104 protein-coding genes (1 of these 104 running past the window's edge) are annotated in these 114,599 nt (G+C 59.4%); 54 read left to right on the top strand and 50 right to left on the bottom strand.

Annotated features, from left to right (window positions below):
* From VE934_RS07455 to VE934_RS07445, 3 genes are all read left to right on the top strand, one after another.
* A protein-coding gene (locus tag VE934_RS07455) for a tripartite tricarboxylate transporter permease (protein ID WP_324885927.1) crosses the window boundary here: on the top strand, positions 1–53 show its 3' portion. Its footprint begins 1,468 nt before the window's first position; the window shows 53 of its 1,521 coding nt (coding positions 1,469–1,521); the start codon falls outside the window, past its left edge; it ends in the stop codon at positions 51–53.
* Between the two features lie 107 nt (positions 54–160).
* Positions 161–1,786, top strand: coding sequence for a gamma-glutamyltransferase family protein (locus VE934_RS07450; protein WP_324885925.1), 1,626 nt, complete (start codon positions 161–163; stop codon positions 1,784–1,786).
* A 60-nt stretch (positions 1,787–1,846) separates the two neighbouring features.
* Positions 1,847–2,734, top strand: a complete 888-nt coding sequence (locus VE934_RS07445) for a DMT family transporter (protein WP_324886216.1) — start codon at positions 1,847–1,849, stop codon at positions 2,732–2,734.
* 563 nt (positions 2,735–3,297) lie between these two features.
* Here the strand turns inward: VE934_RS07445 and VE934_RS07440 are convergent.
* Together VE934_RS07440 and VE934_RS07435 are read right to left on the bottom strand one after the other, a co-directional pair.
* Positions 3,298–4,347 (bottom strand): M48 family metalloprotease, encoded by a 1,050-nt coding sequence (locus VE934_RS07440; protein WP_324885923.1) that lies wholly within the window; start codon positions 4,345–4,347, stop codon positions 3,298–3,300.
* A 10-nt stretch (positions 4,348–4,357) separates the two neighbouring features.
* Positions 4,358–4,945: an SH3 domain-containing protein gene (locus VE934_RS07435; RefSeq protein WP_324885921.1), complete on the bottom strand. Its 588-nt coding sequence runs from the start codon at positions 4,943–4,945 to the stop codon at positions 4,358–4,360.
* A 33-nt stretch (positions 4,946–4,978) separates the two neighbouring features.
* Between VE934_RS07435 and VE934_RS07430 the strand changes: the two genes are divergently transcribed.
* Both VE934_RS07430 and VE934_RS07425 read left to right on the top strand, forming a co-directional pair.
* Positions 4,979–5,773: an SDR family oxidoreductase gene (locus tag VE934_RS07430; protein ID WP_324885919.1), complete on the top strand. Its 795-nt coding sequence runs from the start codon at positions 4,979–4,981 to the stop codon at positions 5,771–5,773.
* Between the two features lie 95 nt (positions 5,774–5,868).
* On the top strand, positions 5,869–6,711 hold the full coding sequence (locus VE934_RS07425; protein WP_324885917.1) for a PA4780 family RIO1-like protein kinase: 843 nt from the start codon (positions 5,869–5,871) through the stop codon (positions 6,709–6,711).
* A gap of 16 nt (positions 6,712–6,727) precedes the next feature.
* Here VE934_RS07425 and VE934_RS07420 read toward each other — a convergent pair whose 3' ends face one another.
* Positions 6,728–7,630, bottom strand: coding sequence for a DMT family transporter (locus VE934_RS07420; protein WP_324885915.1), 903 nt, complete (start codon positions 7,628–7,630; stop codon positions 6,728–6,730).
* A 153-nt stretch (positions 7,631–7,783) separates the two neighbouring features.
* Here VE934_RS07420 and VE934_RS07415 point away from each other — a divergent pair, with 153 nt between their 5' ends.
* The gene (locus VE934_RS07415; RefSeq protein ID WP_324885913.1) at positions 7,784–8,779 is read left to right on the top strand and encodes a quinone oxidoreductase; all 996 of its coding nucleotides are present in this window, start codon (positions 7,784–7,786) and stop codon (positions 8,777–8,779) included.
* Positions 8,776–9,624: an NUDIX hydrolase gene (locus VE934_RS07410; protein ID WP_324885912.1), complete on the top strand. Its 849-nt coding sequence runs from the start codon at positions 8,776–8,778 to the stop codon at positions 9,622–9,624. Before VE934_RS07415 ends, VE934_RS07410 begins: the two co-directional genes overlap by 4 nt.
* A 36-nt stretch (positions 9,625–9,660) precedes the next feature.
* Here VE934_RS07410 and VE934_RS07405 read toward each other — a convergent pair whose 3' ends face one another.
* The 6 genes from VE934_RS07405 to VE934_RS07380 all read right to left on the bottom strand — a co-directional run bounded on the left by VE934_RS07405 (position 9,661) and on the right by VE934_RS07380 (position 17,505).
* Positions 9,661–10,890: a multidrug effflux MFS transporter gene (locus VE934_RS07405; protein ID WP_324885909.1), complete on the bottom strand. Its 1,230-nt coding sequence runs from the start codon at positions 10,888–10,890 to the stop codon at positions 9,661–9,663.
* Positions 10,887–12,569, bottom strand: a complete 1,683-nt coding sequence (locus VE934_RS07400) for a Na/Pi cotransporter family protein (RefSeq protein ID WP_324885907.1) — start codon at positions 12,567–12,569, stop codon at positions 10,887–10,889. The genes VE934_RS07405 and VE934_RS07400 overlap by 4 nt, the downstream gene beginning before the upstream one ends.
* Positions 12,570–12,883: 314 nt before the next feature.
* Positions 12,884–13,381 (bottom strand): signal peptidase II, encoded by a 498-nt coding sequence (gene lspA, locus VE934_RS07395; protein ID WP_324885906.1) that lies wholly within the window; start codon positions 13,379–13,381, stop codon positions 12,884–12,886.
* 9 nt (positions 13,382–13,390) lie between these two features.
* Positions 13,391–16,210 carry an isoleucine--tRNA ligase gene (gene ileS / locus VE934_RS07390; RefSeq protein ID WP_324885903.1) on the bottom strand — a complete coding sequence of 940 codons (2,820 nt, stop codon included), beginning with the start codon at positions 16,208–16,210 and terminating at the stop codon, positions 13,391–13,393.
* 105 nt (positions 16,211–16,315) lie between these two features.
* Complete coding sequence (locus VE934_RS07385) at positions 16,316–17,341, bottom strand: bifunctional riboflavin kinase/FAD synthetase (RefSeq protein WP_324885901.1); 1,026 nt, start codon at positions 17,339–17,341, stop codon at positions 16,316–16,318.
* Complete coding sequence (locus tag VE934_RS07380) at positions 17,341–17,505, bottom strand: hypothetical protein (protein WP_324885900.1); 165 nt, start codon at positions 17,503–17,505, stop codon at positions 17,341–17,343. The genes VE934_RS07385 and VE934_RS07380 overlap by 1 nt, the downstream gene beginning before the upstream one ends.
* A gap of 230 nt (positions 17,506–17,735) precedes the next feature.
* Here VE934_RS07380 and VE934_RS07375 point away from each other — a divergent pair, with 230 nt between their 5' ends.
* A complete protein-coding gene (locus VE934_RS07375; RefSeq protein ID WP_324885897.1) occupies positions 17,736–18,293 on the top strand; it encodes an HNH endonuclease in 558 nt (185 codons plus the stop codon).
* A 391-nt stretch (positions 18,294–18,684) separates the two neighbouring features.
* Entirely contained in the window at positions 18,685–19,299 is a 615-nt protein-coding gene (locus tag VE934_RS07370; RefSeq protein ID WP_324885895.1) for a hypothetical protein, read from the top strand.
* Between the two features lie 70 nt (positions 19,300–19,369).
* Here VE934_RS07370 and VE934_RS07365 read toward each other — a convergent pair whose 3' ends face one another.
* From VE934_RS07365 to VE934_RS07355, 3 genes are all read right to left on the bottom strand, one after another.
* Positions 19,370–20,752, bottom strand: coding sequence for an alpha/beta fold hydrolase (locus tag VE934_RS07365; RefSeq protein WP_324885893.1), 1,383 nt, complete (start codon positions 20,750–20,752; stop codon positions 19,370–19,372).
* 61 nt (positions 20,753–20,813) lie between these two features.
* Positions 20,814–21,929, bottom strand: coding sequence for an acyl-CoA dehydrogenase family protein (locus VE934_RS07360; protein WP_324885891.1), 1,116 nt, complete (start codon positions 21,927–21,929; stop codon positions 20,814–20,816).
* 84 nt (positions 21,930–22,013) lie between these two features.
* On the bottom strand, positions 22,014–23,195 hold the full coding sequence (locus tag VE934_RS07355; RefSeq protein ID WP_324885889.1) for an acyl-CoA dehydrogenase family protein: 1,182 nt from the start codon (positions 23,193–23,195) through the stop codon (positions 22,014–22,016).
* Between the two features lie 127 nt (positions 23,196–23,322).
* Here VE934_RS07355 and VE934_RS07350 point away from each other — a divergent pair, with 127 nt between their 5' ends.
* The 3 genes from VE934_RS07350 to VE934_RS07340 all read left to right on the top strand — a co-directional run bounded on the left by VE934_RS07350 (position 23,323) and on the right by VE934_RS07340 (position 25,837).
* Positions 23,323–24,507, top strand: a complete 1,185-nt coding sequence (locus VE934_RS07350) for an MFS transporter (RefSeq protein ID WP_324885887.1) — start codon at positions 23,323–23,325, stop codon at positions 24,505–24,507.
* 9 nt (positions 24,508–24,516) lie between these two features.
* Positions 24,517–25,113 carry a phosphoribosylglycinamide formyltransferase gene (purN, locus tag VE934_RS07345; protein WP_324885885.1) on the top strand — a complete coding sequence of 199 codons (597 nt, stop codon included), beginning with the start codon at positions 24,517–24,519 and terminating at the stop codon, positions 25,111–25,113.
* Positions 25,114–25,282: 169 nt separating this feature from the next.
* On the top strand, positions 25,283–25,837 hold the full coding sequence (locus VE934_RS07340) for a fasciclin domain-containing protein (RefSeq protein WP_324885883.1): 555 nt from the start codon (positions 25,283–25,285) through the stop codon (positions 25,835–25,837).
* A gap of 76 nt (positions 25,838–25,913) precedes the next feature.
* Here the strand turns inward: VE934_RS07340 and VE934_RS07335 are convergent, their stop codons facing one another.
* The 3 genes from VE934_RS07335 to mdeB all read right to left on the bottom strand — a co-directional run bounded on the left by VE934_RS07335 (position 25,914) and on the right by mdeB (position 29,722).
* Entirely contained in the window at positions 25,914–26,333 is a 420-nt protein-coding gene (locus tag VE934_RS07335) for a PaaI family thioesterase (protein ID WP_324885881.1), read from the bottom strand.
* Positions 26,334–26,343: 10 nt separating this feature from the next.
* Positions 26,344–26,931, bottom strand: a complete 588-nt coding sequence (locus VE934_RS07330; RefSeq protein ID WP_324885879.1) for a TetR/AcrR family transcriptional regulator — start codon at positions 26,929–26,931, stop codon at positions 26,344–26,346.
* A gap of 106 nt (positions 26,932–27,037) precedes the next feature.
* The gene (mdeB, locus tag VE934_RS07325) at positions 27,038–29,722 is read right to left on the bottom strand and encodes an alpha-ketoglutarate dehydrogenase (RefSeq protein WP_324885877.1); all 2,685 of its coding nucleotides are present in this window, start codon (positions 29,720–29,722) and stop codon (positions 27,038–27,040) included.
* A gap of 102 nt (positions 29,723–29,824) precedes the next feature.
* Here mdeB and VE934_RS07320 point away from each other — a divergent pair, with 102 nt between their 5' ends.
* Positions 29,825–30,292 carry an Lrp/AsnC family transcriptional regulator gene (locus VE934_RS07320; RefSeq protein WP_324885875.1) on the top strand — a complete coding sequence of 156 codons (468 nt, stop codon included), beginning with the start codon at positions 29,825–29,827 and terminating at the stop codon, positions 30,290–30,292.
* A gap of 69 nt (positions 30,293–30,361) precedes the next feature.
* Positions 30,362–31,717, top strand: a complete 1,356-nt coding sequence (locus VE934_RS07315) for an esterase-like activity of phytase family protein (protein WP_324885873.1) — start codon at positions 30,362–30,364, stop codon at positions 31,715–31,717.
* A gap of 77 nt (positions 31,718–31,794) precedes the next feature.
* Here the strand turns inward: VE934_RS07315 and VE934_RS07310 are convergent, their stop codons facing one another.
* Complete coding sequence (locus tag VE934_RS07310) at positions 31,795–33,411, bottom strand: peptide chain release factor 3 (RefSeq protein WP_324885871.1); 1,617 nt, start codon at positions 33,409–33,411, stop codon at positions 31,795–31,797.
* Between the two features lie 204 nt (positions 33,412–33,615).
* A complete protein-coding gene (locus VE934_RS07305; protein WP_324885869.1) occupies positions 33,616–33,852 on the bottom strand; it encodes a DUF1653 domain-containing protein in 237 nt (78 codons plus the stop codon).
* A 37-nt stretch (positions 33,853–33,889) separates the two neighbouring features.
* On the opposite strand from VE934_RS07305, the gene VE934_RS07300 reads away from it, so the two are divergent.
* The 3 genes from VE934_RS07300 to VE934_RS07290 all read left to right on the top strand — a co-directional run bounded on the left by VE934_RS07300 (position 33,890) and on the right by VE934_RS07290 (position 38,438).
* The gene (locus VE934_RS07300) at positions 33,890–35,752 is read left to right on the top strand and encodes a M48 family metallopeptidase (RefSeq protein WP_324885867.1); all 1,863 of its coding nucleotides are present in this window, start codon (positions 33,890–33,892) and stop codon (positions 35,750–35,752) included.
* A gap of 32 nt (positions 35,753–35,784) precedes the next feature.
* Entirely contained in the window at positions 35,785–37,038 is a 1,254-nt protein-coding gene (locus VE934_RS07295) for an RsmB/NOP family class I SAM-dependent RNA methyltransferase (protein WP_324885865.1), read from the top strand.
* A 200-nt stretch (positions 37,039–37,238) separates the two neighbouring features.
* Positions 37,239–38,438, top strand: coding sequence for a DesA family fatty acid desaturase (locus tag VE934_RS07290; protein ID WP_324885863.1), 1,200 nt, complete (start codon positions 37,239–37,241; stop codon positions 38,436–38,438).
* Positions 38,439–38,804: 366 nt separating this feature from the next.
* Here the strand turns inward: VE934_RS07290 and rpmG are convergent, their stop codons facing one another.
* The 3 genes from rpmG to trxB form a co-directional block, all read right to left on the bottom strand.
* Positions 38,805–38,972: a 50S ribosomal protein L33 gene (gene rpmG / locus VE934_RS07285; RefSeq protein WP_007863188.1), complete on the bottom strand. Its 168-nt coding sequence runs from the start codon at positions 38,970–38,972 to the stop codon at positions 38,805–38,807.
* Between the two features lie 11 nt (positions 38,973–38,983).
* A complete protein-coding gene (rpmB, locus tag VE934_RS07280) occupies positions 38,984–39,217 on the bottom strand; it encodes a 50S ribosomal protein L28 (protein ID WP_077593832.1) in 234 nt (77 codons plus the stop codon).
* 260 nt (positions 39,218–39,477) lie between these two features.
* Positions 39,478–40,419, bottom strand: coding sequence for a thioredoxin-disulfide reductase (gene trxB / locus VE934_RS07275; RefSeq protein ID WP_414693822.1), 942 nt, complete (start codon positions 40,417–40,419; stop codon positions 39,478–39,480).
* Positions 40,420–40,574: 155 nt separating this feature from the next.
* On the opposite strand from trxB, the gene VE934_RS07270 reads away from it, so the two are divergent.
* From VE934_RS07270 to VE934_RS07235, 8 genes are all read left to right on the top strand, one after another.
* Positions 40,575–41,252, top strand: a complete 678-nt coding sequence (locus tag VE934_RS07270) for a Crp/Fnr family transcriptional regulator (RefSeq protein ID WP_324885853.1) — start codon at positions 40,575–40,577, stop codon at positions 41,250–41,252.
* A 76-nt stretch (positions 41,253–41,328) separates the two neighbouring features.
* Positions 41,329–43,674: a DNA translocase FtsK gene (locus VE934_RS07265; protein WP_324885851.1), complete on the top strand. Its 2,346-nt coding sequence runs from the start codon at positions 41,329–41,331 to the stop codon at positions 43,672–43,674.
* A gap of 182 nt (positions 43,675–43,856) precedes the next feature.
* Positions 43,857–44,501: an outer membrane lipoprotein chaperone LolA gene (lolA, locus tag VE934_RS07260; RefSeq protein WP_414693825.1), complete on the top strand. Its 645-nt coding sequence runs from the start codon at positions 43,857–43,859 to the stop codon at positions 44,499–44,501.
* Positions 44,501–45,832 carry a replication-associated recombination protein A gene (locus VE934_RS07255; RefSeq protein ID WP_324885847.1) on the top strand — a complete coding sequence of 444 codons (1,332 nt, stop codon included), beginning with the start codon at positions 44,501–44,503 and terminating at the stop codon, positions 45,830–45,832. Before lolA ends, VE934_RS07255 begins: the two co-directional genes overlap by 1 nt.
* 256 nt (positions 45,833–46,088) lie before the next feature.
* The gene (locus VE934_RS07250) at positions 46,089–47,018 is read left to right on the top strand and encodes a branched-chain amino acid ABC transporter permease (protein ID WP_324885845.1); all 930 of its coding nucleotides are present in this window, start codon (positions 46,089–46,091) and stop codon (positions 47,016–47,018) included.
* A gap of 23 nt (positions 47,019–47,041) precedes the next feature.
* Positions 47,042–48,151 carry a branched-chain amino acid ABC transporter permease gene (locus tag VE934_RS07245; RefSeq protein WP_324885843.1) on the top strand — a complete coding sequence of 370 codons (1,110 nt, stop codon included), beginning with the start codon at positions 47,042–47,044 and terminating at the stop codon, positions 48,149–48,151.
* Positions 48,152–48,160: 9 nt separating this feature from the next.
* On the top strand, positions 48,161–48,928 hold the full coding sequence (locus tag VE934_RS07240; RefSeq protein ID WP_324885841.1) for an ABC transporter ATP-binding protein: 768 nt from the start codon (positions 48,161–48,163) through the stop codon (positions 48,926–48,928).
* Between the two features lie 13 nt (positions 48,929–48,941).
* Positions 48,942–49,658, top strand: a complete 717-nt coding sequence (locus VE934_RS07235) for an ABC transporter ATP-binding protein (protein WP_324885839.1) — start codon at positions 48,942–48,944, stop codon at positions 49,656–49,658.
* A gap of 84 nt (positions 49,659–49,742) precedes the next feature.
* On the opposite strand, the gene hemL is transcribed toward VE934_RS07235, so the two are convergent.
* On the bottom strand, positions 49,743–51,059 hold the full coding sequence (gene hemL / locus VE934_RS07230) for a glutamate-1-semialdehyde 2,1-aminomutase (protein ID WP_324885837.1): 1,317 nt from the start codon (positions 51,057–51,059) through the stop codon (positions 49,743–49,745).
* A complete protein-coding gene (gene thiD, locus VE934_RS07225) occupies positions 51,043–52,005 on the bottom strand; it encodes a bifunctional hydroxymethylpyrimidine kinase/phosphomethylpyrimidine kinase (protein ID WP_349255957.1) in 963 nt (320 codons plus the stop codon). The genes hemL and thiD overlap by 17 nt, the downstream gene beginning before the upstream one ends.
* Positions 52,006–52,086: 81 nt before the next feature.
* On the opposite strand from thiD, the gene VE934_RS07220 reads away from it, so the two are divergent.
* The 6 genes from VE934_RS07220 to VE934_RS07195 all read left to right on the top strand — a co-directional run bounded on the left by VE934_RS07220 (position 52,087) and on the right by VE934_RS07195 (position 62,379).
* A complete protein-coding gene (locus VE934_RS07220; protein ID WP_324885833.1) occupies positions 52,087–52,260 on the top strand; it encodes a rubredoxin in 174 nt (57 codons plus the stop codon).
* Positions 52,261–52,335: 75 nt separating this feature from the next.
* Positions 52,336–52,722 carry a response regulator gene (locus VE934_RS07215; RefSeq protein ID WP_324885831.1) on the top strand — a complete coding sequence of 129 codons (387 nt, stop codon included), beginning with the start codon at positions 52,336–52,338 and terminating at the stop codon, positions 52,720–52,722.
* Positions 52,723–52,733: 11 nt separating this feature from the next.
* Positions 52,734–53,099 (top strand): response regulator transcription factor, encoded by a 366-nt coding sequence (locus tag VE934_RS07210; protein WP_324885829.1) that lies wholly within the window; start codon positions 52,734–52,736, stop codon positions 53,097–53,099.
* 22 nt (positions 53,100–53,121) lie between these two features.
* Entirely contained in the window at positions 53,122–53,652 is a 531-nt protein-coding gene (locus tag VE934_RS07205; RefSeq protein WP_324885827.1) for a chemotaxis protein CheW, read from the top strand.
* A 244-nt stretch (positions 53,653–53,896) separates the two neighbouring features.
* On the top strand, positions 53,897–55,996 hold the full coding sequence (locus VE934_RS07200) for a methyl-accepting chemotaxis protein (protein ID WP_414693824.1): 2,100 nt from the start codon (positions 53,897–53,899) through the stop codon (positions 55,994–55,996).
* A gap of 56 nt (positions 55,997–56,052) precedes the next feature.
* Positions 56,053–62,379: an Hpt domain-containing protein gene (locus VE934_RS07195; protein WP_324885823.1), complete on the top strand. Its 6,327-nt coding sequence runs from the start codon at positions 56,053–56,055 to the stop codon at positions 62,377–62,379.
* Between the two features lie 63 nt (positions 62,380–62,442).
* Here the strand turns inward: VE934_RS07195 and VE934_RS07190 are convergent, their stop codons facing one another.
* Entirely contained in the window at positions 62,443–63,921 is a 1,479-nt protein-coding gene (locus VE934_RS07190; RefSeq protein WP_324885821.1) for a deoxyribodipyrimidine photo-lyase, read from the bottom strand.
* 107 nt (positions 63,922–64,028) lie between these two features.
* Between VE934_RS07190 and VE934_RS07185 the strand changes: the two genes are divergently transcribed.
* From VE934_RS07185 to VE934_RS07160, 6 genes are all read left to right on the top strand, one after another.
* Positions 64,029–64,616 (top strand): YqgE/AlgH family protein, encoded by a 588-nt coding sequence (locus VE934_RS07185; RefSeq protein ID WP_324885819.1) that lies wholly within the window; start codon positions 64,029–64,031, stop codon positions 64,614–64,616.
* The gene (gene ruvX / locus VE934_RS07180) at positions 64,613–65,029 is read left to right on the top strand and encodes a Holliday junction resolvase RuvX (RefSeq protein WP_324885817.1); all 417 of its coding nucleotides are present in this window, start codon (positions 64,613–64,615) and stop codon (positions 65,027–65,029) included. Before VE934_RS07185 ends, ruvX begins: the two co-directional genes overlap by 4 nt.
* Positions 65,026–65,538 (top strand): bifunctional pyr operon transcriptional regulator/uracil phosphoribosyltransferase PyrR, encoded by a 513-nt coding sequence (gene pyrR, locus VE934_RS07175; RefSeq protein WP_324885815.1) that lies wholly within the window; start codon positions 65,026–65,028, stop codon positions 65,536–65,538. Before ruvX ends, pyrR begins: the two co-directional genes overlap by 4 nt.
* A 46-nt stretch (positions 65,539–65,584) precedes the next feature.
* Positions 65,585–66,547, top strand: a complete 963-nt coding sequence (locus VE934_RS07170; RefSeq protein ID WP_324885813.1) for an aspartate carbamoyltransferase catalytic subunit — start codon at positions 65,585–65,587, stop codon at positions 66,545–66,547.
* 148 nt (positions 66,548–66,695) lie between these two features.
* Positions 66,696–67,988: a dihydroorotase gene (locus VE934_RS07165; protein ID WP_324885811.1), complete on the top strand. Its 1,293-nt coding sequence runs from the start codon at positions 66,696–66,698 to the stop codon at positions 67,986–67,988.
* Between the two features lie 5 nt (positions 67,989–67,993).
* A complete protein-coding gene (locus VE934_RS07160) occupies positions 67,994–68,749 on the top strand; it encodes a lysophospholipid acyltransferase family protein (RefSeq protein ID WP_414693821.1) in 756 nt (251 codons plus the stop codon).
* Between the two features lie 20 nt (positions 68,750–68,769).
* Here VE934_RS07160 and VE934_RS07155 read toward each other — a convergent pair whose 3' ends face one another.
* Positions 68,770–69,846 carry an ABC transporter ATP-binding protein gene (locus VE934_RS07155; RefSeq protein ID WP_324885809.1) on the bottom strand — a complete coding sequence of 359 codons (1,077 nt, stop codon included), beginning with the start codon at positions 69,844–69,846 and terminating at the stop codon, positions 68,770–68,772.
* Between the two features lie 103 nt (positions 69,847–69,949).
* Here VE934_RS07155 and VE934_RS07150 point away from each other — a divergent pair, with 103 nt between their 5' ends.
* A complete protein-coding gene (locus VE934_RS07150) occupies positions 69,950–71,560 on the top strand; it encodes an iron ABC transporter permease (RefSeq protein WP_324885807.1) in 1,611 nt (536 codons plus the stop codon).
* A gap of 15 nt (positions 71,561–71,575) precedes the next feature.
* Here VE934_RS07150 and VE934_RS07145 read toward each other — a convergent pair whose 3' ends face one another.
* Positions 71,576–71,974 carry a 4-oxalocrotonate tautomerase family protein gene (locus tag VE934_RS07145; protein WP_324885805.1) on the bottom strand — a complete coding sequence of 133 codons (399 nt, stop codon included), beginning with the start codon at positions 71,972–71,974 and terminating at the stop codon, positions 71,576–71,578.
* 56 nt (positions 71,975–72,030) lie between these two features.
* Positions 72,031–72,447 (bottom strand): MarR family winged helix-turn-helix transcriptional regulator, encoded by a 417-nt coding sequence (locus tag VE934_RS07140; RefSeq protein ID WP_324885803.1) that lies wholly within the window; start codon positions 72,445–72,447, stop codon positions 72,031–72,033.
* Positions 72,448–72,667: 220 nt separating this feature from the next.
* Between VE934_RS07140 and VE934_RS07135 the strand changes: the two genes are divergently transcribed.
* The 3 genes from VE934_RS07135 (at position 72,668) to VE934_RS07125 (ending at position 73,884) form a co-directional block, all read left to right on the top strand.
* Positions 72,668–72,889, top strand: coding sequence for a CsbD family protein (locus VE934_RS07135; RefSeq protein WP_324885801.1), 222 nt, complete (start codon positions 72,668–72,670; stop codon positions 72,887–72,889).
* Positions 72,890–72,941: 52 nt separating this feature from the next.
* Entirely contained in the window at positions 72,942–73,514 is a 573-nt protein-coding gene (locus VE934_RS07130) for a hypothetical protein (protein WP_324885799.1), read from the top strand.
* Positions 73,515–73,656: 142 nt separating this feature from the next.
* On the top strand, positions 73,657–73,884 hold the full coding sequence (locus VE934_RS07125) for a sulfurtransferase TusA family protein (protein WP_324885797.1): 228 nt from the start codon (positions 73,657–73,659) through the stop codon (positions 73,882–73,884).
* A 53-nt stretch (positions 73,885–73,937) separates the two neighbouring features.
* On the opposite strand, the gene galU is transcribed toward VE934_RS07125, so the two are convergent.
* A complete protein-coding gene (gene galU, locus VE934_RS07120) occupies positions 73,938–74,867 on the bottom strand; it encodes a UTP--glucose-1-phosphate uridylyltransferase GalU (RefSeq protein ID WP_324885795.1) in 930 nt (309 codons plus the stop codon).
* A 105-nt stretch (positions 74,868–74,972) separates the two neighbouring features.
* Between galU and VE934_RS07115 the strand changes: the two genes are divergently transcribed.
* Positions 74,973–75,989, top strand: coding sequence for an NAD(P)-dependent oxidoreductase (locus VE934_RS07115; RefSeq protein WP_324885793.1), 1,017 nt, complete (start codon positions 74,973–74,975; stop codon positions 75,987–75,989).
* A gap of 189 nt (positions 75,990–76,178) precedes the next feature.
* Here the strand turns inward: VE934_RS07115 and VE934_RS07110 are convergent, their stop codons facing one another.
* From VE934_RS07110 to VE934_RS07095, 4 genes are all read right to left on the bottom strand, one after another.
* A complete protein-coding gene (locus VE934_RS07110; protein WP_324885791.1) occupies positions 76,179–79,112 on the bottom strand; it encodes a valine--tRNA ligase in 2,934 nt (977 codons plus the stop codon).
* Between the two features lie 81 nt (positions 79,113–79,193).
* Positions 79,194–79,385, bottom strand: coding sequence for a DUF2783 domain-containing protein (locus VE934_RS07105; RefSeq protein ID WP_324885789.1), 192 nt, complete (start codon positions 79,383–79,385; stop codon positions 79,194–79,196).
* Positions 79,382–81,127, bottom strand: coding sequence for an FAD-dependent monooxygenase (locus VE934_RS07100; RefSeq protein WP_324885787.1), 1,746 nt, complete (start codon positions 81,125–81,127; stop codon positions 79,382–79,384). The genes VE934_RS07105 and VE934_RS07100 overlap by 4 nt, the downstream gene beginning before the upstream one ends.
* Positions 81,128–81,192: 65 nt before the next feature.
* Complete coding sequence (locus VE934_RS07095; RefSeq protein ID WP_324885785.1) at positions 81,193–81,837, bottom strand: VOC family protein; 645 nt, start codon at positions 81,835–81,837, stop codon at positions 81,193–81,195.
* A 154-nt stretch (positions 81,838–81,991) separates the two neighbouring features.
* On the opposite strand from VE934_RS07095, the gene yaaA reads away from it, so the two are divergent.
* The 4 genes from yaaA to queF are packed head-to-tail and all read left to right on the top strand — an operon-like array spanning position 81,992 to position 85,399.
* Positions 81,992–82,768 (top strand): peroxide stress protein YaaA, encoded by a 777-nt coding sequence (gene yaaA / locus VE934_RS07090; protein WP_324885783.1) that lies wholly within the window; start codon positions 81,992–81,994, stop codon positions 82,766–82,768.
* A 28-nt stretch (positions 82,769–82,796) separates the two neighbouring features.
* Positions 82,797–83,633, top strand: a complete 837-nt coding sequence (locus tag VE934_RS07085) for a 2OG-Fe(II) oxygenase (protein ID WP_324885781.1) — start codon at positions 82,797–82,799, stop codon at positions 83,631–83,633.
* Positions 83,634–83,684: 51 nt separating this feature from the next.
* A complete protein-coding gene (locus VE934_RS07080) occupies positions 83,685–84,575 on the top strand; it encodes an alpha/beta hydrolase (RefSeq protein WP_324885779.1) in 891 nt (296 codons plus the stop codon).
* A complete protein-coding gene (gene queF, locus VE934_RS07075) occupies positions 84,572–85,399 on the top strand; it encodes an NADPH-dependent 7-cyano-7-deazaguanine reductase QueF (RefSeq protein ID WP_324885777.1) in 828 nt (275 codons plus the stop codon). The genes VE934_RS07080 and queF overlap by 4 nt, the downstream gene beginning before the upstream one ends.
* A 26-nt stretch (positions 85,400–85,425) precedes the next feature.
* On the opposite strand, the gene VE934_RS07070 is transcribed toward queF, so the two are convergent.
* From VE934_RS07070 to VE934_RS07015, 12 genes are all read right to left on the bottom strand, one after another.
* Positions 85,426–86,130 carry a hypothetical protein gene (locus tag VE934_RS07070; protein ID WP_324885775.1) on the bottom strand — a complete coding sequence of 235 codons (705 nt, stop codon included), beginning with the start codon at positions 86,128–86,130 and terminating at the stop codon, positions 85,426–85,428.
* Complete coding sequence (locus VE934_RS07065) at positions 86,127–86,351, bottom strand: hypothetical protein (RefSeq protein ID WP_324885773.1); 225 nt, start codon at positions 86,349–86,351, stop codon at positions 86,127–86,129. The genes VE934_RS07070 and VE934_RS07065 overlap by 4 nt, the downstream gene beginning before the upstream one ends.
* 120 nt (positions 86,352–86,471) lie before the next feature.
* A complete protein-coding gene (locus VE934_RS07060; RefSeq protein ID WP_324885771.1) occupies positions 86,472–87,329 on the bottom strand; it encodes an enoyl-CoA hydratase-related protein in 858 nt (285 codons plus the stop codon).
* 25 nt (positions 87,330–87,354) lie between these two features.
* Positions 87,355–87,654 (bottom strand): hypothetical protein, encoded by a 300-nt coding sequence (locus VE934_RS07055; RefSeq protein WP_324885769.1) that lies wholly within the window; start codon positions 87,652–87,654, stop codon positions 87,355–87,357.
* Positions 87,655–87,751: 97 nt separating this feature from the next.
* The gene (locus VE934_RS07050) at positions 87,752–88,222 is read right to left on the bottom strand and encodes a tetratricopeptide repeat protein (RefSeq protein ID WP_324885767.1); all 471 of its coding nucleotides are present in this window, start codon (positions 88,220–88,222) and stop codon (positions 87,752–87,754) included.
* 133 nt (positions 88,223–88,355) lie between these two features.
* Positions 88,356–88,826: a tetratricopeptide repeat protein gene (locus tag VE934_RS07045; protein ID WP_324885765.1), complete on the bottom strand. Its 471-nt coding sequence runs from the start codon at positions 88,824–88,826 to the stop codon at positions 88,356–88,358.
* 95 nt (positions 88,827–88,921) lie between these two features.
* The gene (locus VE934_RS07040) at positions 88,922–89,455 is read right to left on the bottom strand and encodes a DUF2937 family protein (protein ID WP_324885763.1); all 534 of its coding nucleotides are present in this window, start codon (positions 89,453–89,455) and stop codon (positions 88,922–88,924) included.
* Positions 89,456–89,521: 66 nt separating this feature from the next.
* Positions 89,522–90,256, bottom strand: a complete 735-nt coding sequence (locus VE934_RS07035) for an anti-sigma factor (RefSeq protein WP_324885761.1) — start codon at positions 90,254–90,256, stop codon at positions 89,522–89,524.
* Between the two features lie 85 nt (positions 90,257–90,341).
* Positions 90,342–90,953, bottom strand: a complete 612-nt coding sequence (locus VE934_RS07030) for a sigma-70 family RNA polymerase sigma factor (RefSeq protein ID WP_324885759.1) — start codon at positions 90,951–90,953, stop codon at positions 90,342–90,344.
* A 126-nt stretch (positions 90,954–91,079) separates the two neighbouring features.
* Positions 91,080–91,730, bottom strand: a complete 651-nt coding sequence (locus VE934_RS07025; protein WP_324885757.1) for a plastocyanin — start codon at positions 91,728–91,730, stop codon at positions 91,080–91,082.
* Between the two features lie 34 nt (positions 91,731–91,764).
* Positions 91,765–92,208, bottom strand: coding sequence for a group 1 truncated hemoglobin (locus VE934_RS07020; RefSeq protein ID WP_324885755.1), 444 nt, complete (start codon positions 92,206–92,208; stop codon positions 91,765–91,767).
* 34 nt (positions 92,209–92,242) lie between these two features.
* Entirely contained in the window at positions 92,243–93,172 is a 930-nt protein-coding gene (locus VE934_RS07015) for a DUF3034 family protein (protein ID WP_324885753.1), read from the bottom strand.
* 197 nt (positions 93,173–93,369) lie between these two features.
* Here VE934_RS07015 and VE934_RS07010 point away from each other — a divergent pair, with 197 nt between their 5' ends.
* Together VE934_RS07010 and VE934_RS07005 are read left to right on the top strand one after the other, a co-directional pair.
* The gene (locus VE934_RS07010; protein ID WP_324885751.1) at positions 93,370–93,882 is read left to right on the top strand and encodes a c-type cytochrome; all 513 of its coding nucleotides are present in this window, start codon (positions 93,370–93,372) and stop codon (positions 93,880–93,882) included.
* Positions 93,883–93,976: 94 nt separating this feature from the next.
* On the top strand, positions 93,977–94,432 hold the full coding sequence (locus tag VE934_RS07005; protein WP_324885749.1) for a DUF1569 domain-containing protein: 456 nt from the start codon (positions 93,977–93,979) through the stop codon (positions 94,430–94,432).
* On the opposite strand, the gene VE934_RS07000 is transcribed toward VE934_RS07005, so the two are convergent.
* The 6 genes from VE934_RS07000 to argH form a co-directional block, all read right to left on the bottom strand.
* Complete coding sequence (locus VE934_RS07000; RefSeq protein ID WP_324885747.1) at positions 94,429–95,661, bottom strand: DNA polymerase IV; 1,233 nt, start codon at positions 95,659–95,661, stop codon at positions 94,429–94,431. The two genes, VE934_RS07005 and VE934_RS07000, sit on opposite strands and share 4 nt — an antisense overlap.
* Before the next feature lie 59 nt (positions 95,662–95,720).
* Positions 95,721–96,872, bottom strand: coding sequence for an alpha-hydroxy acid oxidase (locus VE934_RS06995; protein WP_324885745.1), 1,152 nt, complete (start codon positions 96,870–96,872; stop codon positions 95,721–95,723).
* Positions 96,873–96,958: 86 nt separating this feature from the next.
* Positions 96,959–99,265: a penicillin-binding protein 1C gene (pbpC, locus tag VE934_RS06990; protein WP_324885743.1), complete on the bottom strand. Its 2,307-nt coding sequence runs from the start codon at positions 99,263–99,265 to the stop codon at positions 96,959–96,961.
* Between the two features lies 1 nt (position 99,266).
* Complete coding sequence (locus VE934_RS06985; protein WP_324885741.1) at positions 99,267–100,214, bottom strand: GSU2403 family nucleotidyltransferase fold protein; 948 nt, start codon at positions 100,212–100,214, stop codon at positions 99,267–99,269.
* Between the two features lie 81 nt (positions 100,215–100,295).
* Positions 100,296–106,220 carry an alpha-2-macroglobulin family protein gene (locus VE934_RS06980; RefSeq protein ID WP_324886210.1) on the bottom strand — a complete coding sequence of 1,975 codons (5,925 nt, stop codon included), beginning with the start codon at positions 106,218–106,220 and terminating at the stop codon, positions 100,296–100,298.
* Positions 106,221–106,400: 180 nt separating this feature from the next.
* Positions 106,401–107,816, bottom strand: coding sequence for an argininosuccinate lyase (gene argH / locus VE934_RS06975; RefSeq protein ID WP_324885739.1), 1,416 nt, complete (start codon positions 107,814–107,816; stop codon positions 106,401–106,403).
* Between the two features lie 231 nt (positions 107,817–108,047).
* On the opposite strand from argH, the gene VE934_RS06970 reads away from it, so the two are divergent.
* The 5 genes from VE934_RS06970 (at position 108,048) to VE934_RS06950 (ending at position 112,824) form a co-directional block, all read left to right on the top strand.
* Positions 108,048–109,109, top strand: coding sequence for a sensor histidine kinase (locus tag VE934_RS06970; protein WP_324885737.1), 1,062 nt, complete (start codon positions 108,048–108,050; stop codon positions 109,107–109,109).
* A complete protein-coding gene (locus tag VE934_RS06965; protein ID WP_324885735.1) occupies positions 109,106–109,852 on the top strand; it encodes a LytTR family DNA-binding domain-containing protein in 747 nt (248 codons plus the stop codon). Before VE934_RS06970 ends, VE934_RS06965 begins: the two co-directional genes overlap by 4 nt.
* A 169-nt stretch (positions 109,853–110,021) precedes the next feature.
* The gene (locus VE934_RS06960; protein ID WP_324885733.1) at positions 110,022–111,206 is read left to right on the top strand and encodes an AI-2E family transporter; all 1,185 of its coding nucleotides are present in this window, start codon (positions 110,022–110,024) and stop codon (positions 111,204–111,206) included.
* A gap of 121 nt (positions 111,207–111,327) precedes the next feature.
* Complete coding sequence (locus VE934_RS06955; protein WP_324885731.1) at positions 111,328–112,101, top strand: TerC family protein; 774 nt, start codon at positions 111,328–111,330, stop codon at positions 112,099–112,101.
* 84 nt (positions 112,102–112,185) lie between these two features.
* On the top strand, positions 112,186–112,824 hold the full coding sequence (locus VE934_RS06950) for a tRNA-uridine aminocarboxypropyltransferase (protein ID WP_324885729.1): 639 nt from the start codon (positions 112,186–112,188) through the stop codon (positions 112,822–112,824).
* Positions 112,825–112,875: 51 nt separating this feature from the next.
* Here VE934_RS06950 and VE934_RS06945 read toward each other — a convergent pair whose 3' ends face one another.
* Positions 112,876–113,553 carry an ABC transporter ATP-binding protein gene (locus tag VE934_RS06945; RefSeq protein ID WP_324885727.1) on the bottom strand — a complete coding sequence of 226 codons (678 nt, stop codon included), beginning with the start codon at positions 113,551–113,553 and terminating at the stop codon, positions 112,876–112,878.
* A gap of 408 nt (positions 113,554–113,961) precedes the next feature.
* Here VE934_RS06945 and VE934_RS06940 point away from each other — a divergent pair, with 408 nt between their 5' ends.
* Complete coding sequence (locus tag VE934_RS06940; RefSeq protein ID WP_324885725.1) at positions 113,962–114,378, top strand: nuclear transport factor 2 family protein; 417 nt, start codon at positions 113,962–113,964, stop codon at positions 114,376–114,378.
* The last annotated feature ends 221 nt before the right edge of the window (positions 114,379–114,599 follow it).

Raw genomic sequence — 114,599 nt, 5'->3', positions numbered from 1 at the left:
CCGCCGTGAAGAACAAGCGCGAGGAAGCCTTCCACGAAGACGACCCCGTGTAAGCGGCGCTTCGCTTGCCAACGGCGCCTGCGGGCGCCGTTTTTGTTGGTGTACTCGGAATTGCGCACCCGCGGGCACGTCGCATGGGGAAATCAATCACAATTCCTGAATGCCTACCAAACCAAGCTCATTCGACTACAGCAACCCCTACACATCCACCCGTTTGCCGCTGTTTGCGCGTAATGTGGTGTCCACCTCTCATCCGCTTGCGTCACAGGCAGGTCTGCGCATGTTGCTCAAGGGTGGCAACGCGGTTGATGCCGCCATCGCAGCTGCCGCGATGATGACCATTGTGGAGCCCGTCAGCAACGGTCTGGGCAGCGACGCCTTTGCATTAATTTGGGATGGCAAGGAGTTGCACGGCTTGAACGCCTCCGGACGGGCGCCGCAAGCCTGGACGCCCGAATATTTCAAGAAAAAATATGGTGCGGCCGAAACGGCTCCTCCCAAGCGGGGCATGGATTCCGTGAGTGTGCCCGGAGCAATTGCGGGTTGGGTCGCCATGAGCGAGCGTTTTGGAAAGTTGCCTTTTGCTGACCTGATGGAGCCTGCTATCGAAATTGCCGAGCGGGGTTATCTGGTGCCCACCGTTGTGCAACAAAAATGGGCGGCAGCCACTGGGGAGCTGAAATCCTTGCCCGGGTTCGCCAATGCTTTTTTGCCCTGGGGGCGTGCACCCAATGTTGGGGAGTTGTTCCAGTTCAAGGCGGCGGGCAAGGCGCTGCGCGCCATAGCCAACAGCAAAGGCTCCGCCTACTACGGCGGCGAGATTGCAGAGGCGGTTGAAAAGTTTTCAAGGCAGCACGGGGGCAGTCTCACGAGCAAGGATTTTGAAAGCTATCAACCTGAGTGGGTCAAGCCGATCGGCAAGGACTACCGCGGTTACACCTTGCATGAAATTCCACCCAATGGCCAGGGCATTGCGGCACTGATTGCGCTGGGCATTCTGGATAAGTTTGACATGGCAGCGTTGCCCGTGGATGGCGTCGATTCCCAACACCTGCAAATCGAGGCCATGAAGCTGGCCTTTGCCGACGTTTACAAATACGTCGCCGAGCCATCGTGCATGGAGGTGACGGTCGATCAAATGCTGGATGACGCTTACCTCAGTGCCCGTGCCAAACTCATCGACATGAAAAAAGCGCAGGACTTTGGCGCCGGAAACCCGGTCAAGGGTGGGACCATCTATCTGACCGCGGCCGACGAAGACGGCATGATGGTCAGCTTCATTCAGAGCAATTACATGGGTTTTGGCTCAGGCTGCGTGGAGCCGGAGTTCGGCATCAGCCTGCAGAACCGTGGCCATGCTTTCAGCCTACAGGCGGGCGCTAACCAGGTTGCGCCCGGAAAGCGACCGTTTCACACCATCATCCCGGCCTTTTTGACCAAAGACAATCAGGCAGTGATGAGTTTTGGCGTGATGGGCGCGAACATGCAGCCTCAGGGGCACATGCAGACGCTGGTGCGCATGCTGGACTACGGACAGAACCCGCAAGCTGCCTGTGACGCACCGCGCTGGCGCTACAACGCGGGCATGGAGATCAATGTGGAAGCGGCGATGAACCCGGCAGCGGTGCAGGGGCTTGCCGCACGCGGTCATCGGATGGAAGTTATCAATGACTCTTACCAGGACTTTGGGGCAGGGCAGTTCATCTGGCGCGCTGGGGATCCGAAGGTGGAAGGTTACGTGGCGGCCAGCGACCCGCGACGCGACGGGCAGGCCGCCGGCTTCTAAAGCATTTTGACCAACCATCCTCAACAAAATCATCCATCTGCCCAGGATCCACGGGCGAGTATTGCTAGCAAAAGCATAGCGAGTGGTCTTTTGCTTGCTGTGTTGGGTTCCATTGCTTTCAGCGGCAAGGCCATCATCGTCAAGCTGGCCTATCGCTACGGCGTCGATGCCGTGACGCTGATCATGTACCGCATGTTGTTTGCGCTGCCGATATTTGCGGTGATGGCCTGGTGGACGAGCCGCGGCAAGGCCGCGCTTTCCCGGAAAGACTGGCTGGGTGTTTTGTGGCTTGGCGTGACCGGCTACTACCTGGCTAGTTTTCTAGACTTTGCAGGGCTGGCCTACATCACCGCATCACTTGAACGGCTGATCCTTTATCTCAACCCGACGCTGGTGTTGCTGCTGGGCCTGGTGCTTTACCAGCGCCGCATCACCGCGCTGCAAATCATCGGTATGGCCATCAGTTATGCCGGTGTGGTGCTGGTATTTGCCCACGAAATCACCTTGCTTGGCAGCAATGCCGCGTGGGGTGCATTACTGGTGTTTTTAAGCGCCGTCAGTTACGCCCTGTACCTTGTCTATAGCGGCGAAATGGTGAAGCGCTTGAGTTCGCTGCGCTTGGTGGGTCTTGCCAGTACGGTGGCATGCCTGTGTTGCATCGTGCAATTTTTGGTGCTCCGGCCATTGGCCGCTGCCGACGTGGCGCCACAGGTGTTGTGGTTGTCTCTTCTCAATGCGACGCTGTGTACCGTAGCGCCTGTGCTGATGGTGATGATGGCGATCGAGCGGATTGGATCGAGCTTGACGGCGCAGACCGGGATGATTGGGCCGATCTCTACCATTCTGATGGGCGTGCTCATTTTGGGTGAGCCGTTTACGGTTTGGGTTGCTGCGGGTTCCGTGCTGGTGATATCAGGGATTTTTGTATTCACCCGTGCTGGCAAGTGATCTTGGCGGGTTATTGCGTCACGCTGTGGCTGATGTTTGCTTGGGACAGTAGGACTGACTCCCCACTCCCAACCCCCCGCCCTTCCCTCGCCCCGCTGGGCGATGGAAGGGAGCCCCATTTAGCCGCGTGTGCTGCCCTCGCGTGCATGAATCAAAGTACCGTGCGAGCCCTTGCGCGCCAAGCGCGCAAGGGCTTGTCATTCCGGCGAAGGCCGGAATCCATCCCCGCATCCGTATTGATCCCGACTCCGGCCCCGTCCCCCCACCCCTTCTGTATGCGCCGAGGAGCGCAGGTCAAAGCGGATCAGGGCAGGCACTTGTTTGAGCCGAAGGCGAGTTTGTGCCTGACCCCGCTTTTACCGAGCACCGCAGGTTGCCCCCGTAGCGTCAGCGAAGGGGGACGCAGGCAGCAGGGTCGCCTTTCTTTTGCTTCCTTTTCTTTGGCGACGCAAAGAAAAAGGGAGTCGCCCGCCGGGGCGAGACCCGGCTTGCATGCGAACCACAACCGGCTGAGATCGAGACGTTTTCAGGAAGCTTTGCCCGGGAGCCGACAACTCCAAGCCTCACTTCTTAACCGGCACCCGCCTCCCCGAAGCAGCAGCGCCCGCTGGCGCCTCAGCACTGCGGCTGGACGCAAGCCGCTCCATGCGCTGAGCCACAGTCATCGATGGCTGGCCCGTGAGGTTATCAAGCCGGTTGCCCATCGCTTTCTCAAGCAGGTCCAGCCGCTGCTGCGCGGGCGGATGTGTGCTCAGCGACAGCGTGAAGAGGGTATCGTCCGGCGTGACGGTGCGCAGCTGCTGCAGCACCGCGACCAATCCATAGGGATCAAAGCCGGCCCGGGCTGCCAGGGCCACACCCGTTCGGTCGGCTTCAAACTCGTCGTTCTGGTCCAGGCCGCGCGAATACAGCTCGCGCCCCACGCTTAAAAACTGGGCCGAGACTGCGCTGGCCAACTGACCTTTGACCTGCGACGCAACCACCTGGCTCAGCAAGCCGGTGCGTGCTGATTTGGCAATGGCCTGCAGGTGGTGCTTGGCTGTCACGTGGGTGATTTCGTGCGCCAAAATGCCTGCAAGTTCGGCCTCATCTGCCACTCGATCAATCAGGCCCTTGGTCACAAACACATAACCGCCGGGCGCGGCAAAGGCATTGAATCCTGGATCGTCCAGAACGACAAATGTCCACGGTAATTGCGGGCGCGAGGATTGCAGGCTGATCCATCGTCCCAGTTGATTGACGTAACGCTGCAAGGCCATGTCGGGATGGAGAGGTTTGCTTCCCAGCAACACTGCGGCGAGCTGGCGGCCAATCTCGATTTCCTTGGGCTCATCAATCTGCTCCAGCGACTGCGACAGCAAACCAATCAGGTCGCCAGCACGCGCGGCCTGATTGCCACTGTTTGGCGCCAACGTGGCGCCCATCAGGTTGCCCAACATTCCCCCGGGGGAGGCGGGTGTTGCCGGCGCTTCAGCGGGCGGCTGGCGCAGAAGGTTGCCCAGGAAGTTCAGCGCTTTTCCGGCATCCTGGCTGTACGCCGGTGCGCAACCCAGTGCAGCCGCTAATGAAAGGGATACAAGCCAGGCGAGGTGAGAGGGAGAAAATGATTGCATGGCTTGACTCCTAACGGTCCTGGCTTGAGGGTGAGGAAGGCGTGGCGTTTCGCACCGGGGCTGGTTCCGGCAATGGGTCCACCGTACGCGCCGCAAGTGAGGCGTTGCCGGCAAATTGCCGCGCCTGATCGGCATTCATGCGCATGCCGTCGGCCTGGTCGACCGCCGCAATGCTGGGCTGTGAGCGGTTCAAATCTTCCGCGCCAAGGCCTCGTATGCCGACGGTGGAAGTTGCCGTTGTTGATCCACCTTGCGCACTGCCCTTGTTGAAGAAGCTGGTGAGGCCGCGCAGTGCGCTGGCACCCGCGCCAGCTGGCGCCGCGCCGCTGGACGAGCCTATGTCAAACATGTGAACCCAGCCGGTGGCACCTTGCTCGGTTTTCACCTGCACCCAGGCGCCTTGGCGCGCGCCAGAACGTGTCAGGGGCGTGCGCTCAGCCAGGGCAACCAGGCTGCGCGAATTTTCTCCGGGGGCTTCGCGAAGCTCGGAGGGGCGCTTTAAAAGCACAGGCTCGCTTTGGGCGTGAGCCATGCTGCTTGCCAGTGTCAGGGCACAAATGCCCAGCCAGTGAACGCGTTTGATTTTGCTCAGTATCATGGCCTACCCCTCACTGTATAAAGCGGAATTATTATGGATTTAGGTATTGCAGGCAAATGGGCTCTGGTGTGTGGCGCCAGCAAGGGCCTGGGACTGGGATGTGCCCAAGCGCTGGTGCGCGAAGGTGTGCACGTGCTCATCGTGGCGCGCGGCGCTGAGGTACTGGAGGGGGCTGCTGCGCAATTGATAGCAGACACTGACCGTCCTGCCGGGACAACTGTGCAATTTGTTGCTGCAGATATCACAATAGAAGAAGGTCGGGCTGCGGTTTTTTCAGTACGCAAGGACTTCGACATTGTGGTTACCAATGCGGGTGGCCCGCCTCCGGGGGACTTCCGCGACTGGGACCGCGATGTCTGGCTCAAGGCAGTGGATGCCAACATGCTGACACCGATAGAACTGATCAAGGCGACGGTCGACGGTATGGCCGCACGCGGTTTTGGCCGCATCGTCAACATCACCTCCAGCTCGGTCAAGGCACCCATTGATATTCTGGGCCTGTCCAACGGCGCGCGCAGTGGTCTCACGGGGTTTGTTGCAGGTGTGGCGCGCACCAAGCTCGCTGCGCAGGGGGTGACCATCAACAACTTGCTGCCTGGCGCCTTTGATACGGACCGCCTGCGCGGCACCATGCAGGGTGCTGCCGTCAAAACGGGACAGCCGCTGGACGCCGTCATGGATGCCCGCCGAAAAAACATTCCGGCGCAGCGATTTGGAACGCCCCAGGAGTTTGGTGCCATCTGCGCGTTTTTGTGCAGCACACACGCGGCATACATGACCGGGCAAAACGTGCTGGCCGACGGCGGGGCGTTTCCCGGCACTTTTTAGGACAGGCGAAATACCAGGTTCCGCGAGCGACACGCTCAATCTCTCATTGAGCAGGTTTAACGCGTTTGCGCAACCCGGCGTGCAAAAATGAGCACATGAAACCACCCGCACGACTGCAATCACTGATAGAAGAAGGCCTGATCGACACTGTTGTTCGTCAGCTGATGAGCGGCAAGGAAGCCATGGTGTATGTGGTGCGCTGTGGCGAAGAAACGCGCTGCGCCAAAGTCTATAAAGAAGCCACGCACCGCAGTTTTCGTCAGGCTGTTGATTACACCGAGAACCGCAAGGTCAAGAACTCCCGGCAGGCGCGTGCCATGGCCAAGGGCACCAAATTTGGCCGGCAGGCGCAAGAGGCTGCCTGGCAAAGCGCGGAGGTTGATGCGCTTTACCGACTGGCCGCTGCGGGCGTGCGGGTGCCCAAGCCGCACAACTTTCATGACGGCGTGTTGCTGATGGAGCTGGTGACCGACGAGCATGGGGATGCGGCGCCGCGGCTTAACGATGTGGTGCTGTCGCCAGAAGACGCGCGCCGCCACCACGCGATGCTGCTCACGCAGGTGGTCCGCATGTTGTGTGCTGGCGTGGTGCATGGCGATTTGTCGGAGTTCAACATTCTGCTGGCTGAAGACGGGCCAGTGATCATTGATTTGCCCCAGGCTGTGGATGCCGCCGGCAACAACCACGCCGCCCGCATGTTGCTGCGCGATGTTGAGAACTTGCGCAACTTCTTTGGCCGCTTTGCGCCCGATTTGCTGCCCACCCACTACGGTCTTGAGATGTGGGACCTGTATCAGCGCGGTGTGCTGGATCCGGAAACAGTACTGACCGGCCGCTTTGAACGCAAGGCGGGCGCAGTGGACATGAGTGCCGTGATGCGGGAGATTGAAGATGCGCGGGCAGAAGAAGCGGCGCGGCAGGTGCGAATGGCGGGATAGGGTGAACAGGCCCTGACTAGCGCCGCGAGGAAACCACAATCCCGCCCACAATCAACGCGAACGCGACGCCGTGATACACATGCGGCAACTCACCCAGAAATGCTGCAGACAGCAGGGCAGCAAACAGCGGCGTGAGGTTGGCAAAAAAGCCCGCAATGGCAGGCCCGGCGCGCTGCACCCCCAGTCCCCAGCAACGGTAGGCCAGAATCGCCGGACCGATAGCAACATACAGAAGGGCCGCAGCCAGCGGCCATCCCCAGGTGATTTGCGCATCGGCTTTAAGCGCCCACTCGCCAGCGGCAAACATGCCGGACCAGCCCAATCCAAAGATGATCTGAGCCATTAAAAATGCAGCCCAGTCCTGGCGTATTTCGGATGGTTCTTTGGGTTGCGACAGCAGCCAGCTGTAAAACGCCCACGCCAGTGTGGCCAGCAGCACGTACAGGTCACCCACCACCAGCTCAACTTGTGCCAGCATGGCCCACTGCCCGCGCGACAACACGATCAGCACACCTGCTATCGACAGAACTGCCCCCGCTATTTGCCGACCGGTCACACGCTGGCCAAAACACAGCCAGCCTATGCCCAGCATAAAAACCGGGGTGCTGGACGCCACCAGGGTGACGTTGAGCGGGGTGGATGTCTGCAGAGCCAGATATTGCAAGGCGTTGTAAGCGCCCACACCCAACAGGCCCAGCAGCAAAAAGCGCTTCCAGTGCGGCCAAAGCGGGCTGCCCCGGCGCAGAACCCAGCCTGCCAGGGGAAGGAGAATCAGAAATGCCAAGGCCCAGCGCAGAAAATTGAGGGTGATGGGCGGCACCAGCGTATTGACCAGCCGCCCAACGACGGCATTGCCCGCCCACAACAGTGGTGGCACCAGCAAGAGCAGGGCGGTGCGAAGGTTCAGGCCGGACGACATGCACCTGACTGTAACCAGCCTTCGCCAGCGAGGCTGAAGGCAGGCTGAACACCGTCGCAGGCCCTGGGGGACCAGCATGTGAGTCAAGCACGACAAAATAATTCGTGGCAGGATGCAGGCCCGACCATCCCCAATCGCACCTGAAGGAAACACATGAGCACCATCACCTCCAAAGCCGTCCAGATCACCCAGAACGGCGGGCCCGAAGAGCTCAAGCTGGTGACCGTGAGTGTTGGAGACCCGGGCCCCGGTGAAATCCGCATCCGGCACAAGGCCATCGGGCTGAACTACATCGATGTGTATCAGCGCAGCGGCCTGTACAAGCTGCCATTGCCCTTGCAGCTGGGCATGGAGGCCGCGGGCGTGATCGAAGCGGTGGGCGAGGGCGTCACCCATCTCAAGGCCGGGGACCGCGCAGCGTACGCCAGCCAGCCACCGGGCAGCTACTGTGAAGTGCGGGTCATGCCTGCCAAGTGCGTTTGCAAGTTGCCCGACGCAATATCGTTTGAAACCGGCGCGGCCATGATGCTCAAGGGCCTGACCACGCAGTACCTCTTGAGCCGCACCCAGCCGCAGGGCGGGCTTCAGCCCGGCGATTTTGTGCTGTTCCATGCGGCAGCCGGTGGAGTCGGCCTGATCGCCTGTCAGTGGGCCAAGGCCATGGGTTTGCAGTTGATCGGCACGGCCGGTTCGGATGAAAAATGTGCACTGGCGCTGGCCAACGGTGCGGCTTTTGCCATCAATTACGCGAAAGAAGATTTTGTGGCCCGCGTGAAAGAGATCACCGGCGGTAAAGGACTGAAGGTTGTCTACGACTCCGTAGGCAAAGACACTTTCCTCAAGTCGCTGGACTGTCTGCAGCCGTTTGGACTGCTCGCCAACTTCGGCAATGCCTCGGGCAAGGTAGAGCCGCTGGACATAGGACTGCTGGCTGCCAAGGGCTCGCTGTACGTGTCGCGCCCCACACTCTTCACCCACATCGCCACCCGCGAGACCACGCAGGAAATGGCTGACGAACTGTTTGGTATGGTCAGCAGTGGCAAGGTCAACATCCGTATCGACCAGCGCTTTCCGCTGGAAGAAGTGCAAGAGGCCCATCGCTCGCTGGAAGCGCGCCAGACGACGGGCTGCACCATCTTCACCTTATGAGTGGTGGCGTGTTGAACGGGTTGGACCGACAGTGGCTGGCCGATTTGCGCGCCAGCAGTCAATTGGCGCCCAGCCGAGCACGCATGCCCTTGTTGGCCGGCGGCGTGGTCATTGGCTCTGTTGAGCCTGCAGTTGCAAGCGAAATCGCGTGTTTGCCCTTTAACCACGGTCATTCTTTGCTATCAATGCAGGAGTGCCAAGGCGCTTCTGCCGTGAGCCTTGCGGGGGAGCCCACCGCGGGTTTGCACGCCGTGGCGCTTGCGCTGCGCGAGGTGGGCTTGGCCCACGCCTGGCGCAATGAGCAACTGGCCGTGACAGGCCCGCAAGGGGAGCAGGTGGGCACGGTGGAGCGCGCTGTGGTGAGGGTGCTGGGTATTGCCACCCGGGCAGTTCACCTGATCGGTCGCGCACCGGACGGCCGGCACTGGGTGCAGCAACGGTCCTTGACCAAGCCCAACGACCCGGGCCTGTTGGACACGCTGATGGGCGGCATGATAGGCGCCGCCGACACACTGGCCGGTGCGCTGGAGCGCGAGACCTGGGAAGAGGCTGGGTTGCGGTTACACCAACTGAAAGACATTGCCCACGGTGGCCATGTTGATATCCGGTGTCCCAGTGACGACGCAGGCGGGCACGGTTACGTCGTGGAGCGTATCGATTGGTATCACTGCTCGGTTCCCGACGGATTGGAGCCTGCTAATCAGGACGGCGAGGTGGAGCGCTTTGTTCTTATGGACACCAGCGAGATGCTGGAAAGAATGCATGAAGGCCAGTTCACCCGTGAGGCGGCGTTGCTTCAAGCTGATTGGATGACTGCACCTTCCGATTCGTCATCCCGGACTTGATCCGGGATCCATGGGGCTCACGGACGGGTTGGGTACTTATTTAGAGACAGCGTCCCCAATCTCCGGCCAGCGGTGGTGCAGATACAGCCACGCCACCAAGCCCACGCCCATCATCGCCAGCGAAGACGCCGCCAATGCCACGGTAGAGTGCATGACCAGTGGCGCAATCACGCCGGCCACGATGCCGTTGGCTGCGGAGCCAACAAACGCCTGCAAAGACGACGCCATCCCGCGCCGCTCGGGGTACAGGTCCAGTACCAGCAGCGTGACCACCGGGACCATCATGGCCCAGCCAAAGGCAAACACGGCAATGGGAATCAATGCCCACAAGACATGGGCCTTGAAGAACACATTGGCCAGCAGGTTGATGATGGCAATGACGAGCATGATCACAAAACCATGGCGGATTTGCTCTTTCGGCGGAATCTTGCCGGCCATGCGCCCGCTCACCCAGGCGCCCGACATGATGCCGCTGATCGTCAACACAAAGAACCAGAAAAATTCTGTAGGCGTGAGGCCAAGGTGAGTCCCCAAAAACTCAGGCGCTGAAAGCACATACAAAAACATGCCGTTGAAGGGTACGCCACTGGCCAGCGCCAGCAGCAAGAAGCGCGCGCTCGAGCCCAGTTGCCAGTAACCCCGCATCAGATTTTTGGGATGAAAAGACTGGCGCTCACTGACATGTAGCGTCTCAGGTAGCAGCCTGTAGTTGGCGCTCCAGAGCAGTACGCCAATGCCGGTTAAAAACCAGAAGATGGCGTGCCAATCGGTATAAACAAACAGCCAGCCGCCAATGATGGGCGCAATGGCCGGCGCGACGCCAAAGTAAATCGTCACCTGGCTCATCATCTTCTGCGCCTGCGCCGGGGGAAACATGTCACGTATCACCGCGCGTGAGACCACAATGCCGGCGCCAGTAGACAGGCCTTGCAGTGCCCTGAAAAACACCAGCTGTTCAATGCTTTGCGAGAGCGCACACCCAGCCGACGCAACGGTGAACATCGCAATGCCCCACAGCACCACCGGACGGCGGCCAAAGCTGTCGGCCAGCGCGCCGTGAAACAGGTTCATGAAGGCAAACCCGAACAGGTAGGCCGACAATGTTTGCTGCATCTCGACCGGCGTTGCGCCCAGTGAGCGTGCAATGCCCGAGAACGCGGGGAGATAGGTGTCTATGGAAAAAGGCCCCAGCATGCCGAGCAGAGCCAGCAAGACGGCCAATGCCCAGCGCGGTGCGCGCCACAGTTGATCGGCGTTGGGGTTCATGGCGCGGGCTGTTCGCCCAGCGGTCCGTCCACGGCGGCCACCTGACGCAGGCGGTTGGGAGCCAATGCGCCTGCGGAATCAAGAATCGGGTAGGCGATGGAGCAGATGTGCGAGTTGATGCGTTTCAGGTCGCTGATCAGGTCAATGTGCAACGAGCTGGTTTCGATACTTTGCGTGGTGTTGTCCGTGAGGCGGCCCAGATGCGTGGTGGCATACGCGCGCTCCAGGTCGCGAAAGCGCGCTTTTTCTTCCAGCAACTTTTGTGCATCACACACGCTGCCGTTTAAAAACACGCTCATGCTCAGGCGCAGGTTGTCGACCAGGTGTTTGTGCAGCTCGCAGATTTCGGCCATGCCCGCTTCCGAGAAGCTGCGCCCGGGTTTGATTTTCTTGTCTTCGATGTCGATCAGCACGCGCTCAATGATGTCGCCGATCTGCTCCATGTTGATGGTGAAGCTGATGATGTCTGTCCAGCGCCGGCTTTCTTCTTCGCCCAGAGCCTCGCGCGAGATTTTGGTCAGGTAGTACTTGATGGCCGAATACAGCTCGTCCACCGTGTCGTCCATTTTGCGCAGGTCTTCAGCAAGCTGCAAATTGTTGTGGCGGATGACGGTCAACATGCCATTAAGCATGTTTTCGACAATGTCGGCCTGGTGCAAAGCCTCGCGGGCTGCGCAAGAGATGGCCAGTGAGGGCGTGGTCAGGGCTGAGGGGTCCAGATGGTGCGGCCGTCCGTTGCTGATGTTGCTCCGGACGGGCTTGGGTAGGAGTTTTTCAACCCAGTGCGCCACCAATTGTGTCCAGCCTATAAATAAAAGGCCCACAGCCAGGTTAAAGATCAGGTGAAACAACACCACGGCCGTTGCTGCGCCGCCCAGGTAGGGTGATGCGTGGCGCAGCCACAAGCCCAAAAACGGCGCCGCGATGGCCACCCCCAGCAACTTGAAGGCCAGGTTGCCCAGCGGCACGTGCCGCACTTCAACGGCTGATCGGGCCGTGGTCATCACGGCCAGCAAACCGCTGCCCAGGTTGGCGCCCAGCACCAGGCCCAAAGCCACATCCAGCGGCACCACATTGGACGCAGCCAGCGTGGCAGTCAGCAGCACAATGGCCAGGCTGGAATACGACACCACGGCAAGAGCAGCGCCGACGGTGATTTCAAGCAACAGGTCGCTGCTGAGTGTGGCCAGCAACGCCTTGACCGCGGCGTTGGAGGTCAGCACCTGCGTCGACTCGGTCACCAGGTTCAAGGCCAGCAACATCAGGCCCAGCCCTATCAGGATGCGGCCAAAACGGCCCACGTTGGTGGTCTGGCTGGAAACAAACAGAACCACACCCGTGAAAATGAACAGCGGGGACAGCCAGGAAAGATCAAGCGAAAAGAGCACCGCCATCAGGCTGGTGCCAATGTCGGCGCCCAGCATCACGGCAAGCGCCAGCGGCAAGGTGATGAGGCCCTGGCCTACAAAGGAGGAGACGATCAGTGCAGTGGCCGTGCTGGACTGCACCAGTGCCGTCACGCCAATACCGGAAAGTGCGGCAGTGAACCGGTTGCTGATACTGCGCGAAAGGATGTGACGCAGGTTGGCGCCAAACACGCGCAGGATGCCTGTGCGAACGAGATGGGTTCCCCAGACCAGCAGCGCGATGGCCGCCAAAAGATTCAACAAATGCTTCATAACTCAAGATCACTATAGCGCGCCTGCGCGCTTGCTCGAAGAGGGAAATTACTGCCGCAAGCCAAGGGGGAGAGGGCGATTTCAAACCAGTAGAAACCCCGACGCTTTGGGGCCTGCGGCCCCAAAGCTGCCTGAGCAGCTTTGAACAAATCGACTGAGGCGGAGCGCTTCGCAAGCCGCGGTCTGCAAGGTCTCCGGAGCTACGCGTATTGAGCGGGCGTCGGGGTCAACAACTTTCCTCTCGGGCTTTCCCAGGGGAAAAATCAGTCCTCCCAAGGGCAACGCATTACCCGAAATTAAAAGCGAGAGGGCTCTTATTTCGTTTTCCGCACCCGAAGCAGCTCGTCAAGAATCAGGCAAACCGCGCCCACGGTGATGGCGCTGTCGGCAATGTTGAAAGCCGGGAAGTGCCAATTGCCGTAGTGAAAGTCCAGAAAGTCGACGACATAGCCGTGCAACACGCGGTCAATCACGTTGCCTACAGCACCGCCCAGAATACACGCCAGTGCAAAAGAGAACAGTTTTTGACCAGGGTGCGAGCGCAGCATCCAGACAATAAAAATGGCTGCAGCGATACCGATGGCCGTGAAAAACCATCGCTGCCAGCCGGAGGCGGATGCCAGAAACGAAAAGGCAGCGCCGCTGTTGTGCACCCGCACCACGTTGAAAAAACTCGTCACGTAGGTAGCGTCTCCGAGCTTGTAATAGCCCAGGATCAGCACCTTGGTGAACTGGTCGGCAATCAGCAGGATCAGTGCCAGGCCGAGCCAGGGGAGCATGCTCGATGTTTTGGAGAAAGTGGATTTGGCCATAAGGGAGTTTTAAGCAAATTTGCGGTTTTCACCCGCACCAAACAAATTGCTGGTGCAGCGGCCGCAGATGGTTGGGTGCGCAGCGTCGTGCCCCACATCGTCCCGGTAGTGCCAGCAACGTTCACATTTGGCGGCAGAACTGGCCTCTGTCCTTACAGAAAGGGCGTCAGCAGCTACTAAATCAATAGCAGAGGTGATGAAGACAAACTTCAGGTCATCGCCCAGGCTGGTCAGCAACGCATGGTCGGCGGCGGCAACCGTCAGGGTCACCCTGGCCTGCAGCGACGAGCCGACCTTGCCGTCGGCGCGCAGGGTTTCAATATCCTTATTGGCCGTGTCGCGGAGTTCACGGACGCGCGTCCACTTGGCCAGCAGCACGGCATCAGGCTCACCAAGGTCTGCATAGGTTTCCATGAAGATGGACTCGGAGCTGCCAAACACCGTCCACGCCTCTTCAGCGGTAAAGCTCAGGAAGGGCGCCATCCAGCGCAACATGGCGTGAGTGATCTGATGCAGGGCTGTCTGCGCGCTGCGCCGCGCCAGTGAGCGGGGCGCGGTGGTGTAGAGCCTGTCTTTCAGGATGTCGAGGTAAAACGAGCCCAGGTCTTCGCTGCAATAGATCTGCAACTTGGAGACCACCGGGTGAAACTCATACACCTCGTAGTGCGCCAGGATGTCAGCCTGCAACTGTGCCGCGCGACTCAACGCATAGCGGTCTATCTCCAGCATCTGGTCCAGCGGCACCGCATCCTTGACGGCGTCAAAGTCGCTGACATTGGCCAGCAAAAAGCGCAGCGTGTTGCGGATGCGGCGGTAGGCGTCCACCACGCGGGCCAGAATTTTGTCGTCAATGCCCAGGTCGCCCGAGTAGTCGATTGACGCGCACCACAGGCGAATGATCTCGGCGCCAAGCTTGCTGGACACTTCTTGCGGCACCACGGTGTTGCCTTCACTCTTGCTCATCTTCCGGCCTTTGCCGTCCACGGTGAAGCCGTGGGTCAGCAGGCCCTTGTAGGGCGCATGGTCGTACATGGCGCAGGCTGTGAGCAGAGACGAGTGAAACCAGCCGCGGTGCTGGTCATGTCCTTCCAGGTACAGGTCTGCCGGCCAGGTGGACTGGGCCGCGTGGCTGTGCCTGAGCACGTGGTCGTGCGTGGTGCCCGAGTCAAACCACACGTCCAGGATGTCGGTGCTCTTGATGTAGTCGGGTGCATCGTTACCAATGATGGATTCGGCGCTCGCCTTGCTCCACGCTTCGATACCACCGGCCTCAACCATGCTGGCTGCCTGGTCCATGATCTCCATGGTGCGCGGGTGCAGCTCGCCGGTGGCGGTGTGAATGAAAAACGGCAGGGGCACGCCCCAGTTGCGCTGGCGGCTGATGCACCAGTCGGGCCGGCCTGCGATCATGTCGCGCAGACGGGTCTTGCCGTTTTCTGGGTAGAAGCTGGTTTCTTCAATGGCGGCGAGAGCCAGCTTGCGCAGGGTTTGCGGCGCCTTGTCTTTGGTAAAAACGCCAACGCCCTCGTCCATGCGCACAAACCACTGGGCTGCGGCGCGGTAGATCACGGGTGTCTTGTGACGCCAGCAGTGCGGGTAGCTGTGCGTGATGTTTTCCGTGCCAAAAAGGCTGCCAGCATCGCGCAGGGCTTCAATCACCAGCGGCGCAGCTTTCCAGATGTTCAACCCGCCGAAGAGCGGCAGCTCATCCACATAGCGGCCACTGCCCTGCACCGGGTTGAGGATGTCGTCCGTGGCAATGCCGTTGGCAACGCAGGAGTTAAAATCTTCCACGCCATACGCTGGGGAAGAGTGCACGATACCCGTGCCGTCGTCAGCAGTCGCGTAGTCGGCCAGAAACACGGGGCTCAGGCGCTGGTAGCCGGCATGCACGTCGTACAGCGGGTGCATGAATTTAAGCAGCGCCAGATTTTTGCCCGGCGCGGTAGCCAGCACCGTGCCGCTGAGTTGGTAGCGCTCCAGGCATTTCTCGACAAGCACCGATGCCAGCAGCAAGATGCCGCGCTCGGTGTCGACCAGCGCGTACTCCAGCTCTGGGTTCAGGTTCAGCGCCTGGTTGGCCGGGATGGTCCATGCGGTGGTGGTCCAGATGACGGCGTAGGCGTCTTTGGCCAGACTGGGCACGCCAAAGGCAGCGGCCAGTTTATCCGGCTCAGCGCATTTAAAGCCCACGTCCAGCGTTTGTGATTTCTTGTCGGCGTATTCGATCTCGAACTCGGCCAGCGAAGAGCCGCAGTCAAAACACCAGTACACCGGCTTGAGGCCACGGTAGACAAAACCGCGCTCCATGATGCGTTTGAGCGCGCGGATTTCATTGGCTTCGTTGCCGAAGTCCATGGTCCGGTAGGGATTGTCCCATTCACCGAGAACGCCCAGGCGTTTGAAGTCGGCCATCTGCCCGGCGATTTGTTCGGTGGCGAAGGCTCGGCTTTTCGCCTGCACTTCATCACGGGGGAGATTTCTCCCGTGTAATTTCTCAATCGCGTTTTCGATGGGCAGGCCATGGCAGTCCCAACCCGGAACGTAGATCGCGTCCAGGCCCTTGAGCTGGCGCGCCTTGACGATCATGTCCTTGAGCACCTTGTTGACGGCGTGCCCGATGTGGATTTGCCCGTTGGCATAAGGCGGGCCGTCGTGCAGCACAAACTTTGGCTTGCCGGCGCGCACGTCGCGCAGCTTTTTGTAGATACCTTTGTCGTCCCACTCTTTGGCCCAACCCGCTTCGCGCTTGGGCAAGTCGCCGCGCATGGGGAAGGGTGTGTCGGGCAGGTTCAGGGTGCTGCGGTAATCGGTTTTGTTGTCAGACATGGAAAAACTTTTGTTGAGGCGGCTAACAGGAAGGGCCGCGGACATGCGGTTCGGAAAGAAGGCCGTGCCCGGGAAAACGGGCGGGGCCAGAGACGACGAGATCGTCTAAATTCGGTCGCGTGTTGTCTGGCGGCTGGTTTCCGTGTGCAGGGACGCTGAAAAAGACCTGGCAAAAAACGCCCGCGCGTCGTCGCAGTCTTTGGCAATGCCTGTTGTGAGGGCATCCAGACTGTCGTATTTCAGTTCATCATGCAGTTTGTGCAGCAGTTCCACCCGGATGATTTTACCGTATGCCCCCTCGGGGCCCAGGCTGGCTGGCCAGTCCAGGCAGTGGGTTTCCAGCAGTACGCGCCCGCCATTCACATCATCCGTATCCAAAGAGGGCCGGATGCCGAGGTTGGCAACACCCACCAGGGGCTTTCCGCCCAGGCCATGCACATGCACCGCAAAAATGCCGCTGGCGGCCGGCTTCCAGTGTGCAAACCGCAAATTAAGGGTGCGAAAACCCAGGTCACGCCCCAGCTTGCGGCCATGCACCACGTGGCCCGAGATGCTGTAGGGCCGGCCCAGCAGCATGGCCACGCGCGTCATGTCGCCGCGGCCCAGCGCTTCACGCACGGCCGAGCTGGACACCCGCGTGTTGCTCACTTCATAGCTGTTCATGCGGGCCACATCAAAGCCGAGCCGGTCGCCAGCGGCGTCCAGCATGGCGTAGTCGCCGGTGCGTTTGGCGCCAAAGCGGAAGTCGTCGCCCACCAGCACGTAGCGTACCCCCAGGCCTTTAACCAGCACGTCTTCAATAAAGGCCTCTGCAGGCTGGGACGCCAGCCGCGCATTAAAGGGCAGCACGACACACTGGTCAATGCCGCAGCGCTCCAGTTCCGTCAGCTTGTCGCGTAGGGTGGCTATGCGTGCAGGGGCCAGCTCGGGCTTGCGAAGCGCGGCGGCAAAGTAGTCACGCGGATGCGGCTCAAAGCTCATCACGCAGCTGGGCACTCCCCGGTGTTGCGCCTCGTTCTTCAGCAAAGCCAGCATCGCCTGGTGGCCGCGGTGCACGCCATCGAAGTTGCCTATGGTCAGGGCGCATTGCGTGGCGAGTGCCGGATGGTGGTAACCGCGAAAGATCTGCATCATGGGAATCGGTGATTGGACGCGTCCGAGTGGGCCGTCATGGGGTGGGCTGGCAAGGCGTGACGACGCGGCGGGCTGATGCCCGCAAGGAGGAGCAACGCAGCTAGCACGCTCCAGGGCGGTGCAATCGGGTGCGTAGCGCTCTTCACCGCGCGATCAAGCATGTTTACCTCCTCAACATTCATATTCATCTGTCAGCCTTGCAGCAATAAGCGGTCAACCGCCGATTCCCATGACGATGATTATCGTTTTAATAGCGGCAGGAGCCGATCAGACGCGGTCCGGAGGGGTCAAAGGCCTTGTACGGATGGAATTGTCACGAAATCACGGTATATTGAGGTCTCAAGCAGCGTCAGTCCGGTTCCATGCGTTTTTTTAAATGTTGGAGGTTCGTTTGAAGGTCTTGAAGCTCTCAGCCCAGGGGTTGCCGCAATCGTGGATCAGCCTTGAAGAAGCCGTGTTGCACTACGCATCGGACGAAGTGCGCTGGGAAATGGGCGCGAAGGTGGCAACCTTTCATGGTGGGCACAACGCCATCACCGGCAACCAGTCCATCATCACGGTCAACAGCATCATCGGCACCAAGGGCGTGCCCAACATCAACCCCTTCAACCTCAAGCCGGGGCTTACCAACGGCAAGCTGTTTATTCGCGACCGCAACATCTGCGCCTATTGCGGCGACCATTTTCATGAAGAAGATTTGACCCGCGAGCACATCATCCCCTTCGCGCAAAAAGGCGTGGACACCTGGATGAACGTGGTCACAGCCTGCCGCGCTTGCAACCACCGCAAAAGCAGCCGCACCCCCGAGCAGGCGCACATGCCGCTGCTTTACACGCCTTATGTTCCCAGCCTGTGGGAAGACTTCATCCTGCGCAACCGCCGCATCCTGGCAGACCAGATGGAGTTTTTGATGGCGCATGTGCCGAAGAATTCGCGCCTGCTGACCTGAGTTTGATGGTGCGCTTTTCAGGCTGAGCTCTCTCCACAAAGGGCGATGCAACCCCGTGATTGCCATTGGGGAAGCAGAATGAGGCAATCAAGTTATCTGGCATATGAATAGAAATTTCTCTACCGTGCCGCGTCCGGCATTTGGGCGAGTTGCGGCTGCCTGCGTTCGGGCCCTTTGTCTGGTGGGCGCTTTTTTTTCTGGCCCGACCGCAGCGCAGTCTTGCGGATCCCTGATCACGTTGCCCGGTCACCGGGGCACACAGTTTGCGTATGCGTTGTCAATGCCCCCGGCGGCAACGGCGGCAATGGCGGCAACGGCGGTGCGAGGGGCTCTGGTGCTCCTCGTCGGTGGGCACGGTGTACTGGGCCTCAACGCTGAAGCTTGTCCGCGAATGTTGACTGGCAACTCGCTTGTTCGTTCTGCCCCCCTGTTCCGTGCCGGCGGTTGGACTACGGCGCTGGTTGATGCGCCGTCCGATCATCGCGAAGAGGACGGTCTTGCGGCTTTTCGCGCGTCGGCTGAACACGCGGAGGATCTGGGCCGCGTGATCACCGATCTGCGGCGCCGTGGCCATGCTTCAATCTGGGTGGTAGGGACCAGCCGTGGCTCGATCTCGGCGGTCAATGCTGCCGCCCGGCTGCAGGGAGCCGCGGCCCCCAATGGCATGGTGCTGACCTCGGTGCTGTCAGTAGGTACGGCGGGTGGGCGAAAGCCATGGACGGCGCAGACGGTATTCGATGTTGCGTTGGAGGCGGTTACCGTCCCGACTCTCATGGTGGGGCATGCGCAGGATCGGTGCTTGCGATCACCGGCCGATGCGATGCCGCGTGTCGAAGCCCGTATCAAATCCTTGCGGCGACAAGTCGTCGTGGTCGCTGGAGGCGCGGGACACGAGGGCCCGGCTGGTCTGGAGGCTTGCGAAGGGCGTTCACCCCACGGCTTTTACGGCCAGGAATCTGAAACCGCCGCCGGTGTGTTGAGATTTATTGAAGGCGGTCGCTATTGAGATCGAGAAGCGGCGATGAGCAACGGTGGCAAGACCATCCCGGACCACTCGTTGCCTGCGACTGGCGTCTTCAGTAAGTCAGCTCCAGCACCACAAGGTGGTTGTCTGCGACGGGCCAAGTCCGCCCAGTGATCTTTTCCCCATTGAACTCCGCTGAAAGTGGCCGGATCCCATCCTGGCTCACGTTGATTTTTGAGGTGGACACACCTGCACCGGTGGGCGGAACGCCCGGCAAAATAGTCTTGCCGTCAAACCTCATCTTGTCGCGCACCGCATCGAAGTAACCTCTTGGCCGCGTCAGCGTGATGCTGGACTTCGCGCTTTTGTCCGCTTCGGCCAGGCGGTCAGCCCGCAGGTTCACGATGTTGCTGGAGCGCGGGAAGGGGCTGCGGTAGATGTGGGTGGTTGTGTAGCCTGGTGCGCTGATGACAAATTCATACTGCACGCCTGGCTGAGCGGCGAAAGGCCCCCACATCCCGTCGACCCCCACGGTTTTGCTGTGCACCGCGTTGCCAATGCGTGCGCCGCTGGTGGAGTCTGTGGCATACACCGATAGCTGCGCGCCCGGCAGAGGCAGGTTGTTGGCGTAGTTGCCGCTGTTCGGGTCTGCAGGCTGCAAACCCAAGCCGCTGACCTTTCCGTTGAGTTGTACCACGGCCTCGGGCTGGATCGTCAAAGTCTGCGGCGCTTTGCCGGTGATGAATCGATAAGTCGCTTCAAAAGCTGCGGGGGAGAAAGAAGTCTCGCGGTGGTCCACACGCGGGATCACCGTGTTGGTCGCGCCCTTGAGCGCTGGCCCGTCGAAACTCACCCGCGTGGGTGTGCCTCTGGCGCCTATCCACACACCGTCGGGTTGGGCAAACTTGTCGTTGTTGTCGGAGCGAATCGTCAGCCATTTGACCGGCCCGGTTACCTCATCACCCGCCGCATTTTTGGGCGCGTTGAGCGCCGTTAAAAAAGGCCCGGTACCCGAGAATTCATTGCCTTCGCGAAAGCCCTTGATGGCCCAGACGCCATGGTTGGGCACGCCGCCCAGAATGGCGTGGCTCACGCGCTTATCGCCGCCGCCGTTCTGGATGTAGTTGCGGATGGCGTAACCGCCCCGTGAGTTGCCGACCAGCACCACCCGGCGCGCGCCGGTGGTCCGCAGCACCTGCTCAACTTCTGATTTCAGATAGGACATGTGTTCGGCAGTAGAGGTGCGTCCCGGTTGGGCCACGCTGTCGTCATCACGCGCCAGGGGATAGGGCAGGTCAATCGCATGCAGGCGTTCGCGCGGCCAGCCCTGGGATTCAAAGCGCCAGACGGTGGTTTGCCACAGGGCGGCGGTGTCGCCATTGCCATGCACAAAAACAATTGGGGGGTGCTCTTCAACTAACTCGGGCGCGGTGGCGCATGCGGTCAGAAGCAGAATGCTTGCGATGGTTGCCATGGCTATGCGGCGTGACGTCATGCGTGTTCCCCGATAAAAAAAAGCCCGCAGACGCGGGCTGATTTGTGGTGCCTCGCGCTCTTTAGGCGAAGACGCCTGCGGTGTCCTGCATTCTGGCCGAGACTTCGCCCAGATGGTGCAGGGTGTCGCCAAAAGTCATTTCCATTTGTGTCAGGCGCTTGAAGTAGTGGCTGACGATGTACTCATCCGTCACGCCAATGCCGCCGTGCAACTGCACCGCCTGCTGGCCGACGAAACGCATGGAGTTACCCAACTGGTATTTGGCCCGGGCCATCGCTGCGCGGCGCTCATCGGCAGGCGCATTGAGCTTGAGCGATGCGTAGTAGCTCATGGAGCGCGCCAGTTCCAGCTGCATCTTCATGTCGGCCACGCGGTGGCGCAGCGCCTGAAAGCTGCTGATGAACACGCCAAACTGTTTGCGTGTGTTCATGTATTCGACGGTGATCGCCAGGGTCTTGTCCATCACGCCCACGGCTTCCGCGCAGGTGGCGGCGATGCCGATGTCCACTGCGTGTTCAAGCGCTGTCAGGCCGTCCAGCGTGATGAGCGTGGCAGGCGCATCTTTCAGCGTCACGTCTGCGGCGCGGCCGCCATCCTGTGTGCTGTAGCCGCGGGTGCTGACGCCGGCTGCGGAGCGTTCCACCAGAAACAGCGCGATCTTTCCGTTGGCCAGCGCGGGCACGATGAAGGCGTCCGCAAGGTCGCCGGCGGGAACTATGTTTTTAATAGCATTCACCGCCCATCCTGCCTGGGCAGACGTCGCTTTTGCTTCACAAAGGTCAAGCCGGTAGCGCGCTGCGCGCTCCTGATTGGCCAACACCACCAAAGCCTCACCGCTGGCAATTTTGGGCAGCCAGACGGTTTTGACGGCGTCGGCCGCGTAGCCCGCAAGCACTGCACCTGCGATCAGCGTTTGGGCCAGTGGTTCCAGCACAATGCCGCGCCCCAGTTCTTCCATCACCACCATGCCTTCAACCGGGCCCATGCCCATGCCGTCGTTGGCTTCAGGAATATAGAGGCCACTCAAGCCCAGTTCGGCCAGCTGGCCATAGGCTTCGCGCGAGAAACCGCCAGCTTTGGCAATGCCGCGGCGGCGCTCGAAGTCGTAGCCCTTGTCTACCCATTTGCGGACTGCGTCACGCAGTTGTTCCTGGTCGTCAGAAAAATCAAAATCCATTGTGCTCTCCTGTTGGTGGTCATCCCGGGCTTGACCCGGGATCCATGGATTGCGGGTCGAGCCCGCAATGACAAAACGCGGGACTTACCCCAAGACAAACTGCGACACGATGTTGCGCTGCACCTCGTTGCTTCCGCCATAAATCGTGGTCTTGCGCATGTTGAAGTAGGTGGATGCCAGTGGCGCATCGCCCGGCAGGCCGCCAGGAAAGTCACCTTGCCAGCCGGCCTCCATGGCTTCTTCAATAAAGGGCAGGCTGAAGGGGCCGGCGGCCAGCATCATCAGCTCGCTGTAGCGCTGCTGGATCTCGCTGCCGCGGATTTTCAGCAGGCCGGCAATGTCCAGGGAGTTCTTGCCTGACTTTTCGGCCGACAGAACACGCAGCACCAGCATTTCAAGCGCGACCACGTCGACTTCGAGCTTGGCAATCTCATCGCGAAAACGCACATCGTCGTACACACCTTCGGCTTTGGCGATGCGCTTCAAACGCTCCAGTTCGCGCTTGGCACGGTTCACATCGGCAATGTTGGTGCGCTCATGGCTGAGCAGGTGTTTAGCGTAGGTCCAGCCCTTGTTCTCTTCACCAATCAGGTTTTCTGCAGGTACTTCGACGTTGTCGAACCACACCTCGTTGACTTCGGCTTCACCGTCAAGCAACACGATGGGGCGAACCGAAACGCCGGGCGACTTCATGTCGATCAGCAGGAAAGAAATGCCGGTTTGCGGCTTGCCCTCGGTGCTGGTGCGAACCAGGCAGAAGATCCACTCGCCATACTGGCCCAAGGTGGTCCAGGTTTTCTGGCCGTTGACGATGTATTTGTCGCCTTGTCGTTCTGCACGGCATTTGACAGATGCCAGGTCCGAGCCGGACCCAGGCTCGCTGTAGCCCTGACTCCACCAGACTTCGCCACTTGCGATGCCCGGCAAGAAACGCTTTTGCTGCTCAGGGCTGCCGAAGGCCATGATCACTGGCGCCACCATCACGGGGCCAAACGGCACCACGCGCGGCGCACCGGCCAGGGCACATTCTTCTTCAAACAAATGTTTTTGAACGGCGTTCCAGCCGGGGCCACCGAATTCCGTAGGCCAGCCGTGGCCCAGCCAACCTTTTTTGCCGAGGATTTTTGCCCAGCGCTGCATATCGTCGCGGGACAGACGCAGGGCGTTGTGGACCTTGTCAGAAATATCGGCGGGGAGGTTGGCCTGCACCCAGGCGCGGATGTCCTCGCGAAATTTCTGTTCTTCGGGGGTGAAAGCCAAATCCATGGAATGTCTCCGTCAATTACAACAACTGCCACAACAATTTTCGTAGTTTTAGCACGGTCGTTCGTAATTTTCTGTCCCAGTTGGGACAAATAACCGCGACCGGGGCCGTGGCGATAATCATGGCATCTTGCCGTCGTACCGCACCATCATCAGCGCCCTGAGTGTTGGCCAAATTCTCTGCTGGGCGGTGATGTATTACGGTTTTTCGTCGTTTGTGCTGCCCATGCAGCGCGACATGGGCTGGAGCCAGCCGGAGATCATGGGCGCGTTCACGCTGGCGCTCATGGTCTGGGGTTTGGCCACCTATGGTGTCGGCGCCGCCATCGATCGTGGTCAGGGCCGTGCCGTGCTTACCGGTGGCGCCTTGCTTGGCGCAGCGGGTTGCGCCTTGTGGTCTCAGGCCCACAGCCTGCCGCTGCTGTACGCCGCGTGGGCCATTCTGGGCCTGGCGATGGCCATGACTTTGTACGAGCCCGCCTTCAGTGAAATCACCAAACGTTTTCCGGACCGGTACCGGCAGGGCATCACCGCCATCACGCTGGTAGGCGGCTTTGCAAGCACGCTCTCGTTTCCGGCAGTGGCCTGGCTTTTGGTCGCGCTGGGTTGGCGGCCCGCGCTGATGGTGCTGGCGCTGGTCCTGCTGTTGGTTGCGCCCCTGCACGCCTGGGTATTGCGCATGCCGTGGAAAGTAGCGCAGCCCGCCCGTGCCGACTCGGCGGGTGTTGTTGTGTCAGACCATGCCACCTTGCGCCAGGCCATGCGGGGCCGCCCTTTTTGGCTGCTGACGGCAACCTTCACGCTGTACGCATTTGCCCTGTCCACGATTTGGGCGCATCTGATGCCTGCCTTTGAATTCAAGGGCTTGAGCCAGACAGAGGCGGTTGCTGTGATGGTGTGGTTTGGACCCGCGCAGGTGCTGGGGCGTTTTGCGTTTTTGTGGCTGGGCCGGCCCATGAGCCACCGCGTTCTGGGTCTGATCGTGCTGGCCTTGTTTCCGCTGTCGCTATCCGTGTTTGTGCTGGGCAAGCAAAACCTGGTGCTGGTTGGTTTTGCAATCCTGTTTGGTGTGGCCAATGGCCTGATCACCATCGTGCGCAGCAACATCGTGCCCGATTTTTATGGTCATGAGCACGTGGGGCGAATCAGCGGTGCCATGTCGGGCATTGCGCTGTGCACGCGCGCGGCGGCACCATTTCTCACAGCGTGGGCACTTATCGGGCTGGGCGGCTATACCGGGCTGCTGTGGATGCTGTTGGTCATGGGGGCCATGTCGCTGGCCTTGTTTGCGATGGCCCGACCACCGCAGAATTAAACTCAAGCCATGCAAGCAAAGAATAAAAACATCGTCATCCTGATCTCCGGAGGTGGCTCCAACATGGCGGCCATCGCACGCGCAGCCCAGCAGCAGGAGTGGGAAAGCCGTTTCAGTGCCCGTATAGCCGCAGTGATCAGCAACCAGCCTGATGCCAAAGGTCTGCCGCTGGCGCAGTCCATGGGCATTGCCGCAGAGGCGCTGAGCCACAAGAGCTTTGATTCGCGTGAGGCCTTTGATGCGGCGCTGATGAAAGTGGTTGACCGGTACCAGCCTGCGCTGGTGGTGCTGGCGGGATTCATGCGCATTCTGACGCCGGCTTTTGTGGCCCATTACGCAGGGCGCCTGATCAATATTCATCCGTCTCTACTGCCCCTGTTTCCCGGCTTGCATACGCACCAGCGCGCCATCGACGCCGGTTGCAAGGAAGCGGGCGCCACCGTGCACCAGGTCACTGCCGAGCTGGATCATGGCCCTGCGCTGGCGCAGGCCGTGGTGCCGGTGTTACCCGGGGACACCGCCGATGCGCTTGCCGCGCGCGTTCTGGTGCAGGAGCATTTGCTCTATCCCCGGGCCATTGAAAGCTGGCTGCAAACGCAGCCGTGATTGCGCGAACGGCGTGAAGGCCGTGCGCCTCACATTTGATTACCCATTATGGAATGAAGGTTGAACCCGGGTGTGAATCCAGTTGCGATGGCGACCCGTATTCATCACAGCCGGTTGATTTCCAGTCCTGGACGTCGGCTCAATGTTCAACTTCATCAAAGGGTATTTCATGCAAACGAAACACAAACTCGCCACGATCGGTCTGGCATTTGCCATGTCCCTGGCCGCTGGCTCTGCCTTCGCCAAAGTCATGGTCGGCGGCGCGCCCATGCTGCCTTCCAAAGACATCATTGACAACGCTGTCAACTCCAAAGACCACACCACCCTGGTTGCCGCTGTCAAGGCAGCTGGCCTGGCGGACACCCTCAAAGGCCCCGGTCCTTTCACCGTATTTGCCCCTGTCAACAAAGCCTTTGCCGCGCTGCCAGCTGGCACCGTGGACACGCTGCTCAAGCCTGAAAACAAAGAGATGTTGACCGGCATCCTGACCTACCACGTGGTGGCAGGCAAGATGGATGCAGCCGCGCTGAAAAAAGCGATTGCCGATGGCAAGGGTTCTGCGTCGCTCAAGACCGTTGCAGGCGGCACGCTGACTGCCAAATTGAAGGGCGGCAAAGTGATGGTCACTGACGAGAAAGGTGGTACCGCCACCGTGACCATCGCCAACGTGTACCAGTCCAATGGCGTGATCCACGTGGTCAACAAGGTTCTGCTGCCCAAGTAATCAGATTTCCTTCTGACGAGTCCGCAAGCGCTTGAGGCGCTCGCGGACTTTTTTGCGTTTCAGTTGCTGGCCCTGGCTACAGAATCATCTGTGTGCACCGAAACAGCGCGATCGTCTTGCCCGTGTCCTGGCGCCTGACCGTTGCGTCCCAGACGTGCGTGGTACGACCCAAGTGCACAGCACGTGCCTCGACCTCGATCACCCCATCCAGGGCGGTGCCCAGGTGGTTGCTTTTCAGCTCAATGGTGGTGAAGCCTTTTGCGCCCGCAGGCAAGTGCGCGGAGCAACCGTAACCGCAGGCTGTGTCGGCCAGCGTGACAACGGTGCCGGCATGCAGAAAGCCGTTGGGCGCAAACAGGTCTTTTCGAACCTTGAGCTCGGCACGCAAAGACCCTTGCTCCAGCGCCAGCACCTTGATGCCCATGAGGCCGGGCAGGTGCCCCTCTCCCAGCTTGTTGTAGAAGGCGGTGTTGCGTTCGGGGTTGTAGATGGACACGTGGTTCTCCCTATAAAGCGTTGAGGTGAGCCCGTAGCAGGACCGCGAGCTGGTCGCCTGCTTCAAGCACGGGATGGGCGCTGCGCGAGGCGCGGGCTTGTACCAATGCGCCTTCAAACGCGGTGACAACAAATCGGGCCAGCGCCCGGCGCCGTGCAGCTGGCAACGGTTCGAGGGCATCGGCGATGGTGCTTGTCCAACTCTCCATCAGCGCCGCGCAAACCGGTGCCAGCGCCGAGGCTTCCTCGCCCAGGTCGAGCGAAACGCCGGCCACTGCGCAACCGAAGCGAAAATTTTCCTGGGCCAGACCTTTGGCCATGCGGGAGAACAGGCGCTTGATCTTCTGGTCTACGGGGGCGTCCCCTGATAGCGCCGCCTTGAGTTCTGCCTGTCGCTGGGCGCCAAAGTGCTCCAGCGCTTCCTGCGCAAGTGCGAGCTTGCCGCCAGGAAAGTAGTGATAAAGCGAGCCCTTGGGCGCGCCACTGGCGGCAATCACCTGATTAATGCCTGCGCCCGCCAGACCGGACGCCCGCATGCCGTCAATCGCAGCGGCGATCATCCGATCACGGGGGTGGTCCATCAGGAAACGTGCATCCATGTCCATATTATATAGACTGGTCTATTTAATTTGAGGTTGCAAATGTCCCGATGGGGACAAGCGAGCGGAGCCCGCGTCGGCGCGGGCTCCGCGAGTGGTAGTCGGGCTAGGTTGTCAGGGCGTGCAGGGCGGCGCGAACGATGCTCGCCGCATCCACACCAAAGAACTCGCGCAGCGCCGCACGGGTGTCGCTGCGTCCAAAGCCGTCGGTACCCAGCGTGAGGTAGCTCCGGCCTTGCGGAACGAAGGCGCGAATGCTTTCGGGCACTGCGCGTACGTAGTCTGTCGCTGCAATGATGGGGCCCTGGCTGGTCTTCAGTTGCTCCGCGATGAAGGGCACGCTCCGTTCGGCCTGAGCTGGTTCCACGGTGGAGAGCGCCCGCTGCTGGCAATCCGCGCCGTCGCGGGCAAGTTCGCTCCAGCTGGTCACGCTGTACACCGTCGCGGCGATGCCCTGATCGGCCAGCTGCCGCGCTGCCCTGATGACCTCGATCAAAATGGCGCCAGAGCCCAGCAGCGCAACACTTTTAAGTGTTTTTGCCTCTGCGCCCTTTGATGACGCTGGACTATAGCTATCAAATAAGTAGCACCCACGAATAATGTCTGCCTCAGAGCCTGACCGCAGATCCGGCTGGGCGTAGTTCTCATTCATCATCGTCACGTAATAAAACACATCCTTCTGCTCCACCATCATTTCGCGCATGCCGTGGTCAATGATGACGGCAAGCTCGCACGCAAAACCCGGGTCATAGGCCTTGCAGTTGGGAATGGTTGCGGCCATCAGGTGGCTGGTGCCGTCCTGATGCTGCAGGCCTTCACCACCCAGCGTGGTGCGTCCCGATGTGGCGCCCAGCAGAAAGCCGCGGGCGCGTTGGTCAGCGGCGGCCCATATCTGATCGCCCACGCGCTGAAAGCCAAACATGGAGTAGTAGATATAAAAAGGCAGCATGGCCAGGCCATGCACGCTGTAGCTGGTGGCGGCTGCTGTCCAACTGGCCAGCGCGCCGGCTTCGCTGATGCCTTCTTCCAGAATTTGCCCGTCCAGTGCTTCGCGGTATGAGAGGACTGAGCCAATGTCTTCGGGCGCATAACGCTGGCCCACGCTGGAGTAAATGCCCACCTGCTTGAACAAGTTGGCCATGCCAAACGTACGCGCTTCGTCGGCCACGATGGGCACAATCCTGGGCCCCAGCGCCGTGTCTTTCAGCAGGCCGCCCAGCATGCGCACAAAGGCCATGGTGGTGCTCATTTCCTTGCCGTCCGCAGCAAGCGCAAAACCCCCGTAAGAAGTAAGAGCCGGTATTTCAAGCACTTCAGCGGTCGACTCGCGCTTGGGCAGGTAGCCGCCCAGTGCCGCACGCCGTGCGTGCATGTATTGCATCTCGGGGCTGTCTTCAGCGGGTTTGTAGAAGGCAATGCTTTTGGCCTGCTCATCGCTGAGTGGCAAATTAAAGCGGTTGCGAAACTCCAGCAAGTCCGACTCGTCAAATTTCTTCTGCGAGTGCGTGGTCATCTTTCCCTGGCCGGCGCTGCCCATGCCGTAACCCTTTTTGGTGTGCGCAAGGATTACTGTCGGTTGCCCTTTGTGCCCGGCGGCCGCTGCATAAGCGGCGTGGATTTTCACCAGGTCGTGGCCGCCGCGTTTGAGCCTGTCAATCTGCTCATCGCTCATGCCCTGTGCAAGGCGCGCCAACTCTTCGTTCTGGCCAAAAAAGTTGTCGCGGTTGAAGCGGCCGTCCTTGGCCGCAAAGGTTTGCATCTGGCCGTCCACCGTGTCGGCAAAAGCTTTGGTCAGGGCACCGGTGAGGTCCCGCGCCAAGAGCCCATCCCAATCGCTGCCCCACACCAGCTTGATGACATTCCAGCCCGCGCCTGAAAACAGTTTTTCCAGCTCGTCAATGATGCGGCCGTTGCCACGCACCGGTCCGTCCAGGCGTTGCAGGTTGCAGTTGACGACCCAGACCATGTTGTCCAGGCCCTCGCGCGCCGCCAAGGTCAGAGCGCTCATGGACTCGGGCTCGTCCATCTCGCCGTCGCCAAACACACCCCAGACTTTGCGGCCGGTGCAGTCGAGCAACCTGCGGTGCGTGAGGTAACGCATGAAGCGTGCGTGGTAGATCGAGCTGATCGGGCCTATGCCCATGGAGCCCGTGGGAAACTGCCAGAACTCGGGCATCAGGTAAGGGTGCGGATAGCTGCACAGACCTTGCGCGCCTTGCGCAGGTGCGGTGAGTTCCTGCCGGTAAAAGCTCAAATCTTTTTCATTGAGCCGGCCTTCCAGAAAAGCGCGGGCGTACACGCCGGGTGCGCTGTGCGGCTGGAAAAACACCAGGTCACCGCGGTGCTGACCGGGCCCCGTCCCTTCGCGCGCATGAAAAAAGTGGTTGAAGCCGGTTTCAAACAAATCCGCCGCACTGGCATAACTGGCGACGTGGCCACCCAGCTCGCTGGAGCCACCGGACTCCGCCTGATTGGCGCGCACCACCATGGCCAGCGCGTTCCAGCGCATAAGCGAGGCCAGCCGTTCTTCAACGGCAAGGTCACCCGGAAACACGGGCTGCTCATTCACGCCCACCGTGTTGACATAAGGCGTTGAGAGTTCTGGCTTCCAGCCTATGCGTTGTTCGCGGGCCAGCCGGGCCAGTTCATCCAGCAGATAGCGGGCGCGGGCCGGACCTTGGGACGCGGCCAGTGCGACGAAGGCTTCGCGCCACTCGGCGGTTTCGGATGGGTCTGCGTCAAGCGAGTCCATGGGGTGGTTCAGGGCGAGGTTGGGAAGGGGCGCATTCATGCATCTCAATATACAAGCGGGTCACCCCTATTAGCTATTGAATAATCTTCATAAACAATAATCTGCAGCATAAAATTTCTTCATAGAATGAGATGGCGGCATATGAAGCTTGATGTCATTGATCTGCGAATTCTGGATGAACTGCAAAAAGACGGGTCGCTCTCGAATGTAGAGCTGGCCAAACGGGTGCACCTCAGCCCTTCGCCTTGTCTGGCCAGAGTCAAGGCTTTAGAGGCCGCCGGTGTGATTGACCGCTACGTCGCCATCATCAACGCCGCCGCCCTGGGGTTGGGGCTTACGGTGTTTATTTCCATCAGTCTGCGCTCACAAAGCAAGGAGTCCTTGTCGGAGTTTGAGCGCCGCGTGGTTGAGCACGACGAAGTGATGGAGTGCTACCTCATGACTGGCGACAGCGACTACCTGATTCGCGTTGCGGTGGCTGACATGGGTGCGCTTGAAAAATTTATTCTGGAGCAGCTCACTCCGATTCCGGGCATAGACAAAATTCGCTCCAGCTTTGCGCTCAAGCAGGTGCGATACAAAACCGCTTTGCCCCTGCCGCGCCACTGAATCGCCTGGCGTCACGGCGACGTCACATCGCGTACGCAAGATGTGCCTCTTCATAATCAGGAGGACTTCATGCTTCGCCCACGCTTCACCCCCGCCTTGTTTGCGCTATCCATTGCATTTGCTGCATTTCCCCTTCAAGCCCAAACGGCTTTTCCCGCAACGCTTGCCGGCCATGTGGTGATGCCAGCGCAGTCCTTTATTGCAGCGCCCAAAGACGCGCCTGAAGACTTGAAGGTCAGCGGCAAATTCACGACTGCCAAACGCGTGGAAACATTCGGCACAGTGGAAGGCCAGTCTGCCGGTCGGCCCACGGGTGTGTTTCTGCCCTTCAAGGGTCAGCCCATTCAGGGTCACTCGGGCATCAAGAAAATGGCCGATGGCAGCTTCTGGATACTGACCGACAACGGCTTCGGCTCCAAAGCCAACTCGCCCGACACCATGCTGTACCTGAACCGATACAACATCGATTTCAAAAGCGGGGCCATGAAGCGGTTGGAAACTATTTTTCTGCACGACCCGGACAAAAAAGTGCCGTTTCGCATTGTTCAGGAAGGCACAAAAAAACGCTATTTGACCGGCAGCGATTTTGATACCGAGAGCTTTCAGATTGCGGGCGGCGCCTTGTGGATTGGTGACGAGCTGGGCCCCTGGCTGATCAAAGCCGACATGAAGGGCAAAGTGCTCGCCGTGTTTGAGACCATGGTTGACGGAAAAGCAGTCCGTTCGCCCGACCACCCGGCAGTGACAACACCAGGCGCGCCCGGTGGTGCGGTTGATTTCCAGGTGCGCAGATCGCGCGGCTTTGAAGGCATGGCTGCTTCCAAAGACGGGAGCAAGCTGTATGCATTGCTCGAAGGCGCATTGTGGAACGCAGCCACCAAAGCCAATGAAAACCTTGAGGGTAAAGACTATTTGCGCGTGCTGGAGTTTGATGTGAAAACCGAGTCATGGACCGGCCGCCACTGGAAGTATGTTCTGGAAGGCAATGGCCATGCGATCGGCGACTTCAACATGATGGACGGCACAACCGGGCTGATCGTCGAGCGCGACAACGGTGAAGGCACCGCGGACAAGGCTTGCCCTGAAGGCCAGAAGCGAACCGATTGCTTCCATGACCTCGCAAAGTTCAAACGCGTCTACAAGGTCGAGCTGACGGATGCCAATTTGGGTGGCCCTGTTCGAAAAATCGGCTATGTCGACTTGATGAGCATTGCCGACCCGAACAAGCTGGCCCGCAAGCCGCTGAACAATGGCGTGTTGACCTTCCCTTTCTTCACCATCGAGAACGTTGACATCGTGAACGACACGCACATCGTGGTGGGCAATGACAACAATCTGCCGTTTTCCAGCAGCCGCGACGCCAACAAGGCAGACGACAACGAGTTGATCCTGCTGGAAGTTGGGGATCTGCTCAAGGCCAAATAAGCGCCTGGGCGGACGCAAGCACTATCAAATCAATAGCAGCTTGCGCCCGTTCTATATGGGCAAAGTGCCAAAAATGCTTAAATCTTTGACTGAAAAACCAGACCCGCGTGCTCACGCAGGGCGTGGAACTTGATTTTTGACCACTGCTGTTCAACAGCGCGCAAGGTGGCGCTGTGATCCACCAGCAAGGTGGGCGCATCAACAGCGTCCAGCGCCACGCGATGTGAGTTGGCGTCCATGAATTTCTTGAGTTCGTTTGGTTCGTCACAGGTCACCCAGCGCGCCAGATTGAACTGGCTGCCCATGATGCGGGCCTTCACGCCGTACTCATGCTCCAGGCGATGCGCAACCACTTCAAACTGCAACTGACCGACGGCACCGAGCAGTAGCAATGACCCGGCAATCGGGCGGAAAACCTGAATCGCACCCTCTTCGCCAAGCTGCGTCAGCCCGGCGCGCAGTTGTTTGCTGCGCAGCGGATCAGCCACCTCGACGGCGCGGAACATCTCCGGCGCAAAGAATGGCAGTCCGGTGAACTGCAGTGCTTCGCCTTCGGTGAGCGTGTCGCCAAGTTGAAGCACGCCGTGATTGGGAATACCGATGATGTCGCCGGCAAACGCGGTGTCCAGCAGTTCGCGGCGCTGGCTCATGAAGCTCACCACCGTGTTGGGCCGCAGCTCTTTGCCGCTGCGCACCACTTTCAGCCGCATGCCACGTGTGAACTCGCCGCTGGCCACGCGCAAAAACGCAATGCGGTCGCGGTGCGCCGGGTCCATGTTGGCCTGGATCTTGAACACCACGCCGGAGAATTTTTTCTCCGAAGGCTGCACCACGCGCTGCATCGCTGCGCGTTCTGCAGGGGCGGGCGCCAGATCGACCAGCGCGTCCAGCACTTCCTGCACGCCGAAGTTGTTGATGGCCGAGCCGAAAAACATCGGGGTCTGCTTGCCGCTCAAAAAGTCTTCGCGGTTGAACTCGGGCGAAGCGCCTTCGAGCAGCGACAACTCGTCCTGTGCCTGGGTGAACTCGGCACCGAAGCGTTTGGCCGCTTCGGCGTTGTCCAGGCCGGCCAAAATTTCATCGTCTCCGCCGGCCTTTTCTTCGCCGGGGCTGAAGACGCGCATGCGCTCCTCACGTCTGTCATACACGCCGTGAAACAGCTTGCCCATGCCGACCGGCCAGGTGAAAGGCACCACCGTCATGCCCAGCTCGCGCTCGATCTCGTCCATCACGCTCATCGGGTCCTGCACCTCGCGGTCCATCTTGTTGACGAAAGTCAGGATGGGCGTGTTGCGGGCGCGGCAGACCTGCAGCAACCGTCGGGTTTGTGGCTCGACGCCGTTGGCGGCGTCGATCACCATCAGTGCGGCGTCGACTGCGGTGAGCACGCGGTAGGTGTCTTCAGAAAAATCCTGGTGGCCCGGCGTGTCAAGCAGGTTGATCACGCAGTCGCGGTATTCCATCTGCATGACCGACGAGGCGACCGAAATGCCGCGTTGCTTTTCAATCTCCATCCAGTCGGAGGTGGCATGACGCGCAGCCTTGCGTGCTTTCACGCTGCCAGCAATCTGGATCGCGCCCGAGAACAGCAACAGCTTTTCAGTCAGCGTGGTCTTGCCGGCGTCGGGGTGGGAGATGATGGCAAACGTGCGGCGGCGTTTGACTTGTTTTTCAATTTCGGTGATTTCGGACATAACCCGCGATTATCGGTGAGAGGCGAATCGGGGTGCGTCTTGGCCCGTGGCGTTGCGTGATGCCCCGGTGAGTCACTGGCGCAATACAACAGCTATTCTATTGATAGCAAACTATTGCCGTCGTCAAAGGGCGAAGTCCAGATTTGGCTTAAAAATCACGCCAAGGGGAGCTCTCGGAAGCCTGAGCGGACGCTTTTGAACCAGCTAAACCGTGTGTCGGGCAAATCGGGGCTGTCGCACCCCGTCAATCACCACTTCCTCGTTAAACATTGCCGCTGGCCTGACCCACAGCCCCTTCTCGCCATACAAGGCCTTGTACAGCGTCATCGGTTCCAGGCTTTCGCTGTGACGCACCGTGCCAAGCACTTCATACATCAAACCTTTGTAGTGGCGGTACAGACCGGTGGGGGTTTCTATCAGGGGTGGAAGCTTGTCGTTCATGGTTAAGATTGTCCACACAAGAAGAGGGGGGGGTGTCATGGACCGGGCAGATTTCATCCACTTGGTGCGCTTGAGCGAACACGCCAGCGCCGAAAACAGCAAAGCTTACCGTCGAAGCGTCGCTTTGTTCGCCGCCCTGGGCTACGCATGGGTGATCGGTTGCCTGCTGCTGGCGGCAGGCGTTTTGGGCTGGACCATTGGTGCGATGTTGCAGGGCAAGTTCAAAGGCACTTATGTCTGGTTGCTGCTGGGCGCGGGTGGTCTGCTCTGGACGAGCTTGCAGGCCCTGTGGTGCAGGCTTGAAGAACCCGAAGGCGTCGAGTTGCTGCCCGCAGATGCGCCCGCACTTTTTGAAGCGCTTGAGCGTATCCGTAAAAAAATCAAGGGCCCGCCCATTCACAAGGTGTTGCTGGATACAGAGTTCAATGCCAGCATCAGCCAGCACCCGCGCTTCGGGCTTTTTGGCGGCGCGGTCAACTACCTCACCATTGGCTTACCCTTGCTGCTGGCCGTAGACAGGCCCCGCTTTCTGGCGGTGCTGGCGCATGAGTACGGCCATTTGCGTGGCGATCATGGGCGCTTTGCGGCCTGGATATATCGCACCCGCCTGAGCTGGGCCAAGCTCAACCACGGGCTGCGCAACGATGAAGGGCCGGTGGCTGCCGCCACCCAGGCTTTTTTGCGCTGGTATTTCCCTCGCTTCTCAGCCAAGACCTTTGCCCTGGCCCGGCAGGACGAATACGAAGCCGACCGCATTGCCGGCAAGCTGTTGGGCAGGGGAGTGGCGGCCGCAGCCTTGACCGAAATTGCCATCAAGGGAGACTGGGTGAACAAGGAGTTCTGGCCGGGCCACTGGAGTTCAGCTGCAACCATCGCGTTGCCTGTGGGCCCCTACACCGCCATGCGCAAAGTGCTGGTGTTGCCTTTGCCCGAAGACTTTGCCCGCGAAACGCTGCGCCAGACCTTGCGACAGATCAGCGATGTTGAGGACACGCATCCGGTGTTGCGTGACCGGCTGGAGGCGCTGGAGGGCAGCAAGGGATTGCCGGCGTGGTCGGAGCGCCCTGCACTGGATTTGCTGGGCCGTCGCGCCACCAAATGGATTGCCCATTTCGACAACGAGTGGTGCAAAGCCAATGCCACTGACTGGAAGCAGCACCATTCCTATCTTTCGCGGGTGCGGACCCGGGCAGAAATGTTGGCCGCAAGCGCCGCGCGCAACAATGCCGACGAAATGGCCGAGTGGGCCGACCTGCTGCGGCGCCTGGATGCACGTGCCGATGTGCGCGCCCTTTACCAGCGCGCGCTTGAGATCACACCCGGCCATGCCGGCGCATTGCGTGGGCTCGTGTTGTGCCTCTCAACAGGTGAACGCACACTGCGAATGGAATGCCTGAACCAGTTGTTTGACAACAGCGCCCCGCATCGCTGGTGGGCCTGCCGCATTGCCGTGGCCGACCAGGAAAAGCCTGGCCCCGACGGCAGCCTGGACGAGAAGGCGCTGAAGCTCTGGCGCGAAAGACTCAAGCAGGCGGGCGAAGCGGAGGGGCGGGCCTGGGAAGAGCTCGCCAACACGCCGTTTTTCCAGTCCATCACGCGCCACGACCTGAGCGACTTTGAAAAGGGCGAGTTGCAAGCCGATCTTGCACGTTGCAAACCGGTAGCGCGGGCGTGGCTGGTTCGCAAAAGCCTGCGTGAGTTCGCGCACAGGCGCTGCTACGTCGTCTTTGTGGAGTTGCCGGGCATGGATGACGAGGACCGGTACCATCTTTGCCGCGAGCTCGAGCGCTCGCTTGACCTGCCTGGCCCCACATTGGTGATGTGGGCAGGGGAGTCCCCCACGCGAGCAGAAATCGAGAAAAACGCGTTCGAGCCTGTCTACATTCGCACCCTGGCTTGAGAACTTGTTGTCGGGTGGGACAATAGGGGGCTATGCACCCTAACGCTCTACTCGACAGTTGTTCCACGCTTCTCAAGCAGGTCCTCAAATTTGATCACCCCGCCGACATGGTTGTGTCGCGACATTTCCGCGAGCAGCGCCTCGGTCCGCGCGAACGCGCCACGGTGGCTGAGACGATTTACGGTGTGCTGCGCAAGAAAAATCTCTTCACTTACCTGGCCCAGCACGGCAGTGGTCCGACCGAGCGGCGTCTGGCCATTCTTGGCTTTGCCGCCGAGCGCGATTTTTTGCTGGGCGCGCTGACCGAGCCCGAAAAAGACTGGCTGGCCCGCTGCGACCAGGTTAAACCGGCCGACTTGATGGAGCTGCATCGCCACAACCTGCCGGCCTGGCTGGTCGACCCGCTCAAAGAGCAGTTGGGTGAGGACTTCTGGCCTTTGGTTGAAAGCCTCAACGCACCGGCCGGCCTTGACCTGCGTGTCAACACCTTGAAGGATAAACGGGCTGAAGTCCAGAAGGAACTTGCGAAGGCAGCTATCAAAACCGTAGCAACGCCGTACTCCCCCTGGGGTCTGCGCATGACGACCAAGCCCGCCTTGAACAAGCTGGATGCATTCACCCGCGGCGCGATTGAGGTGCAGGATGAAGGCTCCCAGTTGCTGGCCTTGCTGGTCGATGCCAAGCGCGGTGAGATGGTGGTCGATTTTTGCGCCGGTGCGGGTGGCAAAACCCTGGCGTTGGGCGCCAACATGCGCAACACCGGGCGTTTGTACGCGTTTGATACCTCCGGCCACCGGCTGGATGCGCTCAAACCACGCCTGGCGCGCAGCGGCCTGTCCAACGTTCATCCGGTAGCGATCGCCCATGAGCGCGACGACCGCATCAAACGCCTGGCTGGCAAGATCGACCGGGTGTTGATCGACGCGCCTTGTTCGGGCCTGGGTACCCTGCGACGTAACCCTGACCTCAAATGGCGTCAAAGCCCCAAGGCGATTGAGGAACTCACCGCCAAACAGACGGCCATCCTGCAAAGCGCTGCGCGCCTGCTCAAACCGGGCGGCCGACTGGTTTATGCCACCTGCAGCGTGTTGCGCGAGGAAAACGAGCTGATCGCCGAGGCTTTTAGTGCTGCGAATAAAGATTTCACGCCACTTGAAGTTGGTGAACTGCTAACGCATCTGGGAGTGGAGGGCGCAGCCAAACTTTGCAGCGGACCCTACTTGCGTTTGTGGCCTTATTTGCACGCCACCGATGGGTTTTTTGCCGCTGTCTGGCAGAAGATTTGATTTTTGTTGCGTGAAGAAGGCGTGTAAAGACAGCTTTACTGACAAAGATCAATGAATTTGACGGCTTTGCGTCAAATTGACTGCCTTTCAGGCCTCGCGGATTTGCTGCTTTTGACGCCGGCATTTACAATGGAGGGCTGAGTCCGCGGCAGCTTCAAAGTTGCGTTTTTGGACTTTTACGGATTGTTTAAAGGACTCTCATGATCGTGTTTGACGCCGCCCTCGACTGGCTGGCCCATGGACTGGTTGCTGCTACCTGGTGGCAAATCGTGATTTACGCATTGGTGACCACTCACATCACCATTGCCAGTGTGACAATTTACCTGCATCGGCACCAAGCGCACCGTGCCATGGATTTGCACGCCATCCCTGCGCATTTTTTCCGTTTCTGGCTTTGGCTCGGTACCGGCCAAGTTACGAAGGAGTGGGTCTCTATCCACCGCAAGCACCACGCCAAATGCGAAACCATGGAAGATCCGCACAGTCCCCAGGCATACGGCATCAAAAAGGTGTTCTGGCAAGGTGCCGAGCTGTACCGCGCCGAGAGTAAAAACCGGGAGACCATGGTCAAGTATGGTCATGGCACGCCCGACGACTGGGTTGAGCGCAATATTTACTCCCGTTACAGCTGGCAGGGCGTCGGCCTGATGATGATCATCAATCTGGCCTTGTTCGGTGTGGCTGGTCTGGCTGTCTGGGCTGTGCAAATGGTCTGGATTCCAGTGACTGCGGCCGGCATCATCAACGGCATCGGCCACTACTGGGGTTATCGCAATTTTGAGGCGCCTGATGCCAGCACCAACATCTCGCCATGGGGCATCATGATTGGCGGCGAAGAGTTGCACAACAACCATCACACCTACCCGACGTCTGCCAAGTTTTCCGTGAAACCCTACGAGTTTGATATCGGCTGGGGCTATATCCGCGCGCTGGAAACGGTGGGCCTGGCAACGGTCAAGAAGGTGCCGCCCAAGCTTCAGCTGGGCAGCATTCAGCCAGTGGCCGATGAAAAGACGCTTGAGGCCCTGATTGCCCACCGCTACGAAGTGATGGCAAGTTATGCCCGTGAACTGCGTCGCACCTGCAAGCAGGAAATTGAAGCCTTGAAGGCACGCAGGGCCGATGTTTCAGTGCTCAAAACCGCCAACCGTTGGCTGCATCGTGACGAGGACAAAGTGCCTGCCGCGGCCAAGCCCAAGTTGGCCCAGGCCCGTGCCGAGCATCCCGTGCTCGACAAGATGGTCACCATGCGCGAAGAGCTGCGCCAGATGTGGATGACAACCTCGGCCTCACGCGAACAACTGGCGGCCGACCTGCAGGGCTGGTGCCGCCGGGCGGAAGAAAGCGGCATTGCATCGCTGCAGGAGTTTTCGCAAAAGCTGCGCGCCGCACGCGCTTAAGTTTCCCTGCTTCGCCTCCAAGGGCCGCACCAGCTTCATTGCTGCTGCGGCTTTTTTGTGGGCGGTCGGGGCCCCCCGGCATTGGCTGTCATCCCCGGACTCGATCCAGGATCCACGCCTCCCGAACTACTGTCTGGCCCCATGATTGTGGGCCTCGACGCCGCAATGCCGCCGCAGGTGCGCAGCGTACTGCTGACATTGGACTCGCTTCACTGCACAGCTGCGCGCACGGACACGCTCGACGCAGGTCGCAAGCGCGACTCATCTTCATGTGGATTGTGTCTGCAGCAGACATAAAAAAACCCGCGGAGATTATCAGCGGGTTTTTAAAAAGAGTGATGCGAGCACCACCCGGAGCAATCTGAATTACTTCAGTTTGATTTCCTTGTATTCCACATGTTTGCGTGCTTTTGGATCAAATTTCATGATCAGCATTTTGTCAGGTGTGGTCTTCTTGTTTTTGGTGGTCGTGTAGAAGTGACCCGTGCCGGCAGTTGATTCCAGCTTGATTTTTTCGCGTGCGCCTTTTGCCATGATGATTCTCCTTAGATTTCACCGCGGGCACGGAGGTCCACGAGGACCGCATCGATACCGAGCTTGTCGACAAGACGCAAACCGGCGCTGGTGACGCGCAGACGCACCCAGCGGTTTTCGGTCTCAACCCAGAAACGGCGGTATTGCAGATTAGGCAAAAACCGGCGCTTGGTTTTGTTGTTGGCGTGAGAAACATTGTTTCCCACCATTGGGCCTTTGCCCGTTACCTGACAGACGCGTGCCATGAGCACTCTCCGTAAAAAATAGAAATCGGAATGCCGGACCCTCGGGGGAGGAATCTCAGCTAAGCCATAGATTATAGCCTGAAAACCCGTAGTCCTCAAGCCGGCTGTTTCGACGAACTACTTAGAGGGGACGCAAAGGTCTGGCGAGGGCTACAGGAGCAAAAATTCAAGCCGGGACCGCGGGTCTGGCTTTGCCAGCCCGCAGGCGCAGCGCCCCCTCGGGGGGCAGCGCATTACACGAAGTGAAAAGCGTGGGGGCTCTACTGCTGTTCCAGAAAGCGCTGGGCGTCCAGCGCGGCCATGCAACCCGTGCCGGCGCTGGTGATGGCCTGACGATAAACGTGGTCCTGGACGTCGCCGGCGGCAAACACGCCCGGCACACTGGTCATGGTGGCAAAACCCTGCAGGCCGGTTTTCGTAATGATATAGCCGTCTTTCATGTCCAGCTGACCCGAAAAAATGTCGGTGTTGGGTTGATGGCCGATGGCGATAAAACAGCCCTGCAATTTGAGATCTTCCGTTGTGTCCGACTTGGTGCTTTTGAGTCGCACCCCATTGACCCCAGAGGCATCGCCCAACACTTCGTCCAGGGTCTGGTGCAGCTTAAGTTCAATCTTGCCCGCGGCAACTTTCTCGTGCAGTTTGTCGATGAGAATCGCCTCCGCCTTGAACTTGTCGCGACGGTGGACGAGATAAACCTTGCTCGCAATGTTGGACAGGTAAAGCGCTTCTTCGACAGCCGTGTTGCCGCCGCCGACGACGCAGACTTCCTGCTCGCGATAGAAAAAGCCGTCGCAGGTTGCGCAGCCTGAAACACCGCGGCCCATGAAGGCCGTTTCCGAGGGCAGGCCCAGGTATTTGGCGGAGGCTCCAGTTGCGATGATCAGGGAGTCGCAGGTGTAGGTGTCACTGTCGCCCGTCAGGGTAAAGGGGCGCTTGCTGAAGTCGACCTTGTTGATATGGTCGAAAACAATTTTTGTTTTAAAGCGTTCGGCATGCTCCAGAAAGCGCTGCATCAATGCGGGCCCCTGTACGCCCAGCGGATCGGCCGGCCAGTTGTCCACATCCGTGGTGGTCATAAGTTGACCACCCTGCGCGATGCCCGTAATCAGAACCGGATTGAGGTTGGCGCGCGCCGCGTAAACCGCGGCTGTATAGCCTGCGGGGCCTGAGCCAAGGATGAGAACTTTAGAGTGTTGCATTGTGGAAATCTGATTGGGAAAGCATTCGATCTCAGTTAGAGTGGGGCCGAGCCCGCGGTTTAAAACCTGTGGCCCGTGGAAATAGCCGGACGACGCACAGCATTGTAAGAACTCGCGGGAAGTCTGGCCGACGATATGGTCTGGAGGAGTCAGATATGTCTACGATGGTGTCTAACCTGGAGTTGATTCGTCGGGTGCCCTTGTTCTCAATGTTGACAGCGGCTCAGGCGGAGTTGGTGGCCGCTGCAGTCATCAAGCGCCGTTACAAACGTGGCGAGGCGCTGGTCGAGCAAGGCAAGCAGTCCAATGCCCTGTCGATCCTCCTGACTGGGCGAGCCCGCGTGATGTCAACCGATTCGCGTGGACGGGAAGTGATTCTGGCGACCCTGCACCCTGGTGACTATGTGGGCGAGATGAGCCTTATCGACAATGCGCCTCATTCAGCAACAGTGCGCGCTGAGGTGCAGACTGACGTCCTGGTGGTGGGTCGCCCCGAATTCATTCGTTGCCTGCCGGAAAACAGCTCCATGGCTTATGCAGTCATGAATGGCCTGGTGCAGCGTCTCAGGCAAGCTGATCGCAAAATTGAGTCGCTCGCTTTGATGGATGTTTATGGCCGCGTGGCCCGTGCATTGCTGGAGTCCGCGGTGCCAGACCGCGAAGGGAACACCATCATCCGCGACAAGGTTTCGCGTCAGGACCTGGCCAAAATGGTGGGCGCTTCGCGCGAGATGGTCAGCCGCGTGATGAAGGACCTTGAAGAGCGTGGTTTTATCGAGACCCGTACTGATGGTTCCATGTGGGTGAAAGACCGACTTAACAGCCTGGGTTGATGCCCGTCCGCAGGCTGCTTTTTGCGTCTTTTTGTGTCTGGCGCGCAGCAGCATCTGAGGTAAGCTCAGTGGTGGCATGACTTATTCCCTCGACACTCTGAACTCCAGAAATTCCTCTTCCGCCAGCCCGGCCGCTGGTGTTAAACGCTTCACGCACGAAGTCGCTCTGATCCTCGGACTGCTCGCCCTGCTTTTCTGGCTGGGGGCACTGCTGAGCTATTCCCCGCAAGACGCGGCATGGTCCACCACGGGTAGCGGGCACGGAGCGGGCACCTTGAAAGCAACTGATGTCCCCATCCGCAATTGGGGGGGACGTTTTGGCGCGTGGCTTGCGGACGCCAGCTACTTTTTATGCGGATTTTCAGCGTGGTGGGCTTTGGTTGCAGGGGCTCGGGCCTGGCTCGGATCACTTGCACGCGGCTTGCGAAGCGAGTCGACCTCCTCTACGGCGCTGGACCGGATCAAATTCTGGGGATGCCTGTTTCTTCTGTTGCTTGCCAGCACGGCGCTAGAGTGGTCGCGGCTGTATCGCTTTGAAGCCAGCCTGCCTGGTCATTCCGGCGGCGTGCTGGGTTACCTCGCAGGCCCCACCAGTGTGAAGTGGCTCGGGTTCACTGGATCCGGACTGATCTGGATTGCGGTAGGGGTGATTGCCGCATCGGTTGTTTTTTCATTCTCATGGGCACACACTGCACAGCGCGTGGGCGCGTGGATCGACGAACTGATCGAGTCGCGTCGGGAAAAGCGGGAGATTGCTGAAGACCTGGCCGTGGGCCGTGTAGCGGCGCGGGAGCGTGAAGAAACCCTGCATGAAGAGCGCATCGATATCGAAGTGCACCATCCGGTACCTGTCTTTATCGAGCCCGCACTTGCCGAAATTCCGAAAAGTGAGCGAGTGGCCAAGGAGCGGCAAAAGCCATTGTTCAGCGAAATGCCCGACTCCAAATTGCCGCAGGTTGATCTGCTTGATGGTGCCCTTGTGCGTCAGGAAACGGTGGCGCCCGAAACACTCGAGATGACCTCGCGTCTGATCGAGAAAAAGCTCAAGGACTTCGGCGTCGAGGTGCGCGTGGTGGCGGCGTCGCCGGGGCCGGTGATTACACGGTATGAAATCGAGCCGGCCACGGGCGTGAAGGGCTCCCAGATTGTCAACCTCGCAAAAGACCTTGCGCGTGCGCTCAGTCTGGTGTCGATTCGGGTGATTGAAACCATCCCTGGCAAAAACTACATGGCGCTCGAGTTGCCAAACGCCAAGCGACAGTCGATCAAGCTCAGTGAAATTCTGGGCTCACAGGTTTACAACGAAGCCAAGTCCATGCTGACCATTGGCTTGGGCAAAGACATTAGCGGCGCGCCGGTTGTTGCCGACCTTGCGAAGATGCCACACTGCCTGGTGGCGGGTACTACCGGGTCGGGCAAATCCGTCGGCATCAATGCAATGATTTTGAGCCTGCTCTACAAGGCCGACGCGCGCGACGTCCGCCTGCTGCTGATTGATCCCAAGATGCTTGAGATGAGCGTCTATGAAGGAATACCGCATCTGCTGGCCCCCGTGGTGACCGATATGCGCCAGGCGGCGCACGGACTGAATTGGTGCGTAGCCGAGATGGAAAAGCGCTACAAGCTGATGAGCAAGCTGGGTGTGCGCAATCTCGCGGGTCACAACGTCAAGATCGACGAAGCCAAGGCGCGGGGCGAGTTTATTTACAACCCCTTCAGTCTCACGCCAGAGCAACCCGAACCGCTGGAGCGCTTGCCTTACATCGTCGTGGTGATCGACGAACTGGCCGATCTGATGATGGTGGTGGGCAAGAAGATTGAAGAACTGATCGCACGCCTTGCGCAAAAGGCTCGTGCGGCAGGTATCCACCTGGTGCTGGCGACCCAGCGCCCCAGCGTTGATGTGATTACGGGCCTGATCAAGGCCAATATTCCAACCCGCCTGAGCTTTCAGGTCAGCAGCAAGATCGACAGCCGCACCATCCTTGACCAGATGGGCGCTGAAGCCCTGTTGGGTATGGGCGACATGCTCTACATGCCCAGCGGTACTGGTTTTCCGGTTCGGGTGCATGGCGCGTTTGTCAGTGACGACGAAGTGCACCGCGTTGTTGCCTACCTCAAGCAACAAGGCGAGCCGAACTACATCGACGGTGTGCTTGAAGGCGGCACGGTTGACGGCGAGGGTGACCTGCTGGGTGATGGTGCGGCGGGCGAGGGTGATAAAGATCCGATGTACGACCAGGCGGTTGAGATCGTTCTGAAAAACCGCAAGGCCTCGATTTCACTCGTCCAGCGGCATCTGAAGATCGGCTACAACCGTGCGGCCCGCCTGCTTGAGGAAATGGAAAAGTCGGGCATGGTGAGTGCCATGTCAGGTAGTGGCCAGCGGGAAATTCTGGTGCCGTCACGCGCTGAAGGCTGACAGGCCTTCTTTTACCTCGGCGATACATTGAACAGGCAACCAATCCCGGCCCACGGAACTCCTACAGTTCTATTTACCACTGGGCTTTTCTCGAATCCGCCCTGAACATTGTCATGACTCACCCCATTCAAATGCCTGTATCCGCGTCACGTTCCCGATTGCCTGCTGCGATCCGCGTGGCCCTGGGTACCGTAGTTGCTATCTTTTCAGTAGCGGCTGCCGCCCAGATTACAACGGTAAGTGGCCTCGAAAGCCTTGAAACTTTTGTCAAGAACACCAAAAGCGGGCGGGCCTCGTTTACGCAGGTCGTTACCAGCCCGGTCCGCGACGGGCAGGCGGCCAGGACCAAAACGTCAACAGGAAGCTTTGAATTCTTGCGACCCAACCGTTTCAAGTTCGTCTACAAAAAGCCTTTTGACCAGAGCATCGTCTCGGACGGGCAAACTTTGTGGCTGCACGATGTCGACTTGAACCAGGTCACATCGCGCAAACTGTCGCAGGTCTTGAACGGCACGCCGGCCGCCGTGATTGCGGCAGCGGCCGATATCAAGGCTCTGCAGACCGACTTCAACCTGGTGCCGCAGCCGGACAAGGGTGGTCTCGAATGGATTTTGGCCACCCCCAAAACTAAAGACGGCCAGGTCCAGAGCATCACGGTGGGCTTCAAGGAGACTGACAAGGGCAGTGAACTGGCGGTGCTGGAAATTCTGGACAGTTTTGGGCAACGCTCGGTCATGACGTTTTCCAACTTCGAGGTCAACCCGGCCATGACGCCCTCCACCTTTCAGTTCAAGCCGCCAACCGGGGCGGACGTGATTCGGCAGTAATGGCGACGCGCGCCGGGGCATCGGGTCAGGGCGTGGACGCCAAAAACGCTGCTCCGCTGGCTGAGCGGTTTCGGCCGCAAACGCTGGGCGAGGTGATTGGGCAGCAGCACCTGCTGGGCGAGGACATGCCACTGCGCGTGGCCTTTGAATCAGGCCAGCCGCACAGCTGCATCTTGTGGGGGCCGCCCGGTGTGGGCAAGACCACGATTGCGCGTCTGATGGCGAGCAGTTTTGATGCGCACTTCATCTCCATCTCTGCGGTGCTCGGCGGCGTCAAGGAGATTCGCGAAGCAGTGGAGCAGGCCAGTATCTGGCAAGGTCAGGGCAAGCGTACGATTGTGTTTGTTGACGAGGTGCACCGCTTCAACAAGTCGCAGCAGGACGCGTTTTTGCCGCATGTTGAAAGCGGGCTGTTCACCTTTATTGGCGCTACAACGGAAAATCCGTCTTTCGAAGTCAACTCGGCATTGCTGTCTCGCGCCGCCGTTCATGTCCTGCAGACTCTTGGTGAGGAGGATCTGAAGCAAATCATTGCTCGCGTCCTTTCAGATCGGTCATTGTCCGCTATTGAAAATATAGCGCCTGAGGCCGTTGATCAGCTCGTGGCCTACGCGGACGGCGATGCGCGGCGATTGCTCAACACGCTCGAGTCGCTGGACGTAGCTGCTCAGCGCGAGAAGGGTGGCAGCCTCGTGGTCACCCAGCCCTGGTTGCTGAAAGTGCTGGGCCAACAGATGCGTCGCTATGACAAAGGCGGCGAGCAGTTTTATGACACCATTTCTGCTCTGCACAAATCGGTGCGGGGTTCCGATCCGGACGCGGCACTGTATTGGCTCGTCCGCATGCTCGATGGTGGTGCAGAACCCAAATACATGGCGCGCCGGCTGATACGCATGGCCAGTGAGGACATCGGTCTTGCCGACCCGCGTGCCTTGCGCATGGCGCTGGACGCAGCGGAAGTGTACGAACGCCTTGGTTCGCCAGAGGGTGAACTGGCGCTGGCTGAGTGCGTGATTTATCTTGCCGTAGCACCCAAGTCCAACGCCGTCTACAAGGCTTTTAACGAGGCCAGGGCGCTCGTCAAAAAGGACGGTACGCGCCCGGTACCTCTGCACCTGCGCAATGCACCTACCAAGCTCATGAAAGAGCTGGACTACGGTAAAAACTACCGCTATGCCCATGATGAAGAAGATGGGTTTGCGGCAGGTGAGAGCTATTTCCCGGACGGAATGACAGCTCCGGGTTTTTACAGGCCTGTAAACCGTGGTCTGGAAATCAAGATTGCAGATAAGTTAAACGAATTGAAGCTGAAGAATAATCAGAAAGCCTAATCAAAAGCGATACCTGCTGATAGTTGCCTTATTGAACAGCAAAATAAACTTCCACAAGGGTAAACCCCGCAAAAACGCGGCCTGTGGCCCGTTTCTCGCTTACTCCCTCTGACTACAATTTGTGCATGAGCTCGCCACCCAAGTCCAGTTAGCTGGTTTTGATAGGCGGGCTTTTTGTTAACTTGCGCGATTTCGTCGCTGCCACCACAAGTGGTGCGGCAGGGTTGGCAATCTCAAATCAACCGGAGAGTGAGTTATGGAAGTATTGCTTCAGCAGATCATCAATGGTCTGGTGCTGGGCAGCATGTATGCCTTGGTCGCACTGGGTTACACCATGGTGTACGGCATCATCAACCTGATCAATTTTGCGCACGGCGAGGTCCTTATGGTGGGTGCACTCACCAGCTGGACCATCATTGTGTGGATGCAGGAGGCTATGCCCGGAACACCAGGCTGGGTGATTTTGATCATCTCCCTGCTCATAGCCTTTGTGGTGTGTGGTGCGCTTAATTTCGCGATTGAAAAAATCGCCTACCGGCCGCTGCGCAACTCCCCGAAACTTGCGCCCCTGATCACCGCTATCGGCATGTCCATCCTGCTTCAGACGCTGGCCATGATCATCTGGAAGCCCAACTACAAACCGTACCCGACCTTGTTGCCTGCAGAGCCCCTGCAAATCGGCGGCGCGGTGATCACCGTCACGCAGATTTTCATTCTGGGTGCAACTGCAGTGTCGCTGGCCATCCTGATGTATCTGGTGAATTACACCAAGCTGGGGCGCGCCATGCGAGCCACCGCTGAAAATCCCCGCGTGGCAGGCCTGATGGGCGTTAAACCTGACACGGTGATCTCGGCCACTTTCATTATTGGCGCCGTTCTGGCTGCGCTGGCCGGCGTAATGTATGCATCCAACTACGGAACGGTGCAACACACCATGGGCTTTTTGCCAGGTCTGAAGGCCTTCACTGCGGCCGTGTTCGGCGGCATTGGCAATCTGGGCGGCGCGGTGCTGGGCGGTATTTTGCTGGGCCTGATCGAATCCATAGGTGCGGGTTATATCGGACCGCTTACCGGCGGTGTGCTGGGCAGTCAATATTCAGACATCTTCGCGTTCATCGTGCTGATTTTTGTGCTCACCCTGCGCCCCTCGGGATTGCTGGGAGAACGTGTGGCGGATCGGGCTTAGGTCGGCCACATCAGGAGAACATCATGAATCACAAAAAAATAGCTACTTTTCTGGCCGTTGCCGTTGCGCTGCTGGTGCTGCCCCTGCTGCTGCAGCAGGGCGGTAACGCCTGGGTGCGCATTGTCGACATGGCACTGCTTTATGTGTTGCTGGCGCTGGGCCTGAACATCGTCGTCGGGTACGCCGGTCTGCTGGATTTAGGCTACGTCGCCTTTTTTGCGGTCGGCGCTTACCTGTTTGCCCTGCTGGGCTCACCTCATTTGGCGGATGCCTTTCCCGTCATCAAATCGGCGTTTCCGGAAGGATTGCACTTACCGATCTGGGCGGTGATTCCGCTAGCGGCCGGGCTGGCGGGCTTTTTCGGCATCATCCTGGGCGCGCCCACGCTGAAGCTGCGCGGCGACTACCTGGCGATCGTCACGTTGGGTTTCGGCGAGATCATTCGTGTCTTCCTGAATAACCTCGACCGCCCGATCAACCTGACCAACGGCCCCAAGGGTATCAACCAGATCGACTCGATGAAGTTCTTCGGCTTTGACCTGGGCAAACCGCACGAGTTTTTCGGTTTCGAGGTGACCTCTGTGTCGATGTACTACTACCTCTTTCTGGTGTTGGTGATCGTGTCTGTGGTGATCTGCCACCGCCTTGAAAATTCGCGCATTGGTCGCGCGTGGATGGCGATTCGCGAAGATGAAATAGCCGCCAAGGCCATGGGTATCAACACCCGCAACCTCAAGCTGCTCGCCTTCGGCATGGGCGCCACCTTTGGCGGGGTATCCGGCGCCATGTTCGCTGCCTTCCAGGGGTTCGTATCACCCGAGTCCTTCAGCCTGATGGAATCCGTGATGATTGTTGCCATGGTGGTGCTGGGCGGTATTGGGCACCTGCCCGGCGTCATTCTTGGCGCTTTGTTGCTGGCGGCTCTGCCCGAAGTGCTGCGACACGTTGCCGGTCCGCTGCAGGCCATGACTGGCGGGCGCCTTGACTCCGCCATCCTGCGCCAGCTGCTGATTGCCCTGGCCATGATTGCCATCATGCTGTCACGGCCACGCGGACTCTGGCCCGCCCCTGAACATGGCAAGTCTTTGAACAAGACGCCGGGCAAAGACCCGATTCAGTCAATCAACCCTTAAGGAATGGACATGAGCGAAACCATTCTCAAAGTCACCGGTGTTTCCAAGCGTTTTGGCGGTCTGCAAGCCCTCAGTGACGTGGGCATCCATATCGAGCGTGGTCAGGTCTATGGCCTGATCGGTCCCAACGGCGCAGGCAAGACAACATTCTTCAACGTGTTAACGGGTTTGTACACACCGGATGGCGGCACGTTTGAGCTGGCCGGCAAGCCCTACAAGCCGTCTGCTGTGCACGAAGTTGCCAAGGCGGGCATTGCCCGGACCTTCCAGAACATCCGGTTGTTTGCCGACATGACGGCGCTTGAAAACGTCATGGTGGGCCGGCATATGCGCACCAAATCGGGCCTGATCGGAGCGGTGTTTCGCACGCCCGGCTTCAAGGCTGAAGAAGCGGCGATTGCCAAGCGCGCACAGGAACTGCTGGACTATGTGGGCATTGGCAAATTCGCCGACTACAAGGCACACACGCTAAGCTACGGCGACCAGCGCCGGCTTGAAATTGCGCGCGCGCTGGCCACCGACCCGCAGCTGATTGCCCTGGACGAACCGGCCGCCGGTATGAACGCTACCGAGAAGGTGCAGTTGCGCGAGCTGATTGACCAGATACGCAAGGACAACCGCACCATTTTGTTGATTGAGCATGACGTCAAGCTGGTCATGGGTTTGTGCGATCGTGTCACTGTCCTCGACTACGGCAAGCAAATTGCTGAGGGCCCGCCCGCAGAGGTGCAGAAAAACGAAAAAGTGATCACCGCCTATCTGGGCTCAGGTCATTGAAGGAAAGAAAATAATGACAAACACTCTTCTGAAGGTGAGCGGCCTCAAGGTGGCCTACGGCGGTATCCAGGCCGTCAAAGGCGTGGACTTTGAAGTCAACGAGGGCGAACTGGTTACCTTGATCGGCTCCAACGGCGCCGGCAAGACCACCACCATGAAAGCCATCACCGGTACTTTGCCGCTGATGGGTGGCGACATCGAATACATGGGTAAAAGCATCAAAGGCCGGGGCGCCTGGGACCTTGTCAAGGAAGGCCTCGCGATGGTACCGGAGGGCCGCGGTGTGTTCACCCGCATGACCATCATTGAAAATCTGCAGATGGGCGCCTACATCCGCAACGACAAGCCCGAAATCGCCGCAGACATGGAAAAAATGTTTGTTCTGTTTCCCCGTCTACGCGAGCGAAAAGACCAGCTGGCCGGCACCATGAGCGGAGGTGAACAGCAAATGCTGGCCATGGGCCGCGCGCTGATGAGCCGGCCCAAGGTCTTGCTGCTGGACGAGCCGTCCATGGGGTTGTCACCCATCATGGTCGACAAGATCTTCGAGGTGGTGAAAGATGTGTCTGCACACGGCGTCACTGTGTTGCTGGTTGAGCAAAACGCCAGCCGCGCATTGGGCATTGCCGACCGCGGATATGTGATGGAGTCCGGATTGGTGACGATGAACGGCGACGCGAAAGAGCTGTTGAACGATCCGCGCGTTCGGGCGGCATACCTGGGCGAGTAGAGCTCTTTTTTGTTGCGATTTGAAGGGATGTGTCGGGCGTTAGCGCCAGCCCTGCCGTCGGCCGATCAAGACTAACGAAAGGCGTTAACTGCGGGCAAAAAACTCGGCCGCGGCATCCACGGTTGCCTTGATGTCACCCTCTGTGTGCGCAGAACTGACAAAGCCTGCTTCATACAAGGCAGGTGCGTAGTACACGCCTTTGTCCAACATTGCGTGGAAAAAACGATTGAAAGATGGTCCGTCGGTGGTCATCACCGTTGCATAGTTTTGCGGCAAGGGGTCCAGCAGGAAAAATCCGAACATGCCGCCTTCGCTGTCCGCACTGAAGGTGACGCCTGCTTTTGCGGCAACTTCGCTCAGGCCCTTTGTCAAGCTGCGCGTGCGTTCTCCCAGTGCTTCGTAAAAGCCGGGCCTTTGCAGCTGCCTGAGGGTGGCCAGCCCACATGCGGTGGCTACCGGATTGCCGGAAAGCGTCCCCGCCTGGTACACCGGACCCAGCGGGGCCAGTTGTTCCATGACCGCGCGCGTTCCTCCAAATGCGGCCAAGGGCATACCGCCGCCTATAACTTTGCCCAGCACTGTCATGTCTGGCTTGAAGCCGGGAATGCTCTTGGCATACACGCTTTGCGCACCGCCAAGGGCAACGCGAAAGCCCGTCATCACCTCATCAAAAACAAGCAGCACGCCGTACTGCGTGCACAGCTCGCGGCAGCGTTTCATGAAGGGGACGCTCGCACGCACAAAGTTCATGTTGCCCGCAATCGGTTCGATCATCAGGCAGGCCGTGCTGCTCCCGTGGAGTGCAAAAGCTTCTTCGAGCTGAGCAATATGGTTGTATTCCAGCACCAGGGTGTGCTGCACAACCTCTGGGGGAACCCCTGCGCTGGTGGGATTGCCAAAGGTGGCCAAACCCGAGCCAGCTTTCACCAGCAGAGCATCGGCATGGCCGTGGTAGCAGCCTTCAAATTTCATGATCTTGCTTCGGCCTGTCGCCCCGCGCGCCAGACGGATGGCGCTCATGGCTGCTTCCGTACCGGAACTGACCAGGCGGAGCATTTCGATGGAGGGCAGCAGGCGGACAATTTCCTCCGCGAGTTCGATTTCGCGCTCGGTAGGTGCACCGTAGGAAAAACCTTCGAGAACTGCTTTCTGAACTGCTTCGACCACTTCGGGGTGACCATGACCCAGGATCATCGGGCCCCATGACCCTATGTAGTCGATGTAACGCTTGCCATCCGCATCCCAAAAATACGCGCCCTCGGCACGCTGGATAAACCGCGGGGTGCCGCCCACGGCTTTGAAAGCGCGAACGGGTGAATTGACGCCGCCCGGTATCAGCGCTTTTGCGCGTTCGAACAGAGCGACATTGCGGGACGCGCGGAGATCAGTGTTTGGTGCCATTGGAAGGTAAATCAAAGGGGGGCAGGCTAAGCATTGAGTCCTGCGGATCGCTTTCGGCCTCCGCATCCTCCTCGTCGGCCTCGTCCGTTTCGGTCTGCGCCCAGAACAGGCGGTCCGGCACGATGTTGCCCATGCCTGGGTGAAAACCCGCATCCAGGCTGTGATCGAGGTAGGTCAGGGCCTCGGTCGTTGCAGCCTGGAGGTTGTGGCCATTGGCCAGAAGAGCGGAAAGTGCAGCGGTCAAGGTGTCGCCGGCGCCAGCAAATACAGCTTCAAAGCGTTCAAACTTTTCACTGTAAAGAACGGTTTGCGGTGTTGCCAGCACGTTGTCGATAAACTGCTCGGGCAGCGGCATCCCCGTCACAAAAGTGTACGGAACACCCAGCTCGGCGGCGGCCTTCGCAATATCCCGCGCGGAGGGACTTTTTTCGCCCGCCCAGTCGGGGAGCAGCCAGCGCCACAAGCTGCTGTGGTTGCCCACTAGAATCGTCGTTTGAGGAAGCATCAGCTCGCGAAACGCGTCGAGATAGCTGTCGATGGACTCTTCCTCCCACCACGACAGATTAGGCATATACGCGATGAGCGGGACGTCGGCATAGTCCGAGGCAATCTCTGCAATGGCGCTGATGTTTTCGGGGCTCCCGACAAAGCCAACCTTGATCGCGCTGACCGGCATGTCTTCGAGTGCGGTTCGGGCCTGTTCCGTGACGGCATCTTCGTCGAAGGACATATGGTCGAAGATCTCGGCGGTGTCGCGTACGTAGGTACCTGTCACGACGGCCAGCGCATGTGCGCCGGCGGAAACGATGGCACTGATGTCGGCAGTTAGCCCGCCAGCGCCACTGGGGTCGTTGGCATTAAAAGTCATCACGCAGGCGGGGGAACTCTCGCCTTCCTCTGCTTGCATTTGGCGGGTATCCAGAGGAGCTGTGTTGGGGTTTGCCATAGGGCCCGATTTTGCCTTGTACGGGAATAGCAACGCCTCCTCGATACAATTGTTGCATTCTATTCGAAGGCAACTTAAGCTGTGACTCAATCAACAACGTGGATGTGTTTAATTTGTGGTTGGATTTATGACGAGACCACCGGCGCGCCAGAGCATGGCATTGAAGCAGGGACACCCTGGGCACAAGTGCCCATGAATTGGACCTGTCCTGAATGCGGTGCTCGAAAAGAGGATTTTGAAATGGTACAGATCTGAATGGCTCGCATCAGCCCTTCAGATTATCGCGAGCAGTGTCATGATGGACATCTCGTGTAAAAAGGAGCACAGCCAGTGAGTATTCCCAGCTCAGGACTCAAAGTTCTGGTCATAGATGACAGCAATACCATACGGCGCAGCGCTGAGATATTTTTGAAGCAGGGTGGTCATGAGGTGTTGCTTGCAGAGGACGGCTTCGACGCACTCTCCAAAGTCAACGACTATTTGCCCGACCTGATTTTCTGCGACATCCTGATGCCTCGCCTGGACGGATATCAGACCTGCGCGATTATCAAGCGGAACGAGAGGTTCGCAAATGTTCCGATCGTGATGCTGTCGTCGAAAGACGGGGTGTTCGACAAGGCGCGCGGCAGGATGGTAGGCTCGCAAGACTATCTCACCAAGCCATTCACCAAAGATCAATTGCTGCACACAGTTCAAGAACTTGGCAGCGCAAAATAAGGAGTAACGCTATGGCGATTAAAAAAATTCTGATTGTGGACGACTCTAAAACCGAGTTGATGTTCATGACCGACCTGTTGGGCAAAAATGGGTTTGCAGTCAAAACGGCCGAGAATGCCGAAGACGCCTTCCGCCGTCTGGCTGAAGAAAAACCGGATCTGATCCTGATGGATGTGGTGATGCCGGGTCAAAACGGGTTTCAGCTCACACGCGCCATCACGCGCGATCCGTTGTATGCCGATGTCCCCATCATCATGTGCACGAGCAAGAATCAGGAAACCGACCGCGTGTGGGGTATGCGCCAGGGTGCAAAGGACTACATCACCAAGCCGGTTGACGTTGATGATTTGATGGCCAAGATCAAGGCGCTCGGCTGAACCCCGCGGGATTCACTAAAGCATGGCCAATCGACAAGCCCTAAGGGAACTGCAAAACCGCCTCGCCGTCAGGTTGCAGGCTGCCAAGACTCAGGGCGTTTCGGCTTCGTGGCTTGCTGTGGAGGCTGGCGGGGCGAAATACCTGTTCCCTCTCAACCAGTCCGGGGAAATTTTTCCGTGGGTTAGTGCGCAAAATGTCCCCTATACACAAACCTGGTTTGCGGGCGTTGCCAATTTGCGAGGCGGCTTGTATGGGGTGGTGGATCTGGCAAGTTTCGTCACCGGAAAAGCGCCGCCAGCGCGCAACGAGTTGGCTCGCACCGAATCGCGTCTTGTTGCATTGAACAGCGCGCTAGAGCTCAATTGCGCCTTGCAGGTGGACAAGCTTTCAGGCCTGCGCAATCCCGAAGCTTTTACCGACTTCGCAGAGAGGACGCCAGAATCCCCCGAGTTTTTTGGCCACAGTTATGTCGATGCGAGTGGCGTGAGCTGGCAGGAGATCAATCTGCAACTCTTGGCCCAGCATGCCAATTTTTTGACCATCAGCGCCTAGCGCCATCGTTTTTTTCCCTGGAAGGCACATCATGTCTGTGATTGACAAACTAAATAATCTGTTCGGCAGAAAGTCTGCGCCGCCCCCGGACAGCATGGATCATGTGTCGCTGGACATGTCGGTGGATCCGCAGGCGACGGGGTCGATGGATGCGTCGATCAACACGACGGCGATGACAGCTGCCCCGGTTGCGTCATCTGACCAGGGCCAGCCCCTGGATAGCGAGAATCAGGGGCCTGACAGCATGGATTCTGAGGAGTCCTCTCAGGAAAAAGTTGAGTTGTTATCCTTGCCCGTTCTTGGCCGTCGGCGAATGGGAACACACCAGCGGGTGCTGGTGACCTTGATGACCCTGGCGGCTATTGTTTTGGCATCGGTCACATTTTTTGCCTTGAGTCAGGCCGACCAGGTTGCGCAGCAGGTGGCCGCGACCGGGCAGTCCTTGATGCAATCCCAACGTCTTGCCAAGTCGGTCTCCCAAGCTCTTGTGGGAAGCGCGCAAGCCTTCCCCGACGTGAAAGAAAGCTCGGACGTGCTCGCGAAAACGGTGCGCGGCTTGAAGTTTGGCGAGGACTCCTTACGGCTTGAGGCCGTCGAAGATACCTTGCAAAATGACGTTGACACCGTGATGCCGCTGATGGAGCGGGCCGAAAAAAATGCGGCCACGGTCATGGGACAGCAAGCGATTTTGATGCAGGTGGGCAACGCTCTGCGGACGATTAACCGCCAGTCATCAGACCTTCTGGAAATTGCGGAGACCGTTTCGTCCCTGAAGCTGCAGCAGAATGCAGCCCCCGCCGAAATTTCAGCCGCAGGCCAGCTCGTGATGTTGACGCAGCGAATTGGTAAATCAGCCAACGAATTTCTGACCATGGAGGGTGTGAGCCCTGAGGCCGTGTTCTTGCTGGGTAAGGACTTGAATTCCTTTAAGGAGATTGCACAGGGTTTGCAGGAAGGCAGCCCGGAGTTGCGTTTGAGCGGCTCCAAAGATCCCCAGACCCGCGAACGGCTTGAGGCCTTGATGGCCCTGTACGAGCAGACGCGTGTGCAAGCGGGCGCCATTTTGGGTAACTTGCAGGGCCTGGTTTCTGCGCGAGAAGCGCAGTCATCCATTATTTCGGACAGCGAGGCTCTGCGCCGCGGGCTGGAGGACATTCAGGGCAAGCTGTCGTCACAGACGGGTTTGAGTGTTACGGCGTTGACCATCCTGGGCATCGCTGCGCTTATCGCGCTGCTTTGTGCCGCAGGCCTGGCCCGCTTGCAGGTGCTTGACAGTTTGCAACGTCAGGGTGTTGCCGAAAGCCAGAGGCAGGAGGCCAAAGGCCAGGAGCAGGACGCCAAACGCGTCAATGATGCCAACCAGGCGGCTATTTTGCGATTGATGAATGAGTTGCAAACAGTGGCGGAGGGGGATTTGACCCAGGAAGCTACCGTGACCGAGGACATCACCGGCGCTATCGCCGACTCGGTTAACTACACGGTGGAAGAGTTGCGACAACTGGTAGGTAACGTGCAGAACACGGCGACGCGTGTGGCGCAAACCACCGCTCAGGTGGAAAGTACCTCAACCGAGCTGTTGGCTGCCTCCACCGAGCAGCTGCGGGAAATTCGTGAAACCGGCCAGTCCGTGCTGGACATGGCGACCCGAATTAATGAGGTGTCCAGCCAGGCGCAGGAATCATCCCAGGTGGCGCGCCAATCGCTGACCGCCGCCGAGTCCGGCCTTCAGGCTGTGCAGAACGCCATCGGCGGTATGAACTCGATTCGAGACCAGATCCAGGAAACATCAAAACGGATTAAACGTCTGGGCGAGTCTTCCCAGGAAATTGGTGAGATCACCGAGCTGATCTCGGACATTACGGAACAAACCAACGTGCTGGCGCTTAATGCCGCCATTCAGGCTGCGTCTGCTGGCGAAGCGGGGCGAGGCTTCTCAGTGGTTGCCGAGGAGGTGCAGCGACTGGCTGAACGCTCCGCAGACGCGACGCGCCAGATTTCTGCGCTGGTGAAAGCGATTCAGACCGATACGCAGGATGCTGTGGCCGCTATGGAGCGCTCCACACAGGGTGTGGTTGAAGGGGCCAAGCTGTCCGACAGCGCCGGTACAGCGCTGTCGGAGATTGATTTGGTGTCACGCCGGCTTGCGGATCTGATCGAGCAGATTTCAGCTTCTGCGTCCAGAGAGGCCGAGTCGGCCAACGTGGTGGCTGGCAACATCCAGCACATTTTCGCGGTGACGGAACAAACCGGTGAAGGTACCCGTTCAACTGCCCAGCAGGTGCGGGACTTGTCGCGCATGGCGGAAGAGCTGCGTCAATCGGTTTCGCGATTCAAGATTGCATGATGAGTGCCTGACCCTTTTCTGTCCGTGCCCCCTGCTTAATGACCGGCTTTCCATCTATGCAACCGAACGATCCAAATTCTTCAGCCGCTGAGCTCGATGTGGCTGTCAATGATCTGGGCCCGCTTGCGTGGGTGCTGGACGAGCTTCGAAAATCGCTGGATGGATCTGCGAAAGCGCTCAAGCGCTTCGTCCGCGATGCGGAGATGGCACGAGGTTCTGACCTCGCAGCACTTGATGCAAGTCAGCTACGGATTGCCCGTCAGCAGTTGCATCAGGCTGTTGGTGCTCTCGAAATGGTGGGCTTGGGTGCTCCCGCCCTGGTGCTGCGGGCTATGGAGGCTGCCGTGCAGCGCTTCGTTCAGCATCCCGAGCAATGCAATCAGGAAGCAGCTGCCAAGGTGGAACTGGCCAGCTTTGCCTTGACCGAGTACCTGGAAGGCGTCCTGGCTGACCGGCCGGTTTCGGCTGTGTCCCTGTTTCCGCAGTACCGTGATATTCAGGGACTGGTGGGTGCCGACCGGATTCACCCAGCTGACCTGTGGATTTTTGAGTGGCGGTGGATTGACCCCGTGCTTGGGAGCAGTGTCGAAGGCAGGGCTTACAGCGACGCGGCCAGACAGCTGATGGACCCATTGGTTCTGAAGATCATGCGCAGCGGAGACGCGCAGGCGGCGCAGACGTTCAGGGATTTATGCCTCGGGTTCGCCCACGCTGAGCAAGGCCTTGAACCAAGGGCCTTCTGGAAAATTGCCGCAGCCTATTTTGAAGCGATGGCCCTTGGGCTGTTGAAGGTTGATCTTTACGTCAAGCGGGCAGCGTCACGAGTTTTGCTGCAATACACCGCATTCGCGAAAGGAAGCACCAATGCTTCCGACAGGCTCGCCCAGGATTTGCTGTTTTTCTGTACGCAGGCGATTGCGCCCCGCGCAAGTGATGCCCCAACGCTGTCCGCCATCCGATCAAGTTATGGGCTGGCCCGATTCAAACCTGTCGACTATGAGGCGGTTCAGTTTGGCCGATTTGATCCGGCCTTGCTGGCGCAGGCCCGCAAGCGCATTGTGTCGGCCAAGGAAACATGGTCATCGCTCACAGCGGGAGATGTAGGCAAGTTCAAAATTCTCACAGACCAGTTCAGCCTGGTGACCGATTCCCTTATAAAGCTGCACCCGCCGAGTGAGCCGTTGGCGCTTGCCTTGACGCGAGTGGTTGAGACAACCGTTCGTTCTGCCCAATCTCCTCCGCTTGAATTGGCGCTTGAGGTCGCCACGGCCGTGCTTTATCTTGAGGCGGCCTTTGATGATCTGGATCCCAACGACCCGCAACTGACGGTTCGCACTGCCCGATTGGCCGAGCGTCTGGAAGGCGTGCGGACGGGTGGAGATGCACAGCCTCTTGAGTCGTGGATGGAGGAGTTGTACAGACGCGTTAGCGATAAACAAACCATGGGCAGTGTGGTGGGTGAGCTGCGCATATCGCTGAGTGAACTCGAAAAATCACTGGATCAGTTTTTTCGCAACCCGCAGGAAAAATCGTCACTTGTCTCAGTCCCGGGGCAGTTGTCGCAGATGCGTGGCGTTTTATCTGTGCTCGGGCTGGACCAGGCCTCTCAGGCAGTGCTTCGCATGCGGGACAGCGTGGAAAAAATGCTGGCGACGGAGGTAGACGAGCAAATGGCCCGTGCCGCCGGAACGTTTGATCAGCTCGGAAACAATCTCGGTGCGTTGAGCTTTCTGATTGACATGCTCAATTACCAGCCAGCACTCGCGAAAAAGCTTTTCATCTATGACGACCACACTGGCGAGTTAAAGCCGGTGATGGGGCGTATTCGCGGCGAAGCCGACATGGCGGTCACGATAACGGTCAACAGCGAGCTGTCCCAGGAGGTCTTGTCCGTTGTGCAGGATGCCGAGGCAGGCGCTTCGGTAGAAAATCTCAGTGTCAAACTGGATGTGTTGGCAACACACGCGGCCTTGGCCGAACAGCCCGCATTGGCACAGACTGCCCGTAACGCAGCTATTGCCGTCGCCGAACAGACGGTCACAACGACCACCAGTTCACTGAGCGGATTGGTCGCAGCCACTGCGCCGGCAACTGTCCCCGAGGCTCCGCCCACGGGGTCAGCGGCGGCCTCGGCAGATTTTGAAGAAGATGACCTGAGAGACATTTTTCTGGAAGAAGCGCGGGAGGTCGCAGGACACGCCCAGGCCGCGATTGCTGCGCTTGCTGCCGAGCCTTCAAATATGGGGGAGCTCACGATACTGCGTCGGGCTTTTCATACGCTCAAAGGCAGCTCACGCATGGTCGGACTCAACGAGTTCGGCGAGGCAGCGTGGTCCCTGGAGCAACTGCTCAATGGCTGGCTGGCAGAGCAAAAGCCGTCCAACGATGAATTCCGGACCCTGTGTGTCCAGGTCATGGACGGGTTCGTAGCGTGGATTGACGACATTGCAGCGAACCGGGAGACCTCGTGGAAGTCGTCCGCCTTCCGTGCCACAGCCGATGCGATGCGGACTGAAGGGCGCTTTTCTCCTTTGCAGCAGCCTGCAGTGGCACCGGCAATGGAATCGCCCCCGATCACTTTGGAAGCGGAATTGCCAGCTGCGGAAGTTGCAGCAGAATTGCCGGCATACGCTGAGATCACTTCCCTTCAAGGCTCATCTGAAGCAGAACATCAGATTGTCACATCCGACCAGGCGACCGATCTTGATTTTGACTTCGGACTGGATGTTCAGGCCGCCGAAACCTCAGCGACCGGCGCTCCGCCCGAAGCGCTGGTCTCGTCCGAACCCGAGATCGAGCTCTCCGAGATTCAGGGTATTGACTTTGACAGCCTTGCAACTCTGAGCACACCTGAAGCAAGCAATGTTGCGCCGGTGCAGACTTCCTCAGATGCCGTGTTCGAACTCGAATTGCCCCCTCTTGCCACCAATACGGCTGCCGATCCCGTGGAGATGTCGGCTGCTGATTTCGACGCGCAATTTCTCCAGGAAGCAATTTCGCAAGAGCAGGTGGCGCCGCCGCAGCCCATGGCAGCAGAGCTGGTCGCCGACCTCTCGATGGCTGATTTCGATCTGGACATCGGAGAGCCTGCCGCTGACGGGCCTCTGGAGGACCAATTTCCATCAACACCGGCAGCTGCACCCGCAACAGCTGGGCAAGACCGCCTGGAGCCCGAGGAATTTAGTGCATCTGAAACGTTTGAGGAGGATCCGGTCAAGGTTATCGGCTCTCTGCGAATCGGTATCCCCCTGTACAACGTCTATCTGAATGAAGCGGACGAATGGTCGCGTCGGCTCGTGACCGAGGTTACCGAGTGGACGATGGAGTCGGATCGGCCGATTGGCGATTCGACACTTGCGCTGACACATTCTTTGGCAGGCAGTTCGGCTACGGTAGGGTTCGAAGCCCTGTCGGAAATGGCCCGCGCACTTGAACATGCGCTTGAGCAGTCGCAAGGACTCCATGCCAAGGGCATCAGCCGGTATCACCAGACTTTTGTCGACGCGGCGGAAGATATTCGACGCCTGCTGCACCAGTTTGCAGCCGGATTTCTCAAAACGCCCGACCCGAAAATTCTGCAAGCGCTGCGTGCCATCGATCTGTCGGTGCCTCAGGACGATGCAGTCGATGCGACCGAGTCCACTGCGTCACCCGAAGTTGTAAACGTTGAACCCGTTAGCACTCCCGTGGTTCCGTTAACCAGTGTCGACAGGGTGGTGGCGCGAGTGATTTCCGGCTCTGTCGCGGTTAGCAGGACTTCGACAGTCCCACGACCGGCCCCCCCGACTGAACAACCGATTGTTGAGCCCCCAGTCCAAGTGCCAGCCCCCGCGCCTGGCCACGACCCAGCTCCGCTTGCCCCCGATGCCAGGCTGGCCGAGCCGGCATCTGCGATTGCCGTAGCGCCCGCGTTAGCCGCCGCGCCATCCGCGCAGGTTGCAGCAGTCTCTGCCCAATCCGCTTCAGCGGCTTTCAGCGAAGACATGGATGACGAGTTCGACGCGGTGGATGCCATCGACCCGGACTTGTTTCCGATCTTTGAGGAAGAGGGCGCCGAGTTGATGCCCCAGCTGGGCGGCGGCCTGCGCCAATGGGCTGCTCGTCCGGATAACCAGGGCGCCCGCAACGAAGTTTTGCGGGCCCTGCACACGCTTAAAGGCAGCGCGCGATTGGCCGGAGCCATGCGTCTCGGCGAGATGGCTCACCGCATCGAATCCGATATTGAACGTTTGGGTAGCGACGCAGCGGCATCCCAGGACTTTGATTCCTTGCTTGTGACCTTTGATGCGATGCAGGCCAATTTTGAGGCCTTGCGTCATCCAGGCGTGGTACCCGAGACGCTTGAGCCGCTGAATCCGCCGGTGCAAGCCGAACAGGAAGGTGCGCCAGAGGCGACGCAAGAACAGGGCGATACAGCCGCACCTGTCGGGCGGAAAGTCACCATATCCCTTGCCCAGGCAACGGCATTGCAGCCCTTGCGCGCTGCGTCCTCAGGGTCGATCCGCGTTCGTTCGCAACTGCTTGACCGCATGGTGAATCAGGCCGGTGAGGTGATGATTACCCGTTCCAGGCTTGAGGCCGAGCTGAATCAGCTGCGCGGCTCGCTCAATGACCTGAGCGGAAACTTGAACCGTTTGCGCGCGCAGCTGCGTGACGTGGAGTTGCACTCAGAAACACAGATGCAGTCCCGGCTCCAGCAGGCCAAAGAAGCACAGCTGGGGTTTGACCCCCTGGAATTTGACCGCTTCACGCGTGTGCAGGAATTGACCCGCATGATGGCGGAGTCAGTGAATGACGTTGCGACCGTGCAGCGCACGCTGCAGCGGACAGTGGAAGCTACCGAGGATGACTTGATCGCCCAGGCGCGCCAGACCCGCGAACTGCAGCGCGACCTGCTTCGTACCCGGATGGTGGAGTTTGAAGGTATTTCAGAACGGCTCTACAGGGTAGTGCGTCAAGCGTCCAAAGATGCAGGCAAGCAGGTGCGGCTGGATCTGCAGGGCGGCACCATCGAGATGGACCGCGGCATGCTGGACCGCATGACACCAGCGTTTGAGCATTTGCTGCGAAATTGCGTGGCACATGGCATCGAAGACCCGCAGACCCGCACTGCATCCGGGAAAGACGCGAGCGGCATGATCACCGTGCGTTTGCAGCAGTCTGGCAACGACGTCTCTGTCGAATTCAGTGACGACGGTGCTGGCCTCAACTTGCAGCGCATCAGGGAAAAGGCAGTGACATCCGGTCTGATTTCCACCGATCAGCAGATAAGTGACGATGAAGCCGCGAATCTGATTTTCATGCCCGGCTTCTCGACTGCCACGCAAGTGACCGAACTCGCAGGGCGGGGAATTGGCATGGACGTGGTTCGCTCAGAAGTTAACGCGCTGGGTGGACGCATTGAGACAACCACGACACTTGGCAAGGGCACCAACTTCAAGCTGATTTTGCCTTTGACCACTGCCGTTACACAGGTGGTCATGCTCAGGGCTGGCACGTCTTCCATTGGCGTTCCTGCCAATGTGGTCGAGACCGTTCGCCGGATTTCTGCCAAAGATTTGCAGCAGGCGTACAACACCGGCGCGATTGATGTTGCGGGTGAAGCTGTTTCTTTCTTCTGGGCGGGGGCATTGCTTCAGGCTTCTCGCAAGACCACTGAACCACAGACCAAGACCACGCCGGTGGTGATCTTCCGCAGTGCCGCGCAGCGTTTGGCCCTTCATGTGGATGAGGTGTTGGGCACGCAGGAGGTGGTGGTTAAAAACCTCGGGCCGCAACTGTCACGGCTGCCAGGTCTGGCGGGTATGTCGGTGCTGGCGTCCGGCGCAGTTGTTTTGATTTACAACCCCGTAGCGCTGGCGACAGTTTATGGTCAGCAGGCGCGGGCGTTGAGTTCCGATAACGCAGAGCCCCACATGCTGGAACGCTCTGTGGAGCAGCCGTCCGAAGGTGGCCTGTCGACAGTCGTTTCATCAGTTCCGGTCGCTCCGCAGATTCCGCTGATTTTGGTGGTCGACGATTCCATCACGGTTCGCCGGGTGACGCAGCGACTGTTGCAGCGCGAAGGTTATCGCGTCACGATGGCCGCAGACGGCTTGCAGGCACTTGAACGGCTGCAGGAAGAGCGACCCACCCTGGTGTTGTCGGATATCGAAATGCCGCGCATGGACGGCTTCGATCTGGTGCGCAACATTCGCGGAGACGTGCGTTTGAGCAGTTTGCCGGTCATCATGATCACTTCGCGCATCGCGGAAAAACATCGTGAACATGCCAATGAGTTGGGCGTTGACCACTACCTCGGCAAGCCATATAACGAGGATGAATTGCTCAGCCTGATTCGTCACTATTGCGCGCTTGAAGCTGCGGCCGCCGCTACGGCTTGAAGGTAAATTGGCCGTTCGCCCTTTGTTTACGGGCGCTCTAAGCTATAAAAAACATAGCGATCTTCAGGGTTGCCTGGCAACGCAGGCATAACGCTGCAGGGTACGCGTCCGCGCCTTGGCATGGTCCACCACCGGATAGGGGTAGTTGCCTCCCAATTCCACACCGGCCGCAGATAGTTCAAGCGGGCTTGCGAGCCACGGGCTGTGCAGTGCAGCATTGGACAGTCCCGCCAGCTGCGGCAGGTACTTGCGAATAAATTTTCCCTGGGCGTCAAACTTTTCGCTTTGACTCACCGGGTTAAATATCCGGAAATAAGGCTGCGCATCACAACCGCTGCTGGATGCCCATTGCCAGCCCCCATTGTTCGATGAAAGATCAAAGTCATTGAGGTGTACGGCAAAGTAGCGCTCGCCCCAGCGCCAATCCACTCCGAGGTCTTTGGCCAGGAAGCTTGCCGTTACCATCCGCAGCCGGTTGTGCATGTAGCCCGTTTCCCTGATCTGTGCCATTGCCGCGTCCACCAGCGGGTAACCGGTCCTTCCTTCGCACCAGGCTTCATAAAGAGTCTGGGCCTCCAGACCTTCTTCCCAAGCAATAGCGTCGTAAGCCGGTTTGAAAGAGCGCGATGCCACGTGGGGAAAGTTGCTGAGAATCTGCGCATAAAAATCCCGCCAGATCAGCTCGCTTAACCAGACCGCGGCGCCCGGACTGCCCCCAGTTTGCAGCCTGAAAGCAATCGCCGCCAGATGACGGATCGACACCGTGCCAAAGCGCAGGTGAACGCCCAGATAGCTCGGTCCTTTGGCCGCAGGAAAATCCCTGGTAGCGTGGTACTGGTCAATCCGCTCCAGAAATGCGTCTACGAGGACCGCCGCACCGGTGGTGCCCGTGGGAATCTTCAAGCTTGAGAGATTGGTTTTTTCAAAGCCGAATTCAGCCAGTTCCGGAACGGGGGCGTTGTAAGTCGGAGGCCTATCGATCAGGGCTGCGCCATACTGGCGCACCGGATACGGACGAAGGTAAAAATCGTCGATCTTCTTCAGCCATGCGTTTTTGTAGGGCGTAAATACGCTATATGGCTTGCCGGTTTGAGTCAGTACTTCGGCACGCTCAAATATCACATGGTCCTTGAAGCTGTGAAACGCTTTTCCGCTCAATGCCAGCGCCTGGCCCACTTTTGTGTCGCGCTCAAGTCCCTGGGGCTCGTCATCGTTATTGGTAAATACGGCGTCAATTGAAAGGGTGGAGGCCAAGGCCGGCACGGCTTCGGCCGCCCATGCATGCAGAACGATCAATCCGGCCCTTTGACGTCCCTCATCGTTGCCCAATTGCCGCAACTGCCCGTCCAGGTCAACCAGCGACTCCCTGATAAATTCAACCCGCCGATCCGCGCGAGGAAGCAAATCCAGGATCTCTCGGTCCAGCACAAAAACGCACAATACCTGCCGACACGATTTCAGAGCGTGATAAAGCGCGGCGTTGTCCTCAACCCTGAGGTCGCGCCTGAACCACATCAGCCCTGTTTCATATTGCTTGGTCATCGCCGGAGTGTGCCTTGCCCCGGCATTTTTCGCACGGCCTGTACGTCTGCCCGGGTAACTTCAACTGGTTTTACCCCACGACTGCGGGCTGTGCGTAAAATCAGCGCATGGCCATGGATTCCGCACCGATCAACCTTACAAACCATTTTTTGATTGCCATGCCAGGGATGGACGACGAGGCCTTTGCCAAAAGCGTGGTCTTCATGTGCGAACACAGCGATCGCGGCGCGCTGGGGCTGGTGATCAACAAGCCCAGCGACATCAGCCTCAAAAACCTCTTCGAAAAAGTGGCACTCCCCCTGCGGCGCGATGATCTGACCGAGGCCCCGGTCTTTCAGGGCGGGCCGGTTCAAACCGAACGTGGCTTTGTACTGCACGAGTGCATGCTGGCGGGCAATGAGTCGGTCTATGCGTCGACCATGACCATACCCGGGGGGCTGGAAATGACCACCTCCAAAGATGTTCTGGAAGCCCTGTCAACCGGAGCCGGGCCTAAAAAAGTGTTCGTATCGCTCGGGTACTCGGCCTGGGGTGAGGGTCAGCTCGAGTCCGAAATTTCTGACAACAGCTGGCTCACCGTCGAGGCCGATCTGTCGCTGATTTTTGATACGCCGGTAGAACAGCGCTACGACAAGGCCCTGTTGCTGCTGGGCCTGCAAAGCTGGATGTTGTCGCCCGAGGCCGGGCACGCATGAGTGCTGTGGCCCAGCCTGTCATCGCCGCTGAGCTGCAAACATTTCTCGCTTTTGACTTTGGCCTTAAACGTACCGGGGTGGCCACCGGTAACCGCCTGACCCAAACGGCAACACCACAAGGTAGCATCGTCGCCAGCGGCGATGCGCGTTTCGCAGGCATAGCGTTGAAGATCAGGGAGTGGCAACCCGAGGCACTGGTTGTAGGCGTTCCCTTTCACCCCGACGGCGCGCCTCACGAAAACACGGTGCGCGCCCAAAAGTTTGCCCGTCAGTTGCGCGGCCGATTTGGTCTGCCAGTTTTCGAGGTGGATGAGCGTTACAGCACCACCGAAGCCTTGTCTCAAGGCGCGACAGACGCTGATGCAGCATCTGCCGTCATAATTCTGGAGCAATTTTTGAGGACCGCCACATGACCAACCTGACACTGGACGCGGAGGCGCTGTACCGCGAAGTTCTTCGCGGCATGCAGCAGCTGCTGACGACCTATACCCGTGCTCCCCGGCTGGTGGGCGTGGCCTCCGGCGGGGTCTGGCTTGCGGAGCGCTTGCGGGCCGATATGGCATTGCACGAAGACGTTGGCACGCTGTCGTCGGCCATGCACCGTGATGATTTTTCGCGACGGGGTCTGGCTGCCAGCGGGCAAACCGTACTGCCCTTTGACGTAAATGGTGCCGATCTGATCGTGCTCGACGATGTGCTTTACACCGGCCGGACCATTCGCGCCGTGCTGAACGAGTTGTTCGACTATGGGCGACCGGCCAGCGTCAAGCTGGTGGTCCTGGTAGACCGTGGCGGTCGCGAGCTGCCGATACAACCCGAGTTTGCTGCGGCCAGGGTGGCCCTGCCGCCATCGCAGTCGCTGGCTCTGGCGCGCAGTGACGACGGACGTTTCAGCTTTCAAGTGCAAGAGGCAACCACATGAATTTATCCATCGCGACCGCGCTCACCACTATGCGTAAGGTTTGACCGTGTTGTATCGACGAAATCCGCAGTTCAATAAAAACGGTGAACTGATTCATTTGCTGTCCATTGAGGGGCTGCCAAAAGCGACCCTGACGCAAATCCTTGATACAGCGGCCAGCTTTGTCAGCGTCAGTGACCGCGAGGTCAAAAAGGTACCGCTGCTTCGCGGCAAAAGCGTTTTCAATCTCTTCTTCGAAAACTCCACCCGCACCCGCACCACGTTTGAAATTGCAGCCACGCGGCTGTCGGCAGACGTGATCAATCTGGACATCGCCCGTTCCTCCGCTTCCAAAGGAGAGTCCTTGCTGGACACCATCTCCAACTTGAGCGCCATGGCTGCGGACCTTTTTGTGGTGCGCCACGGCGAGTCGGGCGCACCTTATCTGATTGCACAGCACGTTGCGCCCCACGTGCACGTGATCAACGCCGGCGACGGTCGCCATGCCCACCCCACGCAGGGGCTGCTGGACATGTACACCATCCGGCACTACAAAAAAGACTTCACCCAACTCACGGTGGCCATTGTTGGGGATGTGCTGCACTCCCGCGTGGCGCGCTCTGACATCCACGCGTTGACCACGCTGGGTTGCCCCGAGGTGCGCGTGGTCGGTCCGAAAACGCTGGTGCCTTCCGATATGGCCCAGATGGGTGTCCGCGTCTGTCACACGCTGGAGGAGGGCGTCAAGGGGGCTGATGTGATCATCATGCTGAGGTTGCAGAACGAACGCATGTCTGGCGCACTTTTACCCAGCAGCCAGGAATTCTTCAAAAGCTTTGGCCTGACGAACGAGAAACTGCAGCTGGCCAAGCCAGACGCCATCGTCATGCATCCGGGTCCGATCAACCGGGGCGTGGAGATCGACTCGGCAGTGGTTGACGGATCCCAAAGCGTGATCCTGCCCCAAGTCACCTTCGGTATTGCGGTGCGCATGGCCGTGATGAGCATCGTTGCAGGAAATGACGCATGAGTGTCAGCCCCCACGTTTGTCGCTTCGCGTACTGCACTGCCCCCCAAGGGCGCGCTGCGCCTGCGGCCCGGCGAAGCCGGTTCCGCGGCCCCGGCTGGTATGGAAGATTCCCCCACGCTTGCCTGCTTACGCGCTGTGGAGACGCAATATGAAAATCCTAATCAAAAACGGCCGCGTCATTGACCCCGCCTCTGGCCTCGACGAGATCGGTGATGTGGCGATTGCCGCGGGCCGGATCGTGTCCTTGAAAAACCCTGTTCCGGACTTCACTCCGAACAGGACGATCGACGCAACAGGGTGTGTTGTTGCACCAGGTTTTATCGACCTGTCGGCGCGTCTGCGCGAACCCGGTCACGAGCATGAGGGTATGCTGGAGAGCGAACTCGCAGCCGCCGTCGCCGGCGGCGTGACCAGCCTGGTCTGCCCGCCAGATACAGATCCGGTTCTTGACGAGCCCGGGCTGGTCGAAATGCTGAAATTTCGTGCCGAAAAACTGCACCAGTCGCGCGTTTTTCCGCTGGGCGCTCTGACCCGTGCGCTACAGGGGCTGGCGCTGACGGAAATGGTTGAACTCACTGAGGCTGGTTGCGTAGGTTTCAGCCAGGCCGATGTCCCTTTGGCAAACACCCAGGTTCTCCTGCGCGCGCTGCAATATGCAGCCAGCTTTGACTACACGGTGTGGCTGCGGCCCGAGGACAGCTGGCTGGGCGGCGGTGTGGCAGCCAGTGGGCCGTCGGCCACACGCCTGGGTCTAAGCGGGGTGCCCGTCGCTGCCGAGACCATAGCCATGCATACCATTTTTGAGTTGATGCGTGTCACAGGTGCAAGGGTGCATGTCTGCCGCGTCAGCAGTGCTGCGGGTGTGGCCCTGCTGGCCCGCGCCAAAGCCGAGGGCTTGAACGTGACCGCGGACGTCAGCATCAACAGCCTTCACCTGCTGGACACCGACATTGGTTACTTTGACAGCCGCATGCGCCTGAATCCGCCCTTGCGTCAGCAGCGTGATCGCGATGCATTACGTCAGGCGCTGGCCGATGGAACGATTGATGCGCTGGTGTCAGATCACACGCCTGTAGAGGCGGATGCCAAAACCTTGCCGTTTGCCGAAGCTGAACCCGGCGCCACAGGGCTGGAGTTGCTGCTGGGCCTGGCTTGCAAGTGGGGTCAGGACAGCGGTGTTGGCATGACCCGTGCGCTTGCGGTCCTCACCAGCGAGCCATCGCGCGTCCTCGGTCGCACCCTCGGCATCTTGCAAGCCAGCGCCGGGCAACTGGTTAAAGGCGGCATTGCCGACATCTGCGTTTTTGACCCGAAGTCCGAGTGGACCGTTCAGCCTGACACCCTGCGCAGCCAGGGAAAACACACGCCGTTTACCGGTTACCAAATGCCGGCGCGAGTCCGCTGGACACTGGTTGGTGGGCAGCTGGCCTACGAGGCTTGACGGGCGTGCGTCAGGCCAAGGCCCTCTGGCGCCTGCTATGGGCCCTGAGCCATATTGTTGGTGGCATGTGGACCATCATTACGCGGTTTCCCAAGCTTGAGCAAAGCGAAAAGGAAGCGCGTGTTCATGCCTGGGCCCAGCAGATGCTGCGTGGCGTGGGCATTTCACTTTCGGTCAAGGGAGCCCCCGTAAAAAGCGGTCCGGCGTTATTGATAGCTAACCACCTATCCTGGCTGGACATTGTTGTGTTGCATGCTTCCCGCTATTGCCGTTTTGTTTCCAAGGCCGACATCAAGCATTGGCCACTGGTAGGGACTTTGGCCGCCGGGGCCGGCACTCTGTACATCGAGCGCGAGTCCCGTCGTGACGCGCACCGGGTGGTACACCACATGGCTGAGCGATTGCAGTTGGGAGAGGTGCTCGCCGTTTTCCCTGAGGGAACAACCGGCGATGGCATCACGCTCAAACCGTTTCATGCCAATCTGCTTCAGGCTGCGATTTCGATGAACGTCCCCGTACAACCCATCGCCTTGCGGTTTGTGGATTCGGATACGGGTAGAACCAGTTTTGCGCCACGCTACATCGATGACGATTCGATATTTGTATCGATCTGGGAGACGCTGTGTGTCGGCAATCTTCGCGCTGAGGTCACGTTTGGAGAAGGCCAATCCTGCCAGGGGCGGGACCGGCGGGCCTGGGCAGCCGATCTTCAGCGCGAGGTCGAGCGCATGCTTGGTACCCGCGCTGACGAGCCTGTCTGACGGCGGCTGACTGGGCCCGTCTATTCGGGCTGAAAGGTCACGACGTGATCAACTTCAGCACGGATGCCAATCCATTCGCCGATGGCGTGATCATGGTGGGAGGGGACATGCGCCATCACCGTTTCCCCCGTTCCCAGCCTGAGCGTATATAAGAACTCCGAGCCGCGAAACGTCTTGCGCAGAATTTCCGCCTTCACCGGCGCAGCGTCGTCATGAACGATGTCATCGGCGCGCAGCAGCACGTCGCATACTCCGTTGACATATGCAGCGGGCAGCGGACATTCAAGCACATCGCTCAAGTCGCCGAGCGCGGTATGTACCACGACATTTTCGCCTTCCTGGGCAATGCGGGCTCGTGTAAATACCCCGTGGCCAATAAAGTCAGCGACAAATCGCGTTGCGGGGCGGTGGTACAGCTCGTAAGCATCGTCCCATTGGTGGAGTTGACCTTCGTGCATGACACCGATCCGGTCGCCAATGGCAAAAGCTTCCAGCTGATCGTGGGTCACGAACAGGGCTGTGGCCCCAGCCTGTTTCAGGATGCCCCGCACCTCGTGCGCCAGGCGCTCGCGTAAATCCACGTCCAGATTGGAGAAAGGCTCGTCCAGCAGCAGCAGCCGGGGCTTGGGCGCGAGTGCGCGGGCCAAAGCCACACGTTGCTGCTGGCCCCCGGACAATTCGTGCGGATAGCGTTTTCGCACGTCACCCAGACCGACCAGATCCAGCACCTCGCCTATGCGTTGCTCGCGCTCGGCGTGGTTGAAATGGGTCAGCCCAAAGGCGACGTTATGCCCCACGTCCAGATGAGGGAATAACGCGAAGTCCTGAAACACCATGCCAATGCGACGGTGCTCAGCGGGGATATGAACGTCGCCAGTCGCTCTCCCGCTGCTAACGATTTCGTGCGAGAGGGAGATGGTGCCGGAGATGGCTCGTTCGAGGCCCGCCACAGATCGCAGAAGCGTGGTTTTGCCGCAGCCAGAGGGCCCGATCAGTACGCCAATCTCACCGGCACGCAATCCCAATGAAACGCCGTTGACGGCGGCGCGGGAGCGACCTCTGTAGTGCACCACCAACTGCGAAATGTCCAAAAACATGCTGTTGATTGTAGATGCTTACAATTCTCATTTGCAATTGCTTGCAGGGCGCCACGTTCCGGCTCCCACCCCTGCCAAGCTACCGACCATACCTTTGGACTACATGCTCCGCCGTTTCCTGTCCTCTGCCCTGTTATTTGCCCTCATGGTGGTGTTGACCCTGCCCATCCTGGCGGTGATGCTGTCCTGGCTGGAGATTGACAAGCAGTCCCTGCCTGTCCTGCAGCAAATGATGCAGACAGTTTTGCCCGAGTACGCTTTCACATCCTTGCTGTTGTGTCTCTCTGTGGCTTTTGGTGTGGCCCTGGTTGGCATGGGAACGGCCTGTGCTGTGACGTTGTTTGATTTCCCGGGGAGGCGTTTTTTCTCGTGGGCTTTGCTGCTGCCACTGGCCATGCCGGCGTATGTGGTGGCTTACGCCTATACCGATTTTCTGCAGTACGCCGGTCCGTTACAAACCTGGTTGCGGGCGAGTTTTGGTCTGCAGGGCCGTCTGTTGCCAGAGGTGCGCAGCCTGGGCGGTGCGGTGCTGGTATTTACCTTTTCGCTCTATCCCTATGTGTATTTGCTGGCGCGCACGGCGTTGTCCGAGCGCGCCGTGCATTTGATGGAGGCGGCGCGGTTGTTGGGTGCTCCGCTGTCACGTCGCATCCGCGAAGTGGCTTTGCCGCTGGCCCGTCCTGCTGTAGCTGCCGGTGTTTCGCTGGCCTTGATGGAAACACTGGCGGATTTCGGCGTGTCGAGCTATTTCGGCATCCAGACCTTTACGGCTGGCATCTACAAAGCCTGGCTTGCCATGGACAATCGCCAGGCCGCTGCCCAGCTCGCCACAGCTCTGTTGCTGGTGGTGGCTGTGCTGCTGAAAATCGAACACCATGCGCAAAAGCGAATGCGTTTTGCGACGGGGCGGGGCGCGAGGGCAGGTTCGTCCGATGCGGCGCCCGCGACACTTCGGGGCCTGCGGGCGGGAGCTGCATGGACGATATGCAGCCTGCCCATCGCGCTGGGCTTCGTCTTGCCGGTTTTGTTCATGCTTCGGCCTCTGGCGGCCAGTTGGGGCGAGCTACCCTGGGCGCAGTTTGCGCAATGGTCATTCAATAGCCTGGGATTGGCCAGCGTCAGTGCCGTGCTCGCGACGCTTGTGGCACTCGGACTGGCTTTCGCGCTACGCCGGCAGCCGCACCCGCTGACGCGTGCGTCCGTTCAACTGGCCGGCCTTGGTTATGCCGTACCAGGCGCTGTGATTGTGGTGGGTCTGCTGTTGCCCGTGGGTTGGCTCCAGGCGGCCGCTCCGCAGACCGCAGCAGGCTACTGGATTACCGCAACAGTGCTTGGCATTGTCTGGGCTTACCTCGTGCGTTTCACTGCAGTGGCCCTCCAGTCTGTGCAAAGCGGGTACTCACGCATACCCCTTAGCTTCGACGACAGTGCACGCATGCTGGGCACTACCGGGGCAGGTCTGCTGGCCAGGGTGCATTGGCCACTGCTCAGGCGGTCCGTGGGTGCTGCCGCCTTGCTGGTGTTTGTCGATGTAATGAAGGAGTTGCCTGCCACGCTGGTACTGCGACCGTTCAACAGCGACACGCTGGCTGTTGTGACGTATCAGCTTGCCCGCGATGAGCGGCTGGGCGAGGCCGCCTTGCCCGCGCTCGCCCTCGTGCTTGTAGGGCTGTTGCCCGTTCTGCTGCTCGGTCGGACGCTGCGCATCCGGTAGTGCCGGTAGTCCGCTTCAAGCCTTCGCCTTGATGTAACGGTATTCCTGCGTCAGACCACCGTAGCCGTAAGCTTCTGCGCGAACGTCGTGCACGTAGATGTAGCTCTCCTCGTGCAGGTTGCCCAGCAACTTGCTGAACGCTGCAAAGGACTCCGCGATGTATTGTGCTTTTTCGTCCTTGGTGTTGGTTCCGTCAACCACCTTGATGTCAAAGTAAAAACTGTTCTTTCCCTGCTCGGCGAGGGAGCTGCCGCCCACGATCCAGTGCTGCGGCGGAACGTAGTCAACGGCAATCGCTGTGACTTCCCGTTTTTTCCGAAGGATTCTCGTAGTCAGTTCGAGCAGTGTTTCAGAGACGGCGTGGGTGAGTTCGGCGCTTGCCGGCTGGCTGATTTTGACATTCAGGATGGGCATGAAAAGTTCCTTATTAGTTAGCTATGCAACTATAAAGTTAAAAAAAGGGAGTGGTGCTATTTCAGGGCGCTACAAACGCTCCTGACGCGGGCTACAGTTTCATCGAAGTTCTCCTTTCCGATCTGCTGTTGAATCCGGCGCGTGACTTCGCCGCTGGCTTTGTTGATGGCGGCATGGATGGCCTCGGCTTCCGATGTGGGATACACGGCCCAGTGTCTGGCATCGGCGGCTGTACTTCTGCGCTCCACGAGATGCAGGGCCTGCAACCCATCCAGCAGACGGGTAGCCGTCGGGCGGGAAATTGTCAGTTCAGTTGCCAGCTCATGCTGCGACAAACCCGGGTGGTTCAGAACCACGCGCAAGAGAAAAGCTTGCGACGGGGTGATGCCGAAGGGTTTGAATGCCCGTGTCCATTCCTTGTCCACAATACGGGCCAGGGCGGTGGTGTTGAAAAACAGGCAATGATCAAACATGCGGCAATGGTATCAACAAATGATTAGCTATGCAACCATTTTGTTGGTCTTGCGTGTACCTGAAACCTGCCCGCTGTAAGCATGAACCTACGCACATCAAACCCCGGGGCCTACGCGTAGTTAGAAACCGCGAACTTATGGTGAATTTTCGCTGCAGTTCCTCCCGGCACCCCGGTGCCAGCGGGGAATGTGGGTTTATCAACTTTTCCGGGAGAAAGCCATGAACCAGGACCGTGTAGAAGGTAATTGGATGCAGTTCAAAGGGCAGGTCAAGGAGCAATGGGGCAAGCTCGCCGACGATGATCTGGACATCATTGCAGGCAAGCGTGATCAATTGCTGGGTCGTATCCAGGAACGGCATGGATTGGCCAAGGACGTTGCCGAGCGGCAACTCGACGACTTTCAGACGCGCAATCCAACGCAGTTTTTCGAACGTACGTAAGACGTCGGCAGATCATTGCCGCGTCAATTAACAAAACATCAAGAGGACTTATATGAAATCCAAATTAATCATGCTCACGCTTGCGGTGTCCTGTGCTTTCGCTGGGAGCGCCATGGCCCTCACAAAAGACGAGTACAAAACGCAAAAGGACCGTGTCTCGGCGGACTACAAGACTGGCCGTGACAAGTGTGCCGCTTTGAAAGACAACGCAAAAGACATTTGCACCGCTGAAGTAAAAGGTGCCGAAAAGGTTGCCCGCGCTGAGCTTGAGGCGCAATACAAGGCCAGCCCACGCAATGACATGAAAATCCGCGAAGCCAAGGCTGCAGCCGCCTATGACCTGGCCAAGGAAAAGTGTGATGACCTCGAAGGAAATGCGAAAGACGTTTGTGTCAAGGAAGCCAAGGCAGCGCATACAGCCGCCAAGGCCGATGCCAAGGTAGCGAAGGCAACGACGGACGCTGGCAAGGGCAACACGAAGGACGTCGCTGAAGCCAAAAAAGACGCAGCAGAGGATAAATCCGAAGCCAAATATAAAGTGGCCAAGGAGCGCTGCGACGCGATGTCGGGCAATGCCAAGGATGCCTGCGAAAAGGATGCCAAAGCCAAGTTTGGTATGAAGTAAAACCCGGTCGGCTAGTCGGCCCTCGGCGAAAATCCCGGCCTGCCTGCAGGCCGGGATTTTTTACGTCAAAAATGGCGAATTGGCCTCAAGCACCCCTTGCAGGTAGAACTGCTTAAAATAGCGGCAATTCAAGGACAAGCGCATGCACATTGACAAAGAACTCGACACCCGCGGCCTCAATTGCCCACTGCCTATCCTCAAGGCGAAGAAGGCACTCGCCGAAATGACCAGTGGTCAGCTGCTCAGAGTGGTATCGACCGACTCCGGCTCGACGCGCGACTTTATGGCCTTTTCCAAACAGACAGGCAATGAGCTCGTAGAACAGTTAAATGAGGGCGGGGATTTCATCCACGTCCTCAAGCGCCGGTAGAGACGGCCGACCTCTGCTGACGCTGACGCTGACGCTGGCGCAGCTGTCTCGAGCTAGTCCGCCAAAGGAAGGGAGTCCTGCATTCTGCGCTCCCGGCCGGACCAGCCAATCTGCAGATTCTCCAGATAGTTCCGGAAATGCCCGCCGACATCTGCGTGTTGCAGTGCCAATTCAACCGTGGCTTCCAGAAAACCCTCTTTGCTGCCGCAGTCGTAGCGCTTGCCGCGGTATAAAAAGGCGTAAACATTTTCCTCGCTCATCAGCCCTGCAATGCCGTCGGTCAGCTGGATTTCCCCACCAACGCCAGTTTGCTGCTGCCGGATGTGTTTGAACACATTGGGCGTCAAGATATAGCGACCTGCCACACCCATGCGTGATGGCGCTACTTCTGGCGCGGGTTTCTCGACCATCCGGGTGACTTTCATTAGCTGATCGCTGACCGGCTCAGTCGCAACAATGCCATAACGCCGGGTGTGCTCCAGTGGCACTTCCTGTACAGCCAGCATGGACTGCTGCAATTCTTCGAACTGCGTGGCCATTTGGGCCAGAACCGGGGGAGTTCCTACCATCAGGTCATCGGCCAGCAGTACGGCAAAAGGCTCCTTGCCAACCAGATGCTCGGCGCACAAAACAGCATGCCCCAAGCCAAGGGACCGAGGCTGGCGTACATAGGAAAAGACCATGTCTCCCGGTTGAACTGATCGGACCAGGTTCAGCAACTCGGTTTTGCCCGCCGCTTGCAGCTCAGCTTCCAGCTCATAGGCAGTGTCAAAGTGGTCTTCTATGGCCCGTTTATTGCGTCCCGTGACGAAAATCATGTGACGTATCCCCGCTGCGTAGGCCTCCTCGACCGCGTACTGGATCAGGGGCTTATCCACGACCGGCAGCATTTCCTTGGGCTGGGCCTTGGTGGCGGGCAAAAAGCGGGTTCCCAAGCCGGCCACCGGGAAAACTGCTTTGGTTAATGTTGTGATTTTTGTCATCGACACGAGTTTGGAAAAAAGATAAAGTGTTGCGTTGCTGAGACAGAACGGCAACTAACGAGAATAACAAACAAAGCCAGCGGTGGCCCGCAAAGGGGAACTTCCTTGGACATATTACTTCTTGATGCATTGGTGCCCGAAGCCATGGCATGGCTTGAGACCCGGCACAGTGTGGAATACCGTCCTGAACTGGCAGATGACCTGACTGTTTTGCGCAAAGCCGCATATAAAACACGTGGCATCGTGTTCCCAAGGCAAACCGTGGTGACACGGGAGTTTCTGGATTTTCTGCCCAAGCTCAAGGCTGTAGGTCGCCTTCACGTGGGGACAGACAACACGGACCTGGAGGCCTGCAATGAGCGCGGCATCAAGGTGATTCATGCCAGCAGCGCCAACGTCCGGTCCAATGCAGAGTATTTACTCAGCAGCCTGTTGCTGCTGTATCGCCGGGGTGTTGTTTCGGCTTTGATGGGGCGCCGTCACCCCAGTACGCAAATGGGGCGGGAATTACATGGAAGTACTGTCGGCATTCTCGGCCTGGCGCCCACCGCGCATACGCTGGCGGGCATGCTCACTGGCCTGGGCGTGCGGCTGATAGGGTATGACCCGGCGATCCACCATACGGCTCCGATTTGGGAGCGCTTGCGTATTCAGCCTGTCACATTGACCGAGCTGGTCAGCGAGTCGGATGCGATCTCGGTGCAGATGCTTTATGCAACGCGTTTTCGGGGCTTTGTAAACGAAAAGCTGCTGGCCGCCTGCAAGCGCGGGCAACTGTGGGTGGGCATCAGTCGCAGTGCCTTGTTTGACGAGACGGCCCTGGCCTCGGCCTTGTGCGATGGCCGCATCGAGGCCTGCATTCTGGATGGGGCCGAAGATAATTTCACCGGTGAAACGTCCCCGGTCGCTGGCCTGAAAAACCTGTTCATCACGCCTCGCCTGGGTTCCCACACCCGCGAGGCGCGCTTGCGCTCCAGCTGGTACGTGGCTCATCGTATCCATGAAGCGATCTCGGCAGAGCAACGCGGGTCAGACTATGTGCCCAGCGCGCCCATGGACATGGAGCTGCCCGGCGGAGGCACGCCATCGCAGTGGTCTGAGCCGGAGTTCATGATCCGCTGATGTCGCCCCCACGGTCGCTCACTGGTGTGTAGCTCCCTGCCCCCCAAGGGGGCCGCTGCGCCTGCGGCCCGGCGAAGCCGGTTCCGCGGCCCCGGCTGGTAAAGAGGGATGCTCGCTTCGCATCACGCTCAACTCAGCATTAAAAAAGCCCCGCGAGTCGGGGCTTTTTTTTTGCGTGCGGTTCGTTGCCTATTTCAGGCGTGCGAGCTGTTCGCGGATCTTGGCCAGTGCCGCCTGGTTATCGGCCAGGCGCTTGCGTTCCTGTTCCAGCACGGCTGGAGGCACCTTGTTGACGAAAGCTTCGTTGGCGAGCTTGGTGTCGGACTTGGTGATTTCTCCTGTCAGGCGCGCCTCTTCCTTTTGCAGGCGAATTTTTTCTGCCGCCAGATCGACTTCCATGTAGAGGCACAGGCGCGCTTCGCCGACGATGGCGACAGGCGCGGTCTGTGCGGCAGCAGCCCAAGTTGCTTCGTCGTCGAACACCTTCACCTCGCTCAGCTTCGCCAGTGCCTTCAGCACAGGGGCGACTCCTTGCATAAAGGCGGTGTCACCAAGCACATAAAGCGGCAGGCGTGTTGCCGGCGACACCTTCATCTCGCCGCGCAGGTTGCGGCAGGCGTCCACCAGTGTTTTCAGTTTGGCAACGTGCGCCTCGGCGGCCTCGTCAATTTTTTCAGGCTGGCTTTGAGGGTAGGCTGCCTGTCCAATGAGTTCCACCTTCTTGTTGCCGGCAACCAGCGAAACCTTTTGCCAGAGCTCTTCAGTGATGAAGGGAATCAGCGGATGGGCCAGACGCAAAATGCCTTCAAGTGTGCGAATCAATGTGCGGCGTGTGGCGCGTTGCTCGGCGGGCGTTCCGTTCTGAATTTGCACTTTCGCAATTTCCAGATACCAGTCGCAGAACTCGTCCCAGACAAACTGGTAAATGCTGCCGGCAACGTTGTCGAGACGATAGTCGGCAAAACCTTTGGCAACATCGGCTTCCACGCGCTGCATGGTTGATGCAATCCACCGATCTGCCTGCGAGAAGGTGAGGTAGTTGTGAAACTCCTCGCCCGGTGCGCACTGGGCTTTGGTATGTTCTGCCAGGCCGCAGTCCTGCCCTTCGCAGTTCATCAGGGTGAAGCGCGTAGCGTTCCAGAGCTTGTTGCAGAAGTTGCGATAACCTTCGCAGCGTTTACTGTCAAAGTTGATGCTGCGGCCCAGGCTGGCGAGTGATGCAAAGGTAAAACGCAGCGCGTCGGCGCCATAGGCCGGAATGCCGGCGGGAAACTCTTTCTCGGTGTTCTTGCGCACCTGCGGGGCAGTCTCCGGCTTGCGCAGGCCCTGTGAACGCTTGTCCAGCAGCGGTGCCAGCTCGATGCCGTCAATCAGATCAACCGGGTCCAGCACGTTGCCTTCGGACTTGCTCATCTTTTTGCCCTGCGCGTCTTTCACCAGGCCGTGGATGTACACATTGTGAAAGGGCACCTGGCCCGTGAAATGCGTGGTCATCATGATCATCCGGGCGACCCAGAAGAAGATGATGTCGTAGCCGGTGACCAGCACGCTGGAGGGCAAAAAGAGATCAAGCTCTTTGGTTTTCTCGGGCCAGCCCAGTGACGAGAAGGGAACCAGCGCTGACGAGTACCAGGTGTCCAGCACGTCGGGGTCACGTGTCAGTGTCTTGCCTGGTGCCTGAGCTTGTGCAGCGGCCTCGTTTGCGGCCACATACACCTTGCCATCTTCGTCATACCAGGCCGGAATCTGGTGGCCCCACCAGAGCTGGCGCGAGATACACCAGTCCTGGATGTTGTTCATCCACTGGTTGTAGGTGTTGACCCATTGTTCGGGCACAAACTTCACCTCGCCGCTGCTCACCGCATCGCGCGCTTTTTGTGCAATCGATTTGCCCGTCGGATCTTGCTCGCTGACCTTGCTCAGCGCCACAAACCACTGGTCGGTCAGCATGGGTTCGACGACTGCGCCGGTGCGCGCACACACGGGCACCATGTTTTTATGAGGCACGGTTTTTTCGAGGAAGCCTTGCGCTTCAAGGTCTTTCAGAACGGCTTTGCGGCAGTCATAACGGTCCAGCCCCTGGTACGGCGCCGGTCCGTTGTCGTTGATCTTTGCGTCCAGCGTGAAGATGGTGATCAGCGGCAGCTTGTGGCGCAAGGCCACCTGGTAGTCGTTGAAGTCATGTGCGCCGGTGATCTTCACGCAGCCGCTGCCGAACTCTCGATCGACGTAGTCATCGGCAATCACCGGGATTTTTCGGTCACATAAGGGGAGGTCGACCATCTGGCCGATCAGGTGTTTGTAGCGCTCGTCCTCGGGGTGTACGGCCAGCGCGCCGTCGGCCAACATGGTTTCCGGCCGCGTGGTGGCAATGTGCATGCCGCGCAGCAAAGAGCCGTCAGCTGCCTTTTGCGGGCCGTCGCTAAACGGGTATTCGATGTGCCACATGAAGCTGTCGCGCTCTTCGCTTTCAACTTCAAGGTCAGACACCGCGGATTTGAGAACCGGGTCCCAGTTGACCAGTCGCTTGCCGCGGTAGATCAGGCCTTGTTCATACAACTGCACAAAGGTTGAGGTGACCACCGTGGACATCTTGGGGTCCATCGTGAAGTACTCGTGCTTCCAGGCCACCGAGTCGCCCATGCGGCGCATCTGGCGGGTGATGGTGGTGCCTGACTCTTCCTTCCACTCCCACACCTTCTCGGCAAACTTTTCGCGGCCCAGGTCGTGGCGGCTTTGGCCCTGGCCTTGCAGTTTGCGTTCAACAACAATTTGCGTCGCGATACCGGCGTGGTCGGTACCGGGCACCCACAGGGTGTTGTGGCCACGCATGCGGTGGTATCGCGTGAGCGAATCCATGATGGTCTGGTTAAAGGCGTGGCCCATGTGCAGCGTGCCGGTCACATTGGGCGGCGGCAGCTGGATGGCAAACGAGGGTTTTGCAGCTTCGAGCGTCGGCTCGTACAAGCCGTTTTGCTCCCACAGCGGGCTCCAGCGGCTTTCAATGGCAGCCGGCTCAAAAGACTTGGCCAGGCTGTCCAGACCCGGAGTGGGGACGGAGACCCGCGCATCAGAGGCATCAGCGGCAGGGTTGGCGGGCACGGGTTTGGCAGAGTCGGTCATGGGCAGCAATGAAAAACGGCATCTGGGGAGATGCCGCTGGGTGGGAGACAGTTGCCCCGATTTTATTCGACTGAGGCCTGTCTACTTCGATTCGGTGGGAAGTGCCGCCTCAATGCAGGCCCGCAGCACCCCGGTGTCACCCACCTGGTTGGCCAAAATCAGAATCAACCGGGCATTGAGCAGTTCGGATTCCTCCCGGCTCAGTCCCTGGTGGGCATCGAGCAGGCACTCGTAAAACGCATCGGCATCCTGGAAGTGCAGAGCGCTTTTCATGTGGTTTCTCCTTGCAGCCCCATGGCGGTGCTCACGGCGCGCACCAGCGAGGCATCGACGCTCTCACCTGTGGCTGCCACGTAGCTGTCAGGGCGCAGCAGGGCCCAGGCGTGGCCGAAAACGTGGCAGGTGGCTTGCAAATGGCCGTGTGTGTCGACCACGTGTTCAACAGCAAGCGCTCGCTCACCCGGGGCCAAAACCTGCACGCAGCGCAGGTCGGCCTGCGTGCTCAATGCCTCTAGCCGGGCAGCTGCGGCCAGGGGGAGGCCGCCAAAGACCAGCACCAGCAGGCGGCCATCTGCCCAGCGCAGCAGATCGATCAGTTCACCCGCTTGCCCGTTCGCCCATGAAAAGCCGACATTTTGCGTCGCCACGCCGGCAGTTTTGTCACACAATGGGCTGCGGGAATAGATATTGGGCACCGACATCCGGCCCGTATTGACCAGTTGCCGGGCAAAGGCATGTTGGCGCGCCAATCCCAGTGCTGCCTTGCGAAACAGCCGCTCCGCCCCGTCGGCAGGCCGCAGGAAGCGTGCGGTACGGTTGGTCACGAGTACGTTTTGCTGGGCTGCTTCGTGCCGCTCCGAGTGATAGCTGTCCAGCAAGGAAGCAGGAGCTCGCCCCTCCTGCACAGCGGCCAGCTTCCAGGCCAGGTTGTCGGCATCTTGCACGCCGGAGTTGCCCCCGCGCGCGCCAAAGGGGCTGACGACGTGGGCCGAATCGCCCACAAAAAATACGCGGCCGTGGCGCAGCTCGTCCAGGCATTCGGTGCGGTAGGCATAGGGCCCGACCCAGACAATTTCGCATTCATCCTGTCCCAGCGTGCGCTTGAACTGGGCATTCAAGCGGGCTCGCACCACTTCTTCCCGGCTCACCTCTTTGGGGTCGCTATCGGGCGCCATCTGGTAGTCGATGCGCCAGACGCCATCGGCCATCAAGTGTTGCCAGACCGCGCGGTTTTCATTGAAGGGAGCTTCGATCCAGGTGTGACGCTCCACCGGCGGTTGCTCCTTGAAACGCACGTCGGCAATACACCAGCGGTCATCACCTTTTTTGGCGGTGACAGCGGCGTTGCACCAGGCGCGAAAAGGGCTGCGCGCGCCGCTGCAATCGATCACATGGTCTGCCTGCAGCGTGTAGTTGCCGGCTGGTGTGCTGACACACAGCGTCGCAAATTCTGCGCTCTGCGTCAGGGAGGTCACCCGGTTGTTCCAGCGCAAATCAACGCAGGCTTTGCGCTGGTTGAGCTCGGCAATTCTCTCGACGAGAAAACCCTCGATGTAGAACTGCTGGATGTTGATGAAAGGCGGCTCTTTCCCCATCGAGTGTGTGTTTTGCTGCCGCAGGTCAAAGGCGTAAACCTCGTCATCGCCGGCGAAGGTGCGGCCCACGCTCCACTGCACCCCCTTGGACGCTATTCGCTCGTAAATGCCCAGCCGCTTGAAAATCTCGAGCGTTTTCTGCGCGTAACAGATGCCGCGCGAAGACGCCCCTTTGACACCCACCGTGTTGTCTTCGTCGAGGAAAATCGCGCGTACGCCACGTTGAGCCAAAGCGCAAGCCAGGCTCAGACCAGCAATGCCGGCGCCCGCGATGACGATGGGGTAGCGCCGGACTTCTCCACATTCCAGATCGGGTGGCGCCACGAAGGGGTATTCAGGCAGCGTGTAACCACTGCCCTGACTGAACTCGTAGCCATTGCTGAATGCTGTCTGGGCATACGCTGTTTGCTGGTTGGGCATGATTTAGGCTGTTTGCCCTTTATTTACGGGCGCTGGCTGCTATCAAAATAATAGTTGGCGTAGTTCTAGGCGGCAGGCGTTCCGGAGATTTCCGGTCTGTCATTTTGCTGCGGCTTGAGTGCACCGGCCGCCAGCCCGGCGGCCTTGTCCTGCCGCCATTGCTGTTTGCGCGCGGTCCATTCAGCCAGACGGGCGTGTGCGGTTTTGCTCTCTTCCAGCATTTCAAATTCATCAGCCAGTTGCGCCGTCAGCTCCAGCCGCACGCCGTTGGGGTCAAAGAAATAAATGCTTTTGAAGATGTGGTGATCGGTGACGCCCAGCACTTCCACGCCCTCGGCTTGCAGGCGCGCTTTCATCACGTTCAGCTCAAGCTCTGTGTCGACCCGAAACGAAATGTGGTTGACCCACAGCGGCGTGTTGGGCGAGGGCATGGCCGCTTCGTCATCACCCAGGTCAAAAAACGCGATGAACGAGCCGTCCTGCAGGCGAAAAAAGAAGTGGGTGTAGGGGCAGTACTCACCGGTGCTGGGCACGTAGTCGCTCTGGATGATGTGGTACAGCGGCAGGCCAAGAATGTCTTCGTAGAAATGCCTGGTTTCCTCGGCATCTCTGGCGCGGTAGGCGTAATGGTGCAGCTGCTGAACGGGCGCCGGCGCTGGCAGAAGCGACAAGGCAGAGCGCACGGCTTCGGGTTGGAGGGGGACATTCATGACGGCTTCCTGTTTACCTATTCATAACGCATTTACTATATCGTAATTGTTGGTGTGAGCAAAGAGGCCGCTGGCGCAAAAGCTGCGGGGGCGCATCCTGGGCAAAATATCTACCTGTCGTAAAGTCAGGCTTTTGTCGAATAACTCCGAGTCCATGCTTTTCCTCATATCCCCTGCCAAATCCCTGGACTACGACACGCCGCCCCAAACTGCGGCCCACACCCAGCCCCTCTTCAAGCGCCAGTCCGCTGCTTTGATTGATGTACTGAAGACCCAGACAGCGTCGCAAATCAGTTCCTTGATGAAGCTGTCAGACGCGCTGGCTGGCCTTAACGTCGGGCGCTATCAAGCCTGGTCACCCAAATTCACCGCCAAAAATTCGAAGCAGGCGGTGCTGGCTTTTAACGGTGACGTGTACGGCGGCCTGCAAGCCAAAACCCTGGGCGAGAAGCAGCTCGCATGGGCACAGCAACACGTCTGCATCCTCAGTGGCCTCTACGGCGTGTTGCGCCCCCTTGACTGGATGCAGCCTTACCGGCTGGAGATGGGTACCGCGCTGCCCACCCCGCAGGGCAAAAACCTGTACCAGTTCTGGGCCTCGCACATTGCCAGCTATCTCAATGAGCGCGCGGCGGCAGACACCTCGCCGGTGATCGTGAATCTGGCGAGCGAGGAATATTTCAAGGCCGTTGACCTGAAGGCCTTGAAGCCCCGGGTGGTGAGCTGTGTTTTTGAAGAGTTCAAAAACGGCACGTACAAAATCATCAGCTTCAACGCCAAACGCGCGCGCGGCTTGATGGTGCGCTACGCGATTGAAAACAAAATAGGCAGTGTCAAAAAGCTGCAGAGCTTTGATGCCGAGGGTTACCGTTTTGACCCTGCGGTCTCGGCGCCAGACAGACTGGTTTTCCGTCGCAAGCAAAGCGCCTGAGACCAATCCTCTACCAAATAAACAAGCCGTGCCCGCGCCAAATACCCCTAGCAAGACCAGCCAGGTCATCACGCGCGAGCTGCACGCGTGGATTGCTGCGGAAAGAGCGCAGGGTCATGGTCACGACACCATTCTTCAGGCCATGCTCTACGCCGGGTGGGAGCACCAGGTGGCCGCCGAAGCCCTGACTTCCACGCCACCCCCGCCTTTGCCTGTGCCGTGGCCGGAGCTTGCTTCGTCCCACATGCGGCTCGACGGCGGGGACAGGCTGGTCGAGTTGACAACGGTGATGCGCGAGCCGGACATCATCGTGTTTGAGAACCTGCTCAGTGCCGGGGAATGCGAGGCGCTGATTGAGGCGGCCCGACCCCGCTTGCACCGTTCGTTAACCGTATCGGTCGAAACCGGCGGTGAAGAGGTTCACAAAGACCGCACCAGTGAGGGCATGTTTTTCACGCGGGGTGAAAACGCATTGACCCAGCGTATTGAAGCGCGCATCGCCAGGCTGCTGGAGTGGCCGATTGAAAACGGAGAGGGCCTGCAGGTGCTGCGTTACCGGCCCGGCACCGAGTACAAGCCGCACTACGATTATTTTGATCCGGCCGAGCCCGGTACCCCGGCCATTCTGGAGCGTGGTGGCCAGCGTGTGGCGACACTCATCATGTACCTGCAGGAGCCCGAGTCGGGTGGCGCAACGGTTTTCCCTGATGTGCGCTTGCAGGTGGTGCCCAAACGCGGGCATGCGGTTTTTTTCAACTACAGCCAGCCGCATCGTTGCAGCCAGTCCCTGCACGGCGGCATGCCGGTGCTGGCTGGCGAAAAATGGATTGCCACCAAGTGGCTGCGTGAAAGCGTGTTCACCTAATGTTAGTGACGAAATCGGGGCTCTGCCCATAAATGACGGGAATAGTTTGCTATGAAAATCAGAGCTAACGGAATAAATGTCGAGGTTGAGGACAGCGGCGGTTCCGGCCCTGCCGTGCTGCTGATCATGGGCCTTGGCATGCAGTTGATTGCATGGCCGCCCGAGATGGTGCAGGCCCTGGTGGATGCGGGCTTTCGTGTCATCCGGCTGGACAACCGCGACATCGGTCTGTCCGACAAGTTTGACCACCTGGGCCATCCCAACCTCGTGTGGGAAAGCATCAAGTACAAGCTGGGCCTGAGCGTGAAGGCCCCTTATTTGCTGCAAGACATGGCGGCTGATGCGCTGGCTGTGCTTGATGCCTTGAATGTGTCCGAAGCGCATGTGGTGGGTGTCAGCATGGGCGGCATGATTGCGCAGCGCGTGGCGCTGGCCGCGCCCCAGCGGGTGCTGAGCCTGACCAGCATCATGAGCTCAAGCGGCGCGCGCGGCTTGCCGCAAGCCAAGCCGCATGTGATGCGTGTGCTGATGAGCCGGCCCAATGGCAAAGACTCGGCCTCGGTGCTGGAGCATTACGTCAAGCTCTTCAAGGCGATTGGCAGCCCAGGCTTTCCGGTCGATGAAGCACTGCTGCGCGAGCGGATTTCTGTCGGTGCCAGGCGCGGGTTTCATCCGGCAGGCACTGTTCGGCAAATGGTGGCCATTGCGGCCGACAGCCGCCGTGCAGCCGAGCTCAAAACCCTGCGCCTTCCCACGCTGGTGCTGCATGGCAAGGCTGACCCGCTGGTTCCTTTTGCCTGCGGCGAAGACACCGCGCGGCGCATCCCCGGCGCCAAGCTGATCGGCATCGAGGGAATGGGTCACGACTTGCCGCCCGGTGTGGTGCAGCGCCTGCTGGAGCCCTTGGTGCCTCACCTGAAGGCTGCAGGAGCCGCGGTATGAACAGCCCTGAAAAATCCCAGCTGGGCAAGGCCTCGGCGTACGTTGACCAGTACGACGCATCGCTGCTGTTTCCGATTCCGCGCGCCGTCAAACGTGAAGAACTGGGGCTTACGGACGCCTTGCCTTTCATGGGGGCCGATATGTGGACGGCCTATGAGCTGAGCTGGCTCAATCTGCGCGGCAAGCCGCAGGTGGCGCTGGCGCAGATCACCGTGCCCTGCGAGTCACCCAACATTGTTGAGAGCAAGTCCTTCAAGCTTTATCTCAACAGTTTCAACAACACAAAGTTTGTGGACGCGCGTGAAGTGCGCGAGCGTATTCGCGCCGACCTCAACACCGCAGTGGGTGCTGCGGTGGGCGTCAAAACCCTGGGACCCGAGCTGTTTGACCAGGAGCCCGTGCATGAGCTGGACGGTTTGAACCTTGACCGGCTGGATGTGGAGTGTCTGCACTACACACCCGCGCCGGAGCTGCTGTTTGCCGACCATGAAGAGCCGGCAGTCAGTGAGACCCTGGTGTCCAACCTGCTCAAAAGCAACTGTCTGGTCACTGGCCAGCCCGACTGGGGCAGTGTGCAAATCCGTTACGAGGGCGCGCCGATAGATCAGGAAGGGCTGCTGCAATACCTCGTGAGTTTTCGCAACCACAACGAGTTTCATGAGCAGTGTGTGGAGCGGATCTTCATGGATGTGTGGACGCGCTGCCAGCCGCTCAAACTATCGGTCTACGCGCGATACACGCGGCGTGGCGGACTGGACATCAATCCCTTTCGTACCAGCCATCCGCAAGGGCTGCCGGCGAATGTGCGGACGGCGCGGCAGTAGGCGGGTGGGGTTTCAGGCTGCATCGCTTACCGGGGATCTTTAAGTCGTTGATGGATCTCGGGTAGAGTGGTTTCATAGTTGAACCCGTTCTGCCCGGGGGTCAACGCCATTCCGACCCGGGCGTTGAGCCAGTTAATCAAGCTTGTACGCTCATCTTGGTGACTCAACGGGTCGTGCGTACGGCCAGGTACTCGCACCACGGTCAGCTTGGAAGGATCAGCTGTGAACTTGCGTTCAAAGCCGACATTGCTGATGTTGTTGTTTCCAAACATGACCCAAGGATCAAACTCTTCCAGCGATTGCCACATAGGAATGGATGCATTCCACTTCCACGTGTGCTCGTAAGTGTCCTGTAGACCCTGTTTGACGCAGGCTCCGCCGACGATTTGCGGGTCGGACGTATTGATGGAGTAGGTCGTCCTGCATCCTTCGCTGTGGCCGCTGATAATGATCGGCAGTTTCGTTTGTGTCTTTAGCCAATCGACTACGCGCATGACGTCGTCGGCCCGGGCCGCGAGACGTGCCGGGTTAATTGCTTGGTAAATTCCCTCGCGAGATTTTTCACCAGAGGATCGCCGGCTCTCCTCCTCGGTACCGCCAGCGCATCCCAACTTGTTGCCGTCACGCCCGGAAAAGTCGGGGGTGACTACTGCAAAACCCTGTCGGTAGTAGAACTGGGCGACGGTCGTTTCCCATCCCCACTGACCGCCGCAACCGTGGTTGTAGATCACGACCCCACGTAGACTGGCAGGCGGCAACTTTTTTTGAGAAGAATTTCAAATTTTTCCCTATAAGTTGCGCCAAACAGGGGGAGGAAAAAGACGCTCCGACGGAGCACGTTGTCTGCATTTTTTTTGTCGTAGGCGGGCGCGTCCTTCCATTGTTGTGCCAGACCAAGCTGTGGAAGTAGCAGCGCGAGAAGAATCATTTTCCTGATCAGGTTGGAGAGCATGGAGACCTTTTCGAAGCTGTGAATAAAAGTCATCAGAACGAATGTTTGTACACTCGTTCGTCGAGGAAACTACCAGATATTTGAGTTTGTAAAGTGACCGACTGCAATTGATGAGCAAGGCTATAGCCCCATTTCATTGAAAAATTTAAGCGGTGGCAGCGCGCTAAACTCGCCCGCCCGCTTTTCTTTCATTGCGGTGACAGCCTCGCGCACATGCTGGTTGCTCCAGATCGCGCCCTGCAGCCAGCCCATTTGTTTGAGTGCGTCGTCCACCGAATGGTCACGGGTGTAGTGGATGGCCTGCTTGGTGCCCCAGATCGCCACCGGCGGCTTGCTGGCGATTTCTTTGGCGCATTGCAAGGCGCCAGCCAGCATCGCTTCGGGCGTGTCGAACACCTCGTTGACCAGGCCGTAGCCGAGCGCTTTGGCGGCACTGAGACGACGCCCGGTGTAGGCCAGCTCTTTGACCACGGCCAGCGGTATCAGCTTGGGCAGGCGCTGCAGGGTGCCGACATCGGCCACCATGCCGATGTTGATTTCCTGGATGCAGAAGAAGGTGTCCGGGGTCGCATAACGAATGCAGCAGGCGGTCACCATGTCGACAGCGCCGCCAATACAACCACCCTGAATGGCGGCAATCACCGGGATGCGCAGCGTCTCCAGTTTTGTAAATGTGGCCTGCATGTCGGCCAGCATGTCAAAGATCGCGGCGCGGCCTTCGGGGCTCTGGTCGTCCATGGCGATGGCGCCGCTGAAGGTTTCCAGCGCCATGCCTGCGCTGAAATGTTTGCCCGTGCTGGAGATCACCAGTGCGCGGGCTTGTCCTTCCTTGTGAATGTGGGTCAGCGCCTCATCCAGCTCGCGCCAGAAGGTCGGGTGCATGGTGTTCATCGCTTCAGGGCGGTTGAGCACCAGGTGGGCAATGTGATCGGTGGTGGTGAGGCTGAAGCAGGTCAGGGGGCAGGTGAGTGGGTTCATGCCCGCCAATGTAAGCCAGATGCGCTCAGGTCACCAGATCAAGCCAGTCACACCTGAGACGTTGCGTGGCATGGGCACGCGCCCGGAAGCGGGCATACAGCACGGGCATCCACATGCCGAACAGACACAAGGGGTAGGCCCACGGCGCTTCAAATGCAAAGGCCGGCAGCCAGCCTATCCAGCCCATCATCCAGAGCGTCAACACGCCTTCCCACGCATAACATTCCAGCGGCTGGGCCGCGTGGTGGGCCGCGCGCCAATTTTTCAGGCGTTCAATTTGAGCCAGTGAGATGTGCCGCGGCGGGTGGGTGACGGGGTTTGACATGAGAACCTCCATGGAGGAAGGTTCACTGTAAGTTTCGTGAAAGGTGTTGTCAACACCGTTCAGCCCCGTTTTTTGCTCCGGACGCGGCGGCTATGAACTATTTGGCGGCTGGCTTGAAGTCAGCGACCGCCTTGGCCAGGTCTTTGGTTTCTTCGCAGGTGGCGCAGATGGCCTGCAGCTTTGCGAGCTGGGCATCCGCCTGGGCTTTCTGACCGGTTTTCAGGTAGGCGATGCCGGAGTATTCCAGCGCGCCCTTGTGCTTGGGGTCCAGGGCCAGGGCCTTGTCGTACGCGGCAAAGGCTTCGTCGTACTTGCCCAGCCAGCGGTTGGAGTAACCAAGGAGGTTGTAGGCGTCAGCATTTTTTGGATTTTTGGCCACAACCTTGTTAAAGCTGCTTGCCGCCCCGGCCCAGTTTTTTTCTGCCAAAGCCTTTTTGCCCGCTGCAAAGTCGTCAATCCGCGCGTTTTCAACGGGCGTTGTTGGGATGTCGGCGGCCAGTGTTGCGCCTGTCAGGGCTAGGGCCAAAAGGGGCAGGGCTACAAAGTTGCGGATGGAAAAATTGGTCATATCGGGCTCCTTGATGAATTTAATGTCATGCGCTGCGAATCAGCACATAGGAGAAACGCCACAAAATCCAAAACAGATGCACCTGCCCGCATTTATTTGGCTCATAGCTTTGTCGGCAGTGCCAATTTGAGACTTATTTGGCAGCTGGCTTGAAATCAGCGATCGCCTTGGCCAGGGCTGTCGTTTCCTCGCAGGTGGCGCAGATGGCTTTCAGTTTGGTGAGTTGCGCCTGGGCTTTGGCTTTCTGGCCGATTTTCAGATAGGCGACGCCAGAGTATTCCAGCGCGCCTTTGTGCTCGGGATTCAGCGCCAGCGCTTTGTCATAAGCCGCAAAGGCTTCGTCGTATTTGCCAAGCCAGCGGCTGGAGTAGCCCAGCAGGTTGTAGGCATCGGCGTTGTCCGGGCTAACCGCCACCACCTTCTTGAAATTTCGCGCAGCCTCCGCCCAGTTTTTGGATGCGACGGCTTGTCGCCCGGCGGCAAAGTCCGCGCTCTCTTCATCTTCGACCGGGGCGGTGCGATAGTCGCGAGCCTGCCCCGCACCGGCAAAAGTAAGGCTCAGGAATATGCAGGCGACAAAGTTGCGCGTCAGGGGATTTTTCATTTGGAGTCCTCAAAGAGTTCTGCGGCCGTGACTTTACAGCGGCCACAAGTCAGCAATGTGAGAGAGGCAGACACGTTGCGCGCATTGTTCGCGGTCTAAAGTCCCCGGTGGCTCCGCGCAGAGCCTGCACCACGGCCGCGCGTGGCCAGGCCGGCCACGATCATCCACGTACCCAAAAAAACCAGCCAGACAATCAGGCCAAAAGAAACCGCAAATATCAGCCCGTCAATCGAGAGCAAAAACGAGGGCTGATAAATGGACCAGGTGGCCTTGAGGACCTCCGGGTCGGCATGCTGCAGCAGGTACCCGACCTGCTGGGTAAGCGTGCCGTTCAAGCCCTCAAACGCTTCCTTGAGCCGCAACGCCGCGTCTACCATGGCCTTGATGGCAGCGCCCTCGGCCTGGAATGTGGGGTCCGTGCTTTTAAGGTGATGCGCCACAAGAGCGTCCAGGCTGCCCTGATGCCTGAGATTGGCAATTTGTTGGAAAGGGGCGAGGTCCTGAACCACCTGACTGAGCTGCCCGCCAACGCGCTGGCGATACTGCGCCATAAAGCTCGGTGTCATTCCTCCACAAAGCACGCCCCCGATCAGAACGATCCGGTCAAGAAAACCTCGAACCAAGTTCATCGGGTGCGCCTGTGGTGAATGGAATGAAGTGTCAATGTACCCCAGAGGGCAGGCGTTCGGCGCATGTCACCACAACTTCGCGCAGTTGCCGCTGAAAACCACGGTTGTGCTCGGCGCGGTGGAGCTCGCGCTAGTTTCCAGCGTGACCACCAATTTGCTGACTTTAGACAGCAGTTTCTCGGACGTGTCAGGCAACATGGAAACAGCAGATCCGGTTGTGGGGACCGTACCCAATGAAAACGCTGGCCCGTTTGTCGGCACGGCCCACAGCATCAGCGTTCCGCTCGCCGGCGGCGTGATGGGCCCAATTACTTTGACTGTCATCGTTTTGCCGTGGCGCAGCGAGCTCACCAGCAGCTTGCCATTGCCTTGCGCGTCAGTCAGCAGACCGACATAACTCTGCGGAAGCTTTTCGCCAGAGTGCATGGCCGCCTGATCGCTGGAGATGAAGAGCCCGGGCGCGGTGACAAACAACAAACTTGCCGCGAAGACGCCAGCAGCCAGGCCACCAAAGCCAAAGCCCGCCGGTTTGAGCCTGCCCAGCCAACCCGCTTTGGCAGATGGGCTGGAAGCGGGACGGGTGCGCGCTGCAATGGCCGTCCACAAGCGCGGTGAAGGCTTTTGCGCGGGGACAGATACAGCCAGTTGCCCCAGGCGCGCCTCCCATTGGCTGACCAGGCTCCTCACATCGGCTCGGTCGTTGTGGAGTCGTTCAAAACGCCGCCGTGCGCCACCTGTCAGGGTGCCCAACACGTAGGCCGAGGCCAGGTGTTCCAAAAGTTTGGCATCGGTGTATCTCATAGTGATTGAGCCCCCACGCTGGTCGCTTCGCGTACTGCGCTGCCCCCCATGGGGGCTTTTCCCCCTTGGGACGGCCCGGCGGCGTTCACGCCACCACCCCCTGTGCCGCCAGACAGCCCTTGAGTTTTTCCAGCCCGCGCCGTATCCAGGCCTTGACGGAGCCCAGTGGTGCGCCCATCTGCGCCGCAACTTCGGTATGCGACAGGCCCTGGTAGTAAGCCAGAGCCAGGCTTTGCCGATGATTGCCCTCCAGGCCGCTCATGCAGTCATTGATCTTCAGGGTCTGCGTGGCCTGCTCCAGCAACTGCATGGCGCTTGGAGATTGAAGCGCACCCGTTTGCACGTCGTCTTCATCCAGGTCACCCGATTCGGGCAGCGCGCTTTCCCTGCGGCGCGTGCGGGCGCGCAAGGCGTCCAGCGCCTTGTTGCGAACGATGGCAATCAGCCACGTCATGGGTTGAATGGTTTGCCCGCCCACTTCACTGCGGTAGCCGCCAGCATTTTTCCAGATGCTCACATAAGCCTCCTGCAGCACATCTTCGGCCGCCTGTCCTTGTCCCAATATACGAACGGCAACACCAAACAGATGCAGGTGGGTGCGTTCATAGACTTGCGCGAATGAGGCGTGGTCCCCCTGCGCCGCGGCATAAAGCAGTGCTTCCAGGCTGTGGTGGGCAGTGCCGGCTTGGGGATTCATGCGGCTGAGTATAGGGAGTTCAGCCATTGGCTGAGCTCTCCCAGCAGATGCAGCAAGCGCATCCGGGAAGGCTACATCGTTGACGATGTGTCTAAGGCGCCGGAAATACCGCCGCCGTGACGCGCGTCAAACCCGGCGTCTGCGAGGCACCACGCTCAGTTGCATGGTGAGCTTGCCGTCTGCTGCACTGACCGAGGTTTGTTGCGGCGCAATGTCCAGCAACTGGTCTGCGTGCCACACCTTCACCTGCGCGCCGCCATCCGGAATCTGCTCAACATTGGCAATGCCGTCGGCACCCGTTAAAACAGCCCAGGGTGATTCGCTGACGTACACGTGGCCGCGCATGGAGCCATGGACGTGGCAGCCCAGCAGCACAGCCCCGGCTTTTTCAAACACGCCGTCCACGGACTTGCCAGGCTTGCCCTCCGGTTTGCCATCAATCCGCAGTTCAAAGCCACCCGAGTTGGCAGTGCTGAACTGCGCCAACCCGGCGGCTGACGCGCGCACGTGATGCTCCCAGGGGTCGTTGTTGACGAAGGCAGCTTTGGCGCCCACAGCGACCACACTGACCGCCGGGATAAAACGCATTTTTTCCTGCGTGATGGTGACCTGAGAAGGCAGGGCGGCTTTGGGTGCACCCTTGTTCACGGGCACCACAATCACCACCGCATCCGCGACGGGTTTGCCTTCTTTGTCAACCACCAGCACTTGCAGGTTGCCGGCCCAGGCGTGGCTGGCCAGGGCCGCGAGCGCCAAAGAGATCAGGGTTTTTTTCATGGTGTGGGGTGCAGGTTAGATAAAAGAGGAATGTTTAGCGAACGGTGATCGTGTCGCGGTGCATAGGGGCCAGCAAGGCCAGCATCTGGTTTTGCGTGCGGAAGGGGATGCCTTTGGCGTCCATGCTTTGCTGCAGCACTTCAACAAGCGCGTTGAAGTCTGATTTTTTGATGTCCAGATTGGCGTGTGCGCTTTTCATGTCAGCGCCTTTGTAAACGCAAGGGCCGCCAGCGAGAGAGCACAGCTGGTCCACCAGCTGCTCCTTGACCCGCTCCTGGTTCGATGGCTTGAAATGCGGGCCAGTGCGGGGGTCTGCCAGGAGGCGGACCATGAAGTCGTCCATCAATGTGACCAGGCCAGCTTTTTCGCCAAAGGCTTTGTACAGCTGGTCATTGCCCGGTGCGGTCTGGGCAAACGAAGCGCTGGCCATCAGTAAGCCCGCGCTAGCAAGCATGAGAGAGATAAGCGTTTTTTTCATGTGAGTTCCTTCGGTGTTGTTTGGTGGGGGCAGATCAGAACGCGAGCTGGGCTGAGAGGTAGTAGCCCTTTTGTTTGCGGCTGGCTGTCGTGGCCGGAACAATCACGCCCAGATCCACATAGGCCAGCGTGACCGACACATTTTTGTTGGGCGCCCAGGCGATAAAGATGTCTTTCCAGTCTTCGGAGCGCAAGCCATTGCCCAGGCCAGCTGCACGGCCAGCGGTCTCCAGCTTGTTGCGCATGGAGCGGTACTCAGCACCGATAGCAATGTTTTTATTGATCAGATAGGCCACCGAGATTTCGGGCTGCAGGCTGTAGCTGTTGTTGCCGCCGCCGCCAAGCGTGGCGCCGTAGCCCAGCAGCCCGTTCTGGTTGGCCTTGGTGGCGCGCAACGTGCCGTTGACCAGCAGGCTCTGACCCAGAAAAAGCTTGGTGGCGCTGACGTACAGGTCAACACCTTCACGCTTGGCACCCAGCGCGCGCAGCGTGCCGTCGAGACCGGTGGAGCCCAATGTCTTGTATTGCAGGCCGACGGCAATTTGCGGCATCAGGGAGTCGCTGTCCAGCACGGCATCACCCGCCACGCGGGCCTTGAAACCGATGATGTTCTGCTTCAGGTGCAGTCCCGGCAGCCCGAGAGCGGTGCCCGTGGCACGGGTATTGAAATCCTGCTGGGCCGCTGAAATTTCAAACCTGTCATGGATGCCAATCGCCGCGCCGACGATGTTCAGGCCGTAGTCTTTGGTGCCGGCGGTCGTCACAAAAGCAGAGCCACCAATCTCGCCTTCGGTCGCATTGCTGCCGATGACGGCCCAGGGCGTCAAACCGCCACCGGCGGCACCGTCAATGCTGCTGACGCCTCCGGTGAGTAACAACTTGCCGGTTTCGGCAAGGGCGGGAAGGCTGGCGCCTGCGCATATCAGGGCCGTGCACGTGGCGATGAGGGAGGGCGTGAATTTCATGGTGAATGGCCTCTAATGGTGAATAAAGGGGAGATGTAAAAAAGTGTGTCGTGCTGAATACGCACCCACCTCGACAAACGGATTCAACTTTTTTCAGCCCAACTGGACGCATCGGGTTTGGCGAATCCACCGCAGGGTTTCCTGCGTATCAGTTGAACTACGCAAAGCCTTCAACAGGCCTTTACTGAGGAGACCCCATGCCTATCGTTGTTTCAGGAAGCTGCATTCCGGCGGTCCCGGTCATGAGTGCCCGAGGTGTTTTCACCCGTTTTGAAAGCGGCCGACCCTTCCCCAAGGCACGGAAAAGCTTGTTGAAAGCGGTCGTTCTGGGAGCTGCAGTTTTATGTTTGGCAGTGCCCGTCTTGGCGCAGCAAAGCAACACGGGGCCCAGGGTCTGGCAAACGCCCGTTGCAGGCGATGTGTTGAAGGGGCAAGCGCTGTACACGGCGCGCTGCACCGCCTGTCACGCGGTGGACAGCAACAAGACAGGCCCGGCGCACCGCGGTGTGATGGGGCGAAGAGTGGGCAGCCTCAAGGGTTACAAATACTCTGACGAGATGGCCCAGTCACGCCTGCGCTGGACACCCCAGACACTCAATGCCTGGTTGCAGGACCCGGAAGATCTGGTGGCTGGTCAGCGCATGGGCTTTCAGGTGGAGGACGCCCAGGAGCGGGCCGACTTGATTGCCTATCTGGCGACGCTGAAGTAGACCCATACATACGCCCGGCGGCGGCTGATACCATCCCGCCATGCGCCGACGCCACTTTTTAATCAGTACAGCTGCACTTGCAGCAAGCCATTCCATGGCGGACCTGCCCAAAGTCCAGTCGCTTGATGACGCACTGCGCTGGCTCGACAAGCTGGAGCGCTCAGGCAGCGCGCGCAGCACCGGTGCCTGGCCGCTGGGTGCGACGCTTGCGCACATGGCGCAAAGCATAGAGATGAGCCTGGATGGTTTCCCCCAGCCCAAAAGTGCCGCCTTCCAGGCCACCGTTGGTGCAGCGGCCTTTTCGTTTTTTAAATGGCGCGGGCAGATGAGCCACAGCCTGAGCGAGCCCATCCCTGGTGCACCGGCTCTGGGCCAGGGCAGCGACTGGCGTCCTGACGCGCTGCGTTTGCGCACCGCCATCGCGCGCTTTGCAGTCCACGCCGGCCCCTTGAAGCCGCATTTTGCTTACGGTACGCTGGACAAGGCCGATTTTTCGCTGGCGCACACCTTTCACATCGCCAACCATCAGGACGAGATCGTACTGGCCTAAAACAGCTGGTCAGTTGCTACTGTTTCGGTAGCAAACTTTTCTCGTCGATCAAGGGCTGACTGGCTTTTTTGCTCAACAGGTGGCTCCTCCCCCGCTTTTGCAAGGCTGGCGGCGCGCACACCCAGCAACCGCAATTTTTTGCCCAGAGGCACGCGTTTGAGGCACAGACCAGCCAGTTTGCGTATGGTTTTGCCGTCGTCGGTGTAGGCGTCCGCGGTGTTGTCCCGCGTGGCGCTTTGAAAGTCTTCGTACCTCAGCTTGATGCCAATCGTGCGGGCCACGTAACCCTTGCGTTGCAGGTCATCGGCCAGCTTGTCGCACAGCTGGGTGAAGATGGCGCCCAACTCGGCCCTGTCCCGCACCGCGTGCAGGTCGCGGTCGAATGTGGTTTCGCGGCTGATGGACACCGGCTCGCTTTCGGTGACAACCGGCCGGTCGTCCCGGCCCCAGGCCGCCTCGTGCATCCAGGCGCCGGTAGCCTTGCCAAAATGTTTGATGAGAAAGGCTGGCTCCTGCGCGGCGAGTTCGCCTATCGTCTGGATCTGCAGGCTGGCCAGTTTCTCGCCAGCCTTGGGACCTATGCCGTTGATCTTGCGAACATTCAGCGGCCAGATTTTCTCCTGCAGGTCCGCCTCATAAACAACCGAGATGCCCTTGGGCTTGTTGAACTCGCTGGCCATTTTGGCAAGCAGCTTGTTGGGGGCCACGCCAACTGAACAAGTCAGGCCGGTCACGTCAAAAATCTGCTTCTGGATCAGGCGCGCCAGCACGCGCCCGCCCTCACGCTGGCCGCCGGGTACATCGGTGAAATCGATATACACCTCGTCAACGCCGCGGTCTTCCATCAGCGGCGCAATTGCCGTGATAGTGCTTTTGAACAGGCGCGAGTATTTGCGCACTTCTTCAAAGTCCACCGGCAGCACGATGGCCTGCGGGCACAGCTTGGCCGCTTTCATCATGCCCATGGCAGAGCCCACGCCAAATTGCCGCGCCGCATAAGTGGCGGTGGTAATCACGCCGCGTCCGACGTAGTCCTTGAGCAGGGGAAATTCGTGAACCGGAATGAAGCGCAATGCGCGCTCGGGATTGGCTTGCAGGGCGTCATCAACCTTGCGCCGGCCGCCACCAATAACCACCGGCAAGCCTTTGAGCTGCGGGTACCGCAGCAACTCGATGGACGCAAAAAATGCGTCCATATCGAGGTGTGCAATGCGGCGAATGCTGGTCATCCCGCAAGCATAGCCGCGACGGCCTGCGTGGACCGGCGTGGTTCAGGAAAGCTGATGTTTCAGGTGGGGAAGGTTCCCGGCAGCAGGATGGTTTTATCCACCGTCTTGATGTCGGTATGGCCGCAAAAGGCCATGGTGATGTCCAGCTCCTTGTGGATGATCTCCAGCGCCTTGGTAACGCCGGCTTCGCCCATGGCACCCAGGCCGTACACCATGGCCCGGCCTATCAGTGTTCCGCGTGCACCCAGGGCCCAGGCCTTGAGCACATCCTGGCCGGAGCGTATACCGCCGTCCATCCAGACTTCAATGTCAGAGCCCACGGCAGCCACGATGCCTGGCAGCGCTTCGATGCTGGACTGCGCGCCATCGAGCTGACGCCCGCCGTGGTTGCTGACGACGATCGCATCAGCACCGCTCTGCACGGCCAGCTTCGCATCCTCAACATCCTGAATGCCCTTGAGAATGAGCTTGCCGCCCCAGCGCTCCTTGACCCAGGCCACGTCGGCCCATGACAGGCGCGGATCAAACTGTTCGTTGGTCCATGCCGCCAGGGAGCGCATGTCACTCACCCCTTTGACATGTCCGACCAGGTTGCGAAAGGTATGGCGACGCGTGCCCGCCATGCCCAGACACCAGCGTGGTTTGGTCATCAGGTTGATGATGTTGGCCACGGTCGGCCGGGGCGGGGCGGTCAAGCCGTTTTTCAGGTCCTTGTGCCGCTGGCCAATGACCTGCAGGTCCAATGTGAGCACCAGCGCATTGCAGCCTGCCTTGCGGGCTCGCTCAATCATGGCGGCCATCGCGTCCCGGTCACGCATCATGTACAACTGAAACCAGAAGGGCGCTTGTGTGTGGGCGGCGACATCTTCAATAGAGCAGATGCTCATGGTGGAGAGGATGAAGGGGATGCCAAACTTTTCAGCGGCCTTGGCGGCTTTGATTTCGCCGTCAGCGTGTTGCATGCCGGTCAGCCCGACCGGTGCAATGGCCACCGGCATCTTGACGTTCATGCCGACCATTTGCGTTGCGGTGCTGCGGTTTTCCATGTTCACGGCCACTCGCTGACGCAACTTGATTTTCTGAAAATCGTCCGAGTTGGCGCGGTAGGTGCTTTCTGTCCACGAGCCCGAATCGGCGTAGTCGTAAAACATGCGCGGCACGCGTTTTTCCGCGAGCACACGCAGATCTTCAATGTTGGTGATGACGGGCATGGGGTCTCCTGATGGTTCTTGCTATGAAGAGCATGGTAGCGGGGACCCCGATGTGCGGTGTGAATTCCGCACTGGGCGGGCTGAAATTATTTTGAAGCGGGGCGGGTGCCGCCTTGCTGCGCTACTTTTTTCACACCAGCGCCGCGCACCTCGATGCGGATTTCGTCCAGCACTTCGGCCTTGTCTCCAATCAGTTGCACCGTGTGGCGGCCTGGCCAGGGTAACCACTGCGCCTGCGCACCGCGTGCAAACACTTTGCCGTCCATTTGCCAGCGCAGGTTGCGCCCCTCTGCGCTAAAGCTCAGGCGCTGCCGGTTAGGGGGAATGTCCGGGTCCAGGGCCAGGATGGTGCCATTGGCGGGTGCGGTGATGCGTCCTGCGGTCCCTGTTGGGGCATCTTTCAAGCCTTTTTGGCCTTCTGCCCTTTCAGGACGGGCGCTACCAGCTCCTGAATTCATAGCAACCAGGCTCTGCTCTGTGCCTTTGAGGAACCACTCGCTGCGCGGCGCTTCCAGTTGTTGGCCGGCTTGTGTGCCAAAACTTGTCCGGACTTGCACAACGCCTGGTGGCGGCAAGGGCGCGTGGCTTGGTTCGATTTTGTGCAGATGGTTCATCAGCGCCGCCCAGACTGGCGCCGCGCCGCTGGTGCCGCTGACATCCCACATGGGCGCACCGCTGGCATTGCCAACCCACACGCCCACGGTGTAACGCTGTGAATAACCTACGGCCCAGTTGTCGCGCATGTCCTTGCTGGTGCCGGTTTTTACAGCCGTCCAGAAACGGGTGGCCAGCACGCTGTCGGTGCCAAAGGTGCGCGCGCGGGCCAGTGGGTCAGACAGGATGTCGGTCGCGATGAAGGCTGCGCGACTATCGATGGCTTGCTTGAAAACCGGTTTGGGATTTGCGGCCACTGCCCAGGTGCTGAAGCGGCCACCGTTGGCAAGGGTCCGGTAAGCGTTGGTGAGAGAAAGCAGCGACACCTCGCTGCTGCCCAGCGCCATGCTGTAGCCGTAATAGTCGCCGGTTTCCCGCAAGGGCAGGCCCACCGCCTGAAGTTGCTTGTGAAAGGCGTCGGGCGAGACCATGACCAACGTGCGCACTGCCGGCACGTTGAGCGACGCGCCCAGGGCGGTACGTGTGGACACCAGGCCCTTGAATTGCCGGTCGTAGTTTTGCGGAATGTAGAGCCCGCCCGCTGTTTGAATTTGAGAGGACGAGTCATCGAGAAGTGATGCCGCCGTGATGCGCCGCTCGGCAATCGCCTGTGCGTACAAAAAAGGTTTGAGTGTGGAGCCGGGTTGGCGCAGTGCCATCACGCCATCGACATCAGCCGCGCCGCTCAGCACGCCCGAAGAACCTACCCACGCCAGTACTTCGCCGGTGGCGTTGTCCAGCACCGCAATGGCGCCGTCTTCCACATGGCGGCCGCGCAACTCGCGCAGGTGTTGGGTGAGGGTCTGCACGGCAAAGCGCTGCAGGGGCGCGCGAACAGTTGAAACTACCGTTTGTGCTGAGCTTGACCTGTCCTGAGCTTGACGAAGGGTCGAAGCCTTGGGTGCGGGAGACCCTTCGACGGGCTCAGGGCGAACGGTCATGGCGAGCAGCCGCCGCGCCAGATGCGGCGCCACACCCCCGTTGGCCTCAAAAGACCGGCGCTGCAACGCCGCGGTCGCAAACATGTCCAGTCCCTCGCAATCCACCTTGGCTGGTGCCTGCATGGTTTTTAAAACTCCGCAAGCCCGCTGCGCAACCTGCGCGGCCTTGGCGTTGGGCGCGCGTACCAGCGCGGCTGCAATCGCCGCCTCGCGTTCATCCAGCCCATGCGCCGCCTTGCCGAACAGCGTTCGACTCAGCGCATCAATTCCCACCATCTCGCCGCGAAAGGAAACCAGGTTGAGATAAGCCTCCAGGATCTGGTCCTTGCGCCAGCTCCGCTCCATCAATTGCGCCGCCACCGTTTGACCTATCTTCTGCGTGACGCTGCGCCCGCCTGCTGCCGCGCGCCAGTCGTCGTCAAGTAATCCGGCCAGTTGCATGCTCAGGGTCGAGGCGCCGCGCGTTTTGGTGTTCCACAGATTGCCCCAGGCCGCGCTGGACACGGCGCGCCAGTCCACACCGCTGTGTTCATAAAAGCGTTTGTCTTCACTCAGCACCAGCGCCGTGCGCAGCGCCGGTGAGACATCCGGCAACGCCACCCACTGGCCGCGCCGCACGGTGTTGTCGGTCCGCAGGCGCTGGATGACCTCGCCGTTGCGGTCCAGGATTAGCGTGTCAGAGGGGCGGAACTCGCGCTTTACTTCATCAAATGTGGCAATTGCCCAAGCAGGACGGGCGCAAGCAGCTATCAAAAGCAGAGCAATTGACGAGGATCTGATGGTCGTGCGTAAACCCATGTCAGTCGCCGTCCCTGTGCTGCAGATAGCCGTCCCACAGCGCCTCGGTGATCTCAGCCTGCAGCTTGTCCTTCGGACGCTTCAAGGGGTCGCGCTGCGGGTCTGTCGCCAGCACGGTTTTAATACGGATGAAATCCAGCGGATGCAGTGTTTGCATATAGGCCATCTGGCCCGACGCTGCCACCACCAGTTGCCGGAACTTGAGCCCCGCCACCATGTTTTCGCCGGAGTTGACCTGCACCGCCCACAGGTCGTCTTCGCTTGCGCTTATGCGCAGCGGGTGGGGGCCTCCGTCTTTGGCGGTGCGACGAATGATGTCGATCTCGTAGCCATCGTCATTCACTGCGGTCTGCAGTTGGTTGCGCAACACCCGAAAGCTGGGGTCGGCTTTGCGCAGTACCGCGAGCAGGGAGCTGTCCAGGCGGCGCAGCGTGCTGACAAAGGCTGTGCGCTGTCGGGTATCAAACAGCAGATCCAAATCGCGCGTGGCCATGGCCTCAGTGCCCACACGCAAGCCGCAAGCGCTTTCGTAGGCATACATGGCGTTGGTGCCGACGGTTAAAAACTGGGCGGCTATACCGGCTTTTTGCAGGGCTTCCAGAACTTTCACGATGACATTGGGTGCGCGGCCCACGCCATAAAGCCGGTTGAGTTTGCGTTGCTCTTCCAGCCGCGCGCCCAGTGATTTGACCCGCGCCGCGGCGGCTTCCTTGCGCTCGATGAATCGGGCATAGATGGCCTGCGTCTCCGCACTGTCACGGCCAATTGTTTTTTGCGCGCTGGCCGCGCTGGTCCGTATCAGGTAACGCACGCCACGCAACTCGCGCCAGATCATGGAGCCGCGCACTTGCGCCGCATCTTCCAGAGCCTCGGTTTGTGCCCGCATCAGCGCCTGCGCGTCAATATATTGACGCGACTGGTTTTCGCTGAGTTCGAGAAAATCAGGCACGGGTGTTCAATGTAAATAGTTAGAATGGAATATTACATTGAACATATATATAAATCAATAAGTTAAAGAGTTAGCGCGGGGTCACTTCACAGCCTCCACCTTCACCCGTGCATTCGGTATCTCCCCAAACATTTCCGGCGCATACATCGCCTCCACCCGGCTAGGTGGAAGCGCAAAGTCGCCAACATTGTTCAGGCGCACGGTGTATTCCATCTTCACCACGCCCTTGGGCATGTATTCGTAATAACTGCGGAAGGCTTCGAAGCTGCGCTCTTCAAACGCGGGCCAGCCTGCGCCAGTCTTCTTTTCGCCGCTGGTGGCGATTTCAGAGTCGCGGCCCAGGCCGCCACCCAGAATGGTTGCGCCGCCCGGTATCGGGTCGCTGATCACGACCCAGGTCATGTCGGCGCTGGCATTGACTTCGAGCGTGATACGCACCACGTCGCCACGCGTGTAGATGCCTTTGACGGCTTGCTCCACGGGCGTGATGGTCTTCTTGATCTGGTAGCCAGCGTTGAAGGGTGCTTTCAACTGGACAGCCGCGATGGATTGCAGCGTCAGCCAGGGCTTGCCAGGCCCTTGGTGAGTTACGGTCAGCGTGTCCTTGGGCGCCGTGCCCCAGGGCAAGAACATGCTGTTGTTGCGCAGGTTGCCCGGTGAAGCGGGCGCGCCGAAGAAGGTGGTCTGGTTGGGCGCGCCAGCTGCGTCGGTGGTCTTGACGCGGTCAACCCTGGCCCAGTCCACATTGGCTGCGCTGGAGGCCGCAGCGGCCAGCGTGGCTTTGGTCACGCCCGCCACTGGAGTGGCTTCAAATTTTGCCGAGAACTTGTCCAATGCCAAGCCGCCCCACAGGTTGGCCGTGGTGGTGTGCCAGGCGCCTTTTTGCTGGCGTGCAATAAAGCCATTGGCCAGCCGGCCCATGTCGTCTTTCCAGGCCGGGTCGTCCATTACCGCCAGCATCAGGCGTGCGGTGTTGACGTCGCCGTTGGTCATCAGCCACCACCAGTAGTCGTCTTTTTCGGTGCTGAAGATCAGTTTGGTGCCCTGAAAGGAAAGACGCGATCGCAGGACCTGGTTGGCTTCGGCCATGCGCTGCTCACGCTGCGGCACGTCGGCCACACGTTTCAGAATATTGAGCCAGTCGATCACGGCGTGCGTCGGCCACTGGTTAGGCGCAATCGTGATGCTGCCCAGCATGCGGCCCTGCGCCTTGCCGTAACGCGACAGTGCTTCGATTGCCGCGAGTTTGCGCACGTCCAGATCTTTGCGCGGGCTCCAGAACTCACGCTGAATACGTCCTTCAACAAAAGCGATCAGGCCACGCTCCATGGGCGCGCGTGCTTCGTCGGGGAGGGCAAACGCCGGGTTGATACTTGCGGCCTCGTGTGTGGCAGCCAACAGGTAAGCGGTGAGTGCGTCACTACCACGGGCAGCTTCACCGTCACGCGGCGGGAAGTAATTGGCCAGGCCGTCGCTGTCCAGGTAGCTGGGCAATTGGGCCAGCACGGTTTGCCACAGCTTGCCATCGCGCAGGCCCACGGATTTGCTGGTTTTTTGTTCCAGGCAAATGAAGGGGTAACGCGCAAACCAGTCGCGCACGCCATCCATGCCTTCTGCCAGTTTGGGCTGCAGCGACATTTTCAAACCACCGCGGCCGGGCAGGGCGTCCGCCGGCGGATTGACGTCGAGTGAGAAAGCACCATCCACCTGCACCAGCGTGGCTTGCTGCACCGTCAACGGCACCGCCGGAACGATGCGCTGGCGTGCTTTCAGACCGTCGCGTGCACCGCTGACCGTGTCTTTCGCTTCGATCTCCCACAAAATTGCTTCGGCACGCGTCAGCGCCAGCTGCGCCGGTGCGGTGACCATCCACGCCACCTCACGCGCTTCACCGGCGGGAATGTCCACCGTCTGCGGTTTGAGGTCGAGCAGCGTCGCGCGGGGACTGACCTCGACTTTCATTGCCGCCTTGGTGGTGTTGCGCAATGTCAGTTGCGCGCGATACTCGTCGTCCTCACGCACCAATGGCGGCAGGCCACTGATGATTTGCAGGTCCTGCGTGGCGCGGATAGAAGTCTGCCCGGTACCGAAGAGGCCGGTAGATGCGTCAGCGACCGCAACAATCTTGAAGGTGGTCAATGCGTCATTCAGCGGCACCGTCACCACGGCCTGTCCCTGGGCGTCCAGTTGCACCCTGGGGTTCCACAGCAGCAGGGTTTCCAGCAGCTCACGTGTGTTGCTGCGTCCGCCGCCGCCACCGGCTGGCACGGCCTTGCGCCCGTAGTGTCTGCGCCCAATGATTTCCATTTGCGCGGTTGAGGTTTCCACGCCCCAAGCCCTGCGCTGCAGCATGGCCTCCAGCAAACCCCATGAATCGTTGGGCATCAGCTCCAGCAGTGCCTGGTCCACAGCTGCCAGCGCCACTTCTGCATTGGCCGCTGGCTGCCCGTTGGGCAGCTTGGCAGTGATGGTGACTTTGGCCTGGCCGCGCACCGGGTAACTTTCTTTGTCGGCCTTGACCGTCACATCAAGCTGGTGCGCTTTGGTGCCCACACGTATTTCGGCAAGGCCGAGCCGGAAGGCGGGCTTGCTCAAATCGACCAGTGCGGTGGGCGCTTCATACTCACGCCCCTCGTACCAGAAGGAGCTCCACCATTCGCGCGGCGCTTTGTAGCCCCAGGTAAAAAAGCTGTACCACGGCACCTCGCGCAGGCGGCCACGCAGGGCCAGCACGCTCACGTACACATTGGGCCCCCAGCCTTCCTTGACCTCAAGCTGAATCGTCGGGTCCTGCCCATTGAGCTGCACCACCTGGGTTTGCACTATGCCCTCGCGTTCAATTGCTACCAGCGCGGTTGCAAAACGGAAAGGCATACGCACCTGGAATTTGGCGATCTCGCCAGGCTGGTAGCTCTTCTTTTCAGGCAGCACGTCCATGCGGTCATGGTTCTCGCCACCAAACCAGAGCTCCCCCTGCTTGGTGACATAGACCGAGCTCGCAGCCTGAATGCTGCGACCCTCACTGTCTTTCGCCGTGACGATCAGCTCCACCTCGCCGGGCTCGCCCAGTTTGGCTTCGCACAGCAACAATCCGCGTGAATCGCTTTTGCCGCTGCAGACACTGCCGAGGTCTTTGATGTCGGTCTTGTTGTCGTAGGTGTAAAAGCCGCCCACCATGCGTTTGCGGCTGGTGGTCACAATGCGCGCCACGGCTTTCACGTCCAGCGCTGCGCCAGCGGCAGGTTTGCCGTCCAGGCCCAATGCCAGCGCCTGAAACTTGATCTTCTGACTGCTCGATACCCAGCCCTCGGTCTTGATGCCCGCCACCACAGCGGCGGGCCAGAGGGTGGAGACACTGCGTATGGTTTGCACCTCACCGTTCGGGTCGGCGTAGGTGGCTTCAAGCAGCAGCTCTTTGGGTTGCTTGGCCGTAGGCACGTCGGCGATGGTGACTTTGCCGCCGCCATTGCGGTCCAGGGTCAGGGGCAATTTGTCGGCAATCACACGCTGGTCTTGCGTCGCCGCGGCTTCTTCTTCGCCACCTGTGCTGTCACCCTTGCGCACGCGCGGCGGGGAGAAGTTGAATTCTTCAAAGTCGCTGTAAGCCAGATACTTGCCACGTACCAGCGCCGACACGCGCACCGGCAGGTTCACCGCACCGCCGCCCGCCACGTAATTGATTTGCACGTCGGTGGGCACTTCCTTCACATTGACCAGCGGCTTTTTATCGACGGGACTGATGCGCCCCTCGAGCACTGGCAAGCGGAACTCTTCCACACGGAACTGCCCGCTGTTAAAGCTGCGGCTGCGCCCCTCGTCCCGGCCCTTGAGCTGGACCTCGTAGATGCCCAGCTTGGCCGCGGGTGGAATCGAAAAAGAGTTTTCAGCGCTTTGGCCGCCGGTGGCTGTCTTGCGCCAGACAATGGGTTGCGTGTATTGCTGGCCGCTACCTACGTGGGTGAGTACCAGCGTGGCAGGGGGCTCCTGCGACAAGCCAAAGCCCTGGCTGGTCTCCGTGCGAAGGATGTGCTTCATGGACACCGTTTCGCCGGCGCGCAGCAGGGTGCGGTCCAGAATGGTGTGCGCACGCGCATCGGGCTGCGGTTCTTGGCTGGTCGGCACATTGAAGCGCCAGGGCTCTATGCCTTTTTGCCAGTTGCTCCAGGTAAACGCCAGATCTTCAATGCCATTGGCCGTGGCTCGCGCACTCACAAAATAAGCGTTGCCGCCGTAATCGCCATCACTGCAGCGCAGCGGCTCTGACGACAGGCCGGTGAAACGGGCAATACCTTGCGCATCGGTCACGCCCTTGGCCAACTCTGTGCCCCGGCAGTCCGACACACGCACGGCGGCACCGGGCACCGGTGCGCCCTTGTCCAGCGTGGTCACCCAGGCCAGCGCGTTTTCGCGGCCCAGCTTGAAATGCACGCCCAGGTTGGTCACCAGCGCCGAGGTGCGTACATACATGGTGCGGTTTTTGCCGTGGCGCTCATCGAGCAACGACGTGCCAAGCTTTTGCGAGGCGATTTCAACAACGTGGAAACCCGGTGAGAGCGGAATGCCGACAACCTCGAACGGTCGAGGATCGTCGTTAACCGGTTTGGGCAAGTCCAGCGTTTTGACGCCGGGTTGACCGTTCAGCAATGAAACCATGCGCGACTGCACATACTCCTTGTCCTGTGGGTCAACCGCTTTGGGCAGTGCGACTTTGGACTCCCTTGCGGCCTGGGCACGGTCCACCTGGAAACTGTTGTAGTGCTCTACCTTGCGAAACCAGGCAATGATGTCAGCGTCATTTTTAGGTTGCAGGTCGCTCACCTTACCGGGGGCGAGGCACTTGACCTGCAGTGCGGCTTCCACGTTGCGCAGAGTCACGGGTAGCAGCGCCGGGTCGCCCGGTTTGGCCAGTGGTTCGGCAAAACGCTCAACGATGCCAAAAGGCGCGGCGGCAAATTTGGCAAGCGGGGGCCGCGCGCCCGTCGCAACTTTTAACGGAAAGTTATCGGCGTTGCGCAGCGTGCGGCCAGAGGCGTCCTTGAAATCCCTGGGCAACTCCAGCGTAAACGGGGTCTGTTCGTCAAACGGCGGTTTGAAGCTGATGCTGTTGACCACGTTGTCACCGTCGCCGCTGTCAGCGTCGAAAACGGGCTTGAGCGTGTCTTTGCCCGACTTCAGGCGAATCGCCTCGGCCAGCTTGCGCGGCACTGGCGCGTTGAAGTTCAGGCTCATGGGGCTGATCGGCAGGCAGGCTGACTGCGCGTTTTCCCGCTCGCAGGTAAAGCTGGCAGCAAACGGCTCGCGCACCTGAAAGTTGTAGCGCCTCTCCACCGTGTTGGCGATGCCGCTGGGCGTGGCAACGCCCTTGCCGTACACCAGCTGCATTTTGCTGGCGGGCGTCAGCCGCCGGTTGCAGGCCAGCGTGACAAAACGCAAAGGGTCCGCAGCGGCGCTCTTGTCCAGGCCCAGGGACTTGAGCAACCCGTCCCGATCCTTGCCCTCAATCAACTTGACCGGTACCCGCTCCCCCAGCCCGTCGACAGAACACCAGACGTTTTCCTGCACGCTGGGCAGGGTGGCAGGGCCATTAAGCTGCATGACGAAATATTGCTCTTCATCAATGCGCTGGGAGGTTCCGGGACGAAGATTTTGGATAAAGGGCCCGCCGGTGTTGAATTTGTACGACTGCTTGCCTGTGATGGGCAGGCTCTTGGGTGACTGAAACGTGGGCGCAACATTGAGCGTGCAGCTCACACCTGGGGGCAGGTCGTTGTCAAAATCAAACACCCACTGCCGGTCGTTCAGCCAGCGCCCGGTGCCACCTGTGGCTTGCGCGTCACTGCAGCTGAGCGTGAGTGGCGCGGGCGCCTTCGGGTCACCAAAATTAACCGCACTTTCGTCAAACTTGGCAACGACTTGCCGCACCCGGGCGATTTCCCCTTGGGGCGAGAGGCTGGTGATCTGCAGGGCGTGCGCGTCGGCATGCAGGTACAAAGCAGCGGCTGCCATCAGCGCTGCGGCGGTTTTTATAGTGCTTGAAGCCACGGGTCCTCCTCGTTAGGGGGTCAAGCGTAGCTGATTTGCATGTAACAAAATAGCGCGTTGACACGGAAAAAAGGCGCAAAAAAAGCGGGTCACACCCGCCTTTTAGTTGCGCCGTCGCAGCAGTGCTACGGGCTAGGGTCTGTATCAGCCCTGCGGCAACCGAGCCCGGTGCCGTGCGATTTGCGCCTTCACCTGCGCCGGCGCCGTGCCGCCCAGGGTGTTGCGGGCGTTCAGCGAGCCGCGCAGGCTCAGCACGTCGTACACATCCTTTTCAATTTTCGGGTTGAACTCTTGAAGCACCGAGAGCGGCAGTTCAGACAAGTCGACCGCGTGTGAGATGGCGGCTTTGACCGCATGGGCCACCGCCTCATGCGCATCGCGGAAAGGCAGGCCTTTTTTGACCATGTAGTCAGCCAGGTCAGTCGCCGTGGCGTAGCCCTTGAGCGCCGCTTTTTCCATGGCTTCGGGTTTGACGGTGATGCCGCCCACCATCTCGGCAAAAATGCGCAGCGTGTCTTTGAGCGTATCCACGGTGTCAAACAGCGGCTCTTTGTCTTCCTGGTTGTCTTTGTTGTAGGCCAGCGGTTGGCCTTTCATCAGCGTGATCAGGCCCATCAGGTGGCCGACCACGCGGCCGGTTTTGCCGCGCGCCAGTTCGGGCACGTCGGGGTTTTTCTTCTGGGGCATGATGGACGAGCCGGTGCAAAAGCGGTCGGCAATGTCGATAAAGCCAAAGCTCTGGCTCATCCACAACACCAGCTCTTCGCTAAGCCGGCTGATGTGGATCATGGCTATTGAGGCGGCGGCCGTGAATTCAATTGCAAAGTCGCGGTCGCTGACGGCGTCCAGGCTGTTTTGGCAAACCTGGGGCTGGCCTTGCTCGTCAACCATGCCCAAGGTTTTTGCGACGCGCTCACGGTCCAGCGGGTAGCTGGTGCCCGCCAAGGCGGCTGCGCCCAGCGGCAGGCGGTTAACCCTTTTGCGCACGTCGTGCAAGCGCTCCGCGTCGCGTGCAAACATCTCGACATAGGCCAGCATGTGATGGCCAAAGCTCACCGGTTGGGCCACCTGCAGATGCGTAAAGCCCGGCAGGATGACCTCTACATTTTTCTCGGCGATGTCCACCAGGGCCTTTTGCAAATCGGTGAGCAGGGCGCTGATCAGATCGATTTCACCGCGCAACCAAAGACGCACGTCGGTAGCCACCTGGTCGTTGCGCGAGCGGCCGGTGTGCAGGCGTTTGCCTGCATCGCCCACCAGTTGGGTCAGGCGCGCTTCGATGTTCAGGTGAACGTCTTCCAGATCAAGCTTCCACTCAAAGGTGCCTGATTCAATGTCTTTGCTGATCTGGCCCAGGCCCTTCTGGATGGCTGCATGGTCGGCGGCACTCAGGATTTTTTGCGCAGCCAGCATCTCCGCATGGGCCAGCGAACCGGAGATGTCCGCCTGCCACAGCCGCTTGTCAAAAAACACGCTGGCGGTGTAGCGCTTGACCAGGTCGCTCATGGGTTCTGAGAACAGGGCAGACCAGGCTTGGGACTTCGTGTCGAGTTGGCTCACTTCGGGCTTTCTATGGGGTGCGGTCTGTCGGCGGCTGGTGCAACTTCAGGGGCCCGTCAGGGGCGCCATTTTGCCGAAAGTACGGGTTTTGGCGCAGGTTTTCAGGCTGCCTTGGGTGCAATACTACTGAACCGGATTTTATCTGGGTGGCGAGCCGCTACATTTGCAGGACCTTGGCCGCCGGCCCACGCCACAGCGCATTCGGCAGGAATCGACAGCAAATCATCTCCCATGAGCCTTAAGCCCGACATCATTGCCTTCGACGAGTCCACCGTGCTGGGTGCTTTCAGCCAGCCGGATGACGGCTTGGTGCGCGCGCCCGAAAGCGCGCATATTTTCGATGCCTGCAATGTCGGCGTGGTGCTGCGTGCGGTGTTGTTTGTAGAGGCGGCAGTGGGCGTGGGGGCCATGTTTGGGCCGGGTTCCTCTGTCGACTGGCTGCTGCGATTTTCCCTGCTGACCGGTGGCGTCTTGCCAGCGACGCTGGCCTGGCTGATCGCTGCCTGTGTGCTCAAAGACCATTTGGCAAAACTGGAGCCGGCGCATCAGTGGGCGGCTGGCATCGGCCTGGGAGCTCTGGCCGGCGTGGCCGGCTGTGGTCTGCTCATGCTGGTTGGCTTGATCAACCCGGCACCGTGGTGGGCCAGTGCGGCCACGGGGGCGCTGCTGTCATCGGTTCTGGTTGCCGGGTTGGTCTGGCGTACCAAGGCGCGTACGCCGGCCGCCACAGCCGCCCGGCTGGCCGAGCTGCAGTCACGCATCCGGCCCCATTTTCTGTTCAACACCCTTAACAGTGCCATCGCCCTGGTGCGGGCAGAGCCAGCCAAGGCAGAGGCCGTGCTGGAAGACCTTAGCGAGCTGTTTCGACATGCACTGGTTGATCAGGGCGAATCGGTCACGCTGGGCGAAGAGATTGCGCTGGCCCAGCGCTACCTCGCCATCGAGCAAATTCGTTTTGGGGAGCGTTTGCAGGTGCAGTGGAGTCTGGACCCTGAGGCCGACAGAGCCAAGCTGCCGCCCCTGCTGCTGCAACCTCTGGTGGAGAACGCGGTGCGCCATGGGGTGGAACCCAGCGCCCAGGGCGCCCAGATCAAGATATCAAGCGTTCGCCGGGGCAGCATGGTGGTACTCAAGGTGACCAACTCAACGCCCGCGGGCGCAGGCGAGCGTGGGCATGGACTGGCGCTGGCCAATGTGCGCGAGCGCCTGGCCCTGCTCCACGACGTACAGGCCCGCTTCACCACAACGGTCAACGACGGGATGTTTCAGGTCCGGCTGGAGCTTCCGCTGTGACGGCCCCGCTGCGCGCGCTGATTGTGGACGACGAGGCGCTGGCACGATCGCGCTTGCGCACCTTGCTGGGCGACTGCAAGGACCCAACCGCCGTAGTGACCGCTGAAGCCGCGCATGCTGTGCAGGCAGTGGCTGCGCTCCAGCGGGACAGTGTGGACCTGGTGCTGCTGGACATCCATATGCCGGGCGCTGACGGCATCACGCTGGCGCAAACCATTGCCCAGCTGCCAAATCCGCCAGCGGTGGTGTTTGTCACGGCGCATTCAGAGCATGCGGTGCAAGCCTTTGAGCTTGAAGCGGTGGACTATCTGACCAAGCCAGTCCGGCTTGAGCGGCTGCAGCAGGCACTGCAAAAGGTGGAGCGTCTGCTGCAGGCAACCAAGGCCCCGCCGTCGGATACGGCTGATGAACACCTGATCATTCAGGATCGCGGGCGAACCGAACGCGTGCCGCTGACCGAAGTGCTGTACCTCAAGGCAGAACTCAAATACATCACCGTCCGTACGGCGGGCAAGAGCTACATTTTTGATGGCAGTCTCAATGAGCTGGAAGAGCGTTACGCCGCGCAGTTCATGCGTGTGCACCGCAACGCGCTGGTGGCTCGGCGCGTGATGCGGGCGCTGGAGAAGCATTTTGACCCTGAAGAGGGCGAAGGCTGGGCGCTGCGCCTGCAGGGCGTGGACGAACTGGTGGCCGTGTCACGCCGCCAGCTCAGCGCGGTGCGGGAGGCGCTTGTCGCCTGATGTGCAAGCCGTTCAGGCGCTGCCAGGCTCTCAGGGTAAAGCCGGGGCGCGTGGCCCGATTCCAGCGGAGGCGTCCTACAGCGCTTGAAGGCTTGCCCGGATTAAATTTGATGCGGATGAAGCCGACACTATTGGTGCCTTGCGCACACAGGGTAACCAAGGAAAAACGATGACCGACATACCTGCCGCAGACGCGCCTCCCGCAGACACACCGACCACCGAGCCCACACTCCTTTCGCTGGAAGCTCAAAGGGTGCTCCTGCATATGCCGGTAGACATTCGCAGCGTGTCGCTGGTGGTGCTGGCGGCTTTGGCGAGTCTTTTTGTCCTGCACTGGGCGAAGGCAGTGTTCATACCTGTCATGTTCAGTGTGCTTGCCAGCTATGCGTTATCGCCTGTTGTCAACTGGCTGGAGCACAAACGCGTGCCGCGCTGGCTGAGCGCCGCCGTCCTGTTGATTGCCATTCTCGGCACCATCGGTTTAACCGCCTATTCGCTCAAGGACCAGGCAACGCAACTGATCGAGTCTTTACCGACCGCGGCGCAGAAGTTCAGGCAGTCCATGAAAAACCGGACAAACAATGAAGACTCCACACTGGAGACCGTGCAAAAGGCGGCCACCCAGATTGAGCAGGCCGCGCAGGAAAGCGCTGCCAAGTCAAGCACCCCCAGGGGAGCAATGCGTGTTGTGGTGGAGCAGTCGCGCTTTAATGTGGCCGACTACCTGTGGACGGGAACGCTCGGTTTGATCACGGTGATTGGTCAAACGACGGTGGTGATTTTTCTGACGTATTTTTTGATGCTGTCAGGCGACACCTTCCGGCGCAAATTGCTCAAGCTGGCGGGCCCCAGCCTCGGCAGCAAAAAAATCACTTTGCAGGCGCTCCATGAAATTGCCGAGCAGATCCAGCGCTATCTTCAGGTTCAGGTGTTGCTCAGTTTGTTGGTGGGGGTGCTGACCTGGATCGCACTTGCAGCCATGGGCATGAACAACGCGGCGGTCTGGGGCATTGCTGCCGCCATCCTGAATCTCATCCCTTATGTCGGGGCGCTGGTGACCGCGGGGGCGACCGCACTGGTGGCGTTTTTGCAATTTGGCTCGCTCAACATGGCGATGGCCGTAGGAGGCGCGTCACTCGTCATCCACACCGTCGTCGGTAACCTTTTAACGCCATGGCTAACCAGCCGTACCAGCCGCATGAGTCCGGTGGCGGTGTTTGTGGGGCTATTGGCGTGGGGTTGGTTGTGGGGCGTGTGGGGCCTGTTGCTGGGGATTCCCATCCTCATGATGGTCAAAGCCATCTGTGACCGGGTGGATGATTTGAAGCCAGTCGGAGAGTTTCTCGGAAGCTGATGCCGCAGCGATGTGCTTGCCCGCAGACTGTCCAAGCCAAACCCTCGGCTCACTGGTTTAAAGTCATGTGGTTGCCACCCCTTCTTTGGTGGCGCATCAATATGATGAAAGAGATAGTGCCATGATGGAATTGCTAACCGACCCTCAAGCCTGGATTGCCTTCGGCACACTCACTGCGCTGGAGCTGGTGCTGGGCATAGACAACATTGTTTTCATCTCTATCCTGGTGGACAAGCTCCCAAAGGAGCAACGCGAACTGGCCCGGCGCATCGGTCTCTTTATGGCCATGTTCATGCGTATCGGCTTGCTGCTGGTGCTGTCCTGGATCATCGGCCTTGTGGCGCCGCTCTTTACCGTTCTTGGACAGGAAATTTCAGGCCGCGACCTGATTTTGATCGGCGGCGGCCTGTTCCTGATCTGGAAAAGCACCGGGGAGATTCACCAGTCGCTTGAGGGGGAGGAGGGCCACAGCTCCGCCGCAGTCAAGGCGACTTTTGGTGCGGTGATACTGCAGATCATGGTGGTGGACATGGTGTTTTCGCTGGACTCGATCATCACCGCTGTCGGCATGGTTGACAGCCTGACCGTCATGGTGGCGGCGGTCATTGCGTCGGTTGGGTTGATGATGCTGTTTGCCAGCGCCATCGGTCGGTTTGTGTCTGACCACCCCACCGTGAAAATGCTGGCCCTGTCCTTCCTGGTGGTGGTGGGTGTGGTGCTGATTGCCGAAGGCTTTGACCACCATGTCCCCAAAGGCTATGTCTACTTTGCGATGGCATTTTCCATTGCGGTGGAAATGCTCAATCTGCGCCTGCGCAAAAAATCAGCCAAGCCCGTTAACCTGCGCGAGGCCTACGCGGCTGACAAGAAGCCTGGTGACACCCCGGCGGATTGAACCGACGGTTGCAGGCATTTCGTGCCGATTGCCCATATTCCACGGGCGACGTCAGCTATTAAAGTGATAGCAGACGATGACCCGATGACCGCCCGGCAACATCATCCGGTTCAGGCTGCGGGCGGGCGCCGCCAGCAATGTGCAGGCTGCCAGCGCCCGCAAAACGCCTGCATCTGCACATGGGTCACCCCGGTGGCTCATCAGGTGGAGGTGCTGATCCTTCAGCACCCGCTGGAAGTCAACAACCCCAAGGGCACGGCGCGCCTGCTGCACCTTTGCCTGCCGCACAGTCGTCTGCTGACGGGTGAGGTCTTCGACGCGGCGGTTCTGTGCGCGTCCGAGTCGCGTCATACCCTTTTGTTGTATCCCGACATGCCGCAAGACCGGGCGTTGGGTATTGCCGCTCCGCCTGCCTTGCCGCCCGACGCTTTGCGTGATGCAGCATGCCTGCGCCTGGTGGTGCTTGACGGCACCTGGCGCAAGAGCCGCAAGATGCTGCATCTCAACCCGGCGTTGCAGCAGTTACCCCGCCTGTCACTTCAGGGGCTGCCAGTGTCGCGCTATCGCATCCGCCAAACCCACCAGCCTGACCAGCTGTCCACGCTGGAGGCCACTTGTGCAGCACTGATACAGATCGAGGGCAATGCAGAGAAATTTCAAGTCTTGATGACGGCCTTTGACGGTTTTGTGCGGCAACAGATGGGCTATCTGGCGAGCCACTGATGCTCCCGCAAAGGGGTTTGGGAGCAAGGATGCCCGGATACAAAAGCTTGGTCAGCCGCCCAGGTCAATGGTTGCTGCCAGCAGCACACCAACCGGCGCCGTGTAGTCAGCCACCACAAACGTGCGCTCAGGGTGGGCGGCGACCTCATTCAACATCGACAACACGCACACAATCGACGCCCTGTCCAATGCGGCAAAGGGCATGTCGAGCAGCGTGAGCGCCGCACCCGAGGCAAACGCGGCCGCCAGCCATACCTTGCGCCTGGAGCCGGTGGAGAGCATAAAAAGCTGTTTGTCCAGATCGGGCCCCAGCGCCAGGCCATCGACGTAACGGGACAGCGTGCGATCGTCAAACCCGGCATAAGCGCCGCGCCGCAAATCGAAAAATACTGCAGGTGTCATTTGATCGAATGCAAGGGTGCGCGGTTCAATCCAGAAGACCCGCTGCCGATACTCTTTGGCGTGCGTCGTCAAGCTGAGTCCGTTGATCACGAGCTCACCGGCACTGGCCACCAGTTCCCCGGCGAGCAGGCGCAGCAGCGTTGTTTTGCCGCGTCCGTCCCCGCCCAGCACCAGCGACACGCCGGGCGGCAACGAAGCCGACCACTGCGAAAACAGCGCGTGTCCAGGGTAGCCAAAGTTCAGGCTTTTCACTTCAAGGATGGCGGGGGAGATGGGGGACTTCATTCCGGTATTGGACACGAATCCGGGCGTGCGTCTTGTTCCCATCGGGGTGGTCTCAGAGTGGAAAACGCTAGCAATTAATAGCTGTTTGCACCCGTGCCATCTGGGCAAGATGCTGATTTGATGCTTCAATATCCCCTCGGTCACATGCGCCTGTAGCGTATGTATTTGCAAAGGCAGTCGTTTCAGGTAGACCCTTTTCCGTCCTGAAGCTATAGTGCATGCGCCGGACCTGCTCACGCACCTGATCAAGCAAGGGAGCGGACTGCAGTGGAGGCGTACACGGTTCATGGGAAATTGAGACCTGCTTGTTCGAGCGGTGTATCGACCGCAAGCCCTGCATGCAAGCGGGTTGCACCGTCTTTCCAAAAAAGATGTATCTACAAGCGTCGGGTGTATCGACCTGGTTTTGCCGTCTACATTACGTTAAACATCTCCATCACCAATAAACCTATGTCCGAATACTTTAAGAAGCACGACACACTTCACGACGACGAGTCCGATGCCGTTCGTTCGATAGAGAGAACCAGACTTTCAGCCTTGGTGGAGCGAAACATTGAAGTGGCACGACCTCTTCACGCAGCCGATTTTCAACTCGTCACGCCTGTTGGCATGCTCTTCTCGAAAGAACAATACCTCGGCGCAATCGCCACTGGTGGTCTTATCTATAACGCATGGGATCCCAAACAAATCGAGGTGCGCCTGTATGAAAACACCGCCGTAATTCGGTACCAGTCGAGCATGGAAGTCACCTTCGGGCCACATCACATTTCGCGCGCTGAGTACTGGCATACCGATCTCTACGAAAAACGCGCTGGTTCATGGCAAGTAGTTTGGTCACAAGCTACGGGAATTCAGGCAGCCGCATAGATTCCGCATTGCGTGCGGCCGGTAGAAGGCGGTCCCTCTGCTCCAGATGTCTCACCCCTCCATCGAGAGGACGCGACCCGGCAAGCCGGGTCAAGCCTCTTATGTCAAACGTTGATATGGCTTCTCTCTGTCAACAGGCCACAGCGATTTCTCTGCACCTTTACAGATAGTAGATTCTTCCTCTTTGGCCGGATGAGGAACGCGGCGGAGCCCTTTAGCTG

It is taken from the genome of Polaromonas sp. (genome assembly GCF_035638815.1).
In the GTDB taxonomy this organism is placed as follows: domain Bacteria; phylum Pseudomonadota; class Gammaproteobacteria; order Burkholderiales; family Burkholderiaceae_C; genus Polaromonas.
The sequence above is the reverse complement of the archived record's forward strand: the minus strand, read 5'-3'. Positions and strand labels throughout refer to the sequence as shown.

Bases quoted from the DNA above. Each gene is read 5' to 3' on its own strand.
- VE934_RS07030 (WP_324885759.1), bottom strand. From the start codon at position 90,953: ATGAATCCCCAAGCCGGCACTGCCCACCACAGCCTGGAAGCACTGCTT.
- VE934_RS06980 (WP_324886210.1), bottom strand. From the start codon at position 106,220: ATGGCAGCCGCTGCTTTGTACCTGCATGCCGACGCGCACGCCCTGCAG.
- VE934_RS06955 (WP_324885731.1), top strand. From the start codon at position 111,328: ATGATGGAATTGCTAACCGACCCTCAAGCCTGGATTGCCTTCGGCACA.
- VE934_RS07250 (WP_324885845.1), top strand. From the start codon at position 46,089: ATGGAAGTATTGCTTCAGCAGATCATCAATGGTCTGGTGCTGGGCAGC.
- VE934_RS07385 (WP_324885901.1), bottom strand. From the start codon at position 17,341: ATGCAGATCTTTCGCGGTTACCACCATCCGGCACTCGCCACGCAATGC.
- VE934_RS07095 (WP_324885785.1), bottom strand. From the start codon at position 81,837: ATGAATGTCCCCCTCCAACCCGAAGCCGTGCGCTCTGCCTTGTCGCTT.
- VE934_RS07300 (WP_324885867.1), top strand. From the start codon at position 33,890: ATGGACCGGGCAGATTTCATCCACTTGGTGCGCTTGAGCGAACACGCC.
- VE934_RS06945 (WP_324885727.1), bottom strand. From the start codon at position 113,553: ATGGGAACAAGACGCACGCCCGGATTCGTGTCCAATACCGGAATGAAG.
- VE934_RS07025 (WP_324885757.1), bottom strand. From the start codon at position 91,730: ATGAAAAAAACCCTGATCTCTTTGGCGCTCGCGGCCCTGGCCAGCCAC.
- VE934_RS07060 (WP_324885771.1), bottom strand. From the start codon at position 87,329: ATGAACCCACTCACCTGCCCCCTGACCTGCTTCAGCCTCACCACCACC.
- VE934_RS07015 (WP_324885753.1), bottom strand. From the start codon at position 93,172: ATGAAATTCACGCCCTCCCTCATCGCCACGTGCACGGCCCTGATATGC.
- VE934_RS07245 (WP_324885843.1), top strand. From the start codon at position 47,042: ATGAATCACAAAAAAATAGCTACTTTTCTGGCCGTTGCCGTTGCGCTG.
- VE934_RS07050 (WP_324885767.1), bottom strand. From the start codon at position 88,222: ATGACCAATTTTTCCATCCGCAACTTTGTAGCCCTGCCCCTTTTGGCC.
- VE934_RS07320 (WP_324885875.1), top strand. From the start codon at position 29,825: ATGAAGCTTGATGTCATTGATCTGCGAATTCTGGATGAACTGCAAAAA.
- VE934_RS06995 (WP_324885745.1), bottom strand. From the start codon at position 96,872: ATGCCCGTCATCACCAACATTGAAGATCTGCGTGTGCTCGCGGAAAAA.
- VE934_RS07010 (WP_324885751.1), top strand. From the start codon at position 93,370: ATGCCTATCGTTGTTTCAGGAAGCTGCATTCCGGCGGTCCCGGTCATG.
- VE934_RS07100 (WP_324885787.1), bottom strand. From the start codon at position 81,127: ATGCCCAACCAGCAAACAGCGTATGCCCAGACAGCATTCAGCAATGGC.
- VE934_RS07035 (WP_324885761.1), bottom strand. From the start codon at position 90,256: ATGAGATACACCGATGCCAAACTTTTGGAACACCTGGCCTCGGCCTAC.
- VE934_RS07270 (WP_324885853.1), top strand. From the start codon at position 40,575: ATGTCTACGATGGTGTCTAACCTGGAGTTGATTCGTCGGGTGCCCTTG.
- VE934_RS06940 (WP_324885725.1), top strand. From the start codon at position 113,962: ATGTCCGAATACTTTAAGAAGCACGACACACTTCACGACGACGAGTCC.
- mdeB (WP_324885877.1), bottom strand. From the start codon at position 29,722: ATGAATGCGCCCCTTCCCAACCTCGCCCTGAACCACCCCATGGACTCG.
- VE934_RS07380 (WP_324885900.1), bottom strand. From the start codon at position 17,505: ATGCTTGATCGCGCGGTGAAGAGCGCTACGCACCCGATTGCACCGCCC.
- VE934_RS07165 (WP_324885811.1), top strand. From the start codon at position 66,696: ATGAAAATCCTAATCAAAAACGGCCGCGTCATTGACCCCGCCTCTGGC.
- VE934_RS07355 (WP_324885889.1), bottom strand. From the start codon at position 23,195: ATGGATTTGGCTTTCACCCCCGAAGAACAGAAATTTCGCGAGGACATC.
- VE934_RS07200 (WP_414693824.1), top strand. From the start codon at position 53,897: ATGGATTCTGAGGAGTCCTCTCAGGAAAAAGTTGAGTTGTTATCCTTG.
- VE934_RS07080 (WP_324885779.1), top strand. From the start codon at position 83,685: ATGAAAATCAGAGCTAACGGAATAAATGTCGAGGTTGAGGACAGCGGC.
- VE934_RS07410 (WP_324885912.1), top strand. From the start codon at position 8,776: ATGAGTGGTGGCGTGTTGAACGGGTTGGACCGACAGTGGCTGGCCGAT.
- VE934_RS06960 (WP_324885733.1), top strand. From the start codon at position 110,022: ATGACCGACATACCTGCCGCAGACGCGCCTCCCGCAGACACACCGACC.
- VE934_RS07370 (WP_324885895.1), top strand. From the start codon at position 18,685: ATGTTGACTGGCAACTCGCTTGTTCGTTCTGCCCCCCTGTTCCGTGCC.
- VE934_RS07005 (WP_324885749.1), top strand. From the start codon at position 93,977: ATGGCGGACCTGCCCAAAGTCCAGTCGCTTGATGACGCACTGCGCTGG.
- queF (WP_324885777.1), top strand. From the start codon at position 84,572: ATGAACAGCCCTGAAAAATCCCAGCTGGGCAAGGCCTCGGCGTACGTT.
- VE934_RS07150 (WP_324885807.1), top strand. From the start codon at position 69,950: ATGCTCCGCCGTTTCCTGTCCTCTGCCCTGTTATTTGCCCTCATGGTG.
- VE934_RS07405 (WP_324885909.1), bottom strand. From the start codon at position 10,890: ATGAACCCCAACGCCGATCAACTGTGGCGCGCACCGCGCTGGGCATTG.
- VE934_RS07305 (WP_324885869.1), bottom strand. From the start codon at position 33,852: ATGAACGACAAGCTTCCACCCCTGATAGAAACCCCCACCGGTCTGTAC.
- thiD (WP_349255957.1), bottom strand. From the start codon at position 52,005: ATGGCAAACCCCAACACAGCTCCTCTGGATACCCGCCAAATGCAAGCA.
- VE934_RS07435 (WP_324885921.1), bottom strand. From the start codon at position 4,945: ATGATACTGAGCAAAATCAAACGCGTTCACTGGCTGGGCATTTGTGCC.
- VE934_RS07315 (WP_324885873.1), top strand. From the start codon at position 30,362: ATGCTTCGCCCACGCTTCACCCCCGCCTTGTTTGCGCTATCCATTGCA.
- VE934_RS07310 (WP_324885871.1), bottom strand. From the start codon at position 33,411: ATGTCCGAAATCACCGAAATTGAAAAACAAGTCAAACGCCGCCGCACG.
- VE934_RS07295 (WP_324885865.1), top strand. From the start codon at position 35,785: ATGCACCCTAACGCTCTACTCGACAGTTGTTCCACGCTTCTCAAGCAG.
- VE934_RS07265 (WP_324885851.1), top strand. From the start codon at position 41,329: ATGACTTATTCCCTCGACACTCTGAACTCCAGAAATTCCTCTTCCGCC.
- VE934_RS07000 (WP_324885747.1), bottom strand. From the start codon at position 95,661: ATGACCAGCATTCGCCGCATTGCACACCTCGATATGGACGCATTTTTT.
- VE934_RS07145 (WP_324885805.1), bottom strand. From the start codon at position 71,974: ATGCCCATCCTGAATGTCAAAATCAGCCAGCCGGCAAGCGCCGAACTC.
- pbpC (WP_324885743.1), bottom strand. From the start codon at position 99,265: ATGGGTTTACGCACGACCATCAGATCCTCGTCAATTGCTCTGCTTTTG.
- ileS (WP_324885903.1), bottom strand. From the start codon at position 16,210: ATGTCTGACAACAAAACCGATTACCGCAGCACCCTGAACCTGCCCGAC.
- lspA (WP_324885906.1), bottom strand. From the start codon at position 13,381: ATGGCCAAATCCACTTTCTCCAAAACATCGAGCATGCTCCCCTGGCTC.
- VE934_RS07440 (WP_324885923.1), bottom strand. From the start codon at position 4,347: ATGCAATCATTTTCTCCCTCTCACCTCGCCTGGCTTGTATCCCTTTCA.
- VE934_RS07130 (WP_324885799.1), top strand. From the start codon at position 72,942: ATGAAATCCAAATTAATCATGCTCACGCTTGCGGTGTCCTGTGCTTTC.
- VE934_RS07190 (WP_324885821.1), bottom strand. From the start codon at position 63,921: ATGACCAAGCAATATGAAACAGGGCTGATGTGGTTCAGGCGCGACCTC.
- VE934_RS07360 (WP_324885891.1), bottom strand. From the start codon at position 21,929: ATGGATTTTGATTTTTCTGACGACCAGGAACAACTGCGTGACGCAGTC.
- VE934_RS07255 (WP_324885847.1), top strand. From the start codon at position 44,501: ATGGCGACGCGCGCCGGGGCATCGGGTCAGGGCGTGGACGCCAAAAAC.
- yaaA (WP_324885783.1), top strand. From the start codon at position 81,992: ATGCTTTTCCTCATATCCCCTGCCAAATCCCTGGACTACGACACGCCG.
- VE934_RS07420 (WP_324885915.1), bottom strand. From the start codon at position 7,630: ATGTCGTCCGGCCTGAACCTTCGCACCGCCCTGCTCTTGCTGGTGCCA.
- VE934_RS06970 (WP_324885737.1), top strand. From the start codon at position 108,048: ATGAGCCTTAAGCCCGACATCATTGCCTTCGACGAGTCCACCGTGCTG.
- VE934_RS07185 (WP_324885819.1), top strand. From the start codon at position 64,029: ATGGCCATGGATTCCGCACCGATCAACCTTACAAACCATTTTTTGATT.
- VE934_RS07400 (WP_324885907.1), bottom strand. From the start codon at position 12,569: ATGAAGCATTTGTTGAATCTTTTGGCGGCCATCGCGCTGCTGGTCTGG.
- galU (WP_324885795.1), bottom strand. From the start codon at position 74,867: ATGACAAAAATCACAACATTAACCAAAGCAGTTTTCCCGGTGGCCGGC.
- VE934_RS07210 (WP_324885829.1), top strand. From the start codon at position 52,734: ATGGCGATTAAAAAAATTCTGATTGTGGACGACTCTAAAACCGAGTTG.
- hemL (WP_324885837.1), bottom strand. From the start codon at position 51,059: ATGGCACCAAACACTGATCTCCGCGCGTCCCGCAATGTCGCTCTGTTC.
- VE934_RS07365 (WP_324885893.1), bottom strand. From the start codon at position 20,752: ATGACGTCACGCCGCATAGCCATGGCAACCATCGCAAGCATTCTGCTT.
- VE934_RS07105 (WP_324885789.1), bottom strand. From the start codon at position 79,385: ATGAAAAGCGCTCTGCACTTCCAGGATGCCGATGCGTTTTACGAGTGC.
- VE934_RS07205 (WP_324885827.1), top strand. From the start codon at position 53,122: ATGGCCAATCGACAAGCCCTAAGGGAACTGCAAAACCGCCTCGCCGTC.
- VE934_RS07110 (WP_324885791.1), bottom strand. From the start codon at position 79,112: ATGACCGACTCTGCCAAACCCGTGCCCGCCAACCCTGCCGCTGATGCC.
- ruvX (WP_324885817.1), top strand. From the start codon at position 64,613: ATGAGTGCTGTGGCCCAGCCTGTCATCGCCGCTGAGCTGCAAACATTT.
- VE934_RS07235 (WP_324885839.1), top strand. From the start codon at position 48,942: ATGACAAACACTCTTCTGAAGGTGAGCGGCCTCAAGGTGGCCTACGGC.
- VE934_RS07135 (WP_324885801.1), top strand. From the start codon at position 72,668: ATGAACCAGGACCGTGTAGAAGGTAATTGGATGCAGTTCAAAGGGCAG.
- VE934_RS07140 (WP_324885803.1), bottom strand. From the start codon at position 72,447: ATGTTTGATCATTGCCTGTTTTTCAACACCACCGCCCTGGCCCGTATT.
- VE934_RS07330 (WP_324885879.1), bottom strand. From the start codon at position 26,931: ATGGATGCACGTTTCCTGATGGACCACCCCCGTGATCGGATGATCGCC.
- pyrR (WP_324885815.1), top strand. From the start codon at position 65,026: ATGACCAACCTGACACTGGACGCGGAGGCGCTGTACCGCGAAGTTCTT.
- VE934_RS07425 (WP_324885917.1), top strand. From the start codon at position 5,869: ATGAAACCACCCGCACGACTGCAATCACTGATAGAAGAAGGCCTGATC.
- VE934_RS07045 (WP_324885765.1), bottom strand. From the start codon at position 88,826: ATGAAAAATCCCCTGACGCGCAACTTTGTCGCCTGCATATTCCTGAGC.
- purN (WP_324885885.1), top strand. From the start codon at position 24,517: ATGCAAGCAAAGAATAAAAACATCGTCATCCTGATCTCCGGAGGTGGC.
- VE934_RS07055 (WP_324885769.1), bottom strand. From the start codon at position 87,654: ATGTCAAACCCCGTCACCCACCCGCCGCGGCACATCTCACTGGCTCAA.
- trxB (WP_414693822.1), bottom strand. From the start codon at position 40,419: ATGCAACACTCTAAAGTTCTCATCCTTGGCTCAGGCCCCGCAGGCTAT.
- VE934_RS07125 (WP_324885797.1), top strand. From the start codon at position 73,657: ATGCACATTGACAAAGAACTCGACACCCGCGGCCTCAATTGCCCACTG.
- rpmG (WP_007863188.1), bottom strand. From the start codon at position 38,972: ATGGCAAAAGGCGCACGCGAAAAAATCAAGCTGGAATCAACTGCCGGC.
- VE934_RS07340 (WP_324885883.1), top strand. From the start codon at position 25,283: ATGCAAACGAAACACAAACTCGCCACGATCGGTCTGGCATTTGCCATG.
- VE934_RS07195 (WP_324885823.1), top strand. From the start codon at position 56,053: ATGCAACCGAACGATCCAAATTCTTCAGCCGCTGAGCTCGATGTGGCT.
- rpmB (WP_077593832.1), bottom strand. From the start codon at position 39,217: ATGGCACGCGTCTGTCAGGTAACGGGCAAAGGCCCAATGGTGGGAAAC.
- VE934_RS07430 (WP_324885919.1), top strand. From the start codon at position 4,979: ATGGATTTAGGTATTGCAGGCAAATGGGCTCTGGTGTGTGGCGCCAGC.
- VE934_RS07065 (WP_324885773.1), bottom strand. From the start codon at position 86,351: ATGCTCTCCAACCTGATCAGGAAAATGATTCTTCTCGCGCTGCTACTT.
- VE934_RS07155 (WP_324885809.1), bottom strand. From the start codon at position 69,846: ATGTTTTTGGACATTTCGCAGTTGGTGGTGCACTACAGAGGTCGCTCC.
- VE934_RS07020 (WP_324885755.1), bottom strand. From the start codon at position 92,208: ATGAAAAAAACGCTTATCTCTCTCATGCTTGCTAGCGCGGGCTTACTG.
- VE934_RS07415 (WP_324885913.1), top strand. From the start codon at position 7,784: ATGAGCACCATCACCTCCAAAGCCGTCCAGATCACCCAGAACGGCGGG.
- VE934_RS07290 (WP_324885863.1), top strand. From the start codon at position 37,239: ATGATCGTGTTTGACGCCGCCCTCGACTGGCTGGCCCATGGACTGGTT.
- VE934_RS07450 (WP_324885925.1), top strand. From the start codon at position 161: ATGCCTACCAAACCAAGCTCATTCGACTACAGCAACCCCTACACATCC.
- VE934_RS07040 (WP_324885763.1), bottom strand. From the start codon at position 89,455: ATGAACTTGGTTCGAGGTTTTCTTGACCGGATCGTTCTGATCGGGGGC.
- VE934_RS06950 (WP_324885729.1), top strand. From the start codon at position 112,186: ATGACCGCCCGGCAACATCATCCGGTTCAGGCTGCGGGCGGGCGCCGC.
- VE934_RS07240 (WP_324885841.1), top strand. From the start codon at position 48,161: ATGAGCGAAACCATTCTCAAAGTCACCGGTGTTTCCAAGCGTTTTGGC.